Annotated in this window: 82 protein-coding genes, 6 tRNA genes and 2 pseudogenes (1 of these 90 running past the window's edge); 66 read left to right on the top strand and 24 right to left on the bottom strand. The window is 61.3% G+C overall.

The window, feature by feature from the left end; genetic code table 11:
- The first annotated feature begins 27 nt into the window (after positions 1–27).
- The 8 genes from M1B35_RS10725 (at position 28) to M1B35_RS10690 (ending at position 7,497) form a co-directional block, all read left to right on the top strand.
- Positions 28–105 (top strand) — tRNA-Glu (locus M1B35_RS10725).
- Positions 106–287: 182 nt separating this feature from the next.
- A complete protein-coding gene (locus M1B35_RS10720) occupies positions 288–827 on the top strand; it encodes a TetR/AcrR family transcriptional regulator (RefSeq protein WP_268261906.1) in 540 nt (179 codons plus the stop codon).
- A 29-nt stretch (positions 828–856) separates the two neighbouring features.
- Complete coding sequence (locus M1B35_RS10715; protein ID WP_268261905.1) at positions 857–1,690, top strand: alpha/beta fold hydrolase; 834 nt, start codon at positions 857–859, stop codon at positions 1,688–1,690.
- Between the two features lie 46 nt (positions 1,691–1,736).
- Positions 1,737–2,180 carry an acyl-CoA thioesterase gene (locus M1B35_RS10710; protein WP_268261904.1) on the top strand — a complete coding sequence of 148 codons (444 nt, stop codon included), beginning with the start codon at positions 1,737–1,739 and terminating at the stop codon, positions 2,178–2,180.
- A gap of 165 nt (positions 2,181–2,345) precedes the next feature.
- On the top strand, positions 2,346–3,305 hold the full coding sequence (locus M1B35_RS10705) for a tRNA dihydrouridine synthase (RefSeq protein WP_268261903.1): 960 nt from the start codon (positions 2,346–2,348) through the stop codon (positions 3,303–3,305).
- A gap of 114 nt (positions 3,306–3,419) precedes the next feature.
- Complete coding sequence (locus M1B35_RS10700; protein ID WP_123330793.1) at positions 3,420–3,866, top strand: Hsp20 family protein; 447 nt, start codon at positions 3,420–3,422, stop codon at positions 3,864–3,866.
- A gap of 218 nt (positions 3,867–4,084) precedes the next feature.
- Positions 4,085–4,789 carry a DUF1266 domain-containing protein gene (locus M1B35_RS10695; RefSeq protein ID WP_268261902.1) on the top strand — a complete coding sequence of 235 codons (705 nt, stop codon included), beginning with the start codon at positions 4,085–4,087 and terminating at the stop codon, positions 4,787–4,789.
- Positions 4,786–7,497, top strand: coding sequence for a J domain-containing protein (locus M1B35_RS10690; RefSeq protein WP_268261901.1), 2,712 nt, complete (start codon positions 4,786–4,788; stop codon positions 7,495–7,497). Before M1B35_RS10695 ends, M1B35_RS10690 begins: the two co-directional genes overlap by 4 nt.
- 5 nt (positions 7,498–7,502) lie before the next feature.
- Here M1B35_RS10690 and M1B35_RS10685 read toward each other — a convergent pair whose 3' ends face one another.
- From M1B35_RS10685 to M1B35_RS10675, 3 genes and pseudogenes are all read right to left on the bottom strand, one after another.
- Positions 7,503–9,194 carry a molecular chaperone HscC gene (locus M1B35_RS10685; protein ID WP_268261900.1) on the bottom strand — a complete coding sequence of 564 codons (1,692 nt, stop codon included), beginning with the start codon at positions 9,192–9,194 and terminating at the stop codon, positions 7,503–7,505.
- A 145-nt stretch (positions 9,195–9,339) separates the two neighbouring features.
- Positions 9,340–12,616: pseudogene (locus M1B35_RS10680) on the bottom strand (EAL domain-containing protein).
- Between the two features lie 70 nt (positions 12,617–12,686).
- A complete protein-coding gene (locus tag M1B35_RS10675; RefSeq protein ID WP_123330803.1) occupies positions 12,687–13,592 on the bottom strand; it encodes a LysR family transcriptional regulator in 906 nt (301 codons plus the stop codon).
- A gap of 152 nt (positions 13,593–13,744) precedes the next feature.
- Between M1B35_RS10675 and leuC the strand changes: the two genes are divergently transcribed.
- The 7 genes from leuC to M1B35_RS10640 all read left to right on the top strand — a co-directional run bounded on the left by leuC (position 13,745) and on the right by M1B35_RS10640 (position 22,918).
- A complete protein-coding gene (leuC, locus tag M1B35_RS10670) occupies positions 13,745–15,163 on the top strand; it encodes a 3-isopropylmalate dehydratase large subunit (RefSeq protein WP_123330805.1) in 1,419 nt (472 codons plus the stop codon).
- A gap of 10 nt (positions 15,164–15,173) precedes the next feature.
- Complete coding sequence (leuD, locus tag M1B35_RS10665) at positions 15,174–15,818, top strand: 3-isopropylmalate dehydratase small subunit (RefSeq protein ID WP_268261899.1); 645 nt, start codon at positions 15,174–15,176, stop codon at positions 15,816–15,818.
- A gap of 96 nt (positions 15,819–15,914) precedes the next feature.
- Entirely contained in the window at positions 15,915–16,679 is a 765-nt protein-coding gene (locus M1B35_RS10660) for a class I SAM-dependent methyltransferase (protein ID WP_268261898.1), read from the top strand.
- Between the two features lie 51 nt (positions 16,680–16,730).
- Positions 16,731–17,813 carry a 3-isopropylmalate dehydrogenase gene (leuB, locus tag M1B35_RS10655; protein WP_123330809.1) on the top strand — a complete coding sequence of 361 codons (1,083 nt, stop codon included), beginning with the start codon at positions 16,731–16,733 and terminating at the stop codon, positions 17,811–17,813.
- A 54-nt stretch (positions 17,814–17,867) separates the two neighbouring features.
- Entirely contained in the window at positions 17,868–18,980 is a 1,113-nt protein-coding gene (asd, locus tag M1B35_RS10650; protein ID WP_268261897.1) for an aspartate-semialdehyde dehydrogenase, read from the top strand.
- Between the two features lie 159 nt (positions 18,981–19,139).
- The gene (locus M1B35_RS10645) at positions 19,140–20,150 is read left to right on the top strand and encodes an aspartate-semialdehyde dehydrogenase (RefSeq protein ID WP_268261896.1); all 1,011 of its coding nucleotides are present in this window, start codon (positions 19,140–19,142) and stop codon (positions 20,148–20,150) included.
- A gap of 182 nt (positions 20,151–20,332) precedes the next feature.
- Positions 20,333–22,918: a motility hub landmark protein FimV gene (locus tag M1B35_RS10640; protein WP_268261895.1), complete on the top strand. Its 2,586-nt coding sequence runs from the start codon at positions 20,333–20,335 to the stop codon at positions 22,916–22,918.
- 99 nt (positions 22,919–23,017) lie between these two features.
- Here M1B35_RS10640 and M1B35_RS10635 read toward each other — a convergent pair whose 3' ends face one another.
- Positions 23,018–23,677 (bottom strand): M24 family metallopeptidase, encoded by a 660-nt coding sequence (locus M1B35_RS10635; RefSeq protein ID WP_268261894.1) that lies wholly within the window; start codon positions 23,675–23,677, stop codon positions 23,018–23,020.
- 226 nt (positions 23,678–23,903) lie between these two features.
- Here M1B35_RS10635 and truA point away from each other — a divergent pair, with 226 nt between their 5' ends.
- The 12 genes from truA (at position 23,904) to M1B35_RS10575 (ending at position 33,331) form a co-directional block, all read left to right on the top strand.
- Positions 23,904–24,728, top strand: a complete 825-nt coding sequence (truA, locus tag M1B35_RS10630) for a tRNA pseudouridine(38-40) synthase TruA (protein WP_425273402.1) — start codon at positions 23,904–23,906, stop codon at positions 24,726–24,728.
- 62 nt (positions 24,729–24,790) lie between these two features.
- On the top strand, positions 24,791–25,423 hold the full coding sequence (locus M1B35_RS10625) for a phosphoribosylanthranilate isomerase (protein ID WP_268261892.1): 633 nt from the start codon (positions 24,791–24,793) through the stop codon (positions 25,421–25,423).
- A 260-nt stretch (positions 25,424–25,683) separates the two neighbouring features.
- A complete protein-coding gene (gene accD, locus M1B35_RS10620) occupies positions 25,684–26,604 on the top strand; it encodes an acetyl-CoA carboxylase, carboxyltransferase subunit beta (RefSeq protein ID WP_123330821.1) in 921 nt (306 codons plus the stop codon).
- Entirely contained in the window at positions 26,601–27,908 is a 1,308-nt protein-coding gene (gene folC / locus M1B35_RS10615) for a bifunctional tetrahydrofolate synthase/dihydrofolate synthase (protein WP_123330823.1), read from the top strand. The genes accD and folC overlap by 4 nt, the downstream gene beginning before the upstream one ends.
- A complete protein-coding gene (locus M1B35_RS10610) occupies positions 27,892–28,551 on the top strand; it encodes an SPOR domain-containing protein (RefSeq protein ID WP_268261891.1) in 660 nt (219 codons plus the stop codon). Before folC ends, M1B35_RS10610 begins: the two co-directional genes overlap by 17 nt.
- A gap of 98 nt (positions 28,552–28,649) precedes the next feature.
- A complete protein-coding gene (locus M1B35_RS10605; protein WP_016968003.1) occupies positions 28,650–29,207 on the top strand; it encodes a CvpA family protein in 558 nt (185 codons plus the stop codon).
- A gap of 41 nt (positions 29,208–29,248) precedes the next feature.
- Positions 29,249–30,754, top strand: coding sequence for an amidophosphoribosyltransferase (purF, locus tag M1B35_RS10600; RefSeq protein WP_268261890.1), 1,506 nt, complete (start codon positions 29,249–29,251; stop codon positions 30,752–30,754).
- Positions 30,755–30,785: 31 nt separating this feature from the next.
- Positions 30,786–31,997 carry an O-succinylhomoserine sulfhydrylase gene (locus M1B35_RS10595; RefSeq protein ID WP_268261889.1) on the top strand — a complete coding sequence of 404 codons (1,212 nt, stop codon included), beginning with the start codon at positions 30,786–30,788 and terminating at the stop codon, positions 31,995–31,997.
- The gene (locus tag M1B35_RS10590) at positions 31,994–32,770 is read left to right on the top strand and encodes an SDR family oxidoreductase (protein ID WP_123330831.1); all 777 of its coding nucleotides are present in this window, start codon (positions 31,994–31,996) and stop codon (positions 32,768–32,770) included. Before M1B35_RS10595 ends, M1B35_RS10590 begins: the two co-directional genes overlap by 4 nt.
- 170 nt (positions 32,771–32,940) lie before the next feature.
- Positions 32,941–33,016, top strand: a tRNA-Val gene (locus M1B35_RS10585).
- A 59-nt stretch (positions 33,017–33,075) separates the two neighbouring features.
- Positions 33,076–33,152 (top strand) — tRNA-Asp (locus M1B35_RS10580).
- Between the two features lie 102 nt (positions 33,153–33,254).
- Positions 33,255–33,331 (top strand) — tRNA-Asp (locus tag M1B35_RS10575).
- Positions 33,332–33,541: 210 nt separating this feature from the next.
- Here the strand turns inward: M1B35_RS10575 and M1B35_RS10570 are convergent.
- Entirely contained in the window at positions 33,542–34,825 is a 1,284-nt protein-coding gene (locus tag M1B35_RS10570) for an NAD(P)/FAD-dependent oxidoreductase (protein WP_268261888.1), read from the bottom strand.
- Between the two features lie 183 nt (positions 34,826–35,008).
- Between M1B35_RS10570 and M1B35_RS10565 the strand changes: the two genes are divergently transcribed.
- Positions 35,009–35,085 (top strand) — tRNA-Val (locus M1B35_RS10565).
- A gap of 295 nt (positions 35,086–35,380) precedes the next feature.
- Here M1B35_RS10565 and M1B35_RS10560 read toward each other — a convergent pair.
- The 3 genes from M1B35_RS10560 to M1B35_RS10550 form a co-directional block, all read right to left on the bottom strand.
- Positions 35,381–36,127 (bottom strand): acyltransferase, encoded by a 747-nt coding sequence (locus M1B35_RS10560; RefSeq protein WP_268261887.1) that lies wholly within the window; start codon positions 36,125–36,127, stop codon positions 35,381–35,383.
- A gap of 147 nt (positions 36,128–36,274) precedes the next feature.
- Positions 36,275–36,895 carry a peptide chain release factor H gene (gene prfH / locus M1B35_RS10555; RefSeq protein WP_268261886.1) on the bottom strand — a complete coding sequence of 207 codons (621 nt, stop codon included), beginning with the start codon at positions 36,893–36,895 and terminating at the stop codon, positions 36,275–36,277.
- Positions 36,895–38,028 (bottom strand): RNA ligase RtcB family protein, encoded by a 1,134-nt coding sequence (locus M1B35_RS10550; protein WP_268261885.1) that lies wholly within the window; start codon positions 38,026–38,028, stop codon positions 36,895–36,897. Before M1B35_RS10550 ends, prfH begins: the two co-directional genes overlap by 1 nt.
- Positions 38,029–38,345: 317 nt before the next feature.
- Between M1B35_RS10550 and M1B35_RS10545 the strand changes: the two genes are divergently transcribed.
- Positions 38,346–38,696 carry a hypothetical protein gene (locus M1B35_RS10545; RefSeq protein ID WP_268261884.1) on the top strand — a complete coding sequence of 117 codons (351 nt, stop codon included), beginning with the start codon at positions 38,346–38,348 and terminating at the stop codon, positions 38,694–38,696.
- 249 nt (positions 38,697–38,945) lie between these two features.
- Here the strand turns inward: M1B35_RS10545 and csrA are convergent, their stop codons facing one another.
- Entirely contained in the window at positions 38,946–39,140 is a 195-nt protein-coding gene (csrA, locus tag M1B35_RS10540; protein WP_007920550.1) for a carbon storage regulator CsrA, read from the bottom strand.
- A 268-nt stretch (positions 39,141–39,408) separates the two neighbouring features.
- On the opposite strand from csrA, the gene M1B35_RS10535 reads away from it, so the two are divergent.
- The gene (locus M1B35_RS10535) at positions 39,409–39,765 is read left to right on the top strand and encodes an SPOR domain-containing protein (RefSeq protein ID WP_123330841.1); all 357 of its coding nucleotides are present in this window, start codon (positions 39,409–39,411) and stop codon (positions 39,763–39,765) included.
- Positions 39,766–39,847: 82 nt separating this feature from the next.
- On the opposite strand, the gene M1B35_RS10530 is transcribed toward M1B35_RS10535, so the two are convergent.
- The 3 genes from M1B35_RS10530 to M1B35_RS10520 all read right to left on the bottom strand — a co-directional run bounded on the left by M1B35_RS10530 (position 39,848) and on the right by M1B35_RS10520 (position 42,106).
- Positions 39,848–40,537, bottom strand: coding sequence for an endonuclease (locus tag M1B35_RS10530; RefSeq protein ID WP_123330843.1), 690 nt, complete (start codon positions 40,535–40,537; stop codon positions 39,848–39,850).
- A 4-nt stretch (positions 40,538–40,541) separates the two neighbouring features.
- Positions 40,542–40,784, bottom strand: a complete 243-nt coding sequence (locus M1B35_RS10525) for a DUF1654 domain-containing protein (protein WP_123330845.1) — start codon at positions 40,782–40,784, stop codon at positions 40,542–40,544.
- A gap of 233 nt (positions 40,785–41,017) precedes the next feature.
- Positions 41,018–42,106, bottom strand: coding sequence for an asparaginase (locus tag M1B35_RS10520; protein WP_123330847.1), 1,089 nt, complete (start codon positions 42,104–42,106; stop codon positions 41,018–41,020).
- Positions 42,107–42,455: 349 nt separating this feature from the next.
- Here M1B35_RS10520 and M1B35_RS10515 point away from each other — a divergent pair, with 349 nt between their 5' ends.
- The 8 genes from M1B35_RS10515 to M1B35_RS10480 all read left to right on the top strand — a co-directional run bounded on the left by M1B35_RS10515 (position 42,456) and on the right by M1B35_RS10480 (position 50,129).
- On the top strand, positions 42,456–42,887 hold the full coding sequence (locus tag M1B35_RS10515; protein WP_123330849.1) for a hypothetical protein: 432 nt from the start codon (positions 42,456–42,458) through the stop codon (positions 42,885–42,887).
- Between the two features lie 267 nt (positions 42,888–43,154).
- Positions 43,155–44,111 (top strand): sugar ABC transporter substrate-binding protein, encoded by a 957-nt coding sequence (locus M1B35_RS10510; protein ID WP_268261883.1) that lies wholly within the window; start codon positions 43,155–43,157, stop codon positions 44,109–44,111.
- A 58-nt stretch (positions 44,112–44,169) separates the two neighbouring features.
- On the top strand, positions 44,170–45,723 hold the full coding sequence (locus tag M1B35_RS10505; RefSeq protein WP_268261882.1) for a sugar ABC transporter ATP-binding protein: 1,554 nt from the start codon (positions 44,170–44,172) through the stop codon (positions 45,721–45,723).
- Positions 45,720–46,697 (top strand): ABC transporter permease, encoded by a 978-nt coding sequence (locus M1B35_RS10500; protein WP_268261881.1) that lies wholly within the window; start codon positions 45,720–45,722, stop codon positions 46,695–46,697. The genes M1B35_RS10505 and M1B35_RS10500 overlap by 4 nt, the downstream gene beginning before the upstream one ends.
- Before the next feature lie 3 nt (positions 46,698–46,700).
- A complete protein-coding gene (locus M1B35_RS10495; protein ID WP_123330858.1) occupies positions 46,701–47,720 on the top strand; it encodes a LacI family DNA-binding transcriptional regulator in 1,020 nt (339 codons plus the stop codon).
- Positions 47,721–47,743: 23 nt separating this feature from the next.
- Positions 47,744–48,661, top strand: a complete 918-nt coding sequence (gene rbsK, locus M1B35_RS10490) for a ribokinase (protein WP_123330860.1) — start codon at positions 47,744–47,746, stop codon at positions 48,659–48,661.
- On the top strand, positions 48,658–49,062 hold the full coding sequence (gene rbsD, locus M1B35_RS10485; RefSeq protein ID WP_123330862.1) for a D-ribose pyranase: 405 nt from the start codon (positions 48,658–48,660) through the stop codon (positions 49,060–49,062). Before rbsK ends, rbsD begins: the two co-directional genes overlap by 4 nt.
- 38 nt (positions 49,063–49,100) lie before the next feature.
- Entirely contained in the window at positions 49,101–50,129 is a 1,029-nt protein-coding gene (locus M1B35_RS10480) for a nucleoside hydrolase (RefSeq protein WP_268261880.1), read from the top strand.
- Positions 50,130–50,157: 28 nt separating this feature from the next.
- Here the strand turns inward: M1B35_RS10480 and M1B35_RS10475 are convergent, their stop codons facing one another.
- Complete coding sequence (locus tag M1B35_RS10475; RefSeq protein WP_268261879.1) at positions 50,158–50,370, bottom strand: hypothetical protein; 213 nt, start codon at positions 50,368–50,370, stop codon at positions 50,158–50,160.
- 164 nt (positions 50,371–50,534) lie between these two features.
- Here M1B35_RS10475 and M1B35_RS10470 point away from each other — a divergent pair, with 164 nt between their 5' ends.
- Positions 50,535–50,840: a hypothetical protein gene (locus tag M1B35_RS10470; RefSeq protein WP_123330868.1), complete on the top strand. Its 306-nt coding sequence runs from the start codon at positions 50,535–50,537 to the stop codon at positions 50,838–50,840.
- Between the two features lie 162 nt (positions 50,841–51,002).
- A complete protein-coding gene (locus tag M1B35_RS10465) occupies positions 51,003–51,314 on the top strand; it encodes an I78 family peptidase inhibitor (RefSeq protein ID WP_123330870.1) in 312 nt (103 codons plus the stop codon).
- A 72-nt stretch (positions 51,315–51,386) separates the two neighbouring features.
- Here M1B35_RS10465 and M1B35_RS10460 read toward each other — a convergent pair whose 3' ends face one another.
- Positions 51,387–51,599 (bottom strand): cold-shock protein, encoded by a 213-nt coding sequence (locus M1B35_RS10460; protein WP_003179963.1) that lies wholly within the window; start codon positions 51,597–51,599, stop codon positions 51,387–51,389.
- 292 nt (positions 51,600–51,891) lie between these two features.
- A complete protein-coding gene (locus M1B35_RS10455; protein WP_123330872.1) occupies positions 51,892–52,191 on the bottom strand; it encodes a hypothetical protein in 300 nt (99 codons plus the stop codon).
- 390 nt (positions 52,192–52,581) lie between these two features.
- Between M1B35_RS10455 and thrS the strand changes: the two genes are divergently transcribed.
- From thrS to M1B35_RS10410, 9 genes and pseudogenes are all read left to right on the top strand, one after another.
- Positions 52,582–54,504, top strand: a complete 1,923-nt coding sequence (thrS, locus tag M1B35_RS10450; RefSeq protein WP_123330874.1) for a threonine--tRNA ligase — start codon at positions 52,582–52,584, stop codon at positions 54,502–54,504.
- Positions 54,504–55,055 (top strand): translation initiation factor IF-3, encoded by a 552-nt coding sequence (infC, locus tag M1B35_RS10445; protein WP_185039287.1) that lies wholly within the window; start codon positions 54,504–54,506, stop codon positions 55,053–55,055. The genes thrS and infC overlap by 1 nt, the downstream gene beginning before the upstream one ends.
- A gap of 60 nt (positions 55,056–55,115) precedes the next feature.
- Positions 55,116–55,310 (top strand): 50S ribosomal protein L35, encoded by a 195-nt coding sequence (rpmI, locus tag M1B35_RS10440; RefSeq protein WP_002553160.1) that lies wholly within the window; start codon positions 55,116–55,118, stop codon positions 55,308–55,310.
- A gap of 30 nt (positions 55,311–55,340) precedes the next feature.
- Positions 55,341–55,698, top strand: a pseudogene (rplT, locus tag M1B35_RS10435) (50S ribosomal protein L20).
- Between the two features lie 110 nt (positions 55,699–55,808).
- Positions 55,809–56,825 (top strand): phenylalanine--tRNA ligase subunit alpha, encoded by a 1,017-nt coding sequence (pheS, locus tag M1B35_RS10430; RefSeq protein ID WP_123330878.1) that lies wholly within the window; start codon positions 55,809–55,811, stop codon positions 56,823–56,825.
- Positions 56,826–56,851: 26 nt separating this feature from the next.
- Positions 56,852–59,230: a phenylalanine--tRNA ligase subunit beta gene (gene pheT, locus M1B35_RS10425; RefSeq protein WP_268261878.1), complete on the top strand. Its 2,379-nt coding sequence runs from the start codon at positions 56,852–56,854 to the stop codon at positions 59,228–59,230.
- A gap of 3 nt (positions 59,231–59,233) precedes the next feature.
- Positions 59,234–59,536 (top strand): integration host factor subunit alpha, encoded by a 303-nt coding sequence (gene ihfA, locus M1B35_RS10420; RefSeq protein WP_002553164.1) that lies wholly within the window; start codon positions 59,234–59,236, stop codon positions 59,534–59,536.
- Positions 59,517–59,873, top strand: coding sequence for a MerR family transcriptional regulator (locus M1B35_RS10415; RefSeq protein ID WP_007920509.1), 357 nt, complete (start codon positions 59,517–59,519; stop codon positions 59,871–59,873). Before ihfA ends, M1B35_RS10415 begins: the two co-directional genes overlap by 20 nt.
- Before the next feature lie 89 nt (positions 59,874–59,962).
- Positions 59,963–60,039, top strand: a tRNA-Pro gene (locus tag M1B35_RS10410).
- A 270-nt stretch (positions 60,040–60,309) separates the two neighbouring features.
- Here the strand turns inward: M1B35_RS10410 and M1B35_RS10405 are convergent.
- Both M1B35_RS10405 and M1B35_RS10400 read right to left on the bottom strand, forming a co-directional pair.
- Complete coding sequence (locus M1B35_RS10405; protein WP_268261877.1) at positions 60,310–61,893, bottom strand: methyl-accepting chemotaxis protein; 1,584 nt, start codon at positions 61,891–61,893, stop codon at positions 60,310–60,312.
- A gap of 770 nt (positions 61,894–62,663) precedes the next feature.
- Entirely contained in the window at positions 62,664–63,506 is an 843-nt protein-coding gene (locus M1B35_RS10400) for an SDR family oxidoreductase (RefSeq protein ID WP_268261876.1), read from the bottom strand.
- A 363-nt stretch (positions 63,507–63,869) separates the two neighbouring features.
- Between M1B35_RS10400 and M1B35_RS10395 the strand changes: the two genes are divergently transcribed.
- The 3 genes from M1B35_RS10395 to M1B35_RS10385 all read left to right on the top strand — a co-directional run bounded on the left by M1B35_RS10395 (position 63,870) and on the right by M1B35_RS10385 (position 66,813).
- Positions 63,870–64,616, top strand: a complete 747-nt coding sequence (locus M1B35_RS10395; protein ID WP_268261875.1) for a YkgJ family cysteine cluster protein — start codon at positions 63,870–63,872, stop codon at positions 64,614–64,616.
- Between the two features lie 289 nt (positions 64,617–64,905).
- Positions 64,906–65,874 (top strand): XdhC family protein, encoded by a 969-nt coding sequence (locus M1B35_RS10390; protein WP_123331123.1) that lies wholly within the window; start codon positions 64,906–64,908, stop codon positions 65,872–65,874.
- 84 nt (positions 65,875–65,958) lie between these two features.
- Positions 65,959–66,813, top strand: a complete 855-nt coding sequence (locus M1B35_RS10385; protein ID WP_123334341.1) for an AraC family transcriptional regulator — start codon at positions 65,959–65,961, stop codon at positions 66,811–66,813.
- Positions 66,814–66,922: 109 nt separating this feature from the next.
- Here M1B35_RS10385 and M1B35_RS10380 read toward each other — a convergent pair whose 3' ends face one another.
- The 5 genes from M1B35_RS10380 to M1B35_RS10360 all read right to left on the bottom strand — a co-directional run bounded on the left by M1B35_RS10380 (position 66,923) and on the right by M1B35_RS10360 (position 74,230).
- Positions 66,923–69,163 (bottom strand): xanthine dehydrogenase family protein molybdopterin-binding subunit, encoded by a 2,241-nt coding sequence (locus tag M1B35_RS10380; RefSeq protein ID WP_268261874.1) that lies wholly within the window; start codon positions 69,161–69,163, stop codon positions 66,923–66,925.
- A gap of 12 nt (positions 69,164–69,175) precedes the next feature.
- Positions 69,176–69,649: a (2Fe-2S)-binding protein gene (locus tag M1B35_RS10375; RefSeq protein WP_123331128.1), complete on the bottom strand. Its 474-nt coding sequence runs from the start codon at positions 69,647–69,649 to the stop codon at positions 69,176–69,178.
- Between the two features lie 422 nt (positions 69,650–70,071).
- Positions 70,072–71,403 (bottom strand): OprD family porin, encoded by a 1,332-nt coding sequence (locus tag M1B35_RS10370; RefSeq protein WP_268261873.1) that lies wholly within the window; start codon positions 71,401–71,403, stop codon positions 70,072–70,074.
- Positions 71,404–71,466: 63 nt separating this feature from the next.
- On the bottom strand, positions 71,467–73,011 hold the full coding sequence (locus M1B35_RS10365) for an MFS transporter (protein WP_268261872.1): 1,545 nt from the start codon (positions 73,009–73,011) through the stop codon (positions 71,467–71,469).
- Between the two features lie 10 nt (positions 73,012–73,021).
- Positions 73,022–74,230, bottom strand: coding sequence for an aspartate transaminase (locus M1B35_RS10360; protein ID WP_268261871.1), 1,209 nt, complete (start codon positions 74,228–74,230; stop codon positions 73,022–73,024).
- A 311-nt stretch (positions 74,231–74,541) separates the two neighbouring features.
- On the opposite strand from M1B35_RS10360, the gene nac reads away from it, so the two are divergent.
- The 14 genes from nac to M1B35_RS10285 all read left to right on the top strand — a co-directional run bounded on the left by nac (position 74,542) and on the right by M1B35_RS10285 (position 92,771).
- Entirely contained in the window at positions 74,542–75,447 is a 906-nt protein-coding gene (nac, locus tag M1B35_RS10355) for a nitrogen assimilation transcriptional regulator NAC (RefSeq protein ID WP_123331136.1), read from the top strand.
- A 114-nt stretch (positions 75,448–75,561) separates the two neighbouring features.
- The gene (locus tag M1B35_RS10350) at positions 75,562–75,987 is read left to right on the top strand and encodes an acetyl-CoA carboxylase biotin carboxyl carrier protein (RefSeq protein ID WP_268261870.1); all 426 of its coding nucleotides are present in this window, start codon (positions 75,562–75,564) and stop codon (positions 75,985–75,987) included.
- Positions 75,988–76,018: 31 nt separating this feature from the next.
- On the top strand, positions 76,019–77,371 hold the full coding sequence (gene accC, locus M1B35_RS10345) for an acetyl-CoA carboxylase biotin carboxylase subunit (RefSeq protein WP_268261869.1): 1,353 nt from the start codon (positions 76,019–76,021) through the stop codon (positions 77,369–77,371).
- Positions 77,368–78,039, top strand: coding sequence for a 5-oxoprolinase subunit PxpB (gene pxpB / locus M1B35_RS10340; protein ID WP_268261868.1), 672 nt, complete (start codon positions 77,368–77,370; stop codon positions 78,037–78,039). Before accC ends, pxpB begins: the two co-directional genes overlap by 4 nt.
- The gene (locus M1B35_RS10335; protein ID WP_123331144.1) at positions 78,036–79,007 is read left to right on the top strand and encodes a 5-oxoprolinase subunit C family protein; all 972 of its coding nucleotides are present in this window, start codon (positions 78,036–78,038) and stop codon (positions 79,005–79,007) included. Before pxpB ends, M1B35_RS10335 begins: the two co-directional genes overlap by 4 nt.
- 12 nt (positions 79,008–79,019) lie before the next feature.
- Positions 79,020–79,424 carry an acetyl-CoA carboxylase biotin carboxyl carrier protein gene (locus M1B35_RS10330; RefSeq protein WP_268261867.1) on the top strand — a complete coding sequence of 135 codons (405 nt, stop codon included), beginning with the start codon at positions 79,020–79,022 and terminating at the stop codon, positions 79,422–79,424.
- Positions 79,425–79,440: 16 nt separating this feature from the next.
- The gene (locus M1B35_RS10325) at positions 79,441–80,208 is read left to right on the top strand and encodes a LamB/YcsF family protein (protein ID WP_268261866.1); all 768 of its coding nucleotides are present in this window, start codon (positions 79,441–79,443) and stop codon (positions 80,206–80,208) included.
- Between the two features lie 132 nt (positions 80,209–80,340).
- Positions 80,341–81,093, top strand: a complete 753-nt coding sequence (locus M1B35_RS10320) for an SDR family oxidoreductase (RefSeq protein ID WP_268261865.1) — start codon at positions 80,341–80,343, stop codon at positions 81,091–81,093.
- Between the two features lie 110 nt (positions 81,094–81,203).
- Positions 81,204–81,905: an amino acid ABC transporter permease gene (locus M1B35_RS10315; protein ID WP_268261864.1), complete on the top strand. Its 702-nt coding sequence runs from the start codon at positions 81,204–81,206 to the stop codon at positions 81,903–81,905.
- A 6-nt stretch (positions 81,906–81,911) separates the two neighbouring features.
- On the top strand, positions 81,912–82,655 hold the full coding sequence (locus tag M1B35_RS10310) for an amino acid ABC transporter permease (protein WP_268261863.1): 744 nt from the start codon (positions 81,912–81,914) through the stop codon (positions 82,653–82,655).
- Between the two features lie 23 nt (positions 82,656–82,678).
- On the top strand, positions 82,679–83,407 hold the full coding sequence (locus M1B35_RS10305; protein WP_185039290.1) for an amino acid ABC transporter ATP-binding protein: 729 nt from the start codon (positions 82,679–82,681) through the stop codon (positions 83,405–83,407).
- A gap of 56 nt (positions 83,408–83,463) precedes the next feature.
- Positions 83,464–84,297 (top strand): ABC transporter substrate-binding protein, encoded by an 834-nt coding sequence (locus M1B35_RS10300; protein ID WP_123331156.1) that lies wholly within the window; start codon positions 83,464–83,466, stop codon positions 84,295–84,297.
- Positions 84,298–84,625: 328 nt separating this feature from the next.
- Positions 84,626–90,169, top strand: a complete 5,544-nt coding sequence (locus tag M1B35_RS10295; RefSeq protein WP_279653759.1) for a M10 family metallopeptidase C-terminal domain-containing protein — start codon at positions 84,626–84,628, stop codon at positions 90,167–90,169.
- Between the two features lie 145 nt (positions 90,170–90,314).
- Positions 90,315–92,771: a calcium-binding protein gene (locus tag M1B35_RS10285; RefSeq protein WP_268261862.1), complete on the top strand. Its 2,457-nt coding sequence runs from the start codon at positions 90,315–90,317 to the stop codon at positions 92,769–92,771.
- Between the two features lie 108 nt (positions 92,772–92,879).
- On the opposite strand, the gene M1B35_RS10280 is transcribed toward M1B35_RS10285, so the two are convergent.
- A complete protein-coding gene (locus M1B35_RS10280; protein WP_268261861.1) occupies positions 92,880–93,221 on the bottom strand; it encodes a hypothetical protein in 342 nt (113 codons plus the stop codon).
- A 50-nt stretch (positions 93,222–93,271) separates the two neighbouring features.
- Positions 93,272–99,050 carry the 3' portion of a beta strand repeat-containing protein gene (locus M1B35_RS10275; RefSeq protein WP_268261860.1) on the bottom strand. 38 nt of this gene lie beyond the right edge of the window, so the window shows 5,779 of its 5,817 coding nt (coding positions 39–5,817); its start codon lies beyond the right edge, outside the window — the gene reads right to left on this strand; the stop codon is at positions 93,272–93,274.

Here is a 99,050-nt window from a genome sequence, read left to right as displayed (position 1 = left end):
TCTGATCCAGTTGTTAGAAGGGTTTGTGTCCCCTTCGTCTAGTGGCCTAGGACACGGCCCTTTCACGGGCGGTAACAGGGGTTCCGAGTCCCCTAGGGGACGCCACGTTTACCCGCTCTGCGGGATTTTTAAGGGTCATTCAATTATTGAATGGCCCTTTTGTTTGTCTGGCGTTCAGCCAATTCTCTCTTTCTTCTTACCCTGTTGTTCTGACCGACGGTCACACTCAAGACTTGCGAAAATTTATTATGAATATAATATTTTATTCGTAATATTCGGAGGCAACGATGAACGATAAAAAAGCTCAAACCCGCGAACGGATTCTTCAGGCCGCCAGTTCCGCGCTGATTCAGCGCGGGCCGGCCGAGCCAAGTGTGGGCGAGGTCATGGGGGCTGCCGGTCTGACGGTCGGTGGCTTTTATGCGCACTTTGAAAGCAAGGATGCGCTGATGCTGGAGGCCTTCAGCCAGTTGCTGGCCCAGCGTCGCGGCCTGATTGCCGAGATGGACGCCGAGCTCAGTGGCGAGGAGCGGCGGGCCTTGGTCGCGGCGTTTTATCTGTCGCGCAAACACCGGGATTCCACAGAGCAAGCGTGCCCGATTCCAGCTTCGGTCGGTGAGTTGGGGCGGCTGCCGGATGGGTTTCGCCAGGCCTTGAATGAACACGTGGAACTGATGGTCGCGCAATTGGCGACCACCCCGGAAGAGGCCGACAAGGTGCTCGCCGACCTGGCCTTGATGGTCGGTGGATTGGCGTTGGCGCGGGCCTTGGGTACGGGGGCGTTGTCGGATCGTTTGCTGCGCGCTGCCAAGTCGGCAGTGCTGTGACCTGAGGCCCAGGCCCGAGGAGATTGGCGATGAGTGCATTGACGTGGATTCGTGGGGTGAACGGTACCTTGGGCTGGGTGGCGCCAGGCCTGGTGGCAAACAAGATGCGTGTGTTGTTCATGACGCCTCGCGAGCGGCCACCGCGGGATTGGGAGTTGCCGTTGCTGGCGCGTGCCGAGCGCATGACCTTGCGCTTCGGGCTGTCGGCCCTGCGCTGGGGCCAGGGCCCCACGGTGTTGTTGATGCACGGCTGGGAAGGGCGCTCGACGCAGTTCGCCAGCCTGATCGAGGCACTGGTGGCGGCGGGCTACACCGCCGTCGCCCTGGACGGCCCGGCTCACGGGCGGTCACCGGGGCACGAGGCGAACTTGGTGCTGTTTGCGCGGGCCATGCTTGAGGCCGCAGCGGAGTTGCCACCCTTGCATGCCGTGATTGGCCACTCCATGGGCGGTGCCAGCGCCATGTTGGCCGTGCAGTTGGGGTTGCGCACCGAGACGCTGGTCAGCATCGCGGCGCCGGCGCGGATCCTCGGGGTCCTGAGTGGGTTTGCCCGCTACATGGGCATGCCGCCTCGGGCGCGTTCGGCCTTTATCCGCCGCATTGAGCGGGATGTCGGCATGCGTGCCGCCCATCTGGATGTTGCGCACTATCAACTGACCATGCCCGGGTTGATCGTGCATGCCGAAGACGACTTGTTCGTGTCGGTCAACGAGTCCGAACTGATTCATCAGGCCTGGTTCGACAGCCGCCTGCTGCGTCTGGAGCAGGGCGGGCACCAGCGGGTGCTGGCCGATCCGCGGGTGATCGAGGGGGTTTTGTCCCTGGTCAACGGCGTCAAGCGCCAGGCGCGCCAATCCGCCTGAGCTTCCGTTACACTGCCCCGGTTAAAAAACTGACCGGGAGTAGGGCATGGGCTGGGATCTGGCAACGCCATTTGTCATCGACTTGCAGGTGTCGGCTGAAGACATCGATGGATTGGGCCACGCCAACAATGCGGTGTATGTCACGTGGCTGGAGCGTTGTGCCTGGCGGCATTCACAGCGCCTGGGCCTGGACCTGACCGAGTACCGGCGCCTGGACCGGGCCATGGCGGTGGTGCGGCACGAGATCGATTACCTGGCCGCCGCCTACGAAGGCGATGAGCTGCAGTTGGCCACCTGGATCGTCGATTGGGATCAGCGGCTGAAGATGACCCGGCACTTCCAACTGGTGCGGCCGAGCGATAACACCACCTTGCTGCGAGCCCAGACCACCTTTGTCTGCATTGAGCTTTCCACGGGCAAGCCCAAGCGCATGCCGAGCGAGTTTCTGGAAGGCTATGGCCCGGCCTTGCACATCCGCCAAGAGGCGTAGAGGCGGGTAGCGGTGCGCGGGCGGGAGATGGCGTCAATCGTCGGCGAGCCGGCGCCTGCGGGGGCTGGTTTTTCAGCGCTCGGTCAGACGAATACCTTCTGGTGTCAGAAACCCATTAAACTTCGCCACGATTTTTTGCCCGCGTTTTTTCATCGAGTGTGATTCATGCAAATTGCTTTGGCGCCCATGGAGGGGTTGGTCGACAACATCCTGCGGGACGTGTTGACCCGCGTCGGCGGTATCGACTGGTGCGTGACCGAGTTCATCCGCGTCAACGACCGCCTGCTGACCCCTGCCTATTTCCACAAGCTGGGCCCGGAATTGCTGCACGGCGCCAAGACCGCCGCCGGCGTGCCGCTGCGCGTCCAGCTGTTGGGATCGGACCCGGTGTGCCTGGCGGAAAACGCCGCCCTGGCCTGTGAACTGGGTTCCGAAGTGATTGACCTGAACTTCGGCTGCCCGGCCAAGACCGTCAACAAGTCCCGGGGCGGGGCGGTACTGCTTAAAGAGCCCGAGCTGCTCAATCAGATCGTCGAGCATGTACGCCGTGCGGTGCCGGCGCATATTCCGGTCACTGCCAAGATGCGCCTGGGCTTCGACAGCCCGGACGGCGCCCTGGTCTGTGCCACGGCCCTGGCGGAAGGCGGCGCGGCGCACATTGTGGTGCACGCGCGGACCAAGGCGGACGGCTACAAGCCGCCGGCCCATTGGGAGTGGATTCCACGGGTGCAGGACGTGGTCAAGGTGCCGGTGTTCGCCAACGGCGATATCTGGAGCGTTGAAGACTGGCGCCGTTGCCGGGAAATCAGCGGCGTGGAAGACATCATGCTCGGTCGCGGCCTGGTGTCGCGCCCTGACCTGGCGCGGCAGATCGCTGCCGCACGGGCCGGTGAAGAGGTGGTGGAAATGACCTGGGCCGAGCTGCAGCCCATGCTCCAGGCGTTCTGGTTGCAGGCCGTCGAGCAACTGACGCCACGCTCGGCACCGGGGCGTTTGAAGCAATGGCTGGCCATGTTGACGCGCAATTACCCTGAAGCCGTGGAGCTGTTCACGGCCATGCGCCGGGAAACCGACCTGGATCAGGTCGGGCGTTTGCTCGGCATGCCGGACGCTGCTGCGGCCTGAAAATTTTTCAAAAAAAGCCTCTTGAAACCTGCGGGTCAATCCTTATCTCTGTGTTACGCGATGCCGAAGTCGGGTCGCGGAGATAACCACTCGCTGAGTTTCAGGAGATTGATCATGACTACCGCATTTTCTTTGGCACCACTGTTCCGTTCCTCTGTTGGCTTCGACCGTTTCAACGACCTGTTCGAATCGGCACTGCGCAACGAGCCCGGCAGCAGCTACCCGCCCTACAACGTTGAAAAACACGCTGACGACCAATACCGCATCGTCATTGCGGCCGCCGGTTTCCAGGAAGAAGACCTGGAGCTGCAAGTGGAAAAAGGCGTGTTGACCGTCAGCGGCGGCAAGCGTGACGCCAATGAAAGCGTCACTTACCTGCACCAGGGCATTGCCCAGCGGGCGTTCAAACTGTCCTTCCGCCTGGCTGACCACATCGAGGTCAAGGCCGCTGGCCTGAGCAACGGTCTGCTGAATATCGACCTGTTGCGCATCGTGCCGGAAGAGGCCAAGGCCAAGCGCATTCCGATCAATGGGGCGCAACAAGCGGTACTGCAGCACTAAGCCAGAGCGTTGACCAAGGGTTGGGTACGGGCCGTTCCCGAGCCGCCTGAGGCCCGCCCTTCAAGCCATAAAGGCCCCGACTGGTTCGGGGCCTTTTTTATGGTTTTTCCCCGTCGCCGGGCATGCGGTTTGTGTTTACCGCAGCCCGCCGGCCTCTCTACAATCGGCGCTTTTGCGGCCAGCCCTGTTCCGTTCCTCACTGGCCCGGAGTGTTTTTCATGGAAGAGACAGAACAGCATTGGCTGTACGCCCTTTCTGCGCCAATGGTTGCCCTCAACGCCAATTCAGACCCCAGCTACACCTCGGCCAGCTTTTACACCCGGCCGACCAACGTCGGGCTGGATCAGAGTTGGGGCCTGCACAACCGCCAGGAGTTGCTGGAGATGGTTCGCAGGATGACCGGCTACGGGCACGCCGGGGAGCTTGAACCGGCCTACCGGCAGTGGGCGCGCTGCCTGCCCAGTGAGTGGCAGGCCTTGCTCGAAACCCTCAGCCCCCGCGACCGCACCTGTTACGAGTACGCCAGCCGCACTTATGGCGAATGCGGCCCTGGCGGGATCCAGGCCTGGGACCTGGGCCGCATGGGCTTTGTGTTGCGTTGCAGTGTGCTCAAAGGCTGGCTCGATGAGCAGGACAGCCTCTGGTTGCACAGTCGCCTGGCGGTGCGTGCGCGTTATTACTACGACAGCTGGAATCAGTACGTCGCGGCGTTCCTGGTCGGCCGTGCCTACTGGAAATGCCTGAGCAACAGCGACGAGAATCTGGGCCATGCGCTTGATCGGCAGGGCAGTTTTGCCGACAACCTCGGCATCACCCACGAATTGTTCCGCGAGGCCCGGTCATTGTTTGCCGAGTTGCCTTGGGGCATGCCGCTGACCTTTCCGGCACGGCCGCCATCACTGCAGGAGTTCGACTGGTCATGACCTGCTGGATTCGCCTCGGCATCGAGCCGACCAAAGACCACGATGTGATCCGCGTTGCCTACCGGGCGCGCCTGCCCGAGCATCACCCCGAGACCGACCCGCAAGGTTTCCAGGCCCTGCGCCAGGCTTACGAAGCGGCGCTGCAATACGCTCGGCAAGCAGAAGCAGCGGCTAATAAGGCCTCTGAGGATGAGGGGATGGGCGACGACAGCCCTTTGATCGATCCCCAGCCGGATGAGGTTTCCCCGGTCCTGGCCGATTTCAACGGGTTGCTCGACGATGAGACGCGGCGCTTCGATCCTGCCGCCTGGCAAGGTTTTATCCAGCAGCTCGACCAACTGCCCCTGGAGTCGCTGGAGCAGGTCAGTTGGCAGGTGCTGCACACGTTGATCGATTGTGGCCCGCTGTCCTACGCCTGTGCGCGCTTGTTGGAGCGACGCCTGGGTTGGTCCAGCCAGTTGCTGCAACTGGACCTCGATCACGCCCAACAGATCGATCAGTTTCTCCAGCGCATCGAGCGGGACGACCCGTTCGACACCGCGCAAATGAGCCAATGGTCGCCGGCCGCGCAGGTGGAAACTCTGTGGTACACGCGCACCCTGGAGCAGGTGTACCAGCAGCGTCCGCTGCACGAGTTCGTGGCTTTTTTCAGCCAGCACACCTGCCTGCCTTTGCCCCGGGAAGAGGCCTTTGTGCAACGCCTGCTGGTGCAATGCTCCCTGGCCGGGATTGGCGGCCCAAGCCTGCTGGAACTCTGCCAGGAACGGCATCGACAGGCCCCGGATGACGCTGATGCGCTGTACCTGCTGGCCTGTCAGGCCAGTGCGTTGGGGCTGACGCATCAGGCGTTGCAGCACTGGTCGAGGCTCTGGCAGCAGCACCAGCATCCCCAGGCGGCCACTTGGTTGCTCGGGCTCTGTGCCGAGCGCCAGCCGCTTTGGCAACCTTTGCTGATCCAGGCCTTCGACCGCCTGGAAAATTTCCGCGCCTGGCCCCAGGGCCTGGGCGATGTCGAGCAGGCGTTCGGCAGCCCGTCGCAGCGGCCGGAAACCCTGGCCCGCTGGTACGGCTTGAACAATCATCGTCTCAAGGGCCTCGCCGGAGCCTTTGTCGATTGGCGCCTGGGCGCTGATGAGTGGCCGTTGCTGGCGCAGTTGTGCATCGATCAAACGGATTCGAGCCTGCAACGCTTGTATCGGCATGCCTGGGCCCTGCACCGAGGCGACGTGGCGTTGCTGCAAGCGCTGCTGGCCGAGCCCGACAGCACGGATGTGCTTGAACAACTGGTGTTGGAGGGCTTCAAGTACCAGGCCGAGCAACTGCTGTGCTGGTTGACCCAGGCGCCGGTGCCCCTGGCCCTGAAGGCGTTCCTCGAGAGCCATTCAGCCCATGCATACCTGGCCCATGAGCTCAACCAGGGCGAGCCTCGGGCGTTGTGCCTGCTCTGGCTGAAACGCTGGCGGCCCTACGAGTCGCGGGCACTGGAGCGGATTGCCGAGGTTTTCGAGCCGGCCCGGCAGGGCGCTGAGGGCAGTGAGCTGGAGCTCTGGATCGACCTGGGCCGTCAGGGTGTGTACTTGCCGGCGATGTCGTCCGCCCAGGACGCCTGGTCTTGGCATCGCCAGACCCTGTTTCTCACCGGTCTGTTGCAGCAACCCGAGCGCTGGCTGGAACTGACCGGCCTCGATAGCCTCGCCAGCTTGACGGTGACCGCGAGCCATCCTTTGGCTCGCCTGTTGTCGGTGTTGCAGCGTTTACCGGCGGAGCAAAGCGGCCTGTTCGGTCTGCTCGGCTGGCTGGACAGCAAGGACCCGGTGCAAAGCCTGCTGGCCCAGCGCCTGATGAGCGTGCAGCAAGCCCTCGACAGCCCAAGGTTGCCCAGCAATCTGGCGCTGTACACCTGCTACCTCAGCGACGACCAGCCCTTCAATGTTGAGGCCCTGGGCACCCTGCTGTTTTGGGGCGTGCTGTACCAGGATCCGCTGCTGGACGCCGAGCAGCATCGGGCTTTGCTTAAGGACATTGCCCGGGTCACCAGCGACGGTGACTGGTTCGAGGCCTTCCGTGACGGGTTGATCAAGGGCCAGCCAAGCCGGCCGCCGCTCACGGTGCTGGAAGCCGACGGCATTGACAGCAGCGCCTTCAGCCTGGCGGTGAACACCCTCAATGGCTTGGTGCGATACGGCAGCGCCGGCGTTCCACGGCGCAAACTGCTGCAAAAACTGCAGCGGGCCAAGGACGATACGGCCCACAGCATCGGCTTGCGCTTTGCGCTGACCGCCTTGCTGTCCTGGTGCGAACGCTTGCTGCTGGCCAAGGCCGACACTCAACCGGCTTCGCCGCTGGCCATGTGGCGTCTGGGCACGCGCCTGGCGCAGGGGCCGTTCTTCTGGCAGGTGCTGGGCTGTGGGCTGCTGACTCCCTGGGCGGCGCTGATGTGTGGCAGCGTGCCGCTGGGCCTGGCGATTCTGCTGTTGGGGGCGTTGGCGCTATTTGGCGTTTGTTTGCGTCGTTTGCACGACATGGGCCGGGGACTGCCCACGCTGTTGATCTGCCTGCTGCTAACCCCGGCGCTGCCCTTCCTGCCGTTGCTGATGCTGGTGGCGCCCAGTGACAGCCTGCCCAACCGTTACGGCGTGCCGCCCAACGGTGATCGGAATGCCTTGCAGGGTGGCCTGCAGGCGGCGTTGCGCCGCCTGAATGGCTGAGGGGCTCAGAGCCGCAGTTCGTCCAGGGTGTCGTTGAGGCGCTGGCGCAGGCTGCTGATGTCCGGGGCGTGCTGGCGACCCAGCACGCTGTTGAACTGCTCCAGCCAGGCGCCGATCTGCGCGCGCTCATCGCCCAGGCTCTGCATCCAGGCCCGTTCCAGGCGGGCCACCAGGGTGCGGTTGGGCAAGGCGTCGCGGGGGTGGATTTTCAGCGCCGCCAGCCGTTCATGGCTGTTCTGCCGGGCTTGCAGGTCAAGGCCGGTGGGGCTGCGGTCGATGCTGTGGCTGTGGCGCTCGCCGTTGGCCAGCAGGGTCACGTCCACTTCGAGCAAGCCGTTGATGTCGTAGCTGAAGCGCACATCCAGGGCCTGGATCTCCCCGGTGGGCGGCAGCGGCACATCGAAACCGTCGATAAAGATGTTGTCCCGTACCCAAGGGCGTTCGCCCTGATAGACCTGGATCCGGATCAGCTTCTGCTGCGCATGGGTGCTGTAGAAGCGCTGCACCCGTGAGGTGGGAATCACCGTATTGCGTTCGATGATCGGCGAGAAGGCGCCACTGACGTCATCACCACGCACCGAGGAAATCCCCAGGGTGTAGGGGCAGACGTCAGTCAGGATCAGTTCCTCGATGGCTTGATCCCGGGCTTTGCAGGCGGCCTGGCTGGCGGCACCCAGGGCGACGATGGTGTCCGGGTCGAGGTGGCGATAGGGCAAACGTCCGAACAGCGTGGCCACCAGTTGTTGCACCGCCGGCATGCGCGTGGCACCGCCCACCAGCACCAGGCTGTCGAGGTCCCGGGGGCGCAGCCGGGCATCGCGCAGGGCTTGTTCGATCGGTGCGCGCAGGCGGGCCAGCAGGGGTTCGTAGATTTTCAGCGCCCGGGCTTCATCCAGGGCCCATTCGCGCGTGCCGCCCAGGCCATTCCAGCTCAGCGTCTGCGGGCCTTCGCCGAGTGTGCACTTGAGCTGCTCCAGGGCATCACCGAGGCTGGCCAGCGCCTGGGCATCCAGGCTGGCCGAGCTCAGTTGCCAGTCCTTGAGGCAGGCTTGCAGCAGGGCAGCGGTGAAGTCTTCGCCGCCGAGGAAGTTATCGCCGGTGGAGGCGTGGACTTCGATCAGCGGCAAGGCGTACTCAAGCACTGTGACGTCGAAGGTGCCGCCGCCCAGGTCGAAGATCAGGGTGCGTTCGAACTTCTGCTCGTGCAGCCCGTAGGCCATGGCGGCAGCGGTGGGTTCGTTGATCAGGCGCTGGACCTTGAGGCCCGCCAGTTCGGCGGCAAAGATCGTGCGCTTGCGCTGTTCGTCGCTGAAGTACGCCGGGACCGAGATCACCGCTTCGCTGACCGGGCGCCCGAGCCAGGCTTCGGCGTCTTGCTTGAGCGCGCCGAGCACCAGGGCCGACAACTCCTCGGGGCTGAAGGACTGGCCGCCGAGTTCGAAGCGCTTGTCGCTGCCCATAAAGCGCTTGAACGCTGCCACCGTGCGTTCCGGGTGCGTGGTCAGGCGCGCCCTGGCGGCCTTGCCCACCAGGATGCTGCCGTCTTCGTCGAGGCTTACCACTGAGGGCGTCAGCACCTCGCCGAGGGCATTGGGGATCAGTTGGGCCTGAGCGTCCTGCCAGATGGCGATCAGGCTGTTGGTGGTGCCCAGGTCAATGCCGAGCAAGGGGCTGGGGGAGGGGATTGCATCCTGCATCTGGGCTCTCTTGCGTAAGGTACCGCCGACAAACGGCTCGGCGCGGCGAAAAAAGCGACCCTACAGGTTGCCTGAAAACCTGGCAATCGCCGCACCGCCGCGGGTATCAAGCCGGGGCGCGGAGGATGGGGCGGCAAGGGCGCGATTAACGCAGCAGCAACCTGAAGGCCGAGAGCGGCAGGGGCCGGCTGTGCAGGTAGCCCTGGTACAGGTGGCAGTCCAGGCCCTGGAGAAACTCCAGTTGTTGTGGGGTTTCCACGCCTTCGGCGATGACCTTGAGTTGCAGGCTGCGGGCCATGGCGACAATGGCGCGGATGATTTCCGCGTCGTTCGGGTCGTGGGTGGCATCGCGAACAAACGACTGGTCGATTTTCAGGGTGTCCACCGGCAGGCGCTTGAGGTACGTCAGGGAGGAATAGCCGGTGCCGAAATCATCCATGGCAAAGCTGATGCCGAGCTTCTTCAGGCGACGCATCTTGTTGATGGTGTCTTCCAGGTTCTGGATCACGATGCCTTCGGTGATTTCCAGCTTCAGCAACGCAGACGGCAGCCGGTAGTGATGCAGGCAGTGCTCGATGCGCTCGACAAAATCGCTTTGGCGAAACTGCCGCGGGCTGATGTTCACGCACAGGCTGAAATGCAGGGGGTCGATCAGCCCTTCAGCGATCAGTTGGCTGAAGGCCAGGCAGGCTTCGTCGAGGATCCAGGCGCCGACCTCAAGGATCAGCCCGCTGTCTTCCAGGACCTTGATGAACTCGGTGGGCGATTGCGCCCCCAGTTCCGGGTGCTGCCAGCGCACCAGGGCTTCGGCGCGACGATGCGGTTGTCCCGGGCGTCGACCTGGGGCTGGAAATGCACGCTGAATTCACCGCGGGTGAGGGCCAGGCGCAGGTCGGTTTCCATGCGCAGGCGCTCGCTGGCGGCTTTTTGCATGGTGCTGTGGAACATCTGGGTGGTGTTGCGCCCGGAATCCTTGGCCCGATACAGGGCGATGTCGGCACGTTTGAGCAGGTCGGTGGGGGTCGAACCGTGATCGGGGATCAGCGCCACGCCAATGCTCGGGGTGACTTGCAGGCGTTGGCCGTCGAGGAACATCGGCTCCGACAGCAGTTCGCGCAGGGTGCCGGCCAGCTCGCGGACCTGTTCGCTGACCTCGCTGCGGGTGCCTTCCAGGCCGCTGAGCAGGACCACGAACTCGTCGCCGCCCAGGCGCGCCACGGTGTCTTCCATGCGCACGCTGGCCTCGAGCCGGGCAGTGATGATTTTCAGCACGGTATCGCCCACTGGGTGGCCGAGGGAGTCGTTGATGTGCTTGAAGTGGTCCAGGTCGAGGAACAACAGGGCGCCCCGCAGGTTGTGGCGTTTGAGCAGGGCGATCTGCTGGCTCAGGCGGTCCATCAGCAGTGCGCGGTTGGGCAGGTTGGTCAGCGGGTCGTGATAGGCCAGGTGGCGGATTTGCGCCTGGGCGTTCTTCAATAGGCTGATATCACGGGCGGTCAGCAGCAGGCAGGCGGTTTCATTCAGGGTGATGGGCTCCACCGAGACCTCGACCGTGAGGATTTCCCCGCGCTTGTTGCGCCCGAGCATTTCCAGGTGATGCACCCGGCCCTTGAGCTTGAGTTCGGCCATCAGCAGCGCCAATTGGCTTTCCTCGGCCCACAAGCCGACCCGGTACAGGGTGCGGCCGATGACTTCCTCGCTGCGGTAGCCGGTCAGGCGGCAGAAACCGTCATTGACCTCCAGGTAGCGCCCGGTCTCGCGTTCGGTGATGGTGATGGCGTCGGGGCTGGAGTGAAAAGCCTTGGCGAACTTTTCCTCGCTGGCCTTCAGGGCCGCTTCGGAACGTTGCTGCTGGGTGATGTCGCGCAGGGTGGTGACGATACAGGGCTGCTTGTCCACGGTGATCTGGCGGCTGGAAATGATGCAGGTCAGGGCTTCGCCGTTCTTGTGGTGCACCACCACCGCGACATTGTTCAGGGCCTGTTCGCGGATCACCTGCTGGACCCGTTGCAGACGCTGGGCGGAGTCGTCCCAGAGGCCGATCTGCTCGGCGCTGCGGTTGAGCACCTCGTCGACCGTCCAGCCGAAGGTTTGGGTGAAGCTGGAATTGATCTCGATGAACTGCCCGGTTTCCAGAAGCGTCACGCAGATCGGGTCGGGGCTGACCTGGAACAGGCTGGCGAATTTTTCCTCGGAGGTGATCAGGCGCTGCTCGCGCTCCACCTGCTCGGTGATGTCCAGCAGGGTGCCGGCCATGCGCAGTGGGTTGCCTTGCTCGTCGCGATACAGGCGGGCGCGGCTCTCCAGGTAACGGGAGCTGCCGTCGCCCAGTTGCACCCGGTAGGTCAGTTGGTAATTGCCGGCCGGGCCTTCACGCAGGCTGCGGTAGGCGTTGCGCATGGTGTCGCGTTCTTCATCGGGCACGCCTTCGAAAAACGCCTCGAAGGATTCATGGAACGGCACCGGCTCCAGACCATGCAACTGCGCGGCCCGGGCCGAGCCGTAGAGCAGGCCGCTGGGGATGTGCCAGTCCCAGGTGCCCAATTGCGCCGAGTCCAGGGCCAGGTCCAGGCGTTCCTGCTGTCTTTCAGGGCCTGCTCGGAGCGTTTGCGTTCGCTGGTGTCGAGGAAGGTGCTGAGCAGGTAGGCCTGGCCTTCCAGTTCGACCTTCTGTGCACTGAGGATGCCGTCGTGGATCTGGCCGTTGCTGGCTTGCAGCTGGACTTCCAGGCTGGCGGCCTGGCCCTTCTTCTGTACTGCCTTGATCAGCTGCGCACGCTGCTCCGGGTTGACCCACAGGCCGATTTCCAGGGTGGTGCGGCCAATCACGTCCTGGGCCGGCCAGCCAAACAGGCTTTCGAAGTAACGGTTGGCTTCGCTGATCAGGCCGTCTTCCAGGCGGGTCAGCAGCACCATGTTGGGGCACAGGTGAAACAGGGTGGCGAAGCGTTTTTCCGAGCTGCTAAGGGCCGCTTCCCGCTGGCGCTGGTGGGTGATTTCGCGGATGACCCCGATCATTCGCGGCTTTCCGTGTTTGTCCGGCAACACGCTGCCATTGATTTCCAGCCAGTGCAGGCTGCCGTCGGGCCAGCGGATGCGGTGATGCATGGCGTGTTCCAGCGGCGCCCCGGCCAGCACCGAATGGAAGGCGCGGACGGTCCGGGCCCGGTCTTCCACGGCCAGCAGGTCAAGGTATTCGAGGTTTTCCGGCAGGGGCTGGCGCGGATCGAAGCCGAACAACGCCTGAGTGCCTCGGGACCAACTGATCTGCCCGCTCTCGATGTCCCAATACCAGGCGCCCAACCGCGCGCCGTTCAGCGCCGCGAGCAGTTGCGGAGCGCTTTCCCAGCTTTGCTCCGACTCCTTGGGATCGACGGCATGAATGCGTGGCATGGGAGGCATACGATCAGCGGGTTTGGGCATGGGCAGCAGGCCTAGAGCGGTTTAGTGCATTGGGCTCAGCGGGTTCCAGTGACCAGCGGGAAGGCACAGCTTAGGCCGGGGCTCCTATTGCCTGAGTCCCTGGCAAATCGACTTGTGCATCCAGTAAGGCCATGAAAGCCCGCGCGGCATTCGACAGCGTCCGTTCGGTGTGCAGGATATAGCCTAGCTGGCGTGTGAGTTGTATGCCTGGCAATGGAATGCGCGCCACCTGATCGTCGAGCATGGTGCGTGGCAAGACGCTCCAGGCCAGGCCGATGGAGACCATCATCTTGATGGTTTCCAAGTAGTTGGTGCTCATGGCGATGTTCGGGGTCAGCCCTTGGGCTTCGAACAGGCGCTGCACAATATGGTGGGTAAAGGTGTTACCGCCGGGGAAAACCGCCGGGTGCAGGGCAATGTCCGCCAGGCTGACCTGGCCGTTGCTGACCAGCGGGTGTTCCGGGGCGGCGACGAAATCCAGCGGGTCGGTCCACACCGGGGTGGCCTTGACCAGGCTATGGGGCTCGGGGGCCAGGGTGATCACCGCCAGTTCGGCCCGGCCATGGAGGATTTCTTCATAGGCCACTTCCGAGTCCAGGAACTGGATGTCCAGGGCCACGTCCGGGTATTGCCGGGTAAAGGCCCGCAGCAGGGGTGGCAAGCGGTGCAGGCCGATGTGGTGACTGGTGGCCAGGGTCAGGCGCCCGCTGACTTCGCCGGTGAGGTTGGTCAGGGCCCGACGGGTGTCATCCAGCACGTTGATGATCTGGTAGGCCCGGGGCAGCAGGGCGCGGCCGGCCTCGGTCAAGCCGATCTCCCGGCCCAGGCGGTCGAACAGGCGCACATTGAGTTGCTGCTCCAGCCCGGCGATGCGCTTGCTGATGGCCGGCTGCGTCAGGTGCAGGCGTTCACCGGCGCCGGAAAAGCTGCCCGTCTCGGCAATGGCGATAAAGGCATTGAGGTTGGCCAGGTCCATGGTCGTATTCCAGTTGGTTATCCAAAGCATGAAAAATATGAATTTGAGTTATTTAATGTAACGCCATAGCATCAGCCTCACAAGCCAAGGGGTTATTGAGAGGTATCAGCAATGACCCGCGGCATAGAAACAAGCTGATGAGGAAACGTCTGATGGCCGGCAAAACGCTCTACGACAAGCTCTGGGATTCGCATTTGGTCAAACAGCGCGACGATGGTTCGGCGCTGATCTACATCGATCGTCACATCATCCACGAAGTGACCTCGCCGCAAGCCTTTGAAGGCCTGCGCCTGGCCGGGCGCAAGCCGTGGCGTATCGATGCCAACATCGCCACCCCGGACCACAACGTACCGACCACGCCGGAGCGCAAGGGCGGGATCGAAGCGATTGCCGACCAGGTTTCGCGTCTGCAGGTCCAGACCCTCGATGACAACTGTGATGAATACGGCATCGTCGAATTCAAGATGAACGACGTGCGCCAGGGCATCGTCCACGTGATCGGCCCGGAGCAGGGCGCGACCTTGCCTGGCATGACCGTGGTTTGCGGCGACTCCCACACCTCGACCCACGGTGCGTTCGGCGCCTTGGCCCACGGCATCGGCACGTCCGAGGTGGAGCATGTGCTCGCCACCCAGTGCCTGGTGGCCAAGAAAATGAAGAACATGCTGGTGTCGGTTGAAGGCACCTTGCCCTTCGGCGTGACGGCCAAGGACATTGTGCTCGCAGTGATCGGCAAGATCGGCACCGCCGGCGGCAACGGCCACGCCATCGAATTCGCCGGCAGCGCGATTCGCGAGCTGTCGGTCGAAGGCCGCATGACCATCTGCAACATGTCCATCGAAGCCGGTGCCCGTGTGGGCCTGGTAGCCGCGGACGAAAAGACCGTGGCTTACGTCAAGGGTCGTCCGTTCGCCCCGAAAGGCGCGGAATGGGACCTGGCCGTCGAGGCCTGGAAAGACCTGGTGTCTGATGCCGATGCCAAGTTCGACACCGTTGTCGAACTCGATGCGGCGCAGATCAAGCCGCAAGTCAGCTGGGGCACTTCGCCGGAAATGGTCCTCGCCGTGGATCAGAGCGTGCCGGACCCGGCCAAGGAAATGGACCTGGTCAAGCGTGACTCCATCGTCCGTGCCTTGAAATACATGGGCTTGACCGCCAACCAGGCGATCACCGACATCCAGCTGGATCGGGTTTTCATCGGTTCGTGCACCAACTCGCGGATCGAAGACTTGCGTGCTGCGGCGGTGATCGCCAAGGGTCGCAAAGTGGCCTCCACCATAAAGCAGGCGATCGTTGTGCCGGGTTCCGGCCTGGTCAAGGCTCAGGCCGAGTCGGAAGGCCTGGACAAGATCTTCCTCGAAGCCGGTTTCGAATGGCGTGAGCCGGGTTGCTCGATGTGCCTGGCGATGAACCCGGACCGCCTGGAGTCCGGCGAGCACTGCGCGTCGACCTCCAACCGCAACTTCGAAGGGCGCCAGGGTGCCGGTGGGCGTACCCACCTGGTGAGCCCGGCCATGGCCGCCGCCGCCGCCGTCACCGGCCGTTTCGTCGACGTCCGTGAATTGATCTAAGGAGCGCAGCATGAAAGCTTTTACCCAGCACACCGGTCTTGTCGCGCCTTTGGATCGTGCCAACGTCGACACCGACCAGATCATTCCCAAGCAATTCCTCAAGTCGATCAAGCGCACCGGCTTTGGTCCGAACCTGTTCGACGAGTGGCGTTACCTGGACGTGGGGCAGCCCTATCAGGACAACTCCAAGCGTCCGTTGAACAAAGATTTTGTGTTGAACGCCGAGCGTTACCAAGGTGCCAGCGTGTTGCTGGCACGGGAAAACTTCGGTTGCGGCTCCAGCCGTGAACACGCGCCTTGGGCCCTGGAAGAGTACGGTTTCCGTAGCATCATCGCGCCGAGCTATGCCGACATCTTCTTCAACAACAGCTTCAAGAACGGCCTGTTGCCGATCATTTTGAGCGACGCAGAAGTGGACGAACTGTTCCAGCAGGTCGAGGGCAACCCGGGTTACCAGTTGCAGATCGACCTGGCTGCCCAGACCGTGACCCGTCCTGACGGCAAAGTGCTGAGCTTCGAGATCGACGCGTTCCGCAAGCATTGCCTGCTCAACGGCCTCGACGACATCGGCCTGACTTTGCAGGACGGCGACGCCATCGCCACCTTTGAAGCCAAGCACCGGGCCAGCCAGCCCTGGTTGTTCCGCGACGCCTGATTGCCTGATCGCCGGCAAGCCGGCTCCTACGGATTTGTGGTGTAGGAGCTGGCTTGCCAGCGAACGCTGCACCCCCTGTCAAACAAGGACTCCACCATGACCAGCAACGCCCACAGCCAAGTGGTACAAAAGCAGTTTGGTGAACAGGCCTCGGCCTACCTGAGCAGCGCCGTGCACGCCCAGGGTGCCGAGTTTGCCCTGTTGCAGGCGGCGCTGGCCGGCCAGGGCCATGCCCGGGTGCTGGACCTGGGCTGTGGCGCGGGTCACGTCAGCTTCCATGTGGCGCCGCTGGTCAAGGAGGTCGTGGCTTACGACCTCTCCCAGCAGATGCTGGATGTGGTGGCGGGTGCGGCGGAGGAGCGCGGGTTGGGGAATATCCAGACCGTGCTCGGCGCCGCTGAGCGGTTGCCCTTTGCCGATGGCGAATTCGATTTCGTGTTCAGCCGCTATTCGGCGCACCATTGGAGCGATCTGGGGCTGGCCTTGCGGGAAGTGCGTCGGGTCTTGAAGCCGGGCGGCGTGGCGGCCTTTATCGACGTCATGTCGCCGGGCAGCCCGTTGCTCGATACCTACCTGCAAAGCGTCGAAGTGCTGCGCGACACCAGCCATGTGCGCGATTATTCGGCCGGCGAGTGGTTGCGCTTGGTCAGCGAAGCGGGTTTGCATACCCGCAGCAGCGCTCGTCAGCGCCTGCGTCTGGAGTACAACTCCTGGGTAGAACGCATGCGCACGCCGGCGGCTTTGCGTGTGGCGATTCGCGAGCTGCAGCAGGCGATGGGCAATGAAGTGCGCGAATATTTTGAGATTGAGGCCGATGGTTCGTTCAGTACTGATGTACTGGTGCTGTGGGCCGAGCGATAACATTTTTCCGGGTGCGCCTGCGGGCGCGCCGACAGAGCAAACGAGGAACGCATGAGCAAGCAGATTCTGATTCTCCCCGGTGACGGTATTGGCCCGGAAATCATGGCCGAAGCGGTCAAGGTGCTGGAGCTGGCCAATGACAAGTACAGCCTGGGCTTCGAGCTGAGCCACGACGTGATCGGCGGCGCGGCCATCGACCAGCACGGCGTGCCCCTGGCCGATGAAACCCTGGACCGTGCCCGTGCCGCCGATGCGGTGCTGCTGGGCGCCGTGGGTGGCCCGAAGTGGGACAAGATCGAGCGTGACATCCGCCCTGAGCGCGGCCTGCTGAAAATCCGTGCGCAACTGGGCCTGTTCGGCAACCTGCGTCCGGCGATTCTCTACCCGCAACTGGCCGATGCTTCGAGCCTCAAGCCTGAAATCGTGTCCGGCCTGGATATCCTCATTGTTCGCGAGCTGACCGGCGGCATCTACTTCGGCGCCCCGCGCGGCACCCGTGAGCTGGAAAATGGCGAGCGTCAGTCCTACGACACCCTGCCGTACAGCGAGAGCGAAATCCGCCGTATCGCCCGTGTCGGTTTCGACATGGCCCGCGTGCGTGGCAAGAAGCTTTGCTCGGTGGACAAGGCCAACGTCCTGGCTTCCAGCCAGCTGTGGCGCGAAGTGGTCGAGCAAGTGGCCCAGGATTACCCGGACGTCGAGCTGAGCCACATGTACGTGGATAACGCCGCCATGCAGTTGGTGCGTGCGCCGAAGCAGTTCGACGTGATCGTCACTGACAACATGTTCGGTGACATCCTCTCCGACGAAGCCTCGATGCTCACCGGTTCCATCGGCATGCTGCCGTCGGCCTCCCTGGATGCCAACAACAAAGGCATGTACGAGCCGTGCCACGGTTCGGCGCCGGACATCGCCGGGCAAGGCATTGCCAACCCGTTGGCGACCATCCTCTCGGTCTCGATGATGCTGCGTTACAGCTTCAACCTGCACGAAGCGGCGGACGCCATTGAGAAGGCCGTGAGCCTGGTGCTGGACCAAGGTTTGCGCACGGGCGACATCTGGTCGGCCGGTTGTGAAAAGGTAGGTACGCAGGAAATGGGCGATGCAGTAGTCGCCGCGCTGCGGAATCTGTAATCTTTCGGGCCCACCGCACAGACGGTGGCCCACTTTTGTATAGGTGTAGTTGCGATGAAACGTGTAGGTCTGATCGGTTGGCGCGGTATGGTCGGTTCCGTGCTCATGCAGCGGATGCTGGAAGAGCAGGACTTCGATCTTATTGAACCGGTGTTTTTCACCACTTCCAATGTCGGTGGCCAGGGTCCGTCGGTGGGCAAGGATATTGCTCCGCTCAAGGACGCCTACAACATTGATGAGCTGAAAACCCTCGACGTGATTCTGACCTGCCAGGGTGGCGACTACACCAGCGAAGTCTTCCCCAAGCTGCGCGAAGCCGGCTGGCAGGGCTACTGGATCGACGCGGCGTCCAGCCTGCGTATGCAGGACGATGCGGTGATCATCCTGGACCCGGTGAACCGCAAGGTCATCGACCAGCAACTGGATGCTGGCACCAAGAACTATATCGGTGGCAACTGCACCGTCAGCCTGATGCTGATGGGCCTGGGCGGCTTGTTCGAAGCCGGCCTGGTGGAGTGGATGAGTGCCATGACTTATCAGGCGGCCTCCGGTGCCGGCGCGCAGAACATGCGTGAGCTGATCAAGCAAATGGGGGCGACCCACGCGGCCGTCGCTGATGACCTGGCCAACCCGGCCAGCGCCATCCTCGACATCGACCGCAAAGTGGCCGAAGCCATGCGCAGCGATGCCTACCCGACCGAGAACTTCGGCGTGCCCCTGGCCGGCAGCCTGATTCCGTGGATCGACAAGGAGCTGCCTAACGGCCAGAGCCGTGAAGAGTGGAAGGCCCAGGCCGAAACCAACAAGATCCTCGGTCGCTTCAAGAGCCCGATCCCGGTGGACGGTATCTGCGTACGTATCGGCGCCATGCGCTGCCACAGCCAGGCACTGACCATCAAGCTCAACAAAGATGTGCCGATCGCCGACATCGAAGGGCTGATCAGCCAGCACAACCCGTGGGTCAAGCTGGTGCCGAACCAGCGTGATATCAGCATGCAGGAGCTGAGCCCAACCAAGGTCACCGGCACCCTGAACATTCCGGTGGGGCGTCTGCGTAAACTGAACATGGGCTCGCAGTTCCTCGGCGCGTTCACCGTAGGCGACCAGCTGCTGTGGGGCGCGGCCGAACCGCTGCGCCGCATGCTGCGGATCCTGCTGGAGCGCTGATCCACTGAGCGTCTGAAAAAGCCCGCGCCTTGCAAGAGTCGCGGGTTTTTTTATGGTCCTCGGGCTTGCCCGCCTGCGGTGCCGGGCTTGCCCGCCAATTGCCTCGTTACCCCGCGGCGGGTAAAGTGCCGCTCCCCCCGATTCGCCTGAGGTAGCACCATGAACCAGTCCTTTGATATTGCCGTGATCGGCGCCACCGGCACTGTGGGTGAAACCTTGGTGCAGATCCTCGAAGAGCGTGATTTTCCCGTCGCCAACCTGCACCTGTTGGCCAGCAGCGAATCGGCCGGGCACTCGGTGCCTTTTCGTGGCAAGAACGTGCGAGTGCGGGAGGTCGACGAGTTCGATTTCAGCAAGGTTCAACTGGCGTTCTTCGCCGCTGGCCCGGCAGTCACCTTGAGCTTCGCACCCCGGGCCACGGCCGCCAATTGTGCGGTGATCGACCTGTCCGGTGCCTTGCCTTCGGCCCAGGCGCCGAACGTAGTGCCGGAGGTGAATGCACAGGTGTTGGCCGGGTTGAAAAAGCCGCTGCAGTTGAGCAGTCCGAGTGCTTCGGCCACAGCCTTGGCGGTAGCGCTGGCGCCGTTGCAGGGGTTGCTGGACATTCAGCGTGTCAACCTGACCGCCAGCCTCGCGGTCTCCAGCCAGGGGCGCGAAGCCGTGACCGAATTGGCGCGCCAGACCGCTGAGCTGCTGAATGTTCGCCCCCTGGAGCCGCGTTTCTTCGATCGGCAGATGGCGTTCAACCTGCTGGCGCAAGTGGGCACGCCGGATGAGCAGGGGCATACCCTGTTGGAAAAGCGCCTGGTGCACGAGTTGCGTGAAGTCCTGGCACAACCTTTATTAAAGATTTCTGTCACTTGCGTTCAAGCCCCGGTATTTTTTGGCGATAGCTATAGCGTGACCCTGCAGTCCGCGACCGCTATCGACCTGGTGGCGGTGAATGCAGCGTTGGATGCGGCCCCTGGCCTGGAGCTGGTTGAGGCGGGCGACTATCCGACTGCGGTCGGGGATGCAGTTGGGCAGGACGTGGTTTATGTAGGGCGGGTGCGCGGCGGTGTCGACGACCCGGCGGAACTTAATCTGTGGCTGACGTCAGATAACGTGCGCAAAGGCGCGGCTTTGAACGCTGTGCAATTGGCTGAGTTGTTGATAAAAGACCTGCTGTAAAAGATACTTGGCAACAATTTGCAGAATGAATCTAGCCGGGCGCTATGCTTGGCCAGTTGCTGTAGGTGAGTGGCCATCAGGCCCTCCCGGGGCATGCAAGAATTAATCGCGCGCAATGCCATACGGCAGCAGCTACAACACCTTCTCGCTGGCCGAGGAATGTTCAGACAAAGGATGAGGCTATGGTTCAAGTTCGCAAACTGGTGTTAGCAATAGCGGCCGCCTCGGCGCTGTCCTCCGGTGTGGCGCAGGCGCTTGGGCTCGGGGAGCTGACCCTGAAGTCGACGCTTAACCAGCCTTTGGTAGCAGAAATCGAACTGCTTGATATCAAGGACCTCACCGCCGCCGAGGTGGTCCCCAGCCTGGCCTCGCCGGAAGAGTTCGCCAAGGCCGGCGTTGATCGCCAGGCGTTCCTCAATGACCTGAGCTTCACTACGGTCCTCAATCCAGGCGGCAAGAGCCTGTTGCGGGTCACCTCGAGCAAGCCGCTGTCCGAGCCGATGGTCAAGTTCCTGGTCCAGGTGATGTGGCCCAATGGCCGGCTGCTGCGTGATTACAGCGTACTGCTGGACCCTTCCAAATTCTCTCCGCAAACCGCCGAAGCCGCCGCCAAGGTCGCGCCGCCTCAGCGGGCTGCGGTCAACGCGCCGGTCACCGGTGTGAGCAAGCCCAAGCAGTACACCACCTCGGCACGCGACACTTTGTGGGAAATTGCCGCCAAGGAACGCAACGGCGGTTCGGTGCAGCAAACCATGCTGGCAATTCAGGCGCTGAATCCGGATGCCTTTATCGACGGCAACATCAACCGGTTGAAGACCGGCAAAGTGCTGCGTCTGCCGGACCCTGTGCAAAGCACCAGCTTGCCGCAGCCCCAGGCGATCGCCGAAGTGGCTGCGCAAAATGCGGCGTGGCGTCAGGGGCGGCGTAGTGCCACTCGTGGCCAGCAACAGCAGTTGGACGGGACCAAGCGCGGCACTGCCAACCAGGCCACCGGCCAGGCTGCCAGCAAAGACAACCTGAGCCTGGTGTCGGCGGATGCGGGCAAGCGCGGCAAAGGGGCGGCGGGCGATAGCAAGGCGCTGAGCAACAAGTTGGCGGTGACTCAGGAAAGCCTGGATTCGACACGCCGCGACAACGAAGAATTGAAAAGCCGCATGGCCGATCTTCAGAGCCAGTTGGACAAACTGCAGCGGCTGATCGAGCTGAAGAACGATCAACTGGCCAAGTTGCAGGCCGAGGGTTCGGCAGCGCCGGCGACTCCGGTTGCACCTGTGGTCTCGGCCGAGTTGGTGAGCCCGCCTCCGGCGCCAGCAGCCCCGGCTGTCCCCGTGACGGACCCGGCGGCCACTGCCGCGCCTGTGACGCCTGAGCCACCGGCGGAGGCTGCCCAATCCGATGACAGCAAATTCAACGAGCTGCTGACCAACCCGATCCTGCTGGGTCTGATTGGTGGCGGTGCCGTCCTGGCGGCGCTCCTGCTGTTGCTGCTGGTGCGCCGTCGCAAGGCGGCCCAGGAAGCGGAAAAGCACCTGCGGATGGCTCGGGCCTTGTCCGAGGAAAATGATTTCGCCGCGGAAATGGACCTGCCGGAAAGCAGCTTCGAGGGCCTGGAAGTACCAGCGCCTAGCGTCAAGCTGGCGCCGACGCCTGAAGTGGTCGTGGCTCCGGTTGTCGTAGCGCCACCTCCAGCGCCTGCCGAGCGTGCCCTGGATGTGCTCGGGCAAGCGCAGAACCATATCGACGCTGGACGTTTGAACCAGGCGGCCGCCATCCTCGAAGAAGCCGTCCCGCTGGAGCCTCAGCGCAGTGAGTTGCGCTTGAAGTTGATGGAGGTCTACGGCCTCCAGGGCGATCGCACCGCCTTTATCGCCCAGGAACGCCAGTTGGTGGCCAATGGCAAGAACCACGCGGAAGTCGAGCAGCTGAAAAGCCGCTTCCCGGCCATGGTCGCTGTGGCAGCCACTGCTGGTTTGGCTGCCGCTGCGGTGGCGGCTGAGTTGGACGCCGAATACGTCAAGGAACTGCTGCAGGATGAGCCGCAAGCGCCGGAGCCGGAACCAGAGTCTGTGATTGAAGGCCTGGATGCGGATTTCGACCTGAGCCTGGATGATCTGGAAGCCGTGTCGCCTGCGGTGGTGACGCCGGAGCCGGCGCCAGTGGTTGACCCGGTGGCTGAGCTGGATGAGTTCCCGCTGGACGACGACTTGAGTTTCGAGTCGGTCTTGCAGCAACAGACCGAGGCTCAAGACAACCTCGACGATCTGTCGGACTTTGACCTCGATCTGGGCGACGACCTGCCGGCCCAGAGCGACGAAGACTTCCTGCTCGGTCTTGAAGACGAGATGAAGGGCTTGCCGACCGGCGATGTGCCGACGATCACCGCTGAAGCCCTGGATGATCTGGATCTGCCTGCAGATTTCGACCTGTCCCTGGCGGATGAGATGGACGTTGCGGCTGAGCCCAAGGACGCCTTTGCTTCCGAGCTGGACGATGTCAACGCCGAGTTGGATCGCCTGTCGCAGAGCCTTGAGCAGCCAGCGCTTGATGAGCCGCGTTTCACGGCTGAAGACGCAGCGGCGAGCCTCGATGAGACGGACTTCGACTTCCTCTCCGGTACCGATGAGGTGGCCACCAAGCTGGACCTGGCCCAGGCTTACATCGACATGGGCGACAACGATGGCGCCCGGGACATCCTTGGCGAAGTCATCAGTGAAGGTAATGATGGCCAGAAAACCGAAGCCCAGGAAATGCTGACGCGTCTGGCTTGATTCTCGGCAAGGCAGTAAACAAAACGGCAGCCCAATGAGGCTGCCGTTTTTGTTTCTGCATCTGCCTGGCGCACTAGCACCCCATGCTTGTGCGCGAGCTCAGCTCAGCAGGTCTTCATAAAATGCGCCAAAGGGGCGGGTAGGGTGGGCGATCTGGATTTCAAGGATCCACAGGCCGACGTTCGGGCAGTCTTCAAAGGCTCCCAGGTCGCCGGCTCGGTAGATCGCATGGGGAAAGTCGCTGACGCGGTGGCCCTTGATCTCCAGATTGAGTAACCAGCCCATGGCGGTCGCCTGGGCTTCGGCGAAGCGATAGAGCTCGGGGCCGTTGACCTGATGGGTTTTCCAGTGGTCGTGCACCTGGTCGAAGAGGGTTTTGGCGGCCGCCGCGCACGCCTGCATCTCGGGATCGTTGCCGGTGGTGAACGTGGCCCCGGCATCGGCTTCATGGCGATCCCAGACCACGCCCAGGTCGATAAAGAAAATATCCTGCTCGCCCAGAATCGGGTCGCCCTCGGAGCGCTGCTTGAAGGTTTTGAGGGTGTTGCTGCCAAAGCGGATCAGCATTGGGTGCCAGATTCGCTCCATCCCCAGTTCCTGCAAGATCGTCAGGCCCAAGGCCTTGGCGTCGGATTCGCGCATTCCGGGGGTGATCTGCCGGCCCATCTGCGCAATGGCTTCCCAGATCATGCGTTTGGCGTGGAGCATGCCGTCCAGGGTGTAGGCCAGGCCAACCGCTTCTTTGCTTATGGCGTTCATTCATCAGGTCTCGGTAGAGGGGCGAAGTTATCGTTATGTATTTTTCTATATAGCGATAGTCGGGAAGTGAAGCAATTGGCTTGCAGGGCTGGGGGGGTTGAATGCCAATCAGCAACTAAAAGCCGGTCGTGCATGGCGTCTGTTTCCGGCGGCCTTATAATGGCCGACTTTGCGCATATCAGCAGGCTGTAACTTCTTGGCAAATATAGATAACCCGGCTGCCGAAATGGCGGCCGAAGGCTTTTTCCGCATCGCCCTGGGTGTTGAATACAAAGGTTCGCGCTACCGAGGCTGGCAGCGCCAGGCTTCCGGTGTGCCGAGCGTTCAGGAAACCCTGGAGCGCGCGCTGTCGAAAGTGGCTGACTCACCGGTGGTGGTCGCGTGTGCCGGGCGTACTGACGCTGGGGTTCATGCGTGTGGGCAAGTGGTGCATTTCGACACCCGGGTCGAGCGCTCGCTGAAGGCTTGGGTCATGGGGGCCAATATCAACCTGCCCCATGACATCAGTGTGAGTTGGGCCCAGGTCATGCCTGCGCATTTTCATGCGCGCTTCAAGGCCATTGCCCGGCGTTATCGTTATGTGATCTACAACGATCAGATTCGCCCGGCCCACCTCAATGAGGAAATCACCTGGAACCACCGGCCCCTGGATGTCCAGCGCATGGCGGAGGCGGCCCAGTTTCTGGTGGGTACCCATGATTTCAGTGCGTTCCGGGCTGGCCAGTGCCAGGCCAAGTCGCCGATCAAGGAACTGCATCACCTGCGCGTCACCCGGCACGGCAAGATGATTGTGCTGGATATCCGCGCCAGTGCCTTTTTGCACCACATGGTGCGCAATATCGCCGGCGTACTGATGACCATCGGGGCCGGCGAGCGGCCGGTGGAATGGGCCCGCGAAGTGCTGGAAAGCCGTGTTCGCCGCGCTGGTGGCGTGACTGCGCACCCCTTTGGCTTGTACCTGGTGCAGGTGGAGTACAAGGACGAGTTCCAGTTGCCGGAACGCTACGTCGGGCCACATTTCCTTACTGGTTTCTCGGAACTTGACGGCTGACGCTTGGAAAAGCATTTGCTACCATCCGGGACTTTCCGGATTTGCCCTGGGGTTTAAACGACATGTCAGCCGTTCGCAGCAAAATTTGCGGGATTACCCGCATAGAAGATGCGCTGGCAGCGGTCGAGACCGGGGCGGATGCCATCGGCTTGGTGTTTTACGCTAAAAGCCCGCGGGCGGTGACTGTGCAGCAAGCGCGGGCCATCATCGCCGCCTTGCCGCCTTTCGTGACCACGGTGGGTTTGTTCGTCAATGCCAGTCGCTGTGAGTTGGGGGAGATCCTCGACGCGGTGCCCTTGGACCTGCTGCAGTTCCATGGCGATGAATCGTCCGCCGATTGCGAGGGCTATCACCGGCCTTACATCAAGGCACTGCGGGTCAAGGCGGGGGATGACATTGCCGCCAGTTGCGACGCCTATCCGCGGGCCAGCGGCATTCTGCTCGACACCTACGTGGAAGGCGTGCCCGGCGGAACCGGCGAGGCGTTCGACTGGTCCCTGGTTCCCCGAGGGTTGAGCAAGCCGATCATCCTCGCGGGTGGGCTGTCTGCGCAGAATGTGGCGCAAGCCATTGCCCAGGTGCGTCCTTATGCGGTGGACGTCAGCGGCGGTGTGGAGCAGGCCAAGGGCATCAAGGATCCGGCAAAGATTCGTGCATTTATGCAGGCAGTACGCGGCAGCAGTGAGTCGATGTGACGGCTGGCAGTCTGCCGCCGTCCATAACACCACTGTACAAAACAGGCTGGCATCGTCCTCTGGACGGGTCGAGATTGAAGTGGCAACCGCTCTATCGCGGGTTGTCGGGATGGCTGAGGAACGATTCGAGACAGGCAGGTCGAGCCTTGTGCTGACCGCGGTAACGAAACGATCATCGCCGCACACATGAATTTAGCTCAAGGGCATACACGGGGCTGCGAACCAGAGCGTTCGGGCCGCCGGTACTGGAGAAAGAAAGCATGAGCAACTGGTTAGTAGACAAACTGATCCCTTCGATCATGCGTTCCGAGGTGAAGAAGAGCTCGGTGCCTGAAGGTCTTTGGCATAAATGCCCGTCCTGCGAGGCCGTGCTCTATCGTCCGGAGCTGGAAAAGACCCTGGACGTCTGCCCTAAGTGCAACCACCACATGCGTATCGGCGCTCGCGCCCGCATCGACATCTTCCTCGATGCCGAAGGCCGTGCCGAATTGGGTGCCGACCTGGAGCCGGTCGACCGCCTGAAGTTCCGCGACGGCAAGAAGTACAAGGACCGCTTGGTGGGCGCGCAGAAGCAAACCGGTGAAAAGGATGCCCTGATCTCCATGAGCGGCACCCTGTTGGGTATGCCGGTGGTGGTGTCCGCCTTCGAATTCTCCTTCATGGGGGGCTCCATGGGCGCCATCGTGGGTGAGCGTTTTGTTCGCGCTGCCAACTACGCCCTGGAAAACCGCTGCCCGATGATCTGCTTCTCCGCCTCCGGTGGTGCGCGGATGCAGGAGGCCTTGATCTCTCTGATGCAAATGGCCAAGACCTCCGCGGTGCTGGCCCGTCTGCGTGAAGAAGGCCTGCCGTTTATCTCGGTGCTGACCGACCCGGTCTACGGTGGTGTTTCCGCCAGCCTGGCCATGCTGGGTGACGTGATCGTCGCTGAGCCAAAGGCCCTGGTGGGCTTTGCCGGTCCACGTGTGATCGAGCAGACCGTGCGCGAAAAACTGCCGGAAGGCTTCCAGCGCAGTGAGTTCCTGCTGGAACACGGTGCAATCGACATGATCATCGCCCGTCAGGAGCTGCGTCCGCGCCTGGGTAACCTGTTGGCCCAACTGATGGGGCTGCCGACGCCAGAGTTCGTCGCTGCGCCTATCGAGCCGATCGTGGTTCCGCCGGCACCTGCCAGCCTATGACCCAGCGCACCCTGGGCGAATGGCTCGCCTACCTCGAGCAATTGCACCCTTCGGCCATCGACATGGGGCTGGGGCGCTCGCAAGAGGTAGCGTCCCGCATGGGATTGGGCAAGCCGGCGCCTCGGGTGATTACGGTGACCGGCACCAACGGTAAGGGTTCCACCTGCGCCTTCGTCGCCTCGCTGTTGCGGGCCCAGGGGTTGAAGGTTGGTGTCTACAACTCGCCGCACCTGCTGCGCTACAACGAGCGGGTGCAGATCGACGGTGTTGAAGCCACCGACGAAGCGCTTTGCGAGGCCTTTGTTGCGGTCGAGGCGGGGCGTGGCGAAATCTCTCTGACCTATTTCGAGATGGGTACCCTGGCGGCCTTCTGGCTGTTCCAGCATTCAGCGCTGGATGCGGTGGTCCTGGAGGTCGGCTTGGGCGGGCGCCTGGATACGGTCAACATCGTGGATGCGGACCTGGCCCTGGTGACCAGTATCGGCGTCGACCATGTGGACTACCTGGGTGATACCCGCGAATCCGTGGCCTATGAAAAGGCCGGCATTTTCCGCCAGGGCGCGCCAGCGCTCTGTGGCGATCTGAATCCTCCTCAACCTCTGCTGGACAAGGCGCGCGAGCTCAATTGCCCGTTTTTCCTGCGTGGTCGTGATTTCGACCTGGCGCAGGGCGAAGCGCATTGGCAGTGGCGAGGCGTCGATCGGCGTGGGCAGGCGGTGGAGTTGCACGATCTGCCGTTGCTCGACCTGCCGATGGAGAATGCCGCGCTGGCGTTGCAGGCCTATCTGTTGTTGGACTTACCGTGGCAGGCGCAACAGATCATCGCCGCCTTGCAGCAGACGCGAGTGGTGGGGCGCCTGGATCGTCGGCAATTCGACTGGCAGGGCAAGCGGCTGAATCTGCTGCTGGATGTCGGGCATAACCCTCATGCGGCCGAGTACCTGGCCGAGCGCCTGGCTCGTCGGCCGGTGGCAGGGCGGCGCCTGGCGGTGTTCGGCCTGTTGGCGGACAAAGACCTTGAAGGTGTGGTTGCCCGACTGAACGGCAGTGTTCATAGCTGGGCAGTGGCTCCCCTGGATTCCTCGCGCGCACGCCCGGTGGCGGATCTGCAAGCGGCCCTGGAGAACCTTGGGGCGACGGTGACGTCCCATGTCAGCGTGGCTGCGGCCCTTGATGCCCAGTGCGAGCAAGCCGCAGCCGAAGATGAAATTCTGCTGTTCGGGTCTTTTTATTGTGTTGCCGAGGCGCTTGAGTGGCTCGCCCGGCGCTCCACGGAGGAAGCTGCACATGGCAATGTTGGATAACGTCTATAAGCAGCGAATGGTGGGGGCCCTGGTTCTGGTGGCGCTGGCGGTGATTTTCCTGCCCATGCTGTTTTCTCGTGAGGACGAGCAGCGTCACGTCAGTGTTGAGGCGCCTGCCGCGCCCCAGGTTTCAGCGCTGCCTCAGGTTCAGGTTGAGCCAGTGGTGGTGCCCGAGCCTCAGGTGTTGCCTGAAGAGCCGCAGCCGATGGAGGAGGAAGTGGTCCAGCAGGTTGCCCCTTCGGCACCGGTATCCCAGGTTCCTGTTCCAGTGGCACCGCCGGTTGTTGCGAGCAAGCCTGTTGTGCAACCTGCGCCGGCGAAGCCGGTGGCGGCGCCCACTCAGCCCATCGCCGCGGCGCCCGTCAAGCCGGACACCACTCAAAGTCGAGTCGATGCCAATGGCCTGTCGGTGAGCTGGTCGGTGCAATTGGCCAGTCTGTCCAGTCGTGAAGGGGCTGAGAACTTGCAGAAAACCTTGCGTACCCAGGGCTATAACGCCTATATCCGCTCTGCCGAAGGCAAGAATCGGGTATTTGTCGGGCCGCTGATCGAGCGTGCGGAGGCGGATCGCCTGCGTGACGTACTGGGTCGCCAGCACAACCTCAAGGGGTTCGTGGTGCGCTTCCAGCCTGAACGTGGTTAAAGCTATCGACACGATTTGAAATGCACAGTGAATCGCAGCTTACCGACAGCCAAGCGCTCTGCTAAAATGCGCCGCCTTATCCGTCTGTAGGCTGCACTGTGCCATTTACCTGGGTTGACTGGGCGATCGTTGCAATAATCGCCATCTCCGCTTTGATCAGCTTGAGCCGCGGCTTCGTCAAAGAAGCGCTGTCGCTCCTGACCTGGATCATCGCCGGAGTCGTAGCCTGGATGTTTGGTGGCTCACTGTCCGAGTACCTCGGCGGTTATATCGAAACTCCCTCGGCTCGCGTGATCGCGGGCTGCGCAATCATGTTTGTCGCCACCTTGCTGGTGGGGGCAATGGTCAACTATCTCATCGGCGAATTGATTCGCGTCACCGGCCTCTCCGGGACCGATCGATTTCTCGGCATGGCCTTCGGCGCGGCGCGTGGCGCATTGCTGGTGGTCGTGGCGGTCGGGCTTCTGAGCCTGGGGCCGGTACAACAGGATTCCTGGTGGCAGCAGTCGCGGCTGGTGCCACAATTTCTATTGGTTGCAGACTGGTCCAAGAACCTCATCCTGGGGTGGAGCAGTCAGTGGCTGGCCAGCGGTATCAGCGTACCCGCTGAAATACCGTTCAAGGAGCACCTCTTACCGGCCAAAACGCCTCAGTAAGCGGTGATCAGTTCAGTTTCATTAAGTAGGGGTTGCGTCGCATGTGTGGCATCGTCGGTATCGTCGGTAAGTCGAACGTCAATCAGGCGCTGTATGACGCGCTAACCGTGCTCCAGCACCGCGGCCAGGACGCTGCCGGTATTGTGACCAGCCACGATGGCCGGTTATTCCTGCGCAAGGACAATGGTCTGGTTCGTGATGTGTTTCATCAGCGTCACATGCAGCGCCTGGTCGGTCACATGGGCATTGGCCATGTGCGTTATCCGACCGCAGGCAGCTCGACTTCGGCCGAAGCTCAACCGTTTTACGTCAACTCGCCGTACGGCATCACCCTGGCGCACAACGGTAACCTGACCAACGTTGAACAGCTGGCCAAGGAGATTTACGAATCTGACCTGCGCCACGTCAACACCAACTCCGACTCCGAAGTACTGCTCAACGTGTTCGCTCACGAGCTGGCCCAGCGCGGCAAGCTGCAGCCTACCGAGGAAGACGTGTTTGCCGCCGTGACTGATGTGCACAACCGTTGCGTTGGTGGTTACGCGGTCGTGGCCATGATCACCGGCTACGGCATTGTCGGTTTCCGTGATCCCCACGGTATTCGTCCGATTGTCTTCGGTCAGCGTCATACCGACGAAGGCGTCGAGTACATGATCGCCTCCGAAAGCGTGTCCCTGGACGTGCTGGGCTTCACGCTGATCCGCGACCTGGCCCCGGGCGAAGCGGTCTACATCACTGAAGATGGCAAGCTGCACACCCGTCAGTGCGCGACCAACCCGTCTCTGACTCCGTGCATCTTCGAGCACGTCTACCTGGCGCGTCCGGACTCGATCATCGACGGTGTTTCGGTCTACAAGGCCCGCCTGCGCATGGGTGAGAAGCTGGCGGAGAAGATCCTGCGTGAGCGTCCAGAGCACGACATCGACGTGGTCATCCCGATTCCGGACACCAGCCGCACGGCAGCCCTGGAACTGGCTAACCACTTGGGCGTCAAGTTCCGCGAAGGCTTCGTGAAGAACCGCTACATCGGCCGGACCTTCATCATGCCGGGCCAGGCTGCGCGGAAAAAATCCGTACGCCAGAAGCTCAACGCCATCGAGCTGGAATTCCGCGGCAAGAACGTGATGTTGGTGGACGACTCCATCGTGCGTGGCACCACGTGCAAGCAAATCATCCAGATGGCTCGTGAAGCCGGCGCGAAAAACGTCTACTTCTGCTCCGCGGCACCGGCCGTGCGTTACCCGAACGTCTACGGGATCGACATGCCGAGCGCCCACGAGCTGATCGCTCACAATCGTTCGACCCAGGACGTGGCGGACCTGATCGGCGCTGACTGGCTGATCTACCAGGACCTGCCTGACCTGATCGAGGCTGTCGGTGGCGGCAAGATCAAGATCGAGAGCTTTGACTGCGCGGTGTTCGACGGCAAGTACGTCACCGGCGACGTGGACGAGGCCTATCTGAACAAGATCGAGCATGCCCGTAATGACGCTTCCAAGGTCAAGACCCAGGCGGTCAGCGCGATCATCGATCTGTACAACAACTGATTTAGAGTTTTAAGACTAAGGAGTAGGCGGCATGAGTCAGGATTGGGATGCCGGTCGGCTGGACAGCGACCTAGATGGTGTAGCGTTCGACACCCTGGCCGTGCGCGCCGGCCAACACCGTTCCCCGGAAGGGGAGCACGGTGATCCGATGTTCTTCACCTCCAGCTACGTGTTTCGCACAGCTGCCGACGCGGCCGCGCGTTTCGCCGGCGAGGTGCCGGGCAACGTCTATTCCCGCTACACCAACCCCACTGTGCGTTCGTTTGAAGAGCGTATGGCAGCCTTGGAGGGTGCAGAGCAGGCCGTGGCCACCGCCACCGGCATGGCGGCGATCCTGTCGGTGGTCATGAGCCTGTGCAGTGCGGGCGATCATGTGCTGGTGTCGCGCAGTGTGTTTGGCTCGACCATCAGCCTGTTCGAAAAGTACTTCAAGCGTTTTGGTGTCGAAGTCGATTACGTGCCTCTGGCGGACTTGTCCGGCTGGGATACGGCCATCAAGGCCAATACCAAACTGCTGTTTGTCGAGTCGCCCTCCAATCCCCTGGCTGAGCTGGTGGATATCGCCGCCTTGGCCGAGGTCGCTCACGCCAAGGGCGCGATGCTGGTGGTCGACAACTGTTTCTGCACCCCTGCGTTGCAACAGCCGTTGAAGCTGGGTGCGGACGTGGTGGTGCATTCGGCGACCAAGTTCATCGACGGCCAAGGCCGTTGCATGGGCGGTGTGGTGGCCGGTCGCAGTGAACAGATGAAAGAAGTGGTGGGCTTCCTGCGTACTGCAGGGCCGACCCTGAGTCCGTTCAATGCCTGGATTTTCCTCAAGGGCCTGGAAACCCTCAGCCTGCGGATGCGTGCCCACTGCGCCAATGCCCTGGCCTTGGCTGAGTGGCTGGAGCGTCAGGATGGCATCGAGAAGGTGCATTACGCCGGCTTGCCGAGCCACCCGCAATATGAGTTGGCCAAGCGTCAGCAGCGCGGTTTTGGCGCGGTGGTGAGCTTTGAGGTCAAGGGTGGCAAAGAGGGTGCCTGGCGCTTTATCGACGCCACGCGCTTGATTTCCATCACGGCCAACCTGGGTGACAGCAAAACCACCATCACCCACCCGAGCACCACCTCCCATGGTCGCCTGGCGCCTCAGGAGCGTGAGGCTGCCGGTATTCGCGACAGCCTGATCCGTGTCGCTGTCGGCCTGGAAGATGTGGCGGACCTGCAAGCTGACTTGGCTCGTGGCCTGGCTGCTTTGTGATCGAGCTGTCTACGCAGCAGAGCGCTGCCAACGGGCGTGTCGCGCTGGTGACCGGTGCAGCACGTGGCATTGGCTTGGGGATTGCTGCCTGGCTGATCAGTGAAGGCTGGCAGGTCGTGCTGACCGATCTGGATCGCGTGCGGGGCTCCAAGGTGGCCAAGGTGCTCGGTGAGAGCGCCTGGTTTATCACCATGGATGTGGCCGACGAGGAGCAGGTGGCGCGCGGTGTGGCGGAGGTGCTGGGGCAGTTCGGTCGCCTGGATGCGCTGGTATGCAACGCGGCGGTGGCCGACCCTCACAACATCACCCTGGAAAGCCTCGATCTGGCGTATTGGAATCGCGTTTTGGCGGTCAACCTTGGTGGGCCTATGCTGCTGGCCAAGCATTGTGCGCCTTACCTGCGTGCCCACGGCGGTGCCATCGTCAACCTAGCCTCCACTCGTGCTCGGCAATCCGAGCCGGACAGTGAGGCGTACGCGGCGAGCAAGGGCGGCCTGCTGGCGTTGACCCATGCGCTGGCTATCAGCCTTGGTCCGGAGATTCGGGTCAATGCGGTGAGCCCCGGGTGGATCGATGCGCGGGATCCCGCGGTGCGCAGAGCTGATCCTCTGGCCGATACCGATCATGCCCAGCATCCTGCGGGGCGGGTGGGGACGGTCGAGGATGTGGCGTCGATGGTGGCATGGCTGCTGTCCAGAAACTCCGGCTTTGTCACCGGCCAAGAGTTTGTGGTCGATGGCGGCATGACCAAGAAAATGATTTATCGGGAATAAGGGTGCCCAGCAGTTGCACGTTGTAAGCGACTGCTTGGAGCGAAGGGTGGCGCTGGTGTTTTTCGGGTGGCTTGAAGCGTGTTGCTCAAAGCTGTTTTTGAAAAAACTCTAACGCTGCTATTGACTTAGCTTGGGTATCTGCGTAAATTTCGCGGCCTCAGCGAAGCAAAGGGTGATTAGCTCAGCCGGGAGAGCATCTGCCTTACAAGCAGAGGGTCGGCGGTTCGATCCCGTCATCACCCACCACTTCACGAGTGTCTTTCGCAAGAAAGGCGGAGGCTTCTTAGGAAGCATCCAACCGACGCGCAGCGGTAGTTCAGTCGGTTAGAATACCGGCCTGTCACGCCGGGGGTCGCGGGTTCGAGTCCCGTCCGCTGCGCCATATTTTCCAAGTCAGGTCATACTGGCTTGAGATCGAAAAGCCTCAAGGCGATACGATCAGAGTGATTTAAAAGGTTCAAATGGACGCAAGTCCAAGCGATACGCAGCGGTAGTTCAGTCGGTTAGAATACCGGCCTGTCACGCCGGGGGTCGCGGGTTCGAGTCCCGTCCGCTGCGCCATATCTGTTCCAGGGTTCACTGAACACCCTGAGAGCGCCAAGACAAGCTTTGGGCTTGCTTGGATCGATAGCAAAGACCCTGGTCGAGAGGCCGGGGTTTTTTGTGTCTGAAATTTGGGTTTTTGCTTGCCGGCGATGCGGGGGCCTCGGTCTAACAACGATGGACCGAGTCGAGGCGATCGCCGGCAAGCCGGCTCCTACAAGGCGAGCGTCAGAAGCCCAGCTTATCCCGAAGCCCGTAGTACCAAGCCCCTAGCGCTGCAAACGGCGTGCGCAGCAGTTGGCCGCCAGGGAAGGGGTAGTGGGGTAAGTCGGCAAAGGCGTCAAAGCGTTCTGCCTGGCCGCGCAGGGCTTCTGCCAGGACCTTGCCGGCCAGGTGGGTGTATGTCACGCCATGGCCGCTGCAGCCTTGGGAGTAGTAGATATTGTCGCCCAGGCGTCCGACCTGCGGCAGGCGGGACAGCGTCAGCAGGAAGTTGCCGGTCCAGGCGTAGTCGATCTTGACGTTCTTGAGTTGGGGGAAGGCTTTGAGCATCTTGGGTCGGATGATCGCCTCGATATTGGCTGGGTCCCGCGCGCCATAGACTACGCCGCCGCCGAAAATCAGGCGCTTGTCGCCGGTAAGCCGGTAGTAATCCAGTAGGTAATTGCAGTCTTCGACGCAGTAATCCTGTGGCAGGAGGCTGTTTGCAAGTTCATCGCCCAGGGGCTCGGTGGTGATGACCTGGGTGCCGCAAGGCATGGATTTGGCTGCCAGCTCCGGCACCAGGTTGCCGAGATAGGCGTTGCCCGCAACGATGATGAACTTGGCTCGTACTTTACCTTGAGGCGTATGCACCACCGGGTTGGCACTGCGTTCAATGCGCACGGCGGGGGATTGTTCGTAAATACGGCCGCCCAGTGATTCCACTGCTGCCGCTTCGCCCAGTGCCAGGTTCAATGGGTGGATATGGCCACCGCTCATGTCGAGCATGCCGCCCAGGTATTGATCACAAGCCACGACTTCGCGAATACGGCGCTGATCCAGCAGTTCCAGCTGGGTGTGGCCATAGCGCTCCCACAGGCGCTTCTGTGACTCCAGGTGGCCCATCTGCTTGCTGGTCAGGGCGGCGAATACACCGCCGTCCTTCAGGTCGCATTGGATCTGATATTTATTCACGCGCTCGCGAATGATCCGGCCTCCCTCGAAGGCCATCTGGCCCAGCAGTTGTGCCTGCTTGGCCCCGACGCTGCGTTCAATCACATCAATGTCGCGGCTGTAACTGTTGACGATTTGCCCACCGTTACGTCCCGAGGCGCCAAAGCCGACCTTGGCGGCTTCCAGTACGGTGACGCGAAACCCGTTCTCCAGCAGGAACAGCGCGCTGGAAAGGCCCGTGTATCCAGCGCCAATCACGCAGACATCTGTCTCGACATCATCTTGCAGGGATGGCCGTGCCGGAGCCGCATTGGCCGATGCGGCGTAGTAGGATTCTGGGTAGGAAATATTCGCCATCCTGCGACCTCTGTTTAATATATTTTACGAGTGCGCCGATGCTACCTGAGTTGAAAATCCGCTGCCAGCCGGTGCAAAGCCGTGGTTGCCATGGCGAAATTAAAAAATTTGCATATTCATAGGCTTAGCTGCAAAAAAGGTGTTGACACCCCTCCGGAATTCCGTAGAATGCCGCCTCACAGCAGGCACGTAGCTCAGTTGGTTAGAGCACCACCTTGACATGGTGGGGGTCGTTGGTTCGAGTCCAATCGCGCCTACCAAACAAAATCCGCTCTGCTGGGCGGTCTAGAAGGGCTCACCGAAAGGTGGGCCCTTTTTTGTTGTCTCGGATTTCTCGCAGAGCGTTCACAACATATCGGGCTCGTGCACGCAGGGCTATGTGAGCGCAGATATCAGGTCATTTGAGTCGGATCAGTCAGCTTTATCGTTATGACGCAGCCATGGCTGCCAGATTAGAAGCCCAACGTTGAGTTGGGCTTTTTGCTTTGGGTTATTTAAAGCCTTCTGCGGGGCCATTGTGCATGGTCGCCCGGCCTGGCTTGGCATTGCCGAAGGCTAAGGCTGCGAGGCTTCGGCGAGCCATTGGGCTATGACGGTTTCGGGGTAGCCCCGATGAAAATGGAAGCGCCACGGGTACGCGGCGCGTCCGGAGCCATCCTTGAGCTTGATGGCGTTGGCGTCGCAGATGAACTTCGCAGGGCTTCCTGAAACCACGGTGTCTGCCGCGACGTCACGATTGACGGAGCTGTGGGCACCAATCAGCGAGCCAGACTTCAGGGTGACCCCAGGAAGAATGACCGACATGGTGGCGATGGCGACGTAGTCCTCCACGGTCACTCCCATCAAGACTTCGCTGGGTGGGTGGGGGTCATTGGTCAGCACCACGTAAGGGAAAATCCAAACGTAGTCGCCGATCCTGGAGTGCTGGCCGATGTGCACGTTGCTATGAAACTTGACGTAATGGCCAATGCTGCAATGCCCCTGGATATCCCCGAGTGTGCCAATTTGAAAGGCTGTTCCGGCCTGGGTCTTCTCTCGTACTGTCACCCGATGGCCCGTGCTCAGGTTGTCGCCAAAGGACGAGCCCTCGTAGAAAACGCTATGGGAGCGAATCAAGGCGTCGTTTCCGATAACCAATGGCAGGCCGTCCGCCAGCGACGATGGCAGTCCAATTTCACAATGGGAGCCGATTACTGCGTTATCACCGATCACGACGTTGTCGTGAATGATGGTGAAGGGGCCTATTGTTGCGTTTACCCCCAGTTTTGCTGATGTAGACACGATCGCCGTCGGGTGGATCACCTGAATGTCCTTTCTCTTGAGGAATGCTCGGTTGCGAATAATAGTGGGTTTTCGTCCGCGCGCCCCAGCGGGTTTCGGTCTCTTATTGGTGCTGCTGGGCGCCCCTTCGACAGTCGTTGGCGAAGGGGCGGGTAACGACGGCTGGTTCTAACTGGCTTGAGGGGCGAACCCGGGGCCTGCAAAGGACCTGACGGGGTTGCCTCGTTCAACGCCGTGATGGGAATCCCGGCGTTGCAGGCGCAGTGCGTTGTTGGCTTGCTCTTCCAGGGTCGCCAGGCGCTGGTTGATCAGCAGCAGGGCCAGTCGTTTGTTCTGATGCTGGCTGCGCTCGGACTGCACTTTGACGCTGATCCCCGTCGCCAGGTGGGTGGCGCGCACGGCTGAGTCGGTTTTGTTGACGTGCTGGCCACCCGGCCCCGAGGCGCGCAGGGTTTCAAAGCGAATCTCGTGTTCCTGGGTGGTCTGGGGGCGGTCGAAGACTTGCCCGGCAAAGAACCAGTTTTTGCGTTTGTGCTGCGGCCGGTAGGGGCTTTTGCAGGTCCAGAGCAACGTACCGCTCCAGCACTGGGCGAGGGCGTCAGCCTGATCGCCGTCGAGGCCGATCAGCATTGATTTGCAGGTGCCGGCCTGGCTGCCGGCTTCACTCTCGATCAGCCTCAACTCGACGCCTTGCTCCAGGGCTTCCTCGTGCAGGCGGCGCAGCGCTTTGCTCACCGCCAGCTCGCATTCGGCCGGGCCCTGGGCCGAGGACAGCTGTAATAGAAGCATCAGCAGCATCCTCGGCGTTTGTAGGTCAGCACCGGTTTGAGGCGCGCGATGATGTGCAGCAAGCCGGCGTCTCGCAGGCTGCCGACCACGCTGTCGATGGCTTTGTAGGCTTGCGGTGCCTCCTCGTACATCAGGGCGCGGTCTTCGCAGATCACTCGGCTGCCCAGGCTGGTGCGCTTGAGTTGTTCGAAGCTGAAGCGCGAATCCAGACGGCCTTTGCAATCGCTGCGAATCCATTTGCGGCCCGCGCCATGGGCCAAGGAGTACAGGCTGGCGGCCATCGGTATGGGTTGAACCAGGTAGCTGTAATCACCCCGTGAGCCGGGAATGACTACCACGCCCTGCTCGGACGGGGTCGCCCCCTTTCGATGGATCCAGCCCGGCAAGCCTTCGACGGTCATCGGCGAGACCAAGTTGTGGTTGATGTCCAGCGCGGCATGCCCCTGTGCCCCCAGATTGCCCAGCAGGCGCTGGGCGATCAGGCGGCGGTTGGCTTCGGCGTAGCGCAGAGCCTGGTTGTGCCGGTGCAGGTAGTCGCGGCCTTCGATACTGTCAGCGCTGATGCCGCTATGGCCGTGTTGATCCACGTGGCGTCGCAGAATGGCCTCGCCCAGTCCGCGGGAGCCGCTGTGGACCAGCAACAGCAGCGCTCGGTTGTCGAGCTTGAGGGCGTCGACGGCGTCCTGGGCGTAAACCTGGTCGATTTGCTGCAGTTCGGCAAAGTGATTGCCGCCGCCGATGGTGCCCAGGGAGTGTTCGTGTCCGTTGGCTGGAAGCGCCAGGGCGGCCAGTTGTTCCTGCCAGTCCTCGCCCAGAGGTAGGTCGATGTTGCCGATTTTCTTTTCCAGCTTGTCGAGGTTGAGCCTGTGGGTGGGAATGTCCGTTTGCCACAAGGCCATGCCACAGCCGATGTCGTTGCCGACCAGCGCTGGGTAGAGGGTTTCCTGGGAGAAGAAGGCGGCGCCCACGGGGTAGCCTCGGCCTGGGTGCAGGTCGGGCATGCCGACGACGCGATGCATGCCGGGCAGTTGGGCGGTGGTGTGCAGTTGTTGGATCGCTTTGTCTTCGATCCAGGTGGTGTCGGAAGCGATCAGCGATACGCGGTCCGACAAATTGCGGATGCAATTGTCCATGTCCAATTCCTGATTGGAGAAAAATAAACTCAGGTAATGGCAGGACGAACAGGTTTTGGCGCGGAGCTAAATAATAGCGGGTACGACGATTAAACCAGGCACGTCCTGCAAGGGGTGATCAGGTCATTCATGGTGGATCTCCTTTGCAAAAGTGTGGGAAGGGGCGCGGAGATTAATCTGCTTGTCGCAGGTTTTGCAATGGGCAATGAAAAATAGTCTTCGCATCAGCCGGTTGTCGTGGAGGTTTTTTCTGGCGTGCGACGATTCCTGCCTGCGGCTCGGGTGATACTCTCGCGTTTTCAAAGCGAGGTAGCAGCATGCGGTTTTTCATGACGGTGTTCGTCACGATTCTGTTGGTCGGCTGTGCAAGTTCGACGATGAATGAGGCGCGCTCGAGGACGCCGGACAAGGCCCTGGTCTCGACCAAGGCTGATCTGCTGGTGGCGCAGTGTGTGCAGTTCGCCTGGCAGGACGAGGCGGTGTTTGGTGTCGATGGGGCGGCGTACCTGGAGCCCGGCAAGGCCGGTGGCTACACGGTCTATTCGCGGTCGGCAGAGTCTTTCGCGGACATTCGCATGCAAGCCTCGACGACCACCATCAACTACTACGCGACCCAGGACAGCTTTGTGTCCAAGCGCCGGCTGGCAGCCTTGGCTACTTGCCTCTGAGGCGGCTATCGCGTTCGAGTTGAAATTGGGGTAGCAGACGGTTCAAGCCCGACCTTGGTCGGGTTTTTTCATTGCTATAGAGCGGGGAGGGAATGGCAGTTGTTCACCCTGGACTGAGAGGGGCAGTGCAAGTTTGAGGGTGAGGGCTGTACTGGAACGGGCGGCTTCGACAGCATCAGGCAAGGCTTGAGTGCAATCGGGACCACGCCAGCCATTGCGCTGAGACAAAGGGCTGGCTGCTCATGACATTCAAGGTGTTTCGCGTTTATCCGGGGCGGTGAGGCCCGCTTGAATACGCTGGTAAATCTCTTCGCGGTGTACGGCAACGTCTTTGGGGGCGTTGATGCCAATCCGGACTTGCTGGCCGCTGACGCCAAGAATGGTGATCGTAATGTCGTCACCGATATTTATGCTTTCACCGACTTTGCGGGTGAGTATCAGCATGATCTTCTCCTTGATTGCTTTGTATGTAGGGCACCTGAATCGGGCAGTGCAGATGTCGGTTGTGTGTATAGATTAGTGCGAAGTTCCACTCAGTGGGTGCCTCTTTGTGACGCGCAGACGATGTATTAATTCCCAAGGCGCGACTATACAGAGACGATAAATATCATTCTCCCTGTTTCGACTTGATTTTGTGACAGTGCCGACCGGGCCTTGGGTGTTAAAATCGCCGCCTCAGACTTTCCGGGGGTAGGTTGTGCGCACACTAGTGATGATAGCGGCGGTATTGGCCTTGGCCGGTTGTGGCGAGGGTAAGCGGGTCGAGGCGGCGAAAAGTACGGCCGCAGCGGTTCAGGTCCAGCCGGCCCAGGTGCCTAGCGCGCCACAGTGGCATGTCCTGGTGGGCAGCGAGTTGCCTCAGGCGGTGAGTGACATGACCGGTTGGCTGATCGAGCACGGCGTCATATCCAGCGTGGTTACCGAGGGTGGCAAGCAGCGGGTGGTGATCGGGCCTTTCCCGACCCAGGCGGAAGCTGAAGCGAAACAGGCTGAAGTGGTTGAGAAGTTGACCAAGGCGAAAAAACGCAATATCGACGTGACCGTCATCCAGCTCGGCGCAGCGCAGTAAATCCCTTGAGGGGCTGCGCAATCTGGCGCTGCCCCTATTCCCTCGCTGGCGAGTTGGCCAGCGAGCGGCCCGAGCCACTGGCTCAGCCGCAGCTCTTCAGATTCACCGGGCCGACAAACTCGTTGCCGCGCCCCATGACGCAGGCCACGGTTTGATTGCGCTGGCGTTCCCAGGCTGTGACCGGGTATGTCTTGTTCCAGGCTTCGTACAACTGGCGATCCTGTTTCGACAGGCGCAGGTCGTATTGCTTGCTCATATAGAAGTAGGTCCGGGCGATCATGCCGCGAATTGAAGGCCGCGGCATGACCTTCTTCGCCTTGAAGTCGACCTGGGTCAGGCAGGAGCCGTATTGCCCTGTCTGCACCGGCAGCCAGCCGAAACTGAAATTGTTCCGATCGCCGTTCACCTCGCCGATGCTGGGCACCAGGTTGTGCAAGTCGGCTTCAGCGCGTTGAAAGACTTTGTCGTTGCGGGTGCAGTTCTTGCGGCCGCCCTGTTGCCAGCATTGGCGTTGATGGCCGATTTGCCAGGCAGGCACGATGTGCTCCCACTCGATGCGCTCGGCGCGCTTGGCATTCTTGCGTGGAACGTAGCCGCAGGCCGCCAGGTTGACTCGATTGCCGCTGTACTTGCAGCCGCAATAGAACTCGGTGGACTGCGGGGCATAGAGTTTCCAGGCGGCCTTCTTGGCTTCGCTGAAGGTACGTGGTGCATCGGCTTGGGCGGTTAGGGCGATACAGGACAGCAGTACGGCAAAACAACGGACCATCATCGAATCAATCTTCCTTCGGTACGACCCAGAAAATCTGCACACCGCCATCGTCGCGGTAGGCGAGGGTGACGTTGTCGTTCTCGGCGATTTCTTCCAGCAGGCGCTCCCACTCATCCACCGGTTCGTCGGGCAGGCGGAAGATCAGCGCGGCCTTGGCTTTTTGGGCGTTGGGGGAGTTGATGATTTTCTGTACCCGCAAACCCATGCGTTCGTAGGAGCCGGGTGGGGTGATTGCAGCGGTGGCCATAGGATAATCCTTATTAAGCTGTACGCACATACAGTATTTAACTGTAGGAAATTTCGCAACTGCTTAAAATTCAAGAAAATCTTCTGACCGCGATTTCTCTGATTTTGTCGGAAAGACGGAAATTTTTTGCGGGGGGGGGGGGAGAGGGAGGTTGGCGAGCTGTTACGCCACGCATTCAGACGAACGAGTGGCGCGGCAGCAGATGCCCGACCTAAACGGCCGGGCGAGATGGATCAGTATTCCCAGAAGATGCGCTGCAGTTCTTTGCTGTCCTGGGTCTTGGTCAGGGCGACCATGGCCAGGATGCGGGCTTTCTGTGGGTTCAGGTCGTGGGCAACGACCCAGTCGTATTTGTCGTCAGGCTGTTCTGCGTTGCGCAGGACGAAACCGCCGGCATTCACGTGGGAGGAGCGAATGATCTGTACGCCATTTTTGCGCAGCTCTTGCAGGGCTGGAACGACGCGCGAAGACACCGAGCCGTTGCCGGTGCCGGCGTGGATGATGGCTTTGGCGCCAGACTGGGCCAGGGCCTTGTAGGCGGTGTCGCTGACGTTGCCGTAGCCGTAGGCGATTTCTACGTCGGGCAGGCTCTTGATGGTCTTGATATCGAATTCCGAATCCTGGGTGTGGCGCTTGGCTGGCAGGCGGAACCAGTAGGATTTGCCTTCCACGACCATGCCCATTGGGCCCCAGGCGCTTTTGAACGCTTCGGTTTTGATGTTGACCATTTTGCTCACGTCGCGACCCGACTGGATCTCGTCGTTCATGGTAACCAGCACGCCTTTGCCCCGTGCTTCTTTGCTACCGGCCACAGCCACGGCGTTGTACAGGTTGAGCATGCCGTCGGCGGACATCGCGGTACCTGGACGCATGGAGCCGACCACGATGATTGGCTTGTCGGTTTTTTCCACCAGGTTCAGGAAGTAGGCGGTTTCTTCCAGGGTGTCGGTGCCGTGGGTGATGACGATGCCATCAACGTCTTTGCTGTCGGCCAGTTCGGCGACACGACGGCCCAGTTGCAGCAGGTTGTCGTTGGTGATGCTTTCGGAGGCGATCTGCATCACTTGTTCGCCACGCACATTGGCCAGTTGGCTCAATTCGGGGATGCCGGCGATCAGTTGCTCGATACCGACTTTGGCGGCTTGGTAAGTGGCGCTGTTGGCCGAGCTGGCGCCCGCGCCTGCAATGGTGCCGCCGGTGGCGAGTACCACGACATTGGAGAGTTTCTGTTTGTTTTCGACTTCTTTTGCGTGCAGTGCGGTTGGCAGGAGCAGCAGGAGGGCCAAAGCGCCCGGAACCAAAGTGTTGAAGGCAGATTTCATTATTTTTCTCTCTAGTGGTGAGACGGTGCTGATGCAGGTTCATCTAGAAACACCCCGCGGCAGATCTGAACGCGGTGGGGCCAGACGGATGAGCAGGATCTGTACCAGTCCTGTCTCGATCTGAAATAACTTTTAAGTTATTGATTTTTATGTATTTATTTTGTTTTCTGAAAGGCGATGAGGGTTTCTGTGTCCGGGTTTCCGAATATTTCAGAATCCTTTGTTCGGCAATCCGAAGGTGTTTGCCGGACATGCTGCGCAGTGGAGCGGGAGGGTAGAGACGAAGTGAGTTAAAGAAAGTCCTGCCGTGGCCGATGCCCGTTTAGGATCTTTTTTCTTAGGAGTTCACATGTCCCTTTCTGTTGGTTTTCCGCCCTCAGGTGCGATCACTCTCAGTGCCAAATTGCCCTTGTCTCTAGAGGCGCAGGATGAGGCGTCAACGCAAGGGGTGGATGAAGACGGCAAGTTGAAGGTGAGCATCAGCTCTCTGAGCCAGGACACGAAGACTGAAGACACTGAGCGCTCCGACCTGAGTGCTGCTGCGCAGATCCTGCTCAAGCGGATGAAGGAGCTGCAAGAACAGCTCAAGCAACTCCGGGAGCAACTGGCCGCTGCCCAGGCCGCGGATTACCCGACCCCGGAAGCCAAGACCACGGTGGTGATGGCGATCCAGGGCCAGATCGCCGATGTCAGTAGCGTCCTGCAAGAGGTGGTGGCCAACCTGGTCAAAGAACTCAGCAAGGATTCGACCTCCGGCGGGCTGATCAGCACCTCCGTCTGAGTCGCCCCCAGGCTGGAAAGGCGCGCACCGCCAGGGCGCGCTAGGCCTATGCGCTTTTGCAGCCCTGCAGAGCGCTTTTCTCTCGTTGACAAATCCCCGACAGGTTCGCATAGTTCGCTCTACGCAAACGTTTGCTACTCCTGGAAACCTTCGAGTCTGAGGCGTTCTTCCAGTTTGGCTTCGGTTCAGGCTAGTTGTCTGTCATCAGTGCCCAAGTCTGTTTTGCGCAAGCGTTGCTCACAATAATCATAAGATCGGAGTGAACCCATGAAGCTGCCATTCGCTGGACGTCTTCTTGCTGTCGCTGTGCTTGCCGCGGCATCCGCTGCGCTGCCTCTCTCTTCGGCTTACGCCGAAACCGCTGAAAAACCCAAGGTCGCCCTGGTCATGAAGTCCCTGGCCAACGAATTCTTCCTGACCATGGAAGACGGCGCCAAGGCGTATCAGAAAGCCCATTCCGCCGATTTCGACCTGGTGTCCAATGGCATCAAGGACGAGACCGATACCGCCAACCAGATTCGTATTGTCGAGCAGATGATCGTGTCCAAGGTCAACGCGCTGGTTATTGCCCCGGCCGACTCCAAGGCCATGGTGCCGGTGATCAAGAAAGCCGTGGATGCCGGTATCACCGTGATCAACATCGACAATCAGCTGGACCCGGCGGTCCTCAAGAGCAAGAACATCAGCGTGCCATTCGTAGGCCCGGATAACCGCAAGGGTGCGCGCCTGGTGGGCGAGTACCTTGCCAAGCAGCTCAAGGCCGGTGACGAAGTCGGCATCATTGAAGGGGTTTCCACCACCACCAACGCCCAACAGCGCACCGCAGGCTTCAAGGATGCGATGGAAGCGGCGCAGATCAAGGTGGTGTCCCTGCAGTCCGGCGATTGGGAGATCAACGCCGGCAACCGTGTCGCCGCGGCGATGCTGAGCGAATACCCGAACCTCAAGGCGTTGCTGGCCGGCAACGACAGCATGGCGGTGGGCGCGGTATCGGCGGTACGAGCTGCGGGCAAGGCGGGCAAGGTGCAGGTGGTGGGTTACGACAACATCAACGCCATCAAGCCGATGCTCAACGACGGCCGGGTATTGGCCACCGCTGACCAGTTTGCTGCCAAGCAGGCGGTGTTCGGCATCGAGACCGCCCTGAAAATGCTCAAGGGCGAGAAAATCGACGGTGGCGCCAATGGCGTGATCGAAACTCCGGTTGAGCTGGTGACCAAGTAGTCGTCCAGGCGGCGCAACGGCGCCCGTCCCTCAGGGGCGGGCGCATGGAGAGTTTCTTATGGCAGTTTCTGCTGCGAACCCTGTCCTTTCGGTCAGCGGTATCGGCAAGACCTATGCACAACCTGTACTCACTGGCATCGACCTGACCTTGATGCGCGGTGAAGTGCTGGCCTTGACCGGCGAAAACGGTGCGGGCAAAAGCACCCTGTCCAAGATCATCGGCGGCCTGGTCACACCCACCACCGGGCAGATGCAGTTTAACGGCCAGGATTACCGACCCGGCAGCCGGACCCAGGCCGAAGAGGTCGGCATCCGCATGGTCATGCAGGAACTCAATCTGTTGCCGACCCTGTCGGTGGCCGAAAACCTGTTTCTCGACAACCTGCCCAGTCGCGCTGGCTGGATCAGCCGCAAGCAACTGCGCAAGGCGGCGATCGAGGCCATGGCCCAGGTGGGGCTGGATGCCATCGACCCAGACACCCTGGTCGGCGAGTTGGGTATCGGCCATCAACAGATGGTGGAAATCGCCCGCAACCTGATCGGCGATTGCCACGTGCTGATTCTCGATGAGCCCACGGCCATGCTGACCTCGCGTGAAGTGGAAATGCTTTTCGAACAGATCACTCGCTTGCAGGCCCGGGGCGTATCGATCATTTACATCTCTCATCGGCTCGAAGAGCTGGCCCGGGTTGCCCAGCGCATTGCGGTATTGCGCGACGGTTGCCTGGTCTGTGTCGAGCCGATGGCCAATTACAACAGTGAGCAACTGGTCAACCTGATGGTTGGGCGCGAGCTGGGCGAGCACATCGACTTGGGCCGGCGGCAGATCGGTACGCCGGCGCTGACGGTCACCGGGCTGAGCCGTTCGGATAAGGTTTGTGACGTTTCGTTCGAGGTGCGCAGCGGGGAAATCTTCGGCATTTCCGGGCTGATCGGTGCAGGCCGTACGGAGTTGCTGCGCCTGATCTTCGGCGCTGATGCCGCCGACAGCGGCACCTTGGCCCTGGGGTCGCCGGCTCAAGTCGTGAGCATCCGCTCGCCAGCCGATGCGGTGGCTCATGGCATTGCCTTGATCACCGAGGACCGCAAGGGCGAGGGCTTGCTGCTGAGCCAATCCATTAGCGCCAATATTGCCTTGGGCAATATGCCGGCCATCTCCCGCGCGGGGCTGGTCGATGCTGGGAACGAAGCACGGCTGGCCCAGCGTCAGATCGATGCGATGCACATCCGCAGTTCCGGTCCTGGGCAGTTGGTGTCCGAGTTGTCGGGCGGCAACCAGCAAAAAGTGGTGATCGGCCGCTGGCTGGAGCGTGATTGCTCGGTGCTGCTGTTCGACGAACCCACTCGCGGCATCGACGTGGGGGCCAAGTTCGATATCTACGCCTTGCTGGGCGAACTGACCCGCCAGGGCAAGGCCTTGGTGGTGGTCTCCAGTGACCTGCGGGAACTGATGCTGATCTGCGATCGCATCGGCGTATTGTCCGCCGGGCGCCTGATTGACACGTTCGAGCGTGACAGCTGGACCCAGGACGAACTGCTTGCCGCGGCTTTTGCCGGCTACCAAAAACGTGATGCGCTGCTCAATGAAGCGGCGCCTAGGAACGCACCATGAAAACTCCACCTGCAAGCGCCAAGCGCGGCGGCAATTACTACGGCCTGGGGACTTACCTGGGGCTGGCCGGCGCCTTGCTGGCCATGATCATTCTGTTCTCCAGCCTGAGCAGTCATTTTCTGTCCTATGACACCTTCAGCACCCTGGCCAACCAGATTCCCGACTTGATGGTGTTGGCGGTGGGCATGACGTTCGTCCTGATCATCGGCGGGATCGATCTGTCCGTGGGCTCGGTACTGGCTCTGGCAGCGTCGACGGTCAGCGTGGCGATTCTCGGCTGGGGCTGGGGCGTATTGCCGGCGGCACTGCTGGGCATGGGCTGCGCTGCGCTGGCGGGCACCATCACCGGTTCGATTACCGTGGCCTGGCGTATTCCGTCGTTTATCGTGTCGCTGGGGGTGCTGGAGATGGCCCGGGGCGTGGCCTATCAAATGACCGGCTCGCGCACGGCGTACATTGGCGATGCGTTTGCCTGGTTGTCCAATCCCATCGCCTTTGGCATTTCGCCATCGTTTATCATTGCGCTGCTGATTATCTTCATCGCCCAGGCTGTGCTGACCCGAACCGTGTTCGGTCGCTACCTGATCGGTATCGGTACCAACGAAGAAGCGGTGCGCCTGGCGGGGATCAACCCCAAACCCTACAAGATCCTGGTCTTCAGCCTGATGGGCTTGTTGGCGGGCATTGCCGCACTGTTTCAGATTTCTCGCCTGGAAGCGGCGGATCCGAATGCGGGCTCCGGCCTGGAGTTGCAGGTCATCGCTGCGGTGGTGATTGGCGGCACCAGCCTGATGGGGGGCCGCGGTTCGGTGATCAGCACCTTCTTTGGCGTCTTGATTATCTCCGTACTGGCTGCCGGCCTTGCACAAATCGGCGCGAGCGAACCGACCAAGCGCATCATTACCGGCGCGGTCATCGTGATTGCCGTGGTGCTCGACACCTATCGCAGCCAGCGCGCAAATCGGCGGGTTTGATTCATGGCAACAATCAAGGATGTGGCGGCGCTGGCGGGGATTTCCTACACCACGGTTTCTCACGTGGTGAACAAGAGCCGGCCGGTCAGTGAGCCGGTGCGGCTCAAGGTCGAGGAGGCCATCAAGCGCCTCGACTACGTGCCCAGTGCGGTGGCCCGCTCACTGAAGGCCAAGACCACGGCGACCATCGGCTTGCTGGTGCCCAATAGCCTCAACCCGTACTTTGCCGAGCTGGCCCGGGGCATCGAGGATTATTGCGAGCGCAACGGCTACTGCGTGATTCTGTGCAATTCCGACGATAACCCGGACAAGCAGCGCAGCTACTTGCGGGTGCTGCTGGAGAAACGTATCGACGGCCTGATCGTGACCTCGGCCGGTGGCGACGGCGGGTTGGCCGAGGGCTTGGCCGGGGTGCGCACGCCGATGGTGATCGTCGACCGTGGACTGGAAGGTGTTGACGCCGACCTGGTGCGTATCGATCACGAGTACGGCGCCTACCTGGCGACCCGGCATTTGCTGGAGCTGGGGCATCGAGACATCGCCTGCATTGGCGGCCCTGTCTACACCAGTGTGGCGCAGATGCGCCTGGCCGGATTCTGCCGTGCCCTGGAAGAGGCGGGGATCGAAGTGCCCGCCGAGCGCATTATCGAAAGCGATTTCACCAGCCCCGGTGGCTACAGCGCAGCCGCGCAGTTGCTAGAGCGACAGGCGCCGAGTGCGATCTTTGCCAGCAACGACATGATGGGCATCGGCGTGCTGCGTGCGGCGGCTGAGCGCAACATTCGCGTGCCCAGCGAGCTGTCGGTGATCGGCTTCGATGACATCCAGATGAGCCGTTATGTGTACCCGGCACTGACCACGGTCGGCCAGTCGATCCTGCAACTGGGGGAGATCGCGGCAGAGTTGCTGTTGCGCCGGATCGCCAGCCCGAGCTTGCCGACTGAGCAGCGTATTGTGACGCCGAATATTGTCTTGCGAGAGTCGACGGCACCGCTTGCGGGTGCCTTTGCCGAATACCGCTGAACCGAACTGATGAGTATCGATGTATGCCAGCAAAAGTAGTGATCGTGGGCAGCCTCAACATGGACCTGGTGACTCGGGCCGAACGCCTGCCCCGGGGCGGTGAGACCCTGATCGGCAAGTCATTTGCCACTGTGCCCGGTGGCAAGGGCGCCAACCAGGCCGTGGCGGCTGCCCGCCTGGGCGCTGAGGTGGCGATGGTCGGCTGCGTCGGCGATGACGCCTATGGCGAACAGTTGCGTGGAGCCTTGCTGGTCGAGGGGATTGATTGCCGGGCGGTTCGTGCCGTCGAGGGCTCCAGCGGCGTAGCGCTGATCGTGGTGGATGACAGCAGCCAGAACGCCATTGTGATTGTGGCGGGTGGCAACGGTCAGCTCAGCCCTGAAGTGGTTGCCCAGGCCGACGGCGTGCTGCAGGACGCGGACGTGGTCATCTGTCAGTTGGAAGTGCCGATGGCGACTGTGGGTCATACCCTCAAGCGCAGTCGTGAGTTGGGCAAGACAGTGATCCTCAATCCAGCCCCCGCCAGTGGCCCGCTGCCGGCTGAGTGGTACGCGGCCATTGATTACCTGATCCCCAATGAAAGCGAAGCCTCGGCGCTTAGCGGTGTGGCGGTGGATTCCCTGGCGAGTGCCGAGGTCGCCGCCGGGCATTTGCTGGCGGCCGGGGCGGGCAAGGTGATCATCACGTTGGGCGCTCAAGGCTCGCTGTTTGCCAATGGCCAGGGTTTTGAGCATTTCCCCGCACCCAAGGTCAAGGCACTCGATACCACAGCAGCGGGGGACACCTTTGTCGGCGGTTTTGCGGCGGCCCTGGCCGCTGGTAAAAGCGAGGCCGAGGCCATTCGCTTTGGCCAAGTGGCCGCTGCACTGTCGGTGACCCGTGCCGGGGCGCAGCCCTCCATTCCTACCTTGTCTGACGTGCAGGCCTTTTCCCCATCATGAAAAAAACACCTTTGCTCAATGTCGCCTTGTCGCGGCTGATCGCTTCGCTGGGGCATGGTGACATCGTGGTGATCGGCGATGCTGGCCTGCCGATACCACCGGGCGTCGAGTTGATCGACTTGGCGCTGACCCAGGGCGTGCCTGATTTTATTGGGACTCTGACAGTGGTGCTCAGCGAAATGCAGGTCGAAAGCCATGTGCTGGCGCGCGAGCTCCTGGACAAACAGTCACCGGCCCTTGCAGCCCTGGATGGGCTTAACGCCAGCGGCGAGTTGGGGCAGCGTGAGTGGCTGGGGCATGAGGCGCTTAAAGTTCTCAGTCGCCAGGCGCGGGCTGTGGTCCGTACTGGCGAATGCCAGCCTTATTGCAATATCGCCCTGATTGCGGGAGTGACGTTCTAGCTCTCCAGCCTTTCTTTCCCACGCACAAGGAGTGCGCCATGCGACGCTATGCTCAGCTATTTCAACACTGGACTCGGAGCCTGCTGCTTTTGACTCTGCTCACTGCTACCGGCGCCCAGGCGGCGGAAAAGATTGACCTGATCATCGACACTGACCCGGGCGCCGACGACGTCGTCGCCTTGCTGTTTGCCCTGGCATCGCCGGAAGAACTGCACGTCCGTGCCCTGACCACGGTGGCGGGTAACGTGCGGCTGGACAAGACGTCGCGCAACGCGCGGTTGGCGCGAGAGTGGGCAGGGCGTGAGGAGGTGCCTGTGTATGCCGGTGCGCCCAAGCCGCTCTTGCGCACGCCAATCTACGCCGAGAACATCCATGGCAAGGAGGGCATTTCCGGTGTGACCGTGCATGAGCCCAAGGCTGCACTGGCCCAGGGCAATGCGGTCAATTACTTGATCGACACGCTGCGCGAAGCCAAGCCCCATAGCATCACCATCGCCATGCTCGGGCCGCAAACCAACCTGGCCCTGGCGCTGATCCAGGCGCCGGAGATCACTCAAGGCATCAAAGAAGTGGTGGTCATGGGGGGCGCGCATTTCAATGGGGGCAACATTACGCCGGTGGCGGAGTTTAATCTGTTTGCCGATCCGCAGGCCGCCGAGGTGGTGCTCAACAGTGGCGTCAAGCTCACCTACCTGCCGCTGGATGTGACCCATAAAGTGCTCACCAGCGAGGCGCGGCTGCAGAAAATTGCCGCGCTGAAGAACAACGCCAGCAAGGTCGTGGGCGATATTCTCAATGAGTACGTAAAGGGCGATATGGAGCACTACGGGATCCCGGGCGGCCCGGTGCATGACGCCACAGTGATCGCTTACCTGCTCAAGCCTGAGCTGTTCAGCGGCCGGCAGGCCAATATGGTCATCGACAGCCGCGAGGGGCCGACCTTCGGCCAGACTATCGTCGACTGGTATGACGGCTTGAAGCAGGAAAAGAACGTATTTTGGGTTGAAAATGGCGATGCCCAAGGCTTCTTCGATTTGCTGACCGAGCGCCTGGCCCGCCTAAAATGAGCCTGGCCCGCGCAGGAGACTGCGCGGGTTACTCTCTTTCCGTGTCTTGTGCGCCCGGGTAGTCGGCGGGGTACTTTTCAAATACCTGGGTAATAAAGGCCTGGGCTGCTTGGGTGCCCAATTCCTTGACCAGCAGGTCTATACCGATGATTGCCAGCTCCTCGGGGCTCCCGGGGCTGTAGGAGCAATGGCCCTGTGGCCATTTGGCTTTGATGTCGGCGTCGATACTTACGGTGGCCATGACGGTCTCACGAATTCAAATAAAGGCGGTTGCCAGGATAGGGGCAGGGCGAAGGGCTGCCGAGCGCAGAGTTAAACACCTTGCGGGCCTTTTAGCACTCCGACTTAGGCATGGGGGAGGGGCTGTGCGACACTTGCGCTTTGCCTGTTTTCAAGGAAACCCCTGTGCAGATTGATTTGAACAACCCTGAGGCCTTGACCCTTGAGTCGGTGCGTCAGCTTCTGGCGTCAGCCAGCGACAATGTGCACGCCCAACTGCGCGTCACCAAGGGCGGCATTGCCTATATCTCATCCGGCGTGGTCGGGGGCGTTGATATTGACGGCCTGCTGTTTCGATTGGAGACCTGGGCGGCCGGTTCTGGCTATGTCGGGTTGGTCGCGGCCAGCGATGAAGTCTGGGTGATGCAGATTTTCAATGCATTGAAACAGAATTGGCCCAAGCCCGCTTTTGACTACATCGACATCTATTGAGGCCTGTTCATATTCAGTCACGATTGCCGGGTGAACGCCTGTGCTGCTCTGAGGCAGACTTGCCTACTGCGTGACGATAGGGCAAAAGGCCATTTCGTTTTTGCAACCAAACGCGCAGCGCGCTGTCGCACGAACTCTGCTTATTTTTAGAAAGGAGGCTTCATGCCTTGGAAGCTCGCATCATTCGGAACCTTGTTGGCGGCGGTTGTGCTCGCAGGTTGCAGCACCTCAGGGGCAGCCAAAGACCCTGTGGCCACTGAGCCCGTATACACCCGCTGTGAAGCGAAGGGCGCTGAATTTTCTATCGGCAAGACCGCATCTCCGGAGTTGCTTGAGCAGGCCCGTACCCGTGCTGGGGCGCAGAATGCACGAATCCTCAAGCCCAACGACATGATCACGTTGGAGTACCGCTCCGATCGCCTGAACCTCAATACCGATGCCAACCTGGTGATCACCCGCGTCAACTGCGGTTGATGGCTTGAGGTTTTTGTCGCGCCCATAAAAAACCCCGTCACATGGACGGGGTTTTTTTAGCTCGCGTAGATTTTACTCTGGGCGAACTTGTGCAGCTTGCATACCCTTTTGGCCTTTCTCAGCCACGAAGGAAACGGTTTGGCCTTCTTTCAGGCTTTTGAAACCGTCGCTTTCAATAGCTTTGAAGTGTACGAACAGGTCGTCACCGCCACCTTGAGGAGTGATGAAGCCGAAGCCTTTTTCATCGTTGAACCATTTTACGGTGCCGGTTTGGCGATTAGACATGGTGTATCTCCAAGAAACATATATTTTCAGTAGTGCTGTGTTGCTCAGGCCAACTGGGCACACCGAGCTATCATAGTCGAAATGTTCGACTTGGGAGCCCCCTCTCAGTGCTGTTTGCCCAGTGGTTGAACTCATTTTGCTGATCGGATCCGCTGGAAGCCCCGATTTAAGGGGCTTTGGCGGAAAATAATCGGCGATAAAAAAACCGTAAAAGCTGCATTTATTGTGAGGGAAGTCAGTATTTCAGCTGATTTTCAGCCCTCAAAACAGCAAGAATCCGAGTGCTGCCGGGTTACTTGACGACTCGGCAAGCGGCAATCGCATCCAGCGCTTTGGTTCTGAGTTCCGCACTCGGTTGTTTCTGCTTGCTCATCAATTCCGAGATTTGCTCAGTGGTGAATTTTTCGTTGAGCTTTTCCGCACCACAAGCGCAGTGCTTCTCGGCGCTCTTGGCATCCACGCTCTGGCTAGCAGCTGCGGTGCAGTCCTTCATATAGTCAGCACGTGCCCCGGCGGGCCAGGCAGCGTTTGCGCTGAGGGGCAGCAACAGGGCAAATGGGGCGGCGGCGGCAAAAAGTTTGATAAGACGCATGACTCGAGCTCTCCTGAAGTCGATAGCAAGGACGGCAATTCTCCGTTTATTTGAGGCCCTGCGTATATCGCAAGTTCACTTTCCTGGTGAAAACACTTGGCGCCGGGTTTCCGTATTCCCGGCGCAGCGATGACCGTTCATCTGTGCTAGCATGCCGCCCCTTGGGTGTTTTCAGGCTTTGGGTGTACTTCAATTCCCCTCGCAGTTTATGCCTCATGATTCTTTTTGATGTGAACCCCAGTCACTCTGGTTCGGTTTCCCGGTTGGCCGCAAGGCTCCTGCCGCTGTAAGGCAGGCGTTGATCACTCAATGGCCTGGACTGAATCGCGTACTGGCTCATCCCAACCCACGTGACCTTTGGTAGGGGTCACCACTAGGAGAGGAGGCGCCATGCCAACTATTACTCTTCCCGACGGCAGTCAGCGTTCATTCGATCACCCGGTATCCGTCGCCGAGGTCGCCGCGTCCATCGGCGCCGGCTTGGCCAAGGCCACTGTGGCCGGCAAGGTCAATGGCAAGCTGGTCGATGCCTGCGACTTGATCGACAGCGACGCGTCCTTGCAAATCATTACGCCAAAGGATGAAGAGGGGCTGGAGATCATTCGCCACTCTTGCGCTCACTTGGTTGGCCATGCGGTCAAGCAGCTGTACCCGACGGCCAAGATGGTTATCGGACCAGTGATCGATGAAGGCTTCTATTACGATATCGCCTATGAGCGTCCTTTCACTCCGGACGACATGGCCGCCATCGAACAGCGCATGCAGCAGCTGATCGAAAAAGATTACGACGTCATCAAGAAAGTCACTCCGCGTGCGGAAGTGATCGACGTGTTCACAGCTCGCGGCGAAGACTACAAGCTGCGTCTGGTCGAGGACATGCCGAACGAACAGGCCATGGGCCTGTACTACCACGAAGAATACGTCGACATGTGCCGTGGCCCGCATGTGCCGAACACGCGCTTCCTCAAGTCGTTCAAGTTGACCAAGCTGTCCGGCGCCTACTGGCGTGGTGATGCTAAAAACGAGCAGTTGCAGCGCGTTTATGGCACCGCGTGGGCGGACAAGAAGCAATTGGCGGCTTACATCCAGCGCATCGAGGAGGCGGAAAAACGCGACCATCGCAAGATTGGCAAGCGTCTTGGCCTGTTCCATACCCAGGAAGAAGCACCGGGCATGGTGTTCTGGCACCCGAATGGCTGGACCCTGTACCAAGTACTTGAACAGTACATGCGCAAGATCCAGCGCGATAACGGCTACCTGGAGATCAAGACTCCGCAGGTGGTCGATCGCAGCCTGTGGGAGAAGTCCGGCCACTGGGCCAACTACGCCGACAACATGTTCACCACTGAGTCGGAAAGCCGCGACTACGCGATCAAGCCGATGAACTGCCCGTGCCACGTGCAGGTGTTCAATCAGGGGCTCAAGAGCTACCGCGAGCTGCCAATGCGCCTGGCTGAGTTTGGTGCCTGCCACCGTAACGAGCCGTCGGGTGCTCTTCACGGCATCATGCGTGTGCGTGCGTTCACCCAGGACGATGCCCACATCTTCTGCACTGAAGAGCAAATGCAGGCTGAGTCCGCCGCTTTCATCAAGCTGACCATGGATGTCTATGCCGACTTCGGCTTCAAAGACATCGAGATGAAGCTTTCCACTCGTCCTGAAAAGCGCGTGGGTTCCGACGAGCTGTGGGATCGTGCTGAAACGGCACTGGCTGCCGCGCTCGACAGCGCCGGTCTGCCTTATGATCTGCAGCCAGGCGAGGGGGCCTTCTATGGTCCGAAAATCGAATTCTCGCTGAAAGATTGCCTGGGTCGTGTCTGGCAGTGTGGTACCTTGCAGCTCGATTTCAACTTGCCGATCCGTCTGGGCGCCGAATACGTGTCCGAAGACAACAGCCGCAAGCATCCAGTGATGCTGCACCGGGCGATCCTCGGTTCCTTCGAGCGTTTCGTCGGTATTTTGATTGAGCACTACGAGGGTGCATTCCCTGCGTGGCTGGCTCCGACCCAGGCAGTGGTGATGAATATCACTGATAAACAGGCAGATTTTGCCCTTGAGGTCGAAAAAACTCTCAATCAAAGCGGATTTCGTGCCAAGTCCGACTTGAGAAATGAAAAGATCGGCTTTAAAATCCGCGAGCATACTTTGCTCAAGGTTCCTTATCTCTTGGTTATTGGAGATCGGGAAGTCGAGATGCAGACTGTCGCTGTGCGTACCCGTGAAGGTGCTGACCTGGGCTCGATGCCCGTCGCCCAGTTCTCGGAGTTCCTTGCACAAGCGGTTTCCCGGCGTGGTCGCCCAGATTCGGAGTAATTATTATTAAGCGTGAAATGAGACAAGATAAACGAGCTGCACCGAAAGCCCCGATCAACGAGAATATCTCGGCACGCGAGGTTCGGTTAATTGGCGCTGACGGCGAGCAGGTTGGCATCGTCTCGATTGATGAAGCGCTTCGTATAGCTGAAGAAGCCAAGCTGGATTTGGTGGAAATTTCCGCCGACGCAGTACCGCCAGTTTGCCGTGTGATGGATTACGGCAAGTCGATCTTCGAGAAGAAGAAGCAGATCGCGGCTGCGAAAAAGAACCAGAAGCAGATTCAGGTTAAAGAAATCAAGTTTCGTCCAGGGACGGAGGAAGGGGATTACCAGGTAAAACTACGCAACCTGGTACGTTTCCTGAGTGACGGGGACAGGGCCAAGGTATCCTTGCGATTCCGCGGCCGTGAGATGGCCCACCAGGAGCTGGGGATGGAACTCCTCAAGCGGGTTGAAGCTGACCTGCAAGAGTACGGTTCGGTCGAACAGCATCCTAAGATGGAAGGACGCCAGCTGATTATGGTCATCGCCCCGAAAAAGAAGAAGTAATCAACAGGGCACGGCAGGCCTTGCGATTATGTTTATCAACTGAATGCGGAGTATCCGAACATGCCAAAGATGAAAACTAAAAGTGGTGCTGCTAAGCGGTTTCTGAAAACTGCTAACGGTATCAAGCACAAGCACGCTTTCAAGAGCCACATCCTGACCAAAATGTCGACCAAGCGTAAGCGTCAACTGCGCGGTAGCAGCTTGCTGCATCCGTCTGACGTGGCAAAAGTCGAGCGCATGCTGCGCCTTCGTTAATTTTTGGATCAAGAATAGAGGAAGTAACTCATGGCTCGTGTAAAGCGTGGCGTCATTGCCCGTAAGCGTCACAAAAAAATTCTGAAACTTGCTAAAGGCTACTACGGTGCACGTTCGCGCGTATTCCGTGTTGCCAAGCAAGCGGTAATCAAGGCAGGCCAATACGCCTACCGTGACCGTCGTCAGAAAAAACGTCAGTTCCGCGCTCTGTGGATCGCTCGTATCAACGCTGGTGCTCGTATCAACGGTCTGTCCTACAGCCGTTTCATCGCCGGCCTGAAAAAAGCGTCCATCGAGATCGGACCGTAAGGTTCTGGCTGATCTGGCAGTGAACGAAAAAGCGGCGTTTGCTGCGATTGTCGAGAAAGCTAAAGCCACCTTGGCTTAAGTACCCCCGACAGTCCATCCGGGCTCACCTCTGTGGGCTCTGGTGTTAAACGTCTTAAATAGGGGAAGAGCCTTCAAGCTCTTCCCCTATTTTGTATCTGGAGTCTGTACATGGAAAACCTGGATGCGCTGGTCTCTCAAGCACTAGAGGCTGTGCAAAGCGCTGAAGATATCAATGCCCTGGAGCAAATCCGGGTTCACTACCTTGGCAAAAAGGGCGAATTGACTCAGGTGATGAAGACCCTGGGGAATTTGCCGGCAGAGGAGCGCCCACAAGTCGGTGCCCTGATCAACGTTGCCAAGGAGCGTGTCACAGAGGTTCTCAATGCGCGCAAGGCGTTGTTTGAAGAGGCTGAACTGGCCGCCAAACTGTCTGCCGAATCCATTGACGTAACCCTGCCGGGCCGTGGTCAGACCTCGGGTGGTCTGCATCCGGTTACCCGTACTCTGGAACGTATCGAACAGTTCTTCACCCACATCGGCTACGGCATCGCCGAAGGCCCTGAGGTCGAAGACGACTATCACAACTTCGAGGCGCTCAACATCCCAGGCCACCACCCGGCCCGGTCGATGCATGACACCTTCTATTTCAATGCAAACATGTTGTTGCGCACTCATACCTCGCCGGTACAGGTCCGCACCATGGAATCGAAGAAGCCGCCGATCCGCATCGTCTGCCCAGGCCGTGTGTACCGTAGCGACTCCGATATCACTCACTCGCCGATGTTCCACCAGGTCGAAGGCCTGCTGGTCGACCGCGACATCAATTTCGCCGACCTGAAAGGCACCATCGAAGAGTTCCTGAGGGTGTTCTTCGAGAAAGAACTGGCCGTGCGTTTCCGTCCTTCCTACTTCCCGTTTACCGAGCCGTCCGCTGAAGTCGATATGGAATGCGTGATGTGCAGCGGTAAAGGCTGCCGTGTCTGCAAGCAGACCGGCTGGCTGGAAGTCATGGGCTGCGGCATGGTTCATCCGAACGTATTGCGCATGTCTGGCATCGACCCGGAAGAGTTCTCGGGCTTTGCCTTCGGCATGGGCGTTGAGCGTCTGGCCATGCTGCGTTACGGCGTGAACGACTTGCGTCTGTTCTTCGACAACGACTTGCGGTTCCTCGCGCAATTTCGCTAGTCGTAACGAATTTTTAGGAGAGCAGGATGAAATTCAGTGAACAATGGCTGCGTGGTTGGGTTAGCCCGCAGGTAAGTCGCGACGAGTTGGTTGCTCGTCTGTCGATGGCCGGTCTTGAGGTCGATAGCGTTACGCCGGCCGCCGGTATTTTCAGTGGCGTTGTGGTGGGCGAGGTGCTGAGCACCGAGCAGCATCCGGATGCCGACAAGCTTCGTGTGTGCCAGGTCAGCAATGGTGCAGAAACCTTCCAGGTCGTTTGCGGTGCACCTAACGTGCGTCCGGGCCTGAAGATTCCATTCGCAATGATTGGCGCCGAACTACCAGGCGACTTCAAGATCAAGAAGGCCAAACTTCGTGGTGTTGAGTCCAACGGCATGCTGTGTTCTCAGGCCGAGTTGCAGGTAGGTGAAGGCAACGACGGTCTGATGGAGCTGCCGGCTGATGCGCCGGTAGGCAAGGACTTTCGTGAATACCTGGAGTTGGACGACGCGAGCATTGAGGTCGATCTGACCCCTAACCGCGGTGACTGCCTGTCGTTGGCCGGTTTGGCGCGAGAAGTCGGCGCCTTGTACGCTGCACAGGTCACGCGCCCGGTAGTGGCCGCTGTTGCGGCTGCACACGACGAAGTGCGCCCGGTTGAAGTGCTGGCGCCGGCTGCCTGCCCGCGTTATCTGGGCCGGGTGATCCGCAACGTTGATCTGAGCAAGCCAACCCCGCTGTGGATGGTTGAGCGTCTGCGTCGGGCTGACGTACGCAGCATTGATGCGGCGGTGGATATCACCAACTACGTCATGTTGGAGCTGGGTCAGCCTCTGCACGCTTTCGACCTTGCCGAAATCAACGGTGGCATCCGTGTACGCATGGCGGAAGAGGGCGAGAAGCTCGTTCTGCTTGATGGTCAGGAAGTGACCCTGCGTAGCGATACCTTGGTGATTGCCGACCATTCCCGCGCGCTGGCTATTGCCGGTGTCATGGGGGGCGAGCACAGCGGTGTGACCGCCACAACGCGCGACATCTTTCTTGAAAGTGCTTTCTTCGATCAGATCGCTGTTGCCGGCAAAGCGCGCTCCTATGGGCTGCATACCGATGCCTCGCACCGTTATGAGCGCGGAGTGGATTGGCAGCTCGCCCGTGAAGCCATGGAGCGTGCCACTGGCCTGCTGCTGGACATCACTGGCGGGGAAGCCGGTCCGATTATTGAGACGGTGAGTGAGCAACATCTGCCGTCCATCGCACCGATCACGCTGCGCGCCGAGCGCGTGACTCAGATGCTGGGTCTGGAAATCGAAAGCGCGGAAATCGAGCGGCTGCTCAGTGCCCTGGGCCTGGCGATTACTGTGGATGGGGCAGGGCAATGGCGTGTTGAAGTGCCAAGCCATCGCTTCGATATCAGTCTTGAAGTCGACCTGATCGAAGAGCTGGCCCGTCTCTACGGCTACAACCGCTTGCCGGTTCGTTACCCACAAGCACGCCTGGCTCCACAGGCCAAAGCTGAAGCCCGTAGCGATCTGCCGGTACTGCGCCGTCTGCTGGTGGCCCGCGGTTACCAGGAAGCGATTACCTACAGCTTCATCGATCCCAAGCAATTCGAGTTGTTCAGCCCGGGCGTCGAGCCGCTGCTACTGGCCAACCCGATTTCCAATGACATGGCTGCCATGCGTTCGTCGTTGTGGCCAGGCCTGGTCAAGGCACTGCAGCACAACCTCAATCGCCAACAGGATCGTGTCCGCCTGTTCGAAAGCGGCCTGCGTTTTGTCGGCCAGTTGGAAGGCCTGAAGCAAGAGCCGATGCTGGCCGGTGTCGTTTGCGGCAGTCGTTTGCCTGAAGGCTGGGCTCAAGGTCGCGACGCGGTGGACTTCTTTGACGTCAAGGCTGATGTGGAAGCAGTGCTGGGCTTTGCCGGTGCACTGGACTCCTTCACCTTCTCGCCAGGTAAACACCCGGCGCTGCACCCAGGGCAAACTGCGCGCATCGAGCGTGAAGGCCGTTTGGTTGGTTTCGTTGGCGCGATTCACCCTGAACTGTCGAAAACCCTCGGTCTTGATCGCCCGGTGTTTGTATTCGAACTGGTTCTGGCTGAAGTCGCCCTGGGCAAAATGCCGAAGTTCCACGAACTGTCGCGCTTCCCAGAAGTACGCCGCGACCTGGCCCTGTTGGCCGATCGTGACGTTGCAGCCAGCGCCGTGCTTGACGTGATTCGTGAAAACGCCGGTGAGTGGCTGACCGACCTCAGGCTATTTGACGTGTATCAGGGTAAAGGTATTGATCCACATAGAAAAAGCCTTGCAGTTGGCTTGACCTGGCAGCATCCATCGCGCACTCTTAATGACGATGAGGTGAACTCCACTACGCAAAATATCCTCACCTCGCTCGAACAAAGGTTGAACGCCACGTTAAGGAAGTGACGTATGGGGGCTCTGACGAAAGCTGAAATGGCCGAACGTCTCTACGAAGAGCTGGGCCTGAACAAACGTGAGGCCAAGGAATTGGTCGAACTGTTTTTTGAAGAAATCAGGCATGCTCTCGAAGATAACGAACAGGTCAAATTGTCCGGTTTCGGTAACTTCGACCTTCGGGATAAGCGTCAGCGGCCTGGCCGCAACCCGAAAACGGGAGAAGAAATCCCGATCACGGCTCGCCGTGTGGTCACCTTTCGTCCAGGGCAGAAGTTGAAGGCCCGAGTTGAGGCTTATGCTGGAACCAAGTCATAACGACGAGCTGCCGGTTATTCCAGGCAAACGCTACTTCACCATTGGTGAAGTCAGCGAGCTCTGTGCGGTAAAACCGCATGTGCTGCGTTATTGGGAGCAGGAGTTTCCTCAACTCAACCCTGTGAAGCGCCGCGGAAATCGCCGGTATTATCAGCGCCAAGATGTGCTGATGATCCGGCAGATCCGCGCGCTGCTTTATGATCAGGGGTTCACTATCGGTGGCGCGCGGTTGCGCCTATCCGGTGATGAGGCCAAAGACGATACTACCCAGTACAAACAACTGATCCGTCAGATGATCTCCGAATTGGAGGACGTGCTGGTGGTGCTGAAGAAGTGATGAAAGGTATTTAAATACTTCCACATTTCAAAAGCTTGCGGTATATTCCTCAGCGCTTCGTAAGGAGCGATACAAGTTTCACGCCTAGTCGGGGCGTAGCGCAGTCCGGTAGCGCACTAGCATGGGGTGCTAGGGGTCGAGTGTTCGAATCACTCCGTCCCGACCATATTCTTCAACGATCAAGCCGCTTTCGAGCGGCTTTTTCGTTTCTGTCGTAGTGACTTTTGCGTGACTTTGGCAACTCCATAAGTACCTGCCTTCTTTTCAGTATCGTCAGCGCCGGTGTGCGTGAGGCGCTTGCTGATGTCTTGATTTTCCGGCTTTATCCGTTGTCCGGCGCTATCGCCCAGCAGATTCGCTCACCATCCAACGTCTTTCGAAGACGTTCAGCAGTCTTCATGCGGACGCGGTGAGCGCTGCCCCGACGTTTGCCGCTTTAAAGCTTAAATTTGCCTACCAGCGATTGCAGGTGCACACCCAGTCGGGCCAGTTCGATGCTGGAGGCGGCTGTTTCGTCGCTGGCTGCTGCGGTCTGTTCGGACACGTCCCGGACGTTGAGTACGCTGCGGTTGATCTCTTCGGCTACGGCGCTCTGTTGCTCCGAGGCGGTAGCAATCTGCAGGTTCATCGATTCGATGGTCGCGACGGAGCGGGTGATGCTCATCAGCGAGGTGCCCGCGCGACGGGTCAGTTCGACGCTGTTGCTGGTCAGTGCGCGGCTTTTCTCCAGGATGTCTGCAACCTGCTGCGTGCCCCGGTGCAGACCGACAATCAGCCCCTCGATTTCTTCAGTCGAGACCTGGGTTCTTTGTGCCAGGCTGCGTACTTCATCCGCCACCACTGCAAAACCGCGACCTGCTTCGCCGGCCCGAGCCGCTTCAATAGCGGCGTTCAAGGCCAGCAGGTTGGTCTGTTGGGCGACCGACTTGATCACGTCCAGCACGGTGCCGATCTTGTCACTTTCACGCTTGAGCCCGTCCATGGCCGCCGTCGAGTTTCCGACTTCAGTGTCCAGGAAGGTAATTTGCTCAATGGCCTGAGCCACCACCTTGTCGCTTTCTCGGGCTTCTTGGCCGGCATTCACCGCGGCGTTCGACGCCTCTTCGGCACTGCGCGCCACTTCGTGCACCGTCGCCGCCATTTCGTTCATTGCAGTGGCGACCTGATCGGTTTCGACTTTCTGGCTGTTGACGCCCACGCTCGTTTGTTCGGTCACCGCGGATAGCTCTTCGGCAGCGCTGGCAATCTGGACGACACCGTCGCGCAACCCGTCAATCAGCTCGCGCAAGTTCAAGGTCATGCGCTGCATGCTGGACTGCAACAACCCCAGTTCATCACGTCGCGATACCAGGATGTCCTGGCTCAGGTCTCCATTGGCCACGCGCTCAGCGCTGCGCAGTGCCTCCCGCAGGGGGACGACGATCAGGTGGGTAATCAACCAGGCAGCCAGGACACCAAACAACAATGCCAACCCTGTGGCAGCAATCAATTGTTCGCCCGATGTTTGGACTTCGTTGTCCCGTTTGGTCGATTGGCTATCGGAGAGTTGTTTGCAGGCTTCAAACAAACGGGCGATATCGGCGTTCAAGGCGGCCTGGGCCTGCTTGGACTTCTCTTCATCGCGCGCTTCTACCCCTTGGACAAAATCCTTGAAATGGGCGCGATAGTTTTCAACGGCACTGTTCGCCTGGGCTATCCAGCGTTGATCCGTCGCGTCGCTGAATTTATGGGCCAGGTTGTCGATGATGAGGTCCAGATCATCCATTACTTTGATGACAACCGCGGAGTGCGCTACGTCCGGCGTAATGGTGTAGCTCAAGCGCGCAATGCGCATATCACGGGCCACTTCATTGATACTGGCAATCTCGCTGAGTTTGCCACTGCGCTTGCCCAAGTTGCTCAGGCCCGTCCACCCGACAGCGGCAATCACGATGGTCAGCAATAAAACCAAGGTGAAGCCCAGGGTCAGTTTCGCTCGGATGCTCAGGTCCTCGAGCGTCTTTGTTATCGCGTCAAACATTTAGAAAGTCCTTCCGTTGCTATATTTTTTGTACGCAAAAATCCCGAAATGGTTATTTCGGTAATCAATAGAGTTCCAAACCGATCAGTGACCATCAGCGCGACCCGGCCGAGGGCGGTCGAGAGGCTGAGGGTGATGACGGTTGTGACGGCGCGGTTGATGTGTTGCGAAAACGCTCAACAAGCGCTTTGCAGCAAGGGCATCCAGGTTCTAATTCCCTTTACGGAGCAGGCCTCTGCCTAAGTGCACGCTGGCGTCCCATCCAGTGCGAACACTGATGCAATCCGCCACGTGAAAACACGGCGGTCCTTGGCGTTGGAGTGTTTTTTCCAAGACAGGCACAAGACGTTGGTCGCTGAATCAAGCAGTGGCGATGGTGTTCGCCCCCTTGAAACCACTCTTGTCGGTTGTCCGACCTCAGGCGAAAAATAGGCGCGCATCCTACGGTGTGCCACTACATGATGTCACCCAACTTTACAGATCAAGTTTGAGTGATTTCAGGGTTCTAACCGAATGGTCAGGATTTTTTCGTCAGCCAGTTCGCACGCCAATTTCTGTCGTTGCACCTGCCTGAGGTGAGGAGGGGGTCGATCAAAACGGGTAATAGAAGAAACCGTTCCGACAACCTGCCGTAGCCCCGCCAGTTGACCACCGTGGCACGGGGTGCGGCTCCCGAGTTACCGGCCTGGGGCCTGGATGCAAGCAGGCCCCAGGCTCTAACCCCATGGGCAATTTTCAGGAGCCCGGCAGGCTCAATGCGCAGTGGCGGCTTAAGCGTCGCCGTGGGCCAGCGAGCAGGACAGTGCGCGGTGGGCGTCAGCCTGTTCAAGCAGCGCCTTGGCCTTGGTTTCGAATGTCAGCACGGCGTCGGCCCCGGCGGCGAAGCGGGTCGGTGGTGTTTCAGCATGGGCGAGTTGCACGATGGCCGTCGCGAGTTTGGCCGGGTCGCCAGTTTGTTGGCCGTTCATGCCGCTCCAGGCGGTGACGGTTTCGCGGGTGCGTTCGGCGTAATCGTTGAGCGTCGGCTCGGCAAAGGTTGTGGAGTCTGTGGTGAGCAACTCCGTGCGGAAAAAACCGGGTTCCACCAGCATGGTTTTGACACCGTAAGGGGCGATCTCTGGGGCCAGGGATTCCATCCAGCCCTCGATGCCAAACTTTGCGGCCGCGTAGGCACTGCAGAACACCCCCCCGCTGATGCCAGCGGTGGAGGAGATCGTGAGCAACAGGCCCGAGCGTTGTTTGCGCATCACCGGCAGCACCGCGCGGGCGACGTTCATTGGGCCGAACAGCAGTATCTCGATCTGTTGACGAACCTGTTCAGGGCTGAGCTCTTCGAAGAACCCCGCGTAGAAATACCCGGCATTGTTGACCAGAACGTCGATCCGTCCGAATTTTTCCAGGGTCGCCTGGACGGCCATTTCGGCGCCTTCAGGGCGGGTGACGTCGAGCTGGAGGATGAGCAAATCATCGTGACTGCCAATGGCCGCCACGATCTTTTGCGGATCGCGCCCGCTGGCGACCACCGCGTGTCCGGCCTTCAGCGCTGCGCGGGTCAAGTCTGCGCCCAAGCCGCATCCGGCACCGGTGATAAGCCAAACCTGTTTGTCTGTCATAAGGGGGTCTCTGGAAGCTGAGGGGATGGTCTTGCTCGAAATGCCGCACGCGCGAGGTGAGCATTGCGTAGCCTCGATGTATTTTCAGGGTTCCAGCCCCGGAGGCCTTGCTGGGTTCGCGTCAAAGGTTGCCTAAAGCAACGGACTTTTCGCGGGGCAGGGTGGGGCATCAAGCCTGAGGGCGTTCAGCCCCCGTGACCTTCCTGGCAATCACCTTGAATCGGGCAAACATTCACGCGGATCCGGCAACTGCATCCGCGTTTCACTTCACATACTCCGGCCGAAATCCTGGGGGGGCGCCACCGAGATACTGCGGTGGCAGGGCCTGCCAGGGGCGATCGACCATGGGTGTGAGTAGTTGATATGCAAAACAACGCTATCCGGTTTGCCTGCAACGGCTGCGGGGTTTGCTGTAAGGGGCGCCTGATTCCATTGACCCTGAACGAGACGCGGCAATGGCTAGGGCGGGGCCATGAGGTAGCCGTCATCCTCGAGGCCTTCAACGAGTCGAACTGGGTTTCCCAGCCCCAGCAGTATGCCCACAGTGCGCGACGAGCCGTGGAGGTCGGCAGCGGCGAGGCGCGTATCCGGGTGGTTGCCGTGCTGGCCGCCAACGCGCTGCGGCAATGCCAGAATCTCGGTGATGACGACCGCTGCGGTATCTATGACGAGCGGCCATTGGTGTGCCGGATCTACCCCATGGAAATCAATCCGTTCATTGCCCTGCGTCCGGAAAACAAGGCGTGTGCTCCTGCCGTCTGGGAGCAAGGCGAGATTCTGTTTACCGACCGCATCGTCGACCCGCTTCTGGCTGACCAGGTCGAGCGTTCTCGCCAGGCCGACCGGGACGACGCCCAGGCCAAAATTACCCTGTGTGAGCTGATGGGGCTGAACGTCGCGGCGTGGAAGGGCGATGCGCTGGCGATTTATCTGCCTGATCGGCGGCAACTGCTGGAAGCCCTTGAGCGCTATGACATCGGGTTCACAGCAGCGCCCTGTACGGATTGGAAAGTCCGCGCCGACACCCCGGTGTTGCGCCAGCAACTGCATCAGTTGGGGGTGGCATTGGACGACCAACTGCCAAGCGCCTACCTCTTTCATCGGTTGTAGGCGCTGGTACGTCTTGACCACGCCGAGGCGCGAGGTGTGGCTCGTCAGTTTGGGCAGTAGGGCAGCCTGAAATACTTTGTCACATAGCCTTTTCAGCAGCGTTGCTCGTTGGATTGGGCAATAAAATCCGTCAATCAGGCAATCGTCTCGCCGTGACGCGCCCCATACTGGCGGCAATCCCTCAAGCGCATTTACACCGCCGGCCCGGCACGCCAGCGCCAGGGTGTTCGAGGCTTGCCCACCCCGGTGCAAACGCTGATCAGAGGAACCGCGTCCCGCGACGCAACCCATGAAAAATCTTGATCTGCAGGTTATCCAGCAAGCTTATTCGTGGCTCGAACAGGGCCACGGCGTGTGGTTGTGCACGGTGCTTGCGACCTTTGGCTCTGCCCCCAGGGGGCCGGGCTCGCTGCTGGTGGCGTTACCGTCAGGAGCGTTCTGCGGTTCGCTGTCGGGGGGCTGCGTCGAGGAGGATTTTCTGCAGCGGCTCGGTCGCGACGAGTTTGCCGAGCACAACCAGATCGTGCGCTATGGCGAAGGTGGGCTGGCCCCCTCGTTGGCGTTGCCCTGTGGTGGCGTGCTCGATGTACTGGTGGAAAGGTTCGAACCCGACTGCACTGCCCGACAGCATTTCGCGACGCTGCTCGAGGCCTTGCAGGGACGGCACCTGGTGGTGCGTCACGTCACGCTGGGAAGCTGTGTACGACGAAACGAAACCACAGCCAGCATCACCGCCCCCGTCGTGATCGATGCCGATCAGGTGCGCATTCGTGTGGGCGCAGCTCAGCGGCTGCTGGTCGCGGGCCTGTCACCGGTGGCCGAGTTCTGTGCGGGCTTTGCGGTCGCCCTGGGTTACGAAGTGATCGTCTGCGACCCGCGCAGCGAGCTGACCGCGGGCTTCAACATGGCAGGGGTGGAGTTGCTGAAGATCTTGCCCGCCACCTTCATTGCCCAAGGTGGATGCCATGCGGCCACGGCCATCGTGGCCTTGACCCACGACCCTCGCCTGGACGACCTGACCCTGTTGGAAGCGGTGAGAACCCCGGCCTTCTACATCGGCGCCATGGGCTCCCGGCGCACCAGTGAAAAACGCCTGGAACGGGTCCAGCGCATTGGCGGCTTGGAGCCGCAGGTGATCGAACGCATTCATGCGCCCATCGGCCTCAAACTCGGCAGCAAGACCCCGGCAGAGATCGCGCTGGCGGTCATGGCGGACATTGTTCGCGTAAGCAACAGCGTGGCCCGTGACCAGCTGTAGACCTGATATTTCCAAGGAGGCGTAACCGTGCAAGCTGATTTCAAAATCAACCCGAGCGTCAGCGATACCCGTCGTCTTGCTGACATGGTGAGCCAAATGCTGCGCAGCGAGGGTGACCAAGTCACCGCTATCCCCGGCTTGAGCCTGCATCGGCGTAAATTGGCGACCACGCCGGTGCATTGTGTTTACGGCCTGGGCATCGGCGTCACGGTGCAAGGGTGCAAGCAAGTCATCGTCGGGGAGGACGTGCTGACTTATGGCCCCGGCCAGTCGATGGTCACCAGCCTCGATTTACCGGTCATTTCCCATGTGATCCAGGCCAGCATCGCCAAACCCTTTCTGGGCCTGATGCTGACATTCGACAACGCCATGGTGATGCAACTCGCCCAGCGCATGCAGTTGTCGCAGCGCATGAAAGATGGCTGCTTTCGTCCGCTGACCGTGCAGGCCCTGGATGTCGGCGTGCTGTGTGCGCTGGAGCGTTTGCTGGGGCTGCTCAGCGAGCCGGCACTGCTTGAAACCCTGGCACCCTTGATCAAGGAAGAAATCATCGCTCGCCTGCTCAGCGGTGCCCATGGTGCGCAGTTGCTGCAGGTGGTCACGGCGGGCTCGCCCAGCCAGCACATCGCCAAGACCGTGGCCTGGTTGAAGCTGAATTTTCGCCAGGCCTTGCGCATGGATGATTTGGCGGCCATTGCGCACATGAGTCCGTCCACCTTTCGCCAGCATTTTCGCGTGGTCACCGGCATGAGCCCGTTGCAGTACCAGAAACAGCTGAGGCTGCAAGCGGCTCGCCAGTTGATGTTGAGCCAGAATGTCGATGCCAGCAGTGCGGGCGGGCTGGTGGGTTACGAAAGCTCATCGCAGTTCAGTCGCGAGTACAGCCGCCTGTTTGGCGAGCCGCCGCAGCGGGACATCCGGCGGATGCGCTTGCAATGAATTTCGATGGGCAGGAGGCCGGCCCATCTTCCCTCCAATAGGCTCGGCCTCCGCCCGTTTCTCAGGGTGGGTCGAAGTGTCGCTCCGGGGGCGTTAACCCCCGCAGTCATCACCCCAGCTTGAAAGGCAATTGACGTATCGGCTGCCCGGTGAGGCTCGCGATCGCATTGGCGAAGGCGGGTGCCAACGGTGGCAGGCCGGGTTCTCCCATGCCCGTGGGCGGTTCTGCGCTTGGCACCAGGTGCACGGCAAACTCCGGCATGTCGGTGATGCGCGGCACACTGAAGTCCGCGAAGTTGCTCTGTTGCACCACCCCATCCTTCAAGGTGATGGCGCCTCCCGGCAGGCACATCGACAAGCCCATCAGGGCCGCGCCTTGCACCTGGGCCTCGACGCTGCGCGGGTTGACCACCAGGTTGCAGTGAACGCCGGCGGTCACTTGGTGCAGCACTGGGCGGCCGTCCTGCACCGAGGCTTCCACGACATAGGCCACCACCGAACTGAACGACTCGTGAACCGCCACGCCCCAGGCGCGACCAGCCGGCAGTTGGCGTTTGCCGTAGCCGCTCTTGTCCACCGCCAATTGCAGCGCCGCACTATGGCGTGGGCGTTGATCGGCAAACAGCTTCATCCGGTAAGCCACGGGGTCCTGTCGAGTGGTACGGGCGATCTCATCGATCAAGGTCTCCATCACGAAGGCCGTGTGGGTGGACCCCACGCTGCGCCACCACAGCACCGGCACGTTGAGTTTCGGGTGGTGCACCGTCAGGCGCATCGGCAGCGGATAAGGGTCGCGCATGCCTTCAGTCGCCGTGGGATCGATGCCGTTTTTCACCCGGCCGCCGAACATGGTGCCCGAGATGATCGACTGTCCGACCAGCACGTGGTCCCAGGCCAGCACTTGGCCGTTATCGTCGAAACCGATGCGCGCGCGGTGCAGGTGCATAGGGCGGTAATAGCCGCCCTTGATGTCATCCTCGCGGCTCCACAGGGTGCGCACCGGCACCGTCAAACCGGCGCTTTGCGCCGCCTTGGCCACCTCGCAGGCCAGCACCACAATGTCGCAGGTGGCGATGCCGCGTCGGCCAAAACCGCCGCCCGCGGTCTGCACGTTGATCTGAACCTGCTCGGGCTTGAGGTTGAGCACCCGTGCCGCCGCGGCACTGTCGGCGCCGGCAAATTGGGTGCCGACCCACAACTCGGCGCGCCCAGCGGACAGCTGCACGGTGCAGTTCAACGGCTCCATGGGCGCATGGGCCAGGTACGGGAACAGGAACTCGGCTTCCAACTGATGCGGTGCGCTGGCCAGCGGCGTCATGTCCGCCTCGAAATGGCGCGGGCCCGGGCGGCCAGCCAGTTCGCGGTAGTCGGCCAACTGACGCTCGCTGTCGACCTTCTCTACGTTCGCGGTGTCCCACTGCAGCTTGAGGGCATCGCGCCCTTGCTTGGCCTGCCAGTAGCCCAGCGCCACGACTGCTACGCCTTCGGCGCCAGCGTCCAGCGGCACCCGCAGCACCGCCTTCACGCCCTGGATCGCCCGTGCCGCGCTGTCATCCAGCGAGGCGATTTTGGCGCCGAACACCGGTGGGCGAGCCACCACGGCGGTGAGTTGCCCGGGCAGGCCCATGTCGATGCCGAAGGCCTGCTGGCCACTGCTCTTGGCCTTGGCATCGATGCGCGTCGTGGCATGGCCAATGATGCGGAAGTCCTTGGGGTCTTTGAGGGTGATCTGTTCAGGCACCGGCAGTGCCATCGCCGCCTCGGCCAGTTCACCGTAGCTCGCTGTGCGGCCGCCGGGGCCCAGTACCTTGCCGGCTTGTGTGCTCAGGCTCGCCACGTCCAGGTTCCAGCGTGCGGCCGCTGCCGAGAGCAGCATGGCGCGAGCGCGGGCACCCAGTTCGCGGTATTGGGTGTAGCTGTTCTTGATCGAGTTGGAGCCGCCGGTCAGGTGCATGCCGAAGAGCGGGTCCTGGTAGGCGATGTCGCTGCTGCCATTGCGGCTGCGCACCAGGCTCCAGTCGGCATCCAGCTCTTCGGCGAGGATCATCGGCAGGCCGGTCTGTACACCTTGGCCGAACTCCAGGCGGTTGAGGGTCACGGTGACTTCACCGTTCGACGCGATGTGCACGAACGCAGAGGGCTGCTGATTCGGCTTCAGTGCTGCTGCGGCGTCACCGCCAGCGCTTTGCGCCAGGGCCAGGTGGGGAAATGCCCCCAGGGCTAGGCCGCCCACACCGAGGATTTTGAGGAAGCTGCGGCGCGGCAGAGTGGCAGGGCCATCGGCCTGGTCGCGTTCAAGCATGTGTTGCAAGGCGCGCGGAAGCTCGTCCGGGAAGATGTCGTTCAGCATGGTGGGCTCCGATCAGGCCAGGGTTTTCGCAGCATCCGCCACCGCTGCGCGGATACGGGCGTAAGTGCCACAGCGGCAGATGTTGCCGGCCATGGCCGAGTCGATCTCCGCGGCCGTTGGCTGCTTGCCTTTGGGTTGGGCCTTGAGAAACGCCGTCGCGCTCATGATTTGGCCGCTCTGGCAGTAGCCGCATTGGGCCACGTCATGCTTGACCCAGGCCTCGTGCACGGCGGTACCGACCGGGTCGCTGCCATCGGTGGCGGCTTCGATGGTGGTGATCTTCCGGCCTTCGGCGACGGCGATAGGCGTGACGCAAGAGCGAATGGCCTGGCCATCCAGGTGAACGGTGCACGCACCGCACAAGGCGGCGCCGCAGCCGAACTTGGTGCCGGTCATGCCCAGCGTGTCGCGCAAGGCCCAAAGAATCGGGGTGCCAGGGTCGACGTCAACCTTGTACTCACGTCCATTGATGTTGAGGGCGCTCATAAGGGGTAGCTCTCCGTGAACAAGTTGGATCAGTGTTTCGAAATGACGTTAGTCGAACGACTGACGACCTTGGCGGCCGACGGCAGAAGGCGTTTTCACCAGGGCCTTGAAGAGGGCGGCTGACACGGCACGGCTTGGCAGCGCAGAGCGCGTCAGACTCACTCGTGCCGGGCGGTTGATGGAGGTGTGCAGCCCGCCCAGGGCAATGCCGACTCAGCCAGCCTGCTGTTCAACTATAGGGCGGGATGTTCGGGTTCGATTGCCTGATCTGCTGCAATTATTGCCCAATCGACCGAAATGGCAGGGCGGCGTTGAGCGTCATCAGCGACGGGTTTGTGGGCCAGGTAGGGGGCGCTGTTGCAGCGCGAGGGGGCGTCACGGGCACACTGGATGACGATGCGCGTCATCCAGTGCCCCGGGTTTTACAGAATGTTCAGCGGGTAGCTGACGATCACGCGGTGTTCATCGCTGTCGCGCTGGGTGGTCACTTCGGTGCGCAGCGAGGCATGGCGCAGGGCGATGCTCAGGTCTTTCAGCGGCCCTTGTTGAATGACGTAGCTCACCGTCAGGTTGCGTTCCCACTCGCTCTTGTCGCCCGCCGGGGTGCGGGTGTTCGAGCCACTTTCGTACATGCCCATAAAGCTCAAGCCGGGAACCCCGACCTTGGCAAAGTCATAGCCGTAGCGAACCTGCCAAGTGGTTTCACCGGCACGCTGGAACTTGCCGATCATCGACTCCGTCATGAAGTAGGCGGTCGAGCCGTCGCCCTGGTTCAACCACACCGCGTCGCTGTCGCCGCTGACTTGTTGCAGGCCGGCGGCCAGGGTGTGGCCGTTGACCAGGTAGGTGAATTGCACGCTGCTCAGGCGGCTGTCGACTTTGCCCTTGGTCACGCCGTCGCCGTAATAGCCGAAGGTGTAGAAGTCCGGGTCATGGCCGTTGGCGCCGTCGGAGCGGTTGTCGAAGTGGCGCAGGTCGGTGCGCAGGGTGCCCGGGCCAATCTGCCAGTCATATTTGAGGCCCAGGAAGTGCTGTTTGTAGAAGTCCTGCAAGTTGCCGTAGTAGTACTGCAAGGTCAGGTCCTTGCTGGCTTTGTAGTCCACGCCGCCGTAGTAGAACTTGTTGACGAACTGGCCGGTCTGCGCGTTGTTCGCGCCGGGAATGGACAGGCCCATCTGGTTGCTCGAACCACGTCCTTTGACGTGCTCCAACTGGCCCAGGGTGAAGGTGAAGTTGTCCAGGTCCTTGGACTGGATCTGCCCGCCGTTGAAGGTTTGCTGGAGCATACGGTCGGTGGACATCACCACCGGCAGCATCGGCACCAAGGTGCCGTACTTCAGTTCGGTATTGGCGAACTTGGCCTTGGCGGTCAGGCCCAGGCTGCCGAACTCATCCACCGCGCGGCCGTCGCTGTCGGTCGGGAACACGTTGCCGTTGAAGGCGGTGCTTTGCGGGTTGTAGTGCCGGCCTTTGCCGGAGTCCAGGCGCACCCCGAACATGCCGATGGCATCCACGCCGAACCCGACCGTGCCCTGGGTGTACCCGGACTGGAAGTTGGCGATAAAACCCTGGCCCCATTCCTGGGTGTAGTTGGGGGCGGCCGCGCCGCTGCGGTTGTCGGCATTACTGAAAAAATTGCGGGCCAGCACGCTGAGCTTGCTGTCTTCCACCAGGCCGGCGGCAAAGCCCTGTTGAGCGATGAGCAAGCCGCAAAGACCGGCCGCTACTTTAGGTGCGCGATTGAAAAGCTCCATCGGAGTCATCCCCATGAGTTGTCGAGTGTGGTGAGAGGCAGTCAAAAGCGGCAGTCAGGTTTTTTATTGTTTTTCAGGAGCAACGGTGGCCGGCAAGACGTTCAGTCTCACGGGCGGCAAGCGATAGAGGATGAGCAGCGCCAAAACACCGATACCGGCGCACAGCAGCAGGCCGACGCCCACCGACTGGGCCAGTGCATCGCGGGCCAGGTCTAGCCATTGCGGGTGTTCCAGCAGGGCGGCATCGGGGCGCAACAGCACCTGCGGGTCGGCGTACAGGGCCAAGGCCTCTTCGTGCCCTTGGGCGAGCAACAGCCGTTGCAGGTGGCTGCTGTACAGCAGGTTGACCAGCACGCCCATGCCCGCCGTGCCCAACAAGCCACCGACCAGGCGCAGGGATTGGGTCAGCGCGGTAGCGATTCCGAGGAATTGGCGTTCAGCCAGGGTCTGGGTGAACACCGTGAGGTTCAGCAAGATAAAGCCCAGCCCAAGGCCGGCCAGTAGAATCAGGCCGAGCAACAGGTTGAACGACGCCCCGCGTCCGGCCAGCGCCAGGCCGCCACAGGCCAGCAGCAGCGCGACAAAACCACACAGTGGCAGCAGGTTCGGATTGGACAGGCGAGTGACGATTCGGCTGTTGACGATGGCACCCAAGGTAATGCTCAACGCCAGGGGGGTAATCAACAGGCCGGCGTCCTGTGGTGAGTAGCCGTAGCTGCCTTGCAGCAGCAATGGCAGATAGAACAGCAGCGAAAACATGATCGCCCCGGCGGCCATCGACAGCAAAAACAGCAGGCGCATGCTCGGTAGTCCCAGCAACGCGGCAGGCAGCAGCGCGTGCTGGCAGCGCCGTTCCCAGCGCCACAGGGCTAGGGTGGCTGCGACGCAGGTCAAGCCCAGCGCGGCGCTCAGCATCAGGCTCGAATGCCCCAGCCATTCGACAAACAGTTGCAGGCTGCCCAGCGCCAGGGCGATCAACAGTGCGCCCGGCCAATCCAGGCTGATACGGCCCACCTGGTGCGGGCGGTAGTAGGGCAGGTAGCGCCAGGCAAAAAACAGCGCTAAGGCGCCCAGGGGCAGGTTGAGATAAAACACCGAGCGCCAGCCGAAGGCCCCGGTCAGGTAGCCGCCCAAGCCCGGCCCGATGGCATTGACCACACTGAACAAGGCACTGAGTAGCATCTGCCAGCGCAGGCGTTGGCGGGTGTCGGGGAACAGTTCCGGGATGCAGGCAAAGGCGGTGCCGATCAGCATGCCGCCGCCGACGCCCTGCATTACCCGGCCAATCACCAGCCACAGCATGTCATTGGCCAGGGCGCAGACCAGGGACGCCAGGGTGAAGATCAGGGTGGCGGCCATCACGAAGGGCTTGCGCCCGTAGTAGTCACCCAGCCGGCCGAAGATCGGAATGGTGACGATCGAGGCCAGCAGGTAGCCCGTGGCAACCCAGGCGTAGAGCTCAAAGCCCTTGAGCTCGGCGACGATGCTCGGCAAGGCGTTGCCGATCACCGTCTGGTCGAGCGCCGAGAGCATCAACACCAGCGAGACCCCAAGCATCGCCAGCAGGGCCTGCTTGAAGCTCAGGGGAGGGTGGGTGGCCTGGGTCATCACTGCGCCCTCAGCCCAGCGCCGCAACGGCCGCGGCGATCCGCGAGCAGCCCTCGTCGAGGGTCTTGATATCGGTGGCAATGGACATGCGAAAGAACGGCGCCAATCCATACGCGGTGCCCGCGACCACCGCCACCCCCTGGCTTTCCAGCAGGTACATGACCACGTCGTAGTCGCTGTCCAGGCGCTTGCCTTGTGCCGTGGTCTTGCCCAGCAACCCCGAGCAGTTCACATAGAGGTAAAACGCGCCATCGGGTTTGCGACAACTCAGGCCGTCAATGGCGTTGAGCTGCTCCAGGCAACGATCACGGCGTTGCTGGTACACCGCCACGCTGTCCTTGACGAAGCCCTGGTCGCCATTGAGTGCTTCAACTGCGGCCGCCTGGCTGACCGAGCAGGCGTTGCTGGTGGATTGGGATTGCAGGGTCGCCATGGCGCCGATCAAATCGGTGGGGCCTGCGGCGTAGCCGATGCGCCAGCCGGTCATGGCGTAGGTCTTGGAGACGCCGTTGACCAGCACGGTGCGCTCGCTCAGCGCCGGCTCGATGGCGAGGATGTGTGGGTTGTCCAGGCCGTCGTAGCGGATGTGTTCGTAGATGTCATCGGTCATCAGCAACACCTGCGGATGCTCCAGCAGCACATCGGCCAGGGCCCGCAGTTCGGCCGCGCTGTAGCTGGCGCCGGTCGGGTTGCTGGGGGAGTTGAGCAGCAACCAGCGGGTGCGTTCGTTGATCGCGTCGCGCAGTTGCCCCGGGGTCAGCTTGAACCCATGTGCTTCGGGGCAGGCGAGGGTCACGGGCTCACCTTCGCAGGCCAGCACCATGTCCGGGTACGACACCCAGTACGGCGCCGGAATCAGCACTTCATCGCCCGGGCCCAGGGTGGCGGCGAAGGCATTGAAAATCGCGCTCTTGGCGCCGCTGGTAACCAGGACCTGATTGGCCCGGTAGCTCAGGCCGTTTTCCCGGGCCAGCTTGTCGACGATCGCCTGGCGCAGTTCCGGGGTGCCGGCATTTTGCGTGTAGCGGGTTTCGCCGCGTTCGATGGCGGCGCTGGCCGCTTGCCGAATGTGCGGCGGGGTATCGAAGTCCGGCTCGCCGACCACCAGGTTGATGATGGACTGGCCCTGCCGGCGAAGTTCGTTGGCCCGGTCGGAAGCTGCGCTGCTGGGAGACGGCTTGATACGTTGCACACGGGCGGCGATGCGGGAGGCGGTCACGTGGCGTTCCTCGTTGATGGCGTTGACGAGGCCCTACAGTACGAGGCACGGCCCGGGCCGCCATAAGACGAGATCGTTCTGGTCGGATAGGCATCCCTTATGGCTGGAACTGAACAGCCTTCGCACCAATTGGGTGCGCCTAAGCCCGCAGGCTTGCAGCGGCCGTTGACCCCGGCGAACCCGATCCAGCCATAGGGAAGGCTTATGGTTGAGCGGTTCGGGTGATCACCGGCGGCAGGTTTTCGCGCTGGCCTGGCTCTTGCTAAAGCCTGGGGGCTGTCCTCCTTTTTTCGAGCAAGAGCATCGCCACCGTGAACCTGCGCCGTTTGAAGTACTTCGTGAAACTCGTCGATATCGGCAGCATGACCCAGGCCGCCGATGTACTGCATGTGGCGCAACCGGCACTCAGCCAACAACTGGCCACCCTGGAGGCCGAGCTGCAGCAGCAACTGTTGATTCGCACCAAGCGCGGCGTCACCCCGACCGAAGCGGGCAAGGTGCTCTATGGCCACGCGCAGATCATTCTGCGCCAGTGCGAGCAGGCCCAATTGGACATCAATGCCACGGGCCAGGCCTTATCCGGCCAGGTGTCGGTCGGCCTGGCGCCGGGCACCGCGGCCTCGACCCTGTCCTTGCCGTTGTTGCGCCGGGTGCGCGAGCGCCATCCGGGCATCCTGCTGTACCTCAATGAAAACTTCGGCACCACCTTGAGCGAGCTGATCATGAACGGCCGGATGGACATGGCCGTGCTCTATGGCGGGCGCGAAGTCCATGGCCTGAGCTTTGTCTCGCTGCTGCGCGAGCACCTGTACCTGGTCAGCGCCGACCCCTCGGTCAGCGCCCTCGACGAGATCTCCCTGGCGGAGCTGGCCGACATGGACATGCTCCTGCCACGGCCCTACAACGTGATGCGCCGCCTGGTGGATGAGGCCTTCCAGCGCATCGGCCTGAGCGCCCGGGTGGTGGCGGAAATCGAATCGTCGATCACCCTGACCGCCGCCGTCGCCGAGCATTTCGGCTCGACCATCCTGCCCGAGTCCTCAGCCCGGGTGATGGTGGCCGCCACCTCGGTGCACATGTGCCGCATTGTCCAACCCGAAGTCGAGGCGCCCCTGGCGCTGTGTCTTTCCGGGCACTTGCCGCTGTCGGTGCCGGCCCAGGCGGTCAAGGCGATCCTCCTGGAACTGGTTGCCGAGATGCGTGGCAGCCTGATCTGAGTGGTCATAAGGACGGCTTATTACGCCAAAGCCAAAGCGTCTTGGTCGCCGTTGGACGGCCTCGCTACATTGGCCTCATCCACTCAAGACAGCGCGACAGGCAGGGGCCCATCCATGGATTCAGAACGCATCAAAGGGTTGATCGATTTGCTCGCCGAATCCGATCTGCTCGAACTGAGTCTGACCGAAGGCGGCAGCACGGTTCGTCTTTTCAAGCAGGCCGGGAAGGTTATGGCCAAGGCGCCACAGGCGGCTGCGGCGCCGGTCATTGCCGATTCACCCAAGGCAGATACGCCAGCGCCAGCGGCTACAGAGATCAAGGCCAGCCTGTACGGGGTCCTGCATCTGACGCCTGCTATCGGTGAGCCGCCCTTTGTGGGGGTCGGTGACCAAGTCGAAGCGGGGCAGACCGTGGCCGTGCTGGAGGCGATGAAGATGTTCCATCCGGTCAAGGCCAAGACCCCCGGACGGATCAGCGCGATCCTTGCCCAGAGCGGCGTCGAAGTTGAAGCCGGTCAGTCGCTGTTCCGCCTCGGCTGAGCCCCAGCCCCTCCTTTTTCAGGTGAATTCAATGTTCGACAAAGTGCTGATCGCCAACCGTGGCGAAATCGCCCTGCGCATTCAGCGTGCCTGCCGCGGCCTGGGGATACAGACCGTGGTGGTGCACTCCGAGGCGGATCGCCACGCGCAGTATGTGCAAAACGCCGATCAGGCCCTGTGCATCGGCCCGGCGGCCCCAGGCCAAAGCTACCTGAACCAGGCGGCGCTGCTGTTCGCGGCCAAGGTCAGTGGCGCGCAGGCCATCCATCCGGGGTACGGCTTTCTTTCGGAAAACGCCGGGTTCGCCGAGCGCATCGAAGCCGCCGGCCTGACCTTTATCGGGCCCAGCGCGGCCTGCATTCGCACCATGGGCGACAAGGTCGCGGCCAAGCGGGCGATGCGCGAAGCCGGCGTGCCCTGCGTGCCGGGGCCGGACTCGGTGATGCCCAGCGACGACGCCAGCATCCAGGCCATTGCCCGGGAAATCGGTTACCCGGTGATCGTCAAGGCCGCCGGCGGTGGCGGCGGGCGCGGGATGCGCGTGGTCAAGGCAGAGGGTGAATTGCTCGCCGCCATCGCCCTGACCCGTGAAGAAGCGCGGCTGGCGTTTGGCAATCCGGAACTCTACATCGAGAAGTTTCTCGGCCATCCACGACACGTGGAAATCCAGGTGCTGTGCGATGCCCACGGCCATGCGATCTGGCTCGGTTGCCGTGACTGCTCCCTGCAGCGCCGGCACCAGAAAATCCTTGAAGAAGCACCGGCGCCGGGCATCGACCCGGCGCTGATCGCCCAGGTCGGTGAGCGCTGCGCTGCCGCGTGCCGGCAGATCGGCTATCGCGGGGTCGGCACCTTCGAATTCTTGTACGAGGACGGCGAATTTTTCTTTATCGAGATGAACACCCGGCTGCAGGTCGAGCACCCGGTGACGGAAATGACCACCGGCATCGACATCGTCCAGCAGCAGCTGCGCATGGCCCGGGGCGAAGTCCTGGAACTGCGTCAGGAGGACGTGCCCCTCGACGGCCACTCGCTGGAGTGCCGGATCAACGCCGAAGACCCGGTGACGTTCATGCCGACGCCGGGGTTGATCCAGCGCTGGGAAGTCCCCGGCGGCTTTGGGGTGCGGGTCGATTCCCACGTCACCACCGGTTACCGGGTGCCGCCGTACTACGACTCGATGGTGGCCAAGGTCATCACCCACGGCGCGACCCGCGATGAGGCCATGGCCCGCATGCGCCTAGCCCTGAGCGAGCTTTGTGTGGAGGGCATCTCGACCAACATTCCGCTGCACCGGGAGATTCTTGACGACCCGGCGTTCTGCGCCGGTGGCGTGGACATTCATCACCTGGAGCGCTGGCTGCAACAACGGAGTCCGACATGAGCACTGCATCTGTATCCCTGCGTCCCCACATCAGTCTGCTGGGCTCCACCGCCTTGCTATTTGAGGCGCCGGGCGAGCTGGACCTGGCGCCCCAGCAGCGCATCTGGAACCTGGCATTGCAGGCCGGGCAATGGGCCGAGATCCACGAAGCGGTGCCGGGTATGAACAACCTGATGCTGACCTTCATCAAGCCGCCGCATGACCTCAGTGGTTTGTGCGAGCGCTTGCTCGACGCCTGGGAGGCCTGCCAGCCATTGCCCCTGGAAGGGCGCATCGTCGAATTGCCGGTGGTCTACGGCGGTGAGTTCGGTCCGCACATGGCCGATGTGGTGGCGCACACCGGCCTGGACATCGAGACCATCGCTAACCTGCATTGCGAGCCGCTGTACCCGGTGTACGCCCTGGGCAGCCACCCCGGCTATTGCTACCTCGGCGGCATGGATCCGCGCCTGGCCACGCCACGGCGGCAGGTGCCGGTGATCAGCATCGCAGCCGGCTCGGTGTCGATCGGCGGGGTGCAAACCGGTGTTTCCGCCTCGGCCGGCCCCAGCGGCTGGAACACCATCGGCCGCAGCGAAATGTGTTTTTTTGACCCGACCCAACAGCCGCCGGCCATGCTCCGGCCAGGCGATATGTTGCGTTTGCGCATCGAGAGGATCATTCGATGATCGAGATTTTATCGGCCACGGCCCTGGCCACCGTGCAGGACTTCGGCCGCTTCGGCAGCCTCGGCTACGGGGTCGGCACCTCCGGTGCGATGGACCATTTGGCCCTGGCCCTGGGCAACCTGTTGCTGGGCAATCCCGAGGACGCGGCAGCGATTGAAATTCCGCTGTTTCCCTTCGAGGTTCGCTTCCTTCAAGACTGCGCGTTCGCGGTCACTGGGGCGGGCGGTGAAGCGTCCCTCGACGGTCAGCCATTGCCACCGTTCTGGGTGGCCCAGGCTCGGGAAGGCCAGGTGCTGAGCCTCGGCTACCCGACCTCCGGCAGTCGCGCTTACCTGTGCCTGGCCGGCGGTATCGACGTGCCCTCGGTGCTGGGCTCGCGCAGCACGCAATTGCGCGGTGAGTTCGGCGGCTTGCAGGGGCGTGCCTTGCAGCAGGGCGATCGCATTGACGCCTTGCGCCCCGGCATCAGCCGCTTGCCCACGGATGTGGGCGTGGTCTCGCCGAGCCAGGCGCTTCCCCTGCAACGGGACGGGCTGCCGGCCATGCGTGTACTGCCCGCGGCAGAATACGAGTGTTTTACGCAGGCGTCCCGCGAGGCCTTCTGGGCCGGCGAATGGAAGGTCACGACCCAGAGCAACCGTTACGGTTATCGGCTCGAAGGTGCGCCGATCCTGCCCAAGGCGCCGATGGAAATCCGTTCCCACGGCATCGTCCCCGGGGTGATTCAGGTGCCCCACGGTGGCCAGCCGATCATTCAGATGCGCGACGCACAACCCAGCGGCGGTTACCCGAAGTTCGGCACGGTGATCGAGGCTGACTTGTGGCGCCTGGGCCAGGCACCGGTTGGCAGCAAGGTGCGCTTTATCGAATGCAGTTACACCGAGGCTGTTGCCGCCCTGGAAGACCATCAGCGCTATCTCGCGGAGGTCAGCCGCTTGCTCGACCTCCACGGGCTGGCCGCGTGTTAAGGACATTCAACCATGACAAATCAGGAAATCCGCCAGTTGGCGGTGTGGCTCAAGGAGAGTCATCTGGCGGGCGCGGAAATACAGCGGCCGGGCCTGCACCTGCTGCTCAAGCGCAGTGTCGACGAGCCCAACGCAGCGGCTCCCGTGACGGCGCCAGAGCCCGCCGCGGAGTCGGAGGCGTCGCTATTGAAGACCCCCGGCCTGGGTCGATTGCTGCTGACCCACCCGCAACAGAACGAGGAACTGGCGTCACTCGGCAGTCGGGTGGAGCCCGGGCAATTGGTGGCTTTTCTGCAAGTCGGCGACCTGCTGTTGCCCGTGCGCAGCCAGCGGGCCGGGCGCGTGGCAGCGCTGCTGGTGCCCTGCGGCACAACGGTGGGTTATGGCGAGGCGTTTATGCGCCTGGACGCAGCATGAGAGGTGAGAACAGGTCATGAAGATTGATTTGAATGCAGACCTGGGCGAGGGCTTTGGCCCCTGGCGCATGGGCGAGGATGAGGCGTTGATGAGCCTGATTTCCTCGGCGAACGTGGCGTGCGGTTTCCATGCCGGCGACCCGTTGATCATGGACAACACCGTGCGCCTGGCCAAGGCCGGGGGCATCGACCTGGGCGCCCATGTCGGCTTCCCCGACTTGATGGGCTTTGGCCGGCGGCAGATGAACATCGAGCTCAAGGAGTTGGCGACCTATGTGATCTACCAGCTCGGCGCCTTGGCCGGAATGGCGGCGGTCAATGGCCACCGCATGACCCACATGAGCTTTCACGGTGCCCTGGGCAACATGGTTGCGGCCGATGCCGGGCTGGCGGAGCCCCTGGTGCGTGCGGTGGCGGCGTTCGATCCGACGCTGATGATCAGTTCATCGAGCAGCCGTGCCATTGAGCGCGCCGCAGAACGGTCCGGGTTGCGCGTGGCCACGACCTTTCTTGCCGACCGCGCCTATGACGACGACTGCCTGCTGGTGCCGCGCCAGGTGGCGGGCTCGGTGATCAAGGAGCCGGCGGCGGTGCTGCAACGGGTTCGACAGCTGTTGGAGGAGGGCACGGTGACCAGCCTCAACGGCAAGCCCATGGCCGTGCCGGCGCACTCGATCCTGTTGCACGGCGACACCCCTGGCGCCGTGGAGCTGGCCCGCACCATCCGCCGTGAAATCGAAGGGTGCGGTGGCTGCATCACGCCGATTTCCCAACTGCTGGGGTAGCGGTTGCAGCGTCATAAGCAGGGCTTATTGCCACACAGTCATTCCGTCTTGGTCGCCGGCCCTGGGGCTGGATAAAGTCGAAGTCATTGGGCTCACCCGAGTGAGCCGCACCCGTAATACGAGGACAGATGCATGCCATTTTCAGATTACAAAACCGCGTTGGTCACCGGCGCTTCGTCCGGGATTGGCGCTGCCGTCGTTGAGCGTCTGTGTCAGGAAGGCGTGCAGGTGCATGCCCTGGCCCGCAGTGCCGACAAGCTGCAAGAGTTGGCCGCCAAGACCGGCTGCATCGCCCACGCCATCGACGTCACCGACCTGGCCGGGCTGACGCAGCTGTTTGCCAGCCACACCTTTGACATCCTGGTGAACAACGCCGGTGTCGATAAACCGGGTTCGATTCTCAAGGCCGACGCCGAGGGCATCGACTTGCTGATCGACGTCAACCTGCGTGCGGTGTTGCACCTGGCGCGCCTGGCATTGCCGGGGATGGTCGAGCGCGATTGCGGCCACATCATCAACATCAGCTCGATTGCCGCGGCCTACAACTTCGCTGGCAACTCCACCTACCACGCCACCAAGGCGGCGGTGAGCATGCTCTCGCGGCAACTGCGCATCGATGCCTTCGGCAAGCGCGTGCGGGTCACCGAGATCTGCCCGGGGCGTGTGGCCACGGATATTTTTGCCCACGTCCACGGTGACTCCGAAGAGACCTACCAGCGTTTCGTCGAGGGCTTCGAACTGCCCCAGGCCGAAGACATCGCCAACGCCATCGCCTTTGCGATTGCCGCGCCGATTGCGGTCAACGTCGGGCACATGGAAATCACCCCGACCTTGCAGGTGCCGGGCGGGCTGTCCACCGCACGTCCCCAGGATTACCAGGGCTGAACAACAGCCCCTTAAAACAGAACGGATTGATCCGTCATCGCTGCATCCCGCCACGGCCACGCCGGGTGATTTTGATTTCTGCCCTAGCCCAATGCCGATAGGGATTGACCATGAAGCAAGACTTCGATTTGGCCGCGATTCTGCAAGGCGAGTACGCCGAGCTGATCGTCAAGGGCATCGAAATGACCTTGCAGCTGGCGTTGTTCGCCTGGCTGCTGGCGATGATTCTGGCGCTGACGCTGGTCACGGTGCGCCTGACCGGCAACAAACTGGCCGACCGCCTGGTGGCGGGGTACGTGTCATACCACCGCAATGTGCCGACCCTGGTGCAACTGATGCTGTGGTATTTCGGCGTGCCGACCCTGCTCAGTGAAAACGCGCAACTGTGGCTGGCCAGCCACAACACCGAATACCTGTTTTCGGTGATCGCCCTGGGCCTGTGCCAGGCCGCGTATTTCTGTGAAGACATGCGCAGCGGCCTGCGCGCCATTCCCGCCGGGCAGACTGAAGCGTCCAGGGCCCTGGGCCTGGGCTACGTGCGTTCGATGCGCTACGTGATCCTGCCCCAGGGCGTGCGCCACTGCCTGCCGTCGCTGATCAACCACACCGTGCTGCTGTTCAAGAACACCAGCCTGGCCATGGCGATCGGCGTGATGGAACTGACCTACGCCAGCCGCGAAGTGGAGAACTACACGTTCCGTACCTTCGAGTCGTACCTGGTGGCCACGGTGTTCTACCTGGTGTTTTCACTGCTGCTGATGGGCGCCGGGGCGTTGCTCGCCCGGCACTTCAGCAAAGCCCTGGCGAGGTAGATGGCGATGTTCGATATCGTTGAAATCCTGCAGAACAACTGGACGCTCTTCCTCATCGGCCAGTACCCCCACGGCCCCCTGGGCGGCCTGGCGAACACCCTGATCCTGGCGGCCTTGGCGTTGCTGCTGGCCTTCCCGTTCGGCCTGTTGCTGGCGCTGGCGCGGGTGTCGCCGTGGAAGGGTTTGTACTGGGCGGCCACGGTCTGGGTCTACGTGCTGCGCGGCATTCCGCTGCTGATGGTGATCTTCTGGACCTACTTCCTGGTGCCCTTGCTGATCGGCCACAACATCACCGGGTTCGTCACCATGCTCTGCACCCTGGTGATTTACCAGAGCGCCTACCTGTGCGAAATCATTCGGGGCGGTATCCAGGCGTTGCCGCCGGGCCAATACGAAGCGTCCCGCGCCCTGGGCCTCGGCTACTTGCGCACCACGGTCTGGGTGATCCTGCCGCAAGCGCTGTACAACGCGCTGCCGAGCCTGATTAGCCAGTTCATCTCGATCATCAAGGAAACCTCCCTGGGGTATGTGATCAACGTCCAGGAAGTGACCTTCGCCGCCAACCAGGTCAACAACCAATTGCTGACCAAGCCGTTCCAGGTGTTTTTCATCCTGGCGATCATCTACTACCTGCTGTGTTTCGGCCTGACCCATGTGGCCGGCTGGGTCGAGCGCCGTATCGCTCGCAAGCGTCTGGGCAAGGGCGGTCTGGCCGTGGCTGCCGACCCCTTGCTGGCCATCGATAATTGAAGAGGGTTGCGTCCATGCATCCAATGATCATGTTTTCCAACATCAATAAATGGTACGGCGACTACCACGCGTTGACCGACATCACCGCCGAGGTGAAGCCCGGTGAAGTGGTGGTGTTGTGCGGCCCGTCTGGCTCCGGCAAGTCGACTTTGATCCGCACGGTCAATCGCCTGGAGGACATCCAGAAAGGCCAGATCCTGTTCGACGGCCAGGACGTGCACGGCACCGACGCGCACCTCAACCGCCTGCGCAGCCGGGTGGGTTTCGTGTTCCAGAGCTTCAACCTGTTTCCGCACCTGTCCGTGCTGGAAAACATCACCCTGGCGCCGAGCAAGATCCGCAACCTGAAGGGCGCGGCCGCCAAGCAACAGGCCATGCAGTTGCTGGATCGGGTCGGGTTGGCCCACAAGGCCGGTGCCTACCCGGCGCAGTTGTCCGGTGGCCAGCAGCAACGGGTGGCGATTGCCCGGGCGCTGGCGATGGAACCGCCGGTGATGTTGTTCGATGAGCCCACCAGTGCCCTGGACCCGGAAATGGTCGGCGAAGTGCTGGGGGTGATGAAGGGCTTGGCCAAGGACGGCATGACCATGATGTGCGTGACCCACGAGATGAATTTTGCCCGTGAGGTCGCTGACACCATCTGGTTTATGGATGCGGGGCAGATTCTGGAAAAGAGTACGCCCGAGCACTTTTTCAATCAGCCCGCGCACCCGCGCGCGCAACGCTTTATCGCCGACCTGCGGGCCCATTGAGCCGCAGCGGTTTTGCCTCTTCTGCCATTCGACTTTCCACTTCCAGGAGTTTTTCCATGCGTATGAAGCCTTTGTTTGTCGCGCTCGCCTTAGGTCCTCTGGCTGTTTCGGTGGCCCAGGCCGACCAGTTGAGCGACATCATGAGCAAGAAGTCTCTGAGCTGCGGCGTCTACGCCGACGTGCCACCGTTCTCTGCCCCGGACCCGAAGACCCGAGAGCTGGTGGGCATGGACGTCGATTTGTGCAAGGCCCTGGCCAAGACCATGGGCGTGGAGCTGGAGCTCAAGCCGCTGTCGGTGGAGGCGCGGATTCCGGAGGTGAAAATGGGCCGCGTCGATGTGATCTTCGCCAACCTGGCCTACACCAAGACCCGTGCCGAGCAGATCCAGTTCAGCGACCCGTACTACATCGCCAAGGAAACCCTGGTGGTGCGCGCGGTCAACGCCGATCAGCCGAAAAGCTTCTTCAAGGATAAGCGCATCAGTTCCACCAAAGGCTCGACCTCCGAACAGTCGATCCGTATCGCCGGGGCCACCCCCGTGACCTTCCAGGACACCGGCTCGGCCTACATGGCCCTGCAACAGAACAAGGTGGTGGGCCTGGTGACTAACACCATGACCGCCTTGAAACTGGTCAACCAGGCCAAGGCCAGTGGGGTCGACCTGGCCCTGGCCAAGGAGCCGATGGCCCTCGAACCGATCGGCGCCGGCATGCGCCGGGATGAGCCGGCGTTCCTGGCCAAGGTCAACGAGTCCTTGGCGACCATGGAAAAGGCCGGCGAGATCGATGCCATCTGGGATCGCTGGATCGGCCCGAACACCGAGTACAAAATGGTCCGGGAAGACAAGGTCCAGAGCCTCAGCGCCCTGAAGTTCGATCCCCTGCCTTGAGCCAATACGCGGCCATGGCCCAGCCATGATTGAAAAAGCCCGGTGAGCCGTTCAGCGCCGGGCTTTTTTTCGGGTGCGGGTTGGCACGGCTCCTGAGGCAGCGTCTACCTGCTGTAAACGGCCGTTTTGCCGTTATTCTGGCGTCAATTCCCCCGTTTTTACGGGCGTTGAGCACCGCTCGGCGGAAACGGGAATTTCTGTCAGTTACGCCGATAGCCCTCCGTGATTCTTCAACTAGTCTGAGCTCCTGCCAGTAAAACGCCACTGTCGTAGGGGCGGTCTGCATGCGACGTGCATCCCGGTTGTTCATCAATCTTCGGTGATCCAGATGGCCACAATCACGTTATCCAGCAGCTTCGATTTCACTCAACCCCAGGACTGGGATTGGGTGCTTTCCGACTCGTCGCCCACCTTTATTACCATCACCGATGGTGTTCACGAGCAGACGTTCACCGGCAGCTTCACCTTTGGCGCCAACGACAGCGTGTCCGGCACGGCCACCGGTTCGACCTATTCCGTCAACGGCAACCTGGTCTACACCATCACCGGGATGTCCAAGAGCGCGTCGACCCTGGCGGATTTCGCCACCACCCTCGGTGATACCCAGGCCACCTACGCCTATGTATTGAGTGGCAACGACACCTTTATTGGCAGTGATGGCGACGACGTGCTCCTGGGCTATGCCGGCAATGATGTCTTCGACGGTGGGGACGGGGCCGATACCTTGCGCGGCGGTGTAGGCAACGACACTTACACCGTCGATGGCGCCGACACGGTGATCGAGGAAGCGGGCGAGGGCATTGACCTGATCCGCGCCTCCCAGAACTACCAACTGGGTGCCAACCTGGAAAACCTGACCTTGATCGGCAGCGGCAATATCGAAGGCAAGGGCAACAGCCTGGCCAACGTCATCACCGGCAACAATGGCAACAACAAACTCGATGGTGTGGGCGGCGCGGACACCCTGATCGGCGGTGCCGGCGATGACCAATATGTGGTTGACCTCACCCTCAGCAACGCATTGGAAGACAAGATCGTCGAGTTGGCAGGTGAGGGCATCGACACCCTGACCCTGACCAGTATCTACAGCAATACCAGGGTCACCACCCTGACCCTGGCGGCCAACCTGGAAAACCTCGATGCCCGTGACACCGGCAGCCTGAAGTTGAACCTCACCGGCAATGCCGCCAATAACATCATCCAGGGTAATGACGCGGATAACACCCTCAATGGTGGCCTGGGGGCGGACACCCTGGCTGGCGGCCTGGGTGACGACACTTACCTGGTCGACAACGCCGGGGATGTGATCGAGGAAGACGTCGGTGAAGGTAACGATACGGTGCGGGTCGGCATTGCCACCGTCGGCGGCCTCTACACCCTGGGCGATCACCTGGAAAACGCCATTCTGACCAGCACGGTGGCGTTCGACCTGACCGGTAACGACCTGGTCAACACCCTCACCGGCAATGGCGCGGCCAACCGTATCGACGGTGGCGCGGGGGCCGACTTGATGATCGGCGGCGCTGGCAACGACACTTACGTGGTGGACGATATCGGTGACAGCATCACCGACAGTGCCGGTATCGATACTGTTGAGACCAGCCTGAATTACACCCTGGCCGACAAGCCGACCCTGGAGAACATTCGCCTGACTGGCAACCAGTCCAGCATCGCCACTGGCAATGCCCTGGCCAATGTCCTCGACGGTTCCCAGAGTAGCGCGTCCAACCTGCTGTTCGGCGGCAAGGGCAACGACACCTACATCATTGGCAGTGGCGATGGCATCGTCGAGGGCTTGAACGAAGGCACCGACCTGGTTCAAGCCACGGTCAGCTACTCCCTGGGCAGCTACCTGGAAAACCTGACCCTGATCGGCAGCGACAACATTGATGGCACCGGCAACGAGCTGAAGAACATCATCACCGGCAATCAGGGCAACAACGTGCTGGACGGTGGCAGTGCCGTGGACTCGCTGATCGGCGGGGCGGGTGACGACACCTATGTGGTCGACCTGTTGGCCAAAGGCGGTGGCAGCAGTGCCACAGTGGCTCTTGAAGACAGCATTACCGAGAAAGTCGGCGAAGGTACTGACTCGCTGAAGTTGCGCGCCGATGGCCTGTTCGGCTTCAGCGGTCTCGCGGCGCTGACGTTGGGCGCCAACTTGGAAAACCTGGATGCCTCCGACACCGGTAATCTGGCTATCAACCTGACCGGCAACGCAGCGGCCAACGTGCTGACAGGCAGCGACGGCGCCAACATCCTCGATGGCAAGGCTGGCATCGACACCTTGATCGGTGGCCTGGGCGATGACACCTACGTGGTCGATTCGGTCAGCGAGCTGGGGCTGATCCAGGAGTTGGAGGACGAGGGCGTCGACAGCCTGCGCGTCACCTACCTGAACAGCGGACCCCAGGTCCAGACCATCAACCTTAACGACCCCAGCCTGCAGTACATCGACAATCTCAGTGTGCTCGGCACCGGGCTGTTCAACCTCACCGGCAACGATCTGGATAATGTGTTGATCGGCAATGCCTCGGCCAACACCCTGATCGGCGGGCTGGGCAATGACACCCTGGACGGCAAGAAAGGCGCCGACACCCTGATCGGTGGCGACGGCGATGACACCTATTACGTCTACAGCAACCTGGACCAGGTGCAGGAAACGCTCACCGGCGGCACCGACACCGTCAACGTCATGGCCTATGCCGGCAATACCTATACCTTGGGTGCGAACATTGAAAACGCCGTGGTGCTGGCCAGCGGCACCTTCAACTTGCTGGGCAACGCCCTGGACAACACCCTGACCGGCAACGCCGGGGCCAACCGCATCGACGGCGGCGTTGGCGCGGACCTGATGCAGGGCGGCGCCGGCAATGACACCTACATCGTCGATAACGTCAACGACCAAGTGCTCGACAGCGGGGGCATCGACACCGTCGAAAGCAGTGTCGATTTCAGCCTGGACCTGCAGTCCGGCGTGGATAACCTGGTGCTCACCGGCAGCGGCAATATCGACGGCGAAGGCAACGCCCTGGCCAACACCCTCACCGGCAACAGTGGCAACAACGACCTGGACGGCTTGGGTGGCGTGGATACGCTCAAGGGCGGCTTGGGGGATGACCGTTACCGGGTCGCCCTGACGGCCAAGAACCTCTTGGAAGACAGCGTTATCGAGCTGGTCGACCAAGGCAACGACAGTGTTGAACTCTATGGCGGCACCACTGGCCTGGCGACGGTGACGATCACCCTGGGAGCCAACCTGGAGAACCTGGATGCCACCGACACCGGCACCCTGGCCATCAACCTGACCGGCAACGCCGCGGCCAACGTGCTGACGGGCAGCGACGGCGCCAATATCCTTGATGGCAAGGCCGGCATCGACACCTTGATCGGTGGTTTGGGTAACGACACTTACGTGGTCGATTCGGCCGCTGAATTGGGGCTGATCCAGGAGTTGCAGAACGAGGGTGTCGACACACTGCGCGTCACTTACCTGAACAGCGGCACCCAGGCCCAGACCATCAACCTCAACGACCCCAGCCTGCAGTACATCGACAACCTCAGTGTGCTCGGCACCGGGCTGTTCAACCTCACCGGTAACGATCTGGATAATGTGTTGATCGGCAATGCCTCGGCCAACACCCTGATCGGCGGGCTGGGTAACGACACCCTGGACGGCAAGAAAGGCGCCGACACCCTGATCGGTGGCGACGGCGATGACACCTATTACGTCTACAGCAACCTGGACCAGGTGCAGGAAGCGCTCAATGGCGGTACCGACACCGTCAATGTCATGGCTTACGCTGGCAACAGCTATACCTTGGTCGACAACATCGAAAACGCCGTGGTGCTGGCCAGTGGCACCTTCAATCTGGTGGGCAACGCCTTGGACAACACCCTGACCGGCAACGCCGGGGCCAACCGCATCGACGGCGGTTTGGGGGCGGACCTGATGCAGGGCGGCGCCGGCAATGACACCTACATCGTTGATAACGTCAATGACCTGGTACTCGACAGCGCAGGCATCGACACCATCGAAACCAGCGTCAGCTACAGCCTGGGTCTGCAGTCCGGCGTGGATAACCTGGTGCTCACCGGCAGTGGCAATATCGACGGCGAAGGCAACGCCCTGGCCAACACCCTCACCGGCAACAGTGGCAACAACGACCTGGACGGCTTGGGTGGCGTGGATACGCTCAAGGGCGGCTTGGGGGATGACCGTTACCGGGTCGGCCTGACAGCCCAGAACCTCTTGGAAGACAGCGTTATCGAGCTGGTCGACCAAGGCAACGACAGTGTTGAACTCTATGGCGGCACTACTGGCCTGGCGACGGTGACGATCACCCTGGGGGCCAACCTGGAGAACCTGGATGCCACCGACACCGGCACCCTGGCCATCAACCTGACCGGCAACGCGGCGGCCAACATCCTGATAGGCAGTGACGGTGCCAACATCCTCGATGGCAAGGCTGGCATCGACACCTTGATCGGAGGCCTGGGCGATGACACCTACGTGGTCGATTCGGTCAGCGAGCTGGGGCTGATCCAGGAACTGGAGGACGAGGGCGTCGACAGCCTGCGCGTCACCTACCTGAACAGCGGACCCCAGGTCCAGACCATCAACCTCAACGACCCCAGCCTGCAGTACATCGACAACCTCAGTGTGCTCGGCACCGGCTTGTTCAACCTCACCGGTAACGCACTGGACAACCTGTTGATCGGCAATGCCTCGGCCAACACCCTGATCGGCGGGCTGGGCAATGACACCCTGGACGGCAAGAAAGGCGCCGACACCCTGATCGGTGGCGACGGCGACGACACCTATTACGTCTACAGCAACCTGGACCAGGTGCAGGAAACACTCACCGGCGGCACCGACACCGTCAACGTCATGGCCTACGCTGGCAACAGCTATACCCTGGTCGGCAACATTGAAAACGCCGTGGTGCTGGCCAGCGGTGCCTTCAATCTGGTGGGCAATGACCTGGACAACGTCCTGACCGGTAACGCCGGGAACAACCGCATCGATGGCGGGTTGGGGGCGGACCTGATGCAGGGCGGTGCCGGCAATGACACCTACATCGTCGATAATATCAACGACCAAGTGCTCGACAGCGGGGGCATCGACACCATCGAAACCAGTGTCAGCTATAGCCTCGACCTGCAGTCCGGCGTGGACAACCTGGTGCTCACCGGCACTGGCGATATTTATGGTGAAGGCAACTCCCTGGCCAACATCATCACCGGCAACAGTGGCGACAACTTCCTTGACGGCTACGGCGGTGCCGACACCCTCAAGGGCGGCTTTGGCGATGATTACTATGTGGTCGACCTGACCGCCAAGAACCAGCTGGAAGACCAGGTCATCGAGCTGGCGGGCCAAGGCATCGACAGCGTTGAGGTCTATGGCGGCACCGCCGGCCTGGCAGCGGTGACGATCACCCTGGCTGCCAATGTGGAGAACCTCAACGTCAGCTCCACCGAAGCTGGGGTCAAGCTCAACCTGACCGGCAATGCCCTGAATAACGTCCTTATCGGCAATACCGCGCAGAATGTCTTCACCGGCGGGGCGGGGGCGGACACCTTCGTCTTCGACAACCTGGCGCAGTTGGGCACAGTCAGCGACAGCACCACCTGGGACACCATCAGCGACTTCAAATCAGGTATCGACCATATCGACCTGAGCGGGCTGGGCACCAGCTTCGAGCTCATCGCCAGCAACGCCGATTTCACTGGCGCCGGGCAGCTCAAACTGCTGGGCGGGGTGTTGTACGGCACGGTCGACGGCGGCGCAGCGGCGGATTTCGCCATCAAGCTCACGGGGGTCAACAGCATAGCCTTGAGCGATATTTACTACGCGGTACCTGATTGACGGGTGTGAACGGGGGCGGTTGTTTCGCCGGGTCGGCGATCTTGCGCCCCAGTTTTCGGTCGGCAATTTTATGTCTGATTTGTTACCTTCTTGGCGCCGGGTGCTGCTGTCCCGGCCTTTCCAAGACAATAAACAGGTGACTTGAATGGCGACGGTGCAGGTATCTAGCAGCTTTGATTTCACGCAGGAGCAAGATTGGTACTGGGATGTACAGGCTGCGGAGGACACTTCGCTGACCATCGGCAACGGTTACCAGAGCCAGACCTTTATTGGGCGTCTCACCTATTGGGACGATGACAGCGTCACCGGCACGGTGACCAGCACCAGTCTCTCCGTGGGCGGCGTCTTGAAGTACACCGTCAGTGGCATTTCCGTGAGCGCTGCGGTGATGTCCAACTTTGCGTTGAGCGAGGGTGACACCCAGGCCACTTACGCCTATGTCCTGAAAGGCAACGACACCATCACCGGCAGCTCCGGCACTGATGTACTGCTGGGCTATGCCGGCAATGACTGGATCGATGGCGGTTTGGGCGCCGATACGCTGGTCGGAGGGCAAGGCAATGACACCTACGTCGTCGATAACGTCGGCGATGAAGTGACCGAGCTGTTCAACGAAGGCATCGACACCGTCAGGGCTTCGGTCAATTACCGCCTGAGCGCCAACGTCGAGCACCTGGTGCTGACCGGTTCTGGCGCGATCAATGGCACGGGTAACGAACTGAAGAACAGCATCACCGGCAACGACCAGGACAACATCCTCGACGGCGGAGCCGGAGTGGACAGCCTGGTGGGTGGCAAAGGCAACGACACCTACATCGTCGACCTGCTGACCAAGGGCACTGGCGCCAAGGCCACCCTGGCCCTGGAAGACAGCATCACCGAAAAAGCCGATGGGGGTGTTCAGGACGTGCTGCAACTGCGCATGAGTGACGCAGCCATCGCCAATTTCAGCGGCGCGGCAGCCGTGACCCTGGGCGCTAACCTGGAATGGCTGGACGCCCAGAGTACCGGCAACCTGGCCATCACCCTGAACGGTAACGCCGCGAGCAACCGCATCATCGGCAACGCCGGCAATAACCTCCTCGACGGCAAGGCCGGCATCGACACCCTGATCGGTGGCGATGGCGACGACCTGTACATCCTCGACAACGCCGCCGAACTGGCGCTGGTCCAGGAAGAGGCGGGCGAGGGCAACGACACCCTGCAGATCGGCTACAAAAACGCCTCAAAGACCGAAGCACTGAGCATCGACCTCAGCGCCGGCAATCTGGTGAACTTCGAGAACATCACCGTCACCGGTGCAGGCTTGTTCAACCTCACCGGCAACAACCTAGGTAACAAACTGACCGGTAACGCGGCGGCCAATGTCATCACCGGCGGCAGCGGTGCAGACACCCTCGACGGCAAGAATGGCGGCGATACCCTGACCGGCGGCACAGGCAATGACACCTACTTTGTCTACAGCGACAAGGATCGGGTGATCGAGGAACTCAACGGCGGTATCGACACGGTCAACGTGGTGGCCTACGCCAAAAACACCTACAGCCTGGAAGCCAATATCGAGAATGCCGTGGCTTACTCCAAGGCGGCGATCAACCTGACCGGCAACGCCCTGAACAACATCCTGACCGGCAACGCGGCGGCCAACATCCTCGATGGCGGCGAAGGTGCCGACCGTCTGGTGGGTGGCAAAGGCAATGACACCTACATCGTCGACAACCTCGGCGATGTGGTCGTGGAGGAAGCCAACGAAGGCGTGGACACCGTCAAATCGTCCATCGACTACAGCCTGACCGCCAACGTCGAGAACCTGACCTTGACCGGTTCGGGGGCGATCAACGGCACCGGCAACGCCCTGAATAACCTCATCACCGGCAACGGATTAGCCAACGTGCTGGACGGTGGCGCGGGCGTCGATACGCTGATCGGCGGCGCTGGCAACGACACCTATGTGGTCGACCTGATCGTCAAAGGCAGCGGTACCAAGGCCACCGTGGCCCTGGAAGACACCGTGGTGGAGAAGGCCGGGCAAGGCGATGACACCCTGGTGCTGCGCATGGGCACCGACGCCATCAACGCCTTTACCGGCAAGGCTGCGGTGACCCTGGGCGCCAACCTGGAGAACCTGGATGCCAGCGGCACCGGTAACCTGAACCTGAGCCTGACCGGTAACGTCGGCAACAACTTGATCATCGGCAACCTGGGCGATAACACCCTTAATGGCGGGGCCGGGGATGACCAACTGCAGGCCGGTGCCGGCGGCCTCAACACCCTGATCGGCGGCCTCGGTGCCGACACGATGTTCGGCAACAGCGGCAAGGACACCTTCAAGTTCAACACCCTCAAGGAACTGGGGCTCAACGACAAACAGGACGTGATCCACAACTTCACCAGCGGCATCGACCAGCTCGATTTCTCGGCCCTCAAGGGCTACAAGTTGGTGCAAGGCGGGGTGTTCAGTGGCGGCGCCAAGGAGTTGGTGTACCAGGTGGTCGGCAACGACCTGGTGGTCTATGGCACCCACAATGCGGACAAGGTCGCCGACTTCTCGATCAAGCTGGTGGGGATCACCGAGCTGAGCGTCGAGGACTTCAGCCTGTAACCCTTGCCAGTCGCGCTACAGCGCTTTTCCCAGAGGTAAAAAAAGGCCGCTACCCGAAGGTAGCGGCCTTTTTTACCGCCTTTACAATCTGCGCATCAGCGCAACGGATCAGGGAGGGGTCAGGTGAAAGTCATCGGCGACCAGCTTGATGGCACCAATGTTCACGTCGCCCTTGACGCCCACCAGCTTGATCGCAGTGTCCGCGCCCAGGGCATCATCGGTATCGACGAAGACATAGGCATTGCCTTTGTCGTAGCCGATCACGGCCTTGACGGTATCGCTGAACAAGGCGTTGGCGGCTTCCAGCAGTGAGGCGTAGCCGGTTTGCACGCCGCTGATGGTCTTCACCGAATCGCTGTCCAGGGTGACGCCCAGTTGATCGAAACCAATGGTGTCGTCCTTGATGTTGAAGTCGGTGATGACATCAATGCCGGTGCCGTCGCTGTCCACGTTCGAGTCGCCCGCGCTGAAGACAAATACATCCTTGCCTGCGCCGCCGGTCAGGGTGTCCTGGCCTCGGCGCCTGCCAGGGTGTCGTTGCCGGCGCCGCCGTTGATCACGTTGTTGCCGGCGTTGCCGATGATCAGGTTGTCGCTGGCGTTACCGGTCAGGCTCAGGTTCAGGAGGCCGGTACCCCGTGCATCCAGGTTCTCCACGTTGGCGGCCAGGGTGACGCTGGCCTTGCCGATGAAGTTCGCAAAGGCATCGGAGTCGGTGCGCAAGATCAGGGTGTCATCGCCTTGCCCAGCCTTCTCCACCACAGTGTCTTCCAAGGTAGCCGTGGCCTTGGCCCCGGTGCCCTTGATCACCAGGTCGACCAGGTAGGTGTCGTTGCCGTCACCGCCGATCAGTTGGTCCACACCGGCGCCACCGTCCAGCACGTTGGCCAGGTTGTTGCCGGTGATGATGTTGTTCAGGGCGTTGCCGGTGCCGTTGATCGCGCCCGAGCCGGTCAGGGTCAGGTTCTCGACGTTGTCCGTCAGGGTGTAGTCGATGGACGACTTGACGGTGTCCACGCCTTCGTTGAGCAGTTCGACCACCACGTCACCGACGTTGTCGACGATGTAGGTGTCATTGCCTTTGCCACCGACCAGGCGGTCGGCACCTTCACCACCATCCAGGATGTTAGCGGCGGCATTGCCGGTCAGGATGTTGTTCAGGCCGTTGCCGGTGAGGTTGATCGCGGCGGCGGAGTAGGCCACGGCGTTTTCGATGTTGTCCGCCAGGGTGTAGGTGTTCTTGGCGTAGGACACCACGTTGACCGTGTCGGTACCGCCGTTGAGTTCCTCGATCACCTGGTCCTTGTCGCTGTAGACAAAGTAGGTGTCATCGCCGTCGCCGCCGGTCAGGGTATCGCCACCGTTCTTGCCGTCGAGGACGTCGTTGCCCGTGCCGCCGGTGATGACGTTGGCCGACGCGTTACCGGTCAGTTTGTTGCCCAGGTTGTTGCCGGTGAGATTGAACAGGCCGGTGCCGGTGACGGTGATGTTTTCGAAGTTCACCAGGTTGCCGGCGCTGAGGTCGATGCTCTGGGCTTCGGTCTTGCTGGTGTTGTTGTAGCCGATCTGCAGGGTGTCGTTGCCTTCGTCGGCCTCTTCCTGGACCAGCGCCAGTTCGGCGGCGTTGTCGAGGATGTACAGGTCGTCGCCATCGCCACCGATCAGGGTGTCGATGCCGGCCTTGCCGTCGAGGATGTTATTCCCGGCGTTGCCGATGATGCGGTTGTTGGCGGCGTTACCGTTCAGGGTGATGGCCAAGGTGCCGGTGTTGCGAGCATCCAGCACTTCCAGGTTGGCGCCCAGGGTCACGGCTGCGACACCGCTGAAGTTGGCGACGGCCGAGTCGCTCATGCGCAGTTGCAGCACGTCCAGGTCACCTTCACCGGCTTTCTCGGTGACGGTGTCTTCCAGGGCCACGGTGGCCTTGTTGCCGGTGCCCTTGGCCAGCAGGTCAACGATGTAGGTGTCGTTGCCGGCCCCGCCGATCAGCGTGTCTACGCCAGCACCACCATCCAGCACGTTGGCCAGCCCGTTGCCGGTGATGATGTTGTTCAGGGCATTGCCGGTACCGTTGATCGCACCCGAGCCGGTCAAGGTCAGGTTCTCGACGTTGTCCGTCAGGGTGTAGTCGACGGACGACTTGACGGTGTCAACGCCTTCGTTGAACAGTTCGACCACCACGTCACCGACGTTATCGACGATGTAGGTGTCATTGCCTTTGCCACCGACCAGGCGGTCGGCACCTTCACCACCATCCAGGATGTTAGCGGCGGCATTGCCGGTCAGTGTGTTGTTCAGGGCGTTGCCGGTGAGGTTGATCGCGGCGGCGGAGTAGGCCACGGCGTTCTCGATGTTGTCTGCCAGGGTGTAGGTGTTCTTGGCGTAGGACACCACGTTGACCGTGTCGGTACCGCCGTTGAGTTCCTCAATCACCTGGTCCTTGTCGCTGTAGACAAAGTAGGTGTCATCGCCGTCGCCGCCGGTCAGGGTATCGCCACCGTTCTTGCCATCGAGGGTGTCGTTGCCCGTGCCGCCGGTGATGACGTTGGCCGCCGCGTTACCGGTCAGCTTGTTGCCCAGGTTGTTGCCGGTGAGGTTGAACAGGCCGGTGCCGGTGACGGTAACGTTTTCGAAGTTCACCAGGTTGCCGACGCTGAGGTCGATGCTCTGGGCTTCGGTCTTGTTGGTGTTGTTGTAGCCGATCTGCAGCGTGTCGTTGCCTTCGCCTGCCTCCTCTTCAACCAGGGCCAGTTCAGCGGCGTTATCGAGGATGTACAGGTCGTCGCCCGCGCCACCGATCAGGGTGTCGATGCCGGCCTTGCCGTCGAGGATGTTATTCCCGGCGTTGCCGATGATGCGGTTGTCCGCGGCGTTGCCGTTAAGGGTGATGGCCAGGGTGCCGGTGTTGCGCGCATCCAGCACTTCCAGGTTGGCGCCCAGGGTCACGGCTGCCGAACCGCTGAAGTTGGCGACGGCCGAGTCGCTCATGCGCAGTTGCAGCACGTCCAGGTCACCTTCACCGGCTTTCTCGGTGATGGTGTCTTCCAGGGCCAGGGTGGCCTTGGTGCCTGTGCCATTGGTCAGCAGGTCGACGATGTAGGTGTCGTTGCCGGCCCCGCCAATCAACGTATCCACGCCGGCGCCGCCGTCGAGGGTGTCGTTGCCCGCGCCACCGCTGAGGGTGTTCTTGGCGCTGTTGCCGATCAGTACGTTGTCCAGTTCGTTGCCGGTGCCGTTGATCGCGGCGGAGCCGGTCAGGGTCAGGTTTTCCAGGTTGGCGCCCAGGGTCCAGGTGATAGAAGACTCGACGGTGTCGGTGCCTTCGCCGGTGTTCTCGATGATCTGGTCCTGGAGGTTGTTCACCACGTAGGTGTCGTTGCCTAGGCCGCCGCTGAGGACATCGGCACCCAGACCGCCGTCGAGGCGGTCATCGCCGGTGCCGCCCTTGAGAATATCGTTGGCATCGCCGCCCACCAGGGTGTCATTGCCAGCGCCGCCTTCCAGGACGATCGGGTTGCTGCCGGTCCAGATCAGGGTGTTGTCGCCGTCATCGCCGGTGAGGACGGTGGAGTGGCCGGTCGAGTCAAAGCGCTGGCTGTGGATGTCGCCAGACACATTGTTGCCGTTAACGTCGCGCTCCCCGGACAGGTCTTCCCAGGTGACCACGAAGCCGCCGTCCGCGGTGGCGTTGACCACCGGGAACATATCGTTCTCTGAGGTGTTGATCAGCAACTGGCCGCCGACCTTGGCGCCGTTCTTGTCGAAAATCTGCGCATACAGGTGCGCGTCGGCAGAGCGTGAGGCTTCGTCCGACGTGGCCCAACTGATGACATAGCCGCCGTCCTTGAGGGCGGTGATGGCGGGCTCACCCTGGATTTCCTTGGTGGCGGTGTTGACCAGGGTCTCGCCACCCAGCTTCGCGCCTTTGTCGCTGTAGCGCTGCATGTAGACGTTGCCGCTCACTGGCTCGTCGTTCTTGAAGGTCAGGCTGACCCAGGTCACCACCAGGCTGCCGTCGCCCAGGGTGGTGATTTTGGCGCCGGACTGCTCGCCTGCGGTGGTGGTGTTGACCAGGGTATTGGCACCGACGGCCTTGCCGGCGGCGTCGTAGCGCTGCAGGTAGACATCGACGTTGCCCGAGGAGCCGGTTTCACGTTCCCAGGCAATGGCAAAACCGGTGCCCAGGTTGGTGATGCTCGGTTCGCCCGCGAAGACCTTGCCGTCCTGGGTCTTGGTGTCGACCTGGACCATGTCGGTGATGGCAAGGTGGGTGGTGCCATCGAAAATCTGCACGAAGGTTTCGGAGGCGAAGAACGGCGAGCTGCTGCCCTGGGCGCCATTCATCTCTTCGGACCAGGTCACGGCGTAGTTGCCGTTGGCCAGGACGGTGATTGCCATGTCTTCGAAACGGACATTGGCGTTGTCACTGTCTTGTGGCGAGAAGCTGATTGGTTCGCCGGTGGCCGTACCCGACCCGTTGTAACTTTGGATCTGCAGCAGGTTGCCTTCGGTGATCCAGCCGATCAGGTAAGCCCCATCCTTGCCGGCAGTGATCACTGGATTGGTGCCGGTATTGCTGTTCAGCAGTTGGTCGTGGAGCAGGGTGTGGCTGGCGTCAAATTGCTGCACGTGGAATTCCCCTGCCTGTTCCCAGACCACCACGTAGTTGCCATTGCTCAGTTGAGTGGAGTTGGGCTCCATGGACACCACGGCACCGGCTTCGTTGTCGAAGCGGTTGTCGTTGATGCTGATGGTTTCGTTGCCCGTGAACTGGACCTTCTCGATGCTCTGCAGGGTGGTGTCCTGGTTGCCCTGGACCACGATGTTGCCAGCGCTGTCCTGAGTGAAGCGATGCTCCGCGCTCGTCCCCAGCAGGCCGGCGGTGTCGGTACCCGCGCCACCGTCGAGGGTGACGTCGTCGGTACCGCTCCAGTTCAGGGTGTTGTCGTGGGCGTCACCGGTGATGGTGGTGGTCGTGGAACCCACCAGCAGGCCCGCATTGGTGACCTTCTGGACGTTGATGTCTACTTCGTTCGGAGTGCTGTTGCTGCTGCTTTCCCAGCTCACCACCACAGTGCCGCCGTCACGCACAGTGACCACCGGCGCGTCGCGCAGGAAGTTGCCCGACGCGGCAGTGCCTACCAGAATCGGCGAACCGTCTTTTTCAACGCCATTGGCATCGAAGCGCTGAATGTAAACGTTGCCGCCGCCGCTCGGGTTGTACTCGCTCCAGGCCAGGACGTAGCCGCCTTCATTGGGCAGCTCGGCGATGGTCGCGCCATTGATCGATTGGCCGCTGCTGATTTCCACCGGGTTGCCGATGGCCACGAATGTGTTGTCGTAAAGCTGGGTGACGATCACCCGGTCTTGGGTGCCGGTGCCTTCAGTGACGTGGCTGACCACGAACTGGCCATTGACCTCGACCACGCCGAAGTAGGAGGCATAACCATTGCTGCTGGTCAGGGTATCGAGAACAATTGGGGCGCCGGCGATCAGCTTGCCGTTGGCGTCCAACTGGCTGACGAGGAATTTCGAGGTGAAGGTAGGGTTGTTGCTCTCTGGGTTAGTGACCTTTTGCACGGTGTAGGTCAGCCAGAACTTGCCGTCGGCCCCCTTGAGGATGGTCGAATCGTCGGCTTCGCCCAAGGTGCTGTCACGGGTGACCAGGGTCTGCACGGCGCCGGGGCTGCCGTTGGTGTAGACCACCGATTTGATGTCGGTCAGTTCCAGCAGGGGGTTGTTCGATACGTCGTCGTGGGTTTCGCCCCAGGTGACGATGTACTTGGTATCGCTGAGGACGGTGACCTTGGCGTCTTCCAGGTCGAATGTGGCGGAGCTGGCGACTTTGACCACGCTGCCACTGGTGTTGCCGTCGGCGCCGAACAGCTGGGTGTACACCGTGGAGACGTCGTTATCGTTCTCCGAGGTCCAGGCCAGGATGAACTGGCCATTTTTCAGGGCAGTGATTGAAGGGTCATCGACATCCGGGGTTGGGATGTTGGTGCGCTGGATCATCTCGCCGCTGGCGGAGTAGCGCTTGACCACAATGCCTTCGAAACTGTCGTTGTCCACAGACCAGGTCAGCACATAGCCGCCGTCGTCGAGGGCGGTGACATAGGGGTCTTCGACGCTGCCGGAGGCGTGGACGGTGTCGACCTCACGGCTGGCAGTGATAACGCTTTCACCGAGGGTCAGGACCAGGTCACCGCTCAGACCTTCCGAACTGGCGACGACGGCGCCGTCCTTGCTGACTTCAATATTGCCGCCGGCGTCACTGAAG

The organism is Pseudomonas morbosilactucae (genome assembly GCF_023241665.1).
Taxonomy (GTDB): Bacteria; Pseudomonadota; Gammaproteobacteria; order Pseudomonadales; family Pseudomonadaceae; genus Aquipseudomonas; species Aquipseudomonas morbosilactucae.
Note: the sequence above shows the minus strand (reverse complement) of the source record. Positions and strands in the feature narration are given on the sequence as shown.

Coding starts and splice junctions, on each gene's coding strand:
- M1B35_RS10720 (WP_268261906.1), top strand. CDS start 288: ATGAACGATAAAAAAGCTCAAACCCGCGAACGGATTCTTCAGGCCGCC.
- M1B35_RS10715 (WP_268261905.1), top strand. CDS start 857: ATGAGTGCATTGACGTGGATTCGTGGGGTGAACGGTACCTTGGGCTGG.
- M1B35_RS10710 (WP_268261904.1), top strand. CDS start 1,737: ATGGGCTGGGATCTGGCAACGCCATTTGTCATCGACTTGCAGGTGTCG.
- M1B35_RS10705 (WP_268261903.1), top strand. CDS start 2,346: ATGCAAATTGCTTTGGCGCCCATGGAGGGGTTGGTCGACAACATCCTG.
- M1B35_RS10700 (WP_123330793.1), top strand. CDS start 3,420: ATGACTACCGCATTTTCTTTGGCACCACTGTTCCGTTCCTCTGTTGGC.
- M1B35_RS10695 (WP_268261902.1), top strand. CDS start 4,085: ATGGAAGAGACAGAACAGCATTGGCTGTACGCCCTTTCTGCGCCAATG.
- M1B35_RS10690 (WP_268261901.1), top strand. CDS start 4,786: ATGACCTGCTGGATTCGCCTCGGCATCGAGCCGACCAAAGACCACGAT.
- M1B35_RS10685 (WP_268261900.1), bottom strand. CDS start 9,194: ATGCAGGATGCAATCCCCTCCCCCAGCCCCTTGCTCGGCATTGACCTG.
- M1B35_RS10675 (WP_123330803.1), bottom strand. CDS start 13,592: ATGGACCTGGCCAACCTCAATGCCTTTATCGCCATTGCCGAGACGGGC.
- leuC (WP_123330805.1), top strand. CDS start 13,745: ATGGCCGGCAAAACGCTCTACGACAAGCTCTGGGATTCGCATTTGGTC.
- leuD (WP_268261899.1), top strand. CDS start 15,174: ATGAAAGCTTTTACCCAGCACACCGGTCTTGTCGCGCCTTTGGATCGT.
- M1B35_RS10660 (WP_268261898.1), top strand. CDS start 15,915: ATGACCAGCAACGCCCACAGCCAAGTGGTACAAAAGCAGTTTGGTGAA.
- leuB (WP_123330809.1), top strand. CDS start 16,731: ATGAGCAAGCAGATTCTGATTCTCCCCGGTGACGGTATTGGCCCGGAA.
- asd (WP_268261897.1), top strand. CDS start 17,868: ATGAAACGTGTAGGTCTGATCGGTTGGCGCGGTATGGTCGGTTCCGTG.
- M1B35_RS10645 (WP_268261896.1), top strand. CDS start 19,140: ATGAACCAGTCCTTTGATATTGCCGTGATCGGCGCCACCGGCACTGTG.
- M1B35_RS10640 (WP_268261895.1), top strand. CDS start 20,333: ATGGTTCAAGTTCGCAAACTGGTGTTAGCAATAGCGGCCGCCTCGGCG.
- M1B35_RS10635 (WP_268261894.1), bottom strand. CDS start 23,677: ATGAACGCCATAAGCAAAGAAGCGGTTGGCCTGGCCTACACCCTGGAC.
- truA (WP_425273402.1), top strand. CDS start 23,904: ATGGCGGCCGAAGGCTTTTTCCGCATCGCCCTGGGTGTTGAATACAAA.
- M1B35_RS10625 (WP_268261892.1), top strand. CDS start 24,791: ATGTCAGCCGTTCGCAGCAAAATTTGCGGGATTACCCGCATAGAAGAT.
- accD (WP_123330821.1), top strand. CDS start 25,684: ATGAGCAACTGGTTAGTAGACAAACTGATCCCTTCGATCATGCGTTCC.
- folC (WP_123330823.1), top strand. CDS start 26,601: ATGACCCAGCGCACCCTGGGCGAATGGCTCGCCTACCTCGAGCAATTG.
- M1B35_RS10610 (WP_268261891.1), top strand. CDS start 27,892: ATGGCAATGTTGGATAACGTCTATAAGCAGCGAATGGTGGGGGCCCTG.
- purF (WP_268261890.1), top strand. CDS start 29,249: ATGTGTGGCATCGTCGGTATCGTCGGTAAGTCGAACGTCAATCAGGCG.
- M1B35_RS10595 (WP_268261889.1), top strand. CDS start 30,786: ATGAGTCAGGATTGGGATGCCGGTCGGCTGGACAGCGACCTAGATGGT.
- M1B35_RS10570 (WP_268261888.1), bottom strand. CDS start 34,825: ATGGCGAATATTTCCTACCCAGAATCCTACTACGCCGCATCGGCCAAT.
- prfH (WP_268261886.1), bottom strand. CDS start 36,895: ATGCTTCTATTACAGCTGTCCTCGGCCCAGGGCCCGGCCGAATGCGAG.
- M1B35_RS10550 (WP_268261885.1), bottom strand. CDS start 38,028: ATGGACAATTGCATCCGCAATTTGTCGGACCGCGTATCGCTGATCGCT.
- M1B35_RS10545 (WP_268261884.1), top strand. CDS start 38,346: ATGCGGTTTTTCATGACGGTGTTCGTCACGATTCTGTTGGTCGGCTGT.
- csrA (WP_007920550.1), bottom strand. CDS start 39,140: ATGCTGATACTCACCCGCAAAGTCGGTGAAAGCATAAATATCGGTGAC.
- M1B35_RS10535 (WP_123330841.1), top strand. CDS start 39,409: ATGATAGCGGCGGTATTGGCCTTGGCCGGTTGTGGCGAGGGTAAGCGG.
- M1B35_RS10530 (WP_123330843.1), bottom strand. CDS start 40,537: ATGATGGTCCGTTGTTTTGCCGTACTGCTGTCCTGTATCGCCCTAACC.
- M1B35_RS10525 (WP_123330845.1), bottom strand. CDS start 40,784: ATGGCCACCGCTGCAATCACCCCACCCGGCTCCTACGAACGCATGGGT.
- M1B35_RS10520 (WP_123330847.1), bottom strand. CDS start 42,106: ATGAAATCTGCCTTCAACACTTTGGTTCCGGGCGCTTTGGCCCTCCTG.
- M1B35_RS10515 (WP_123330849.1), top strand. CDS start 42,456: ATGTCCCTTTCTGTTGGTTTTCCGCCCTCAGGTGCGATCACTCTCAGT.
- M1B35_RS10510 (WP_268261883.1), top strand. CDS start 43,155: ATGAAGCTGCCATTCGCTGGACGTCTTCTTGCTGTCGCTGTGCTTGCC.
- M1B35_RS10505 (WP_268261882.1), top strand. CDS start 44,170: ATGGCAGTTTCTGCTGCGAACCCTGTCCTTTCGGTCAGCGGTATCGGC.
- M1B35_RS10500 (WP_268261881.1), top strand. CDS start 45,720: ATGAAAACTCCACCTGCAAGCGCCAAGCGCGGCGGCAATTACTACGGC.
- M1B35_RS10495 (WP_123330858.1), top strand. CDS start 46,701: ATGGCAACAATCAAGGATGTGGCGGCGCTGGCGGGGATTTCCTACACC.
- rbsK (WP_123330860.1), top strand. CDS start 47,744: ATGCCAGCAAAAGTAGTGATCGTGGGCAGCCTCAACATGGACCTGGTG.
- rbsD (WP_123330862.1), top strand. CDS start 48,658: ATGAAAAAAACACCTTTGCTCAATGTCGCCTTGTCGCGGCTGATCGCT.
- M1B35_RS10480 (WP_268261880.1), top strand. CDS start 49,101: ATGCGACGCTATGCTCAGCTATTTCAACACTGGACTCGGAGCCTGCTG.
- M1B35_RS10475 (WP_268261879.1), bottom strand. CDS start 50,370: ATGGCCACCGTAAGTATCGACGCCGACATCAAAGCCAAATGGCCACAG.
- M1B35_RS10465 (WP_123330870.1), top strand. CDS start 51,003: ATGCCTTGGAAGCTCGCATCATTCGGAACCTTGTTGGCGGCGGTTGTG.
- M1B35_RS10460 (WP_003179963.1), bottom strand. CDS start 51,599: ATGTCTAATCGCCAAACCGGCACCGTAAAATGGTTCAACGATGAAAAA.
- M1B35_RS10455 (WP_123330872.1), bottom strand. CDS start 52,191: ATGCGTCTTATCAAACTTTTTGCCGCCGCCGCCCCATTTGCCCTGTTG.
- thrS (WP_123330874.1), top strand. CDS start 52,582: ATGCCAACTATTACTCTTCCCGACGGCAGTCAGCGTTCATTCGATCAC.
- rpmI (WP_002553160.1), top strand. CDS start 55,116: ATGCCAAAGATGAAAACTAAAAGTGGTGCTGCTAAGCGGTTTCTGAAA.
- pheS (WP_123330878.1), top strand. CDS start 55,809: ATGGAAAACCTGGATGCGCTGGTCTCTCAAGCACTAGAGGCTGTGCAA.
- pheT (WP_268261878.1), top strand. CDS start 56,852: ATGAAATTCAGTGAACAATGGCTGCGTGGTTGGGTTAGCCCGCAGGTA.
- ihfA (WP_002553164.1), top strand. CDS start 59,234: ATGGGGGCTCTGACGAAAGCTGAAATGGCCGAACGTCTCTACGAAGAG.
- M1B35_RS10415 (WP_007920509.1), top strand. CDS start 59,517: ATGCTGGAACCAAGTCATAACGACGAGCTGCCGGTTATTCCAGGCAAA.
- M1B35_RS10405 (WP_268261877.1), bottom strand. CDS start 61,893: ATGTTTGACGCGATAACAAAGACGCTCGAGGACCTGAGCATCCGAGCG.
- M1B35_RS10400 (WP_268261876.1), bottom strand. CDS start 63,506: ATGACAGACAAACAGGTTTGGCTTATCACCGGTGCCGGATGCGGCTTG.
- M1B35_RS10395 (WP_268261875.1), top strand. CDS start 63,870: ATGCAAAACAACGCTATCCGGTTTGCCTGCAACGGCTGCGGGGTTTGC.
- M1B35_RS10390 (WP_123331123.1), top strand. CDS start 64,906: ATGAAAAATCTTGATCTGCAGGTTATCCAGCAAGCTTATTCGTGGCTC.
- M1B35_RS10385 (WP_123334341.1), top strand. CDS start 65,959: ATGGTGAGCCAAATGCTGCGCAGCGAGGGTGACCAAGTCACCGCTATC.
- M1B35_RS10380 (WP_268261874.1), bottom strand. CDS start 69,163: ATGCTGAACGACATCTTCCCGGACGAGCTTCCGCGCGCCTTGCAACAC.
- M1B35_RS10375 (WP_123331128.1), bottom strand. CDS start 69,649: ATGAGCGCCCTCAACATCAATGGACGTGAGTACAAGGTTGACGTCGAC.
- M1B35_RS10370 (WP_268261873.1), bottom strand. CDS start 71,403: ATGGAGCTTTTCAATCGCGCACCTAAAGTAGCGGCCGGTCTTTGCGGC.
- M1B35_RS10365 (WP_268261872.1), bottom strand. CDS start 73,011: ATGACCCAGGCCACCCACCCTCCCCTGAGCTTCAAGCAGGCCCTGCTG.
- M1B35_RS10350 (WP_268261870.1), top strand. CDS start 75,562: ATGGATTCAGAACGCATCAAAGGGTTGATCGATTTGCTCGCCGAATCC.
- accC (WP_268261869.1), top strand. CDS start 76,019: ATGTTCGACAAAGTGCTGATCGCCAACCGTGGCGAAATCGCCCTGCGC.
- pxpB (WP_268261868.1), top strand. CDS start 77,368: ATGAGCACTGCATCTGTATCCCTGCGTCCCCACATCAGTCTGCTGGGC.
- M1B35_RS10335 (WP_123331144.1), top strand. CDS start 78,036: ATGATCGAGATTTTATCGGCCACGGCCCTGGCCACCGTGCAGGACTTC.
- M1B35_RS10330 (WP_268261867.1), top strand. CDS start 79,020: ATGACAAATCAGGAAATCCGCCAGTTGGCGGTGTGGCTCAAGGAGAGT.
- M1B35_RS10325 (WP_268261866.1), top strand. CDS start 79,441: ATGAAGATTGATTTGAATGCAGACCTGGGCGAGGGCTTTGGCCCCTGG.
- M1B35_RS10320 (WP_268261865.1), top strand. CDS start 80,341: ATGCCATTTTCAGATTACAAAACCGCGTTGGTCACCGGCGCTTCGTCC.
- M1B35_RS10315 (WP_268261864.1), top strand. CDS start 81,204: ATGAAGCAAGACTTCGATTTGGCCGCGATTCTGCAAGGCGAGTACGCC.
- M1B35_RS10310 (WP_268261863.1), top strand. CDS start 81,912: ATGTTCGATATCGTTGAAATCCTGCAGAACAACTGGACGCTCTTCCTC.
- M1B35_RS10305 (WP_185039290.1), top strand. CDS start 82,679: ATGATCATGTTTTCCAACATCAATAAATGGTACGGCGACTACCACGCG.
- M1B35_RS10300 (WP_123331156.1), top strand. CDS start 83,464: ATGCGTATGAAGCCTTTGTTTGTCGCGCTCGCCTTAGGTCCTCTGGCT.
- M1B35_RS10295 (WP_279653759.1), top strand. CDS start 84,626: ATGGCCACAATCACGTTATCCAGCAGCTTCGATTTCACTCAACCCCAG.
- M1B35_RS10285 (WP_268261862.1), top strand. CDS start 90,315: ATGGCGACGGTGCAGGTATCTAGCAGCTTTGATTTCACGCAGGAGCAA.